Genomic DNA, 115,343 nt, shown 5'->3' with positions numbered 1-115,343 from the left:
GATGAAAAGATATACATTGGAAAACCTATCGCAAATACCAAAATACAAATAGTAAATTCGGATTTTGAAATAGTACCAATAGGAGTTATTGGAGAAATTTATATTAGTGGATTAGGAGTTTCTGAAGGGTATCTTAAGAAGCCAGAAATAACTTCTGAGAAATTTGTTTATCTGTCAGAGGTATTGCATTATAAAACCGGAGATCTTGGTCGATGGACATCAAAGGGTACTATCGAGTATATAGGAAGAACAGATGATCAGGTAAAGATTAGAGGATATCGAATAGAGCCGACCGAAATAGAATCCAGTATAGAAACCTTACCCGGAATAGAACAAGCTGTTGTGACTATTCATGGCGAAAATCAAAAACTATACGCTTATCTAAAAGGTGATCAAAAAACAGAAATGACAGAGTTAAAGTGTCATTTGTCAGAAAAATTACCTGATTATATGATTCCTGTAAGTTATACATGGTTAGACATTTTTCCTTTAAATCCTAATGGAAAAATAGATAAAGATGCACTACCAAATCCCGATTTTACACCAACAGATTTTTACGTTGCTCCCAAAAACAAGAAGCAGGAAAGGCTTCAAAGGATATGGGCAGACATATTAGGGATAGATCAAAATCAAATAAGTATAAGATCAGATTTCTTTAGTTTAGGAGGTCATTCCTTAAATGCCATAAAATTAAAATATGAGATAAAGAAAAGCTTCAAAATAGAACTTCCTCTTTTTGAAATTTTCTTAACCCCCACTATAGAGACACTTTCAGACAAGATTCAGGAAAGAAGGGGCGATAAAGAAGAAAAGACCTCTTTAATTTCTTTAAATAATGTGGATGCAGAAGAAAAACTCTTTGTAATTCACGATGGTAGTGGAGAAATTGATGGATATCTCGAACTTACCAGAAAAATTAACAATTATAGGTGTTACGGAATCAAGTTTAATACTAATGATACTCAGGATGTTCCTGATATTACCGAACTGGCATCGAGATATATAAAAGAAATAAAGTCTGTACAGTCTACTGGACCATATACCTTGTTGGGTTGGAGTTTAGGAGGAGTAATTGCAACCGAAATGGCAGCATTACTTGAAAAATCTGATGAAAAAATTGAAAACTTAATCATCATAGATTCTTCCTTTCAATTTAAAAAAACACCAAAGAAAGATCATACATGGCTACAGTTTTCTAAATCAGAGTTCTTTAAAACAGCAACAGAGGAAGAAGTGAAAGGGATTATTCCTTTAGAGATTAGTCAACTTATTCCAGGTTTTTCGAATAAGAATAGGCAGCAAATATTAGAAGCAGTTAATACAGTTCTTGTATTGAGAGAAGTTTCAGAAACCTATTGTAAAAGTACTGATATTAAAGCCAAGACTCTTTATATCAACCCAACTCAATCTAGTGTATTAAATGATAAAGAACAGATGAAAAGACTGTTTTCTGACCTTGTTTTGAAAGAAGTTACAGGAGATCATTTTTCTGTGATGCAACTTCCAATTGTCAATGATCTATCTACTATTATTAATAATCAATTAGAATCAAAACTGGTTAAACATTAATCAGGATATGATAAAAAGGATGAAGATGTACCTCTAAGCTATTCTTAGAATAGATATCTTATACGTTCTTTTTTGGCTATCCATACCATAAAGTCAAAATTCACTTTTAATAAATCTCAATCGAAGAATTTTTTAATACTATGACAAAAAAGATTAAGCTTTTTTGCTTGCCTTATGCAGGAGGCTCGGCAAGTATATATACCAAATGGAAACCGAGATTAGCAAAAAATATAGAACTATGCCCAGTTGAACTAGCGGGAAGAGGAAGAAGAATCTCTGATAGTTTTTATACAAACCTGAATGAAGCGGTAGAAAACATTTATGATCTCATAAAAGATGATATTTTAGAATACGATTATGCTTTTTATGGGCACAGCATGGGAGCATTATTAACCTATGAATTTCTCCAAAAAGTAGCTTTATTAGGATTAAAACCTCCTATACATGCTTTTTTCTCAGGGAGAAATGCTCCTCATACTGCTCGAACAAGAAGAAAATATTCTTCGATGAGCCCTTCAGAATTTGAAGAAGAAATCTTAGCATTAGGAGGAACACCACCTGAGTTTTTTGCTTATCCAGAGCTTAGAGAACTATTTATCCCTTTATTAAGGAGTGATTTTAGTATTGCAGAAACTATTGTCGATAGACCAAATATTACTCCTTTAAAATCTAATATATCCGTTTTGATAGGAAAAAATGAAGATATTTCTCCTGATCAAGTGAATGGGTGGAAATTACACACCGATAAAAAATGCTCAATCTATTATATCAAAGGAGGGCATTTCTTCTTACAAGATCAGAAGGATACTATTGTTGACATTATTAATACTACTTTATCATAACAGGTATTAAAAACAAGGTGAATTTTTCAGGTTTTCTTTTTTTAGAAATAAAGAATATATTATAATGAATGATACTATAAAAATAATTGGCATTGCTGGAGGAATGGGACCAAAAGCAGGTGCAATGCTATTTGACTATATCCTGGAGCATACCAATGCACAAATCGATCAAGAGCATTTACCAGTTGTTCATATATCATTTCCTGAAAAAATTAATGATAGAACGGCATTTCTTGAAGGAAAAGTACAAGAGAACCCTGCTTATGAAATCATTGAAGTTTTAAAAAAACTAACATTAGCCGGGGCGCAGGTGATTGGTATTCCTTGTAATACCTCACACACACCTCAGATATTTAATATTATTAGTCAAGAGTTTGGGTATTTTAATAATAATGTCAAATTGTTAAATATGCCTTTAGAAGTAAGCAGGTACTTACAATTAAACTACAAAAGACAAACTAAAATTGGAGTATTAACTACCAATGGAACATACCGCTCTGGGGTTTATGAATCTTATCTAAGTAATTCTGGACTCACACCAATTATACCCAACTACGAATTTCAAAATGAGAGTGTGCATAAACTAATATATGATCCCGAATTTGGTTTAAAGGCAAATACCAAAAACTTGACCAGTAAAGCAATAACACTTTTTGATGCCATACTAACGTATTTTAAAGAAAGAGATGTAAGCGTTATTCTTCTTGGGTGTACAGAGTTGTCGATGTTAAAAGATCATATGATCTGGGACACTAATATAGTATTGGTAGACTCAACAGAAGTATTGGCCAAAGCACTTATAAGAGAAGCTACAAGCCCGAAAAAAGTGGCACATAAAGAAGAAGAAGTATCTCTTTGATTAGAGTATAGCAGTATACAGAATAAGAAAATAACATAAAACTAAGTATAAAATGAGTCTTACAATAGTTAAAAAAAGAAAACATATTATCTCATTGAGAGATTTATCAGAACAAGAAACACTTGATATTATTAATAGAGGTATTGAATATGCAAATGGAGCGGTAGAACTAGGGCAGCAGCTAGCAGGTAAAATAATTGGGATTTATTTTACAAAAACATCTACAAGAACAAGGACTTCATTTTCTACTGCGGCCCTTAGATTGGGAGCACAGATTATTGCCTATGGACCTAACGATTTACAAATAAATACAGGCGAAAGTATGAGTGATACCATGCAAGTACTGTCCAGGATGCTTGATGGTTTGGTAGTAAGAACGGCAGGAAGTCCCGAAGTGCTTAGAGCTTTTGCAAATCAAAAAAGAATGTCTGTAGTAAATGCAATGACGCAAGATGAACACCCTACGCAAGCATTGGCAGACCTTACTACGATGAAACAACACTTTGGAGAATTATCAGGGCTCAATATTGTCTATATGGGAGAAGGAAATAATACTGCAACAGCATTAGCATTAGCTTTGGCTAAGTTTTCGAATATAAGAATAAGCTTTTTTACGCCTCCAAATTACCATATAGATCCACAGATTTTACAATACGCAAAAAATGAAGGTGAAGGAAACAATACGATCATCAATGAATTTCATGACCTAAAGTTTTTACCTTCTGATGCTGATGTTATGTATACAACACGATGGCAGACTACCGGAACCGCCAAGACCGATGCCAATTGGAGAGAAATATTTCAACCCTTTGCTGTAACAGATCAATTAATGTCAAAATATCCTAATGCTATTTTTATGCATGATTTACCGGCACATAGAGGAGATGAAGTTGAAGCTTCGGTAATCGATGGTAATAAAAGTATTGTTTTTGAACAGGCAGAGAATAAAGCCCATAGTGCCAAAGCCGTCCTCGAATGGTGTATGAGGTAGACAGTAAAACTCAGATTTTAATAAGGACTCCAATGTTACGTACCATCATTGGAGTTTTTTTTGTGTATTATCAAAATAAGATTATTGATTACCTCATAATTTTTTAGGGACTCGTGCAACGGTTATGTTATGGTTGTAGTACAACGTTTTATATTTTTCTTTTCAATTTCTCAAAACAATATTCACTGTCCAATATTTCAGATAAATCATTAACGAACTTCTTTGCCTTAGTTTTGTCCAAAATAGGGATAAAGCAATTTATAAATCCAAAATCTCTTGTTTTAAAAAACAATTCTAAATACAATTCAGTCTCTTTTGGTTTAAAGACTTGTTCAGAATCTAAATCAACAAATTTGTTGTTAATTTCTATGAATAACCTGTCTAGTAAACCATGTTTAGTCAAAATCCCAATAATAGTTGCATTCTTATAGTTATTGGATTTGATGTCAATACACGGGTTTAATTCAGGATTTTCGACTGGTGACTCCATAGTTGTACCAATATAAAAATCAGAATTTGGTAAAAACACTAATAGGTGTAAAGATCTAGATGAGTTTTCTAATTCAGTTCGAATATCTACATAGTTCAATTTTTTTTGAGAAAAAGACAGATTAATTGTTAGAGTTAGTAGTAAGCAAATTAAAATTCTCATTTCGTTTATAGGTTGCATAACGTTTGGCTAAATCTGGGTTTAATACAGCTTAGGTGTTGTTATAGCCTTTAATTCTTACCTGTTTTTATTTCTAATTCTTTTTTACGAGATTCAGATAGCTTGTTTTTTATAGGACTAAAATCTATATAATCTTTTGATTCAATCCAACGAATTTTTTCAATCAAGATCTCTTTTTCCAATCCATACAGTTTATGTAAAATATTGCATCGTAAAAAATTTATAATTTCTGTCTCCGTTGATGATCTTTTTTCAACGATTTCATTATTCAAATAAACTCTGCCTGGAATTTTAGATATTTCCTCATAATACTCAGTAATTACGAATTGTTGGAGGTCGATTATTAGTTCTTTATTTTCATTATTCTTAAAATATAGAGTTATAGAGCCGCCATCCATCAATGCACCTAATTCTTCAAAATCATATTCATTGAGATTATATTTCATATAGGCTATAACGTTTTGGCTAAGCTACGTTTTAATCCATTTTTACATAGTGTTATGAACTTTTTATATTTCATTCATTATCAAACATTTTATTCAATTTCCATTCAGCTACTTTCTGAATCCTTAGAACTCTATTTCCTAATTCAGGGTTATATGAACACCTTCCCTTATTAAAACCAATCCAGTCTGGAAAGTAAACTTTAGCTAGTTTGAACATTAGTTTGTTAAAGTATTTTGGTCCGTAATTTCCTGTTTCATTTTTGTTTCCAACGATCAAAAAAGTCCTATAATGAATTACATATACAAAGGCGCGAGTCAAATTAAGTGACGGAGTTGGTAGACCTTCATCCTCCCAGAAAACTGCCCAAGACATACCTTCAATCTCCATTTTAGGATTTGAAACTATAGTTTCCTTTGGTAATGAATTCTTATTATAAATCATTGCTGTCCAAAATCGAAAGAAAAGGTATATGTGGATTATATATTCGATATGCCTTATTGTTTATAGTAATAGGGTACGCGCACTAGTACGCATATATCCACTATGTTTTTTACAAATGTAGAGGATTTCGTATTGATTTTACTTTGCATTGGTTTTGAGTATGATATATAGCAAGTAGCTGGCTTTATATTATTCAAAAGGTTTTCTTTATAAGTTTATTGGCAAGTTTTAATTCATAAACTGCGATGGCTACTATAACGATGATTTCAATGGTAATATATATCCATCCCGAAATTTTTATGTACTGACTATCATTTAGTGCAAATCCAATTGATATAAGACAATACATCAAATTCAATATGGCAATTCCTCTCAGCCAAAACCCTATATGTTTGTTTACTTGAAAATAACAAAAAAGATCATATACCATATACAGTAATGGAAGTATAGAAAGTGTATGTAAAGTTGTTTTGGGTATGCCAAAAAAACGCTCTAGGTTTACCAAAACTATCCCAAGCGAGAAGGCTGTAAATAGTGCTCCAAGACCATCAAAGATGAAAATTTTTTTTGGGTTATTTTCTATTATAGTAGTTAATTTTCCTAACATGATTTATACAAAATTTTACCTTTTTTGAAACTTCTTTAGTTCTATGATTGGGGAGAATTCTTCAATTATTTTGTCAGATAATTTATTCATGAGTTACTTTTACTCGTCTTAGCTATGTGATTCGTTTTTTCTACTTTGTTAAAGTAAAAAAGCAAATCGGTTGATGGAGCTTTAGTTAATTCCAATTGATGCCCCATAGTTATGATCTGCCCTCTATGATAGGTGCTGTGGTTCATACAATGTTGAATTAATTGAGCTTGTGTAAAAGTTCCCGAAAGGAATTTAAATCCAACACTTCGAAAATCATTCAATTCTTTCATCTCAAGTTGAGAAGAATAATCAGAAAATTCTTGTGATTGTTCAATTAATATTTTAATCGTTTTGATAGCAGTACTATCATAGTTTTTACTAAAAGGAATTTGTTTCAATATCGATAGATATAAAATTTGAGCTTCCAAAATATGATTAATTGTCAATCGTATAGTTGGAAAGCTAGAGTTGCAAGATTCATCTAGTTTGTTCTCTTCATTACTCAGTAACCAATCTACAATTCTTTGATTAGCCCAGAGATTATATTTTGTCAATATTCCAATATCTGTTATCATTCCTAAACTACTTATAACAGTATAACGTAAAATGTGTTTTAAAACATATTACATATTGTTGTTTTGTCATTATGATTCAATCTTAAACCCTTCCGAATCCGAAATAATTCGACTGAGGCTGTTATTTTTCCAGTCTAAATTCTTATTAGCAAATACTATTGCATTCGCAACCAATTTTGGAGTAATAGCTTCTATTTCATCTTTTTCTTCAATTCCATTTTGTATATAACGAACATGAGAATTATCAACTCCCCGTGAGAAACTAAATCTAAAATTGGGTTTGTCTACTAATCCAATAGTACAAAAAACTAATCCATAATCTTCATCATACTTGATACTCCAGTAGTATTGAATATTATTTACGGTTATTTTTCTAATATTTTTATTCTTTGGTAAGGTCATTTGTTATTCTAATGAAAGCTAAGGTATAATATTGTGCATGGTAGCGGTTTTTACTCACCAATCTTTTGTTTTTTACCCAGACTATATATTACTTATATCTGGCGTTAGCAATTGTTTTACCATTCTCTCCATTCTTCTGTCAAATCAATTTCAGAATCAATGTTTAGACCGGTTTTTCTAACGATTTTATTTATAAAATTACAAAGTTCTTCTCTTTCTAATGTATCTATAACGTTCAGTCTATGATTAACTCTATTGATATTTTTAGTGATTTTTTTTACTGAGTTATAGATGGTCGTGGCATTTCTTTTTTTTGTTAAAGTAATAATTTGGGCTATATAATCGATTAACAGTTTTTCAATTATTTCAATTGATTCATCAGTAAAAATACCATCGCCTTCAGATTTTCGTCTTTTCCATTCAATTGTAGGGAGTTTATTTTTGAAGCCTGTTATGTAATTAATGTTTTCTGCTTTGATATTCTTATTTTGTTTCCTTAATTTTTTCTTGAGCTTATCTTTTTCAATTTCATATTTATCCAATTTCATAACTCTTAACCAGATTAATTCATATTTATCATTTAAAGCGGTTAGAATTCTGAAGTCTTCATATTGATACCACCAGGCATATCCGTATGTAGATTTACTTCTATCATAAGGTTTCTTTTTAAGTTTTTCAAAAATCAAATCTTTGTAGTCACCCAATTCAAGAGAAAAAGGCAAGTCGATTGGTGATTTTTCTTTGTTTTTTGAAAAATTATTGTCAACGGTAATTTGACTTACAATTAATTCGTCACTAGAATTATCAGAAACATCAATAGGAGTTCCATAATTTTGTGAATACATTTTATTGCCTATAAAAGTCAATGATATTATATCTCCTTCTTTCCAGGTATCTGCTTCATAAATATATCCGTCTGTATTTTTTTGAATTCTAATTTCTTCATTTAATTTATATTCCTCAATGAATGATTTTATTCTGTTACTTTCTATAGAATAACCTAATAGTTCTATGAATGAAATTTCTTGCATAATTTTTAGTACTGGCAACGTTTTATTATACATGTTTTATCAAGGCAAAATATTCCCTGGTTTTTTTGGTATTTCTACCAGCATTATGCCTAACCAAAAATACAATAACTATTTGATTAATAATTGATAGACTATGGTACATATGTCAAAAATCAGACGCTAAAGAATGCTATACAAGATAGAGGTTGCTGAACAGTCACGATAAGCACTACCCATTTAGAACACCAAGATAGGGGAGTCAGGATGACTCGAGCAGATAAAATGGTCCTTAGAATTGATCCCGAGGTGGTTCGAGTTGATACAATCAAGGTTCTAGCCACCTGTTTAGGTAGTTCGAGCTGATACAATCACGCTTCGAGTTGATCCCGAGGTAATTCGAACCACCTGCATAGGTAGTTCGAGTTGATAAAATGGTTCTTCGAGTTGATAAATTATCAAAATGAAGCGTGAACCTATCAAAAATATTCGATAAAGTATCAGCTCGAAGCGTGATTGTATCAAAAATATTCGTCGAATTATCAACTCGAAACGATAAACTATCAGCGCGAAACGGCAATCTATCAGCTCGAACCACCTCGGGATCAAAAAGAACCCTGACCATAATAGGATACCCCTTATAGGGAAGGGGTAGTACCTATACTTTTCGGGCTAATCAATACCATTAGGTCAAAGGGTATAACACATATAACTGGTTGATTTTCTTTTGCTGTAAATTCAAAGAATAAATAGCGTTACGAAGTGATTTATGCTGTTTTTTCTGCAAAGCCCAAAATGTAGCCATTACTATCTTTGATATAAAACTCGCGCATTCCGTACCAGGCAGTTTTCAGTTCGGTAGGTTTTATGTCTTTGTCTTGGAGTTGCTTATAAAAATTATCAATTCCATCAATTTCCATATAAAAAGAAACGCTTGCTCCTATCGAAGGGTGTTTTGAAAGAGTTACGTCCTGTTTAAAACTATCGGTCCTTTGAAACATTAGCTCTACATCGTCTTTACGTACTAATGCGTATACATATTGTTTTTCGCTATTCAACGTTTGTTCTATTTCGTTTTGTGCTTCCGAAACTGCCATTATAAGCGAAAAGCCTAAAATTGTTTGATAAAATTCTACAGTTTCTTTAATATCTGTTACCTCAAGATTTGGTGTTAACTTGTTTACTTTCATCGTGTTTATGATTACTATTGATAAACACAAAGTTACTCTTGTCGAAGTGTCGATAATTGTAAAAATCGGTCGTTTTTATTTTGGAATAATCCTTTTGGGGTGGTGCCAGTATATTTCTTAACTTCTTTTATGAAATGAGATTGATCGTAATACTCGTTTTCTGGAAATAGCTGTCCATTAGCAATTTGATTAAATGTAGCATTACATTTAAGTATGTTACAAAAGGTCTTGAGTGAAAACCCAAATTGATTATTAAAATACCTATTGATTTGCCTGCTATTCCAACATACTTTTTCAGAAAGTTCTCTAACAGAGATTTCTCCTTTTAGTTTATACAGGGTTTGAAAAAGAACAAACTTTCTCTGGTCAATTTCTTTACCGTTTTTTAGATCGTAAACTATTTTCCTGGATATAGAAGATATAAACCTTTCAAAATTGTGACACTGTAAATGTTCGATATTTAAAAATGATCTCGGGAGTTGGGTTTCAGTATTTTTCAATTCTTTAATGGATCTCTTAAAAATATATTCGGCAGCAAGTAGTTTACATCGTATTCCTATCAATTTGGTGTTTTTTGGGATCGAGATCTTAATTTGCCTTGTCCATACTCCGGTTAAAGAAATTTTGCGTATTTGTTCATCAGAGATTTCAAAAATCAAGTCAAAAAATCCATCGGGTAGAATTTCGTAAGCATAATCCTGTTCGGTATTTGCATACTTCCAAAAGCTCTTTATAAAGTTTGAAATATATCCTTTGGTATGTTGTTCCTGGTAGTTCATTTATTTTTTCTACAACAAAACATAAAGTGTTAAGGAAGGATGTGTTAGTGTATAGTTACTTTAAGAGCATATTTTGATTCAACAAGTATTCCTCTTTCATATCTATTAAGTAAAGGTTTTAATAATAGTTTTGCATTAATACCTAGCTTTATAATTTCTTTCCATTTCTCATCTTCCAAAATGGCTTTATTGTCATAGTCATTTCCATTTGGAGGAGTATATTTAACAAGAGATTTATGCCATGTTCCAATTGCATCATATTCCTTTTGTGTAATCAATGAAGATTTGATGTGTTTTTCATATCCTTTGATTAAGTCTAAATCATCAAAATAGGAAGACATAAATTCTTTAAATGAGTAATAAGGATTAGTGTTGTTTGGATGAAGCCAAGTTCTCTTTTGATATTCTAAATTAGTCAAGTCAATTAATGAGTAAATCCATGACCTTCTCCAGTTTTCATTAGTAGATTCGATTTCCCTAATTACTATTTTTTTTGGCACTCTATTTCTTAGTATAAAACCAGAAGAAATCTTACCGTCAATAATTTTACTATTATATCTTGATTTAATATAAGGTCTTGCTCCATCAGTTGGATGGAATACTTCAGTTAAATATCCACGTTCTTCTCGGGTCAATTCTCTAACCGAACCATCTTCATTAATACATACATATTTAAAGCCCTCTTCTTTTCCTCTAAGAGGAACAAAATGGTATAAGTATATTGTGATAAATAGAAAGGCGATTATACCAAGAATCCAAGCTAATATTATCATTTTCTAATTTTTTTCCAGTTTTGCTCGATCCCAATCCGAGGTTCTGGTAGCAGCTTCATAGGTTGTTTGTAAAAAAGCAAGTAACGTTTTTTCTGGATTGTCTGATTGTACTACATCTTCATATTTTAAGAAAAATTCCCCCATTTCGGGGCTGTAAAATGCTTCTTTGGGTAAGACTTTTTGGTTTCCAAAATCAGCATCACCGGGGTATACGTACGAATAAAAAACGGGAGTAGGAGAGTCTTTGGATCCGGGCCAGAAACCTGCACTACTTACTTCATGAGAATACGCTTCCTGCATCACATCTAATGGCATATTAGGCATACCTCCTTGATGAAGGGGAGCAGGGTTTCCCGAAAAACGAGTAACTGCCAAATCAAAGGCACCCCAGAAAAGATGAACGGGACTTGCTTTTCCGATAAATCGACTTCTAAACTCGTGAAAGACCAGGTTGGTTTTTAGCATGGCTCTCCAAAGAGCATTTGCCGCATTTGGGTCATAGGAGTGGTTGACTGTGTTTTTGGAAAAGGGAATGGCAGGATCCATTTCGTTTGGGCTTCCATGAATTTTGACAGTAATACCTATACTATTGAGCTTTTGGAATAGTTTGTCATAAAAATCAGCTACCGTCATGGGTTGAAGATCAATGCTTAATTCATCTTCGCCTGTACATCGAATGAATACCTTATGTTGTTCAAAATCAAAATCTATTTGAAAAACACGTCCTTGATAAGGAATCCCGTTAGTAGAATATCCATGTGGACTAATGTATAGTGCCGTATGCCATGAGTGATTTTGCCATGGCATGGTTCTCAATCGTATTTTACCAACTATCTGAATCCACTGATGAAGCGTTTCGATGGTATCTTGCATTTGGGTAAAATTCAACTCTGGCCAGTCTTGTTTGTTTTTCATCTCCGAGGTGTTTTTAGATGCTTTATATGCAACTATATAAAAATAGTGATATTCTTTATCTTTAGAATAGGTAAGACAAAAAGATTAAGTAGAAAATCTTTGTGTTGGTTTTTTAATGAGCGTATTAACAACTACTTATCAATTTACAAATATGTGATTTGTAAATAAAGTATGTGGGGCACTGACTAAGTTTATATCAAATTTTAAAGATGGCTCCACCCTCGAACTTGCATTATGAATTCTAAAAGATATTTGCCAGCCTTCGTTTAGAGAAACCAAGAGTGTTGTTGTCGAGTTTTCTTGATAAACAATTTCGATTAATCGTGTTGGTAGTTTCAGTTTAGGGATCTTTGCTTTTGGTTTTACTTTTTCAAATGGTAAGTTTAAAGTTCCATGTAAATTATAAGCCTGAATTTCTACTTTCTTGTTACCCTTGATGACCTTATAAAAATCTTGGTTTCCGATTAGGTACTGCACCAGATTTTCGGCTACAGTATTAGGATGTTCTCTACTTAAACGAAGTAGTTCTTTTCTAAATGCATCTAAAATCGGTAAGTACACGACCTGGTGCATATTTTTGATCGAAGTCCATTTGGTTGATTTGTCTTTTGATTTCAAATCAGAAAGCATATCAAATATTGGATTGATTTCATTGAAGTAGTTATCTGAACAAGAAATACCTAACCATTTTTCTCCAAAGTTAATTTTATTGGATAATCTTGAATGTTTTACGGCTCGATGATTATTCTTTGCAGAAATTCCAATCTGCCATTTTTGTGAGGATCGCATCATTAAAACATCTCGCACATCTCCGGTTTGCCCGGCTTGATCACTGGCTAATTCTAATAACAAAACATCGTCCTTATGAATGCTATTTGTTAGTCTTGGCTCAATATCAATAAGAAAATTGAAAGAAGCATTTGCGGTTATCCTAAACGTATCTTGTTCTGATTCGTTAAAGCTATCAAAACATTCTTTTGCGGTTTTATAAGGCTCGTTTTTTGAAATTGAAACGTCTGTAATTGTTTTCAAACATTCATAAAACTCAATAAGCAAAGCATATTCAAAAGCCTTACCATTAATTGTTTGACTAGCCATAAATTATGAAAGTGTATTTACTAACGACAACTTTTTATTGGTGACTTGTTTTGATTTCTTTTCTGCATTCTCGATTTGAGTTTTGATACTTACTGCAATATGTTTTGCAAGATTAACAGGAACGGCATTTCCGATCATTTTGTAACCAGCCGAAACATGATTATAATGAAAGATAAAATCATTTGGGAAAGTTTGAATTCTAGCACATTCCCGAACACTTAACCTACGATACAAATCTTCTTTTCCGGGAACAAAAATACGTATGTTTTGTTCAACGAGTTTCATTTTTGGTGCTTGGGGATGAAGAGGGGCATGTCTCCCACCGGCCTGGATTGTAAACGATTGCTCATCCCAGCCTCTTACTCTATTTCTAGACATAAACATAGAAGAATACCCTCCAATCATATATTCGTGATTGGGTATTTTACAATTCTCTTTATTTGCTTTGTTTCCTTCTTTTGCAGGAACAACAGTATTCTGTAGATCGATTATCTTTTGTCCAAGAGTTACTTTTTCTTTTAACGGTTTCGGAAATTTGAAATTAAAATCAAGGTCTTTGCGAATACCAACAAAGAAAACTCTTTTTCTATCTTGCGGGACATCAAAATCCGAAGCGTTTAACAACTTGAATGATAGTTTGTACCCAGCATTTTTAAACATTTTTTTTATGTTTTTCAGCGCTTCACTATGTCTTTCTAACAACATTCCACTAACGTTTTCGGCAAGAAAGAATTTTGGTTGTTTTGCTTCTAATATTCTGATAAAGTCAAAAAACAGTTGACCTCGCTTGTCATTTATGCCACGCAATGAACCTGCTTCACTCCAGCTTTGACAAGGTGGCCCTCCAATAATTCCATCACATTCGGGGACTTCATCAGATTTGATATCAACAATACTTCGTTTATCTAGTATAGTATTTTTATGATTTTTTTCATAAGTTTCCCAAATATCCTTATCATATTCATTAGCCCAAACAACATTAAAACCTGCTTTTTGAAACCCTAAATCCAACCCGCCGGCTCCTGCAAAAAATGATACTATATTCATATATTTTTATTGTGTTTGAAGTGATTTATTGAGTGCTCTGCGGTATTCTGCTTTTTCTTCGGCAACTTGTAAAAGTTGCTTTGTGCAATTGGTTTCGTATATATGTTTTCCAATTTGGTCAGTCACATACTCATTCCGCAATTCGGTAAGGTTGAGCTTAAATATTTTGGCAAGTTTTGGCAAGCGCTTTTCATCAAAATCCCGTTTTCCATTCTCGATTTTACTCAAATTTGCAGAATCCAAGTTCAGTTTGGCCGCAAGCTGAGTTAACGTCAATTCATTTTCGTTTCTTAAAAGTCGGATGTATTCTCCAAATGTGGTTTTCATAAGACTTGTCATTTTTTGACAAATTTATGTATTTTAATCATAATAGTCAATTCGATCTTTGGGTAATTTTATCTGATTTGTTTTATGGAGTTTTGTGATAAAATATTGGTAAGAACTGAAAATGTTAAGAAACGAGACTACTGGTTATAAAGGGATGTTTTTTGTATTTAATTGGTTGTTATTTAACTTGGATAGTTTCGCTTCTACTTTTTATTAGATCTACATTTTTTTCAAACAATTCCAAAATATATTTGTTTTCGATAACAATATGCATTCCTACTTCACAATGAATTCCTTTATAGCTTAACTCAGGCATTTTTTTAAATTCAGGAATGTTTACTTTGTCGAGGTATGTAAATTGTGTTGGCGTAAAATTGTATGTGCAATAGATTAATTTGTTATCAATAATGATAAATTTTGAATGTAGGTTTTCGTTAACGAAATATTCAGAATTCTTGGTGAGAGCGAATTGGGCATAAAACTGTTGAAAATTACTAGTGTTTGCTGGTCTTCTAAATTTTATATTCTCAAACCTTTTTTCTTCATTGGCTGTTGGAGAAAATGTTTGTGATAAGCAAGTTACTGACAATCCATTATTTGCCATATCAATAATAGCCCCCAAAATACCTCGGCGCTTTTCATTTTTTTTTATTGTAGAATGGTGCGTAGCGTTAAACTGATAGTCAAATGCCGCTAAATGTTGTCCACAAATAATTATTCTTTCTTTTGCTGATACTATTTGTTTAGATAATGAATCACCCAAAATGTTAGCGGAATTATGATAAAAAGGTGCAATAATGAATGAAGAATGTGTGCTTTTATAATCAATAAAATCAAAAGTATTGCAAGAAGTATTATAGGACTTATCATAATCTTTGATATTGATAGAATTACTGATTAAGTCATTATAAAAAGATTTAAACTGATCCTCATAATTAGTCTCATCCTGAATGCAAATCATGGATTCATACTTTACTAAATCTCTGACGGCTAAATTTGAAGAACTGAGGAGTAGTATATACCCAGTTTTTTTCTTGATATAAGCAGATTTTACATGTAACGAATAGGGTAGAGCTCCTCTCGAAAACTTATTTATGTATTTACTTCTTACATATAAATGAGGAAAAAAGTATAGATTAAAATTTGGATACTCTACCGATTTATACATTTCTCCAAAGATTTCTTTGGCCAGAGAATATTTTGTGACCTTTTCTTTTTGTTGTTTTCCTGTAGCAAGGTCTTTTAACAATTGAGGTTTAGAAGAGTCATAACCTTCTAAAGGAATAGTTACAATATTTACCAGAACTCCTTCTTCGGATAGTTTTTTTAGATAATCATGCAGGTGTTTATTGTTATACAAATACCATGATATGTTGATTTCTTCGATCTCATTTTTTTGTTTCTCAATAGTCTCAATAAATTCTTTAAGTAATGAGGGAGAACCACCTTGTTCATAAAAATCAAATTTGTTTACGTAATTATCAGGACCGTCAAAAAAAGCTTCAAAAGCCATGTTGGAGTGATTTTTTTAGGTTGGAATGTTGATAGTTCGGTACCTCACAACAATTTGTGATGATACTTAGCGTATTTAAAAATAAGCTATTTTCAGTTTAATACAGAGTTGATTAATCATATTTTGTCTTTATATATTTTGATTCGTAATCAAAAAGAAGTGTTTTGTATAGAAGATTATGCATATTGTCTTACACTATTGTACTTTTTTTACTTTTAAATAATTACTAACCAACATGTATATCGCCTGAGGTAGCATAAAAAGAGTTATCCCTGAATTAGGAACCATATAGCAACCAAGTAATACTATTATAAAATAACTGATGGTAAAATAATGAGGCAAAACTTGCTTTTGTTTTTCTATAAAGTGCACTAATAAACCTAATGGAATAATGAAAAACCCAAAGTATAAAAACCAAAATGTTGCAAAGCTTTCAAAGTTGGTATTTTGTATCGATGCAGGAAGTTCTTTCATTCCTTCACTAATTTTATAGAAGTAAGATTCTGAAAAATGTAATATTTGTTTTTGGAAACCTCCCGATGATACCGCAAACTGAGTATGCATAATACCGATTATAATAAGTAGGATACCATTTGTAATTTTTTTGACAACTCTCATACTGGATTTGTTTTAGTAAGTATTGACAAAATTACTTGTAATTACAATGCCATTTTTTGATCTAAATCAAATTAACCTTTGTAGCTCTAATTCGGCTTAAAGTTTCTTGAGTGATCCCCAAAAATGAAGCAATATCACCTAAAGGTACAATGAGTTCAATTTTTGGATATTGCTTTATAAGGCTTTGGTAACGTTGCGTAACTGTTCTAAATTGAAGAGAAACAACCCTATGTCTAAATTGAACAATTACTTTGGATAATATAAGTCTAAACAAATGCTCAAAATCATGATGCTGTTGGCATAAGTATTCTACATCATCTTTTTTGGTTTCTAAAAGTATACAATCTTCCATAGTTTCGATATAATGAAGACTGGGTTCATCTGTAAAATAACTGCTGCTAGAGGTAATAAAATCGTTTTGGAATGAAAACCAATCGATAATCCGTTTTTCGTCGTTAAGGTAATACGCTTTTAATGAACCTTCTAAAATGTAATATAATTTATGTTGATGTTGCCCTATTTTAGCCAATCGCGTACCTCTTTTATATTTAGAAATGGTAAATTTAGTGCTCCAATCCGTAAGAGTATTGTCTTCTAATTCGCAATAATTTATTGCTATTTGGTCTTTGATTTTATTTAAGCTATTCAATCAATTATTAATTTTTTAAAGCATTACAGCGAGTTTTTACATGGTATAGATCGATAGAGGATAAAGTTAGTAAATAGAAAACGAATCAAAAGAAAACCTATAGACTTTTCGAATGCATTAAGAACTAATAATTGGTTACGTTGATCTTTAGTATTTTGTTTTTACGCTCTTTTTCTACGATAATGACTTTGGACTAGTTGATTAATGTATACCTCAGAAGAGATTAGTTCAAAATCAAGTTTATCATTTAACACATTAAATAGAGGAACTCCCTCTCCAAGGATAATAGGAATGGTTGTAATTATTAAGTCATCAATTACATCTTCTTTTAGAAAACTTTGTACTGTTGTTCCACCATCTATATACAAATTATAATATCCTTTCTCATTTATTTTATTAATTATTTCTTTTATGCTTCCTTTTACCAAATAAGCTTTGTCTTTATAATCTTTCAGAATTTGTTTTAAAGAGTTACTTAAAACGAATACAGGGATTTTATAAGGCCAATCAATATCGAACCCACAAACAGTCTCAAAAGTTTTTCGTCCCATAATTATAGCATCAATTTTTGTAATAAACTTATTGAATCCTAAATCCGATTTATCTGGGTTCGGTATATCATTGAGCCAATCAATTTTTCCATTTTTATCAGCTATAAATCCATCTAAGCTCGTGGCGATAAAGACACTATTTCTTTTTTTCATGTTTCTATTTTTCAATGACAGTTTAACTACATACCAATGTTTAATGTGTAACGTGTTTTTACTATAGTTTTGTATTCAGTTATCTCTTTTCTTTACTTCAATTCCTAGTGCAGTCAGAATGGAGGTGTCAAATTCTTTGATTTTGGTATTGTATTTTTTCCTTAGATATGCTAGCAATTTTTTTCTAATCTGTTCTTTTTCATTATCAAATTCATTTTCGGTTACTGTTAAGAGATCTTGTATCGATTTGATGTTCTCTATTTCTCCTCCTTGGTATTCTTGTTCAAAATGTTCTTCGATACCCAAAATAACTTCCAAAAGGAGGTATGTCTCGTTTAGATCCTCCATCAATTTATTCATATGAGCAGAAGCATAATCAAAATTACTCTTGCATTTGTCGCATTTTGCCTCATAATTTAATAGCAAAACGATTTTATATTTACCTTTATAATCACAGGATTTGCACGTGATAGGTATTGGATTTTTAAATTTCATTTGCAAGGAAATAATGCTGAATATATAACTTGGAGTAAAGCAAAATAATTACTTATAGCAATATACAAAATAGAAAAGGAAACGGTTCGAGTGTATACTAGAACCGTCTTTGCTATGCTTTGTTATGAGTGTAGTTTTTACATTTCTTTGAGTAAAACAATATTATTGTAAAGTTACTGTCTTGAATGTAGACCTATAGTATTGCCTTCTGTATCGGATAAGATAGAAATAAAACCAAATTCTCCGATAGACATTTTTGATTTTATTATTTTTCCACCTGCTTTTTCAACTCTGGTTTCTTCGGTTACACAATCTTCAGACGAAAAGTAAACTATTGTGTTATTTTCATTGGCAATATAATCGTCTTTTTCTACTAAAGCTCCGGTTGCATTTACTCCTTCGTTTTCAAAAGGAAAGGTAGATTGTTTTCCCCATTCTATAGGTAAATCAACTAGCTTTACATTAAAAACTGTTTCGTAAAATTTTTTTGCACGCTCTAGGTTTGCCACATGGATATCAAACCAACAAACAGGATTTTCATTTTTCATTTTTACTATGTTTTTAAGTTTGATTGCAAAATTGAGAATTGCTTATATCTTAAAATTGTAAAAATGGGACAGACTTATTTTTTAGTATCAAATATCAATGACATTTTTAAATGATCACCATAAAACTCTTTGGGTGTAAGTCCAGTAAATTCTTTGAAATCCTTTATGAAATGTGCCTGATCGAAATATTCATTTTCATGGGCTAGATCAGTCAATTTGGAAACATCCTTAGTTAATAAAGTCTTCAGCGTTGTTTGTAGTCTTACGATTTTTGAAAGCTGTTTAGGGCTTAGACCAATAGTAGAAGAGAATTTACGTGCTAGGAACCTGCGATTTAACTCAGTTTGTTTAGAAAGTTCATTAATAGAAAGCTGTCCATTTGCAGTTGTAATTGTTTCAATAGTAGATTGGACAATTTTATCTATGAGCTTATCGTCTGTCAGTCGGTTAATTAAGAAGGATTGAATAAGATCAATTCGCTCCATATTGGTATTAGCATTTATAATTTTTTGTTCGATTTCTAATCCACTTTCTCCAAACAATTTTTCTAAAGTTACAGCGGTATTTTCCATTTCTTTTATTGGGATAGTAGTAAATGGTAAAAACCCATTAGGATGGAAGCGAACAAAAAAAATACCTGTTTCTCCTGTTGGTTCTACTACGTAAGGTTTTGTCAATTGACCAATTAAAAAAGATCTTGGCAATAAAATACTACTATCACTTTTTGGGTAATGTCTATACAAATCGCCATAGTGAAAAATCAGTTTCATAGTTCCATCAGGAACAATAGTATTTTTTTGCGGTGTTTCGTCTTTAGAGCCTTCCAATGTCCAATAACACTTTACAAAATCTTCTAGGTCACTATTTGGCGCAAATATTTTTTGATTCACTAGATATAATTTATATGGTGGCACATGGCAAGCAATATAGATAGCTTCTCTCAAGCATTTAATCCCATATGATATTGTATTATTCTAATTGACCTTTTTCTTTAAAGAATTTGAATATCTTTTTGTCTACTTCGGATATAATATCTAAATCGTTATAATTTAGCCATTTTATTTTTTCAATTTCACTTGCAGGTCTTAAAATTCCATCATATTCGGCTTTGTAGCAAGTCATTTTTACTAAAACTCCTTCTTTTGCTCCATCCGATTGTGCCTTGAAGGTTCCAATATATTCAATAGTATTTTTTACAATGTGTACGTCTAATTCTTCTAATATTTCTCGTATTAGAGCTTGCTCATCAGTTTCACCAAATTCTCTTTTGCCACCAGGTATATAGTATTTGGTTTTTCCTTTGGATTTTGTGCTTAGAATTTGCCCGTTTTTTGTTTCAATAAAGGCTATTTTATCAACTTCTTTCATTTTTTGAGGGGTTATGTCAAATGTACTACAATTATATAAAGATGTAGTAGAAGAGGTTCGTATTGCCAAACTATTAGCTTTAATCCATATTGGATACTAACTTTTTTGAGTTATGCTCTTTGTAAATTGCAAAGACCTTTTGAAGTACAATCTATTATTGTGGAGTTATAATTAGATTCATGTTGTTGATAAGACTTTTTCCATTTTATAATCTTTTACTGAATGTCCATTCGGGAATGAATTCATCATTGATTCAATTATTTTAAATCCGTTTTTTAGGTAAATGTCTATTGTATTTTGATTTTGTTGATTAACAATAAGCTCTATTTTTTCAATTCCCTGATTCATTGCAAGGTTGTTAACATATTCCAATGCTGTTTTTCCGATTTTCAGTCCTCGAAATGATTTTAGAATATAAAGTTTACTTAAAATTAGTTTGTTATCTAGTTTTTGAACTCCCAAATAGCCAACATTTTTATCATCGAATTTTAAAAGGAAGTAGCTAAAATTTTCATTATTAATTTGGTTTCTTATTGCATTTTCTGATTGAAACTTTTTTAAAAAATAACGAGTATGTTCTGCAGGAATAATAGGATCATACACCTCGTGTAAAATTTCTTCGGCTAGTTCTTCGATGATTTTAAATTCAGTTTTTTTTTCGGCTTTTTTAACTTCAATCATCGTTTTTCAAGATTACGGTTACTATGTTTTATAGAGTTTGTTATGTTGTTGTAATAATTGTTTTTATTATGCAATGCTAAAAATAATTATTCTTTTAACACTTGTAATACTACTTTCTACTAAAAAAAATCAGTATTATATTCAAATTTCAAGGTTTGTATACGATATGTTTCATAGTTTATTCTATGTTACAAATACTTAATCTAGCAAATACAAACCGAATAGAATTTCTGAAGAAAAAATCTGTTTATAGAGTTGTATGAGCAATTAATTTTATACAACGTTTGAGTGGTCTAGACTTCTTCTAACCTAGTTATATCTCTTACTTGACTTCCCCATTTACACAATTTATCTAAAACAGGTACTAGTTGTTTGCCAGCGTCTGATAAATAGTATTCTACGTGCGGAGGAACCGTTTTAAAATCTTTTCGAATGATTAAACCATCAGTTTCCATATCCCGAAGTCTTTGAGTCAACATTTTTTCAGAGATTCCAGGAATACTTTTTTTTAATTGACCATAACGAATTACTCCTCTATTAAGGTTCCAAAGAATATTTACTTTCCATCTTCCTGTAATAAGTTCAACGGCATAAGAAAGCCCACATGACATTTCTAGAATTTTTTGATTCTCAAAGTTTGTTGATGTTTTTTTTCTCATAGCACGAACTTATTTGTATGTACATAACTTTTGTTAATGTGTGTAAACTTAAAATATATTTGTGAAATAAACACATAAAAAAAACAAAATGATGAATTTAGAAAAAATGAGAATAGTGACTGCTATATTAGTCTTGTGTATTGGATTCTCTACATTGGCTTTTGATAACAACAATTCTAAAGCTATAACAAACAAGGATAACGATATAGAAGACAAAGTTAGAGAAGCTAATATACTTTTTAAAGCAGGAAAAGTAATTGAAATTGCTTATGCTACTGTTGAAGGAGGTAAGAATGCCCAATTGAATAAAGAATACTTTTCAAAAATATTACCTATAGCGGCAAAATATGAAGGGAAAATGCTTGGAAGTTTACAAGTAACAGCCGTAGTTGATGGAGAGGTAGTTCCTCAAATGATCGCTATTTTTGAATGGCCAAACATTGAAGCAAGAGATAAGTTACTAGCTGATAAAAAGGCTCAAAAACTATTTCCAACAAGAGATGCAATTTTAACATCTATTAAATTGGCATATTTCACAGTAGATGAAGATGTATCGGTTACTTTTAGAGAAGATAAAACATATGAGTTTTTTAATGCTTGGTTAACACCAGAGGCAGAGAAATTATTACCAAAATATTTTCAAAAGTCAGAAAATGTAAAAAAGAAATATGGTCCACCATCTTTTGTAGCAAGCCTTAAGCCTTTAAAGGGGTTACCAGGGGCAGATTATCTTTTACAACCACATATGGCGGGTATAGTAGAGTGGAATAATACAAATGCTTATTATGGATTGATTGCAGATCCAGAATTTAAAAAAGTAGCTCCGTTATTAATGAAATCCTTATCCAGAATTGATGGAATACATGCCAAATTTAATTTTCCTCAATAAAAGCGCGAAAGAGGATTGATTATGCTATATATCAATCCTTTTTTTTAAATAAAAATAAGTAAAAATGAAGAATTATATAACAATTACATTACTAGTAATAGTAGCAGTACTATTAACTGCTTTTTATACAACTGAAGAAGAAATAACTACTGAAATTCCATCGGTAACAATTAAAACATTGGAGGGAAAATCAATTAACTCAAAGGCACTTGTTAATAGAGGAGAACCAACATTGCTTGTGTTTTGGGCAACTTGTTGTGCTCCATGTAGAAAAGAATTATCGACAATTTCTAAAGTTTATGCACAATGGAAAAATGAAACTGGAATTAATGTTGTGGGTGTTTCAGTAGATTTACCTAAATATGCCGGTGGTGTAGCTTCTTTTGTTGCTACTAATAATTGGGATTTTGATATTTATTTGGATGTCGAAAGAAACTTAATGCATAAAATGAAGGCTATGAGCACACCTCATTCTTTTCTAATCAATAAAGAAGGTAAAATAGTTTGGGATAAGCAAGGTTTTATATCTGGTGATGAAAAGAATATTATCAAAAAGATAAAAGAATTAATGTAGTTTGTTTCAAAATGAAGAGAGTATACTATTCGGATTACTTGCAAGGTCTTTTGTAAAGCGCGTTTGTTTTTTTTAAAGGGCATTTACATAGGGTAAATTGTTGTAATACGCTCTACCTTTTAGATCTATAGAAGGATAAGTAAATTTGATTCCGATTCTCATACTCAATTCATTTGTGTTGTTCATTTTGTAGTATTTAAGAGATTTATAGTTTTTTCTAGACTATGTTACATCGAATCAACTTCTTTATGCTGTCTGATTAGTTGAGGTAGACTTATAATAAATTCGTACAAGGCTCTAATGCCACCAATCATTAAAGTTCTTATTGCGGTAGGTAACGATGGTTTTACAACGGGATAATAATCTTGAGTTTCAATATGGTTTGTGTCAATTTTTAATAGTACTTTTTTTAAGGCGTCTATATTTGTCCAATTTGCTCTAAACTTTATAATACTATCTGTGCCGATAACATATGTCATGTTGGGCATTGCCCCATACAATTGATGAGCGGTTCCCTCCAAATCATCTACCAAAATTGTTCTTTTTTCATTGTGTAGTTTAAGTGAAGATTTAGCATTTGATATTTTTTCATCTAAAGAGGTTATCCTATTAATTTTTCCTCCTGGGTGTGCTTCTCTAACATATAAAAGTAAAAAATGGATGTTGGGGTATTGCTCTTGTAGTGAAATCATATGCGTTTTTGAATTTGCATACATAGGGCATGTAATACTTCCTGTATCCAAAACTATAGGCTTGTCTAAATAATTGGATAAAGAAACGATTCTTCCATCCAAAGTTCTTGCCTCAAAGTCTATGTACTTTTCACCAGCTTTTGGACCTTTAAAATTTGTAAAATCATAATCGGTGGCTTTAAAATGTCTGTAATTGTAATCTGTAGAACTTTTTTTTGATTTCATAATCTTGCAGTGTTTGAATTGATAGCAAAATTAGATTTGTGATTCCTTACTTCTTTTAACAAATGATAAAAAAGACTATTTTATCGCCCGTATTCTACTCAAAGAAACCTGTGTAATCCCTATATATTTAGATAAATCTCCTAGATTAATTCGTTGTGCTAGGCTAGGATGATTTCTCAAAAAATTCTCATATCTTTTTTTTGCATCTTCTTCCAACATTTCTTTAATTCTTGCCATCATATTGAGGTTGGCAATGGTCAAAAATTTTCTGTAAAATGTTTCTAAAGAGTGATGTTTTAAACAGAGGTTTTCGAATTTGGAGAATGGTATTACATATAGTTCAGTATCTTCTATTGCAATGATTTCATATCTGGAATGTTTATCCAGATTACAGCTTTCGATGTCTGTAAACAAAATGTTTTCTTCAAAAAAGCGCATTATGAATTCGTTTCCATTAGAGTTGAATTGCATTTTTACAATTCCTTTTTTAATAAAAAATAATTCCCTACAATAGGTGTTTGAAGAAATAAGAAAATCTCCTTTTGAAACCGTTTTAAGTTTTGTTATTTCAGACAATTCTTCTTTTGCTTTTCTGTCAAGAGTGCTTAATTGAGTGATAAAGGTTATTAACTGTTTCATTTTTAGATATGATGCAGAATTACTATAGTGAGTAAGGTTTGTACCTCGGGGTTATGCAATGTATAAATTATTTTGTACCGATTTTATTAACCAGGTACACTTATGTTTTTAGCGATTTGATCTTTTGATTTTGCGATTCTATAAGAACATCTCATTTTTTACTTTTTTTCCACCAACCATTCCGTTTACGAATGTAAATGATTTGTCCTGTATGATAGGCATTGTGTGCTGTCATATTTACAATTTCTGTACTCCATTCGGTTAACTGTTTATCTGTAGCATTTTCGGTTAATCGTTCCCATTCGGTTTGAATACTGGCCAATTTATTTACAAGACTTTTCCATTCATCATTGGTGTATTTTTTAAAGGTCGTTTCGTTGTTTACCTCAAAGCCGGACATGTCTTCTCCTTTAAAAGCCCTTAAGTTCATTTCGTTCCAAAAAGTCAAATGTGATACCAATTCTCCGATTGAGTGGTTTTCTGTATCATCTTTCCAATTTGATTGTTCAGCCGAGAGTCCTTTTATTGCATTTTTTGTTGGAACAAACCAATTTTGATCTGTATGCGTGTTTTTCAATTGTTCAACTAGCAATGATTTTAATTCGATATTATTCTTTTTTTCAGAACAGCTCACTAGGAAAACAACCAGTCCGATTATTGCTAAATTCCATTTCATTTTTCGATTTGTTTATTAGTTCTATACAACGCTAAATATATGTATTATAGCAGGTTTTAAGTGTTGTTTTTCAATTTATAATAAATATAGCAGAAAAGGCTAAACGCTAGTTTTAGCTCTTAACTGCTATATTTTTTATAGTTATCGCGTACCGTGTTTTTTGTAACTATTCCAGATTTCTGCGTATGATTTCTTTTCCAATCTCCCCAAAATATTCGTATATGATTTTTTGCCATAAAACCATTCCATTCTCTGAATTTGCAAATAATACTAATCCGTTTTTCGAGTTTTTAAAGATGATGGCAATTGTTTTTGTGCCATAATCTCCACCTGTGTGCATAAATGCAGTTTCATTATTTGGTAGGTTAGTTAGCATTTGCATTCCTAAACTCCAATCAATTCCCTTTTTTTCATGGGCTTGAACTTTTAAAAACTCAGTATAATGTTTTTCTGATAAACCAGCTCCATTTAACACATATACCAAAAATTTGGAGTAATCTTCTGCTGTCGTCATTAAGTTAGCAGCCGCATTTGCATCTGTGTACTTTTTGTAGCTTATCGGAATACCTTTTTCATTGTGCTCAACTGCATATGAACTTTCGTCTATTTTGTCTGTCCAATAAAAACTTGTATTATTCATTTCAAGTGGATTAAAAAGTTTTTCTTGTGCGATTACCTCTAAAGGGCATTTCATTTTTTTTTCAATTGCTTTTCTCAAATACTCAAAACCTTCTCCAGAATATTGCCATTTTGTTCCTGGTTCAAATTGAAAAGATAACTTATTGTTGTCTGTTAAATATCGCCAATTAGGAAAACCGGATTGATGAGATAAAATATGTCTTGTAGTTAGTTTATTTAAGTATTTACTATGCTTTATATCTTCATCTACGAAATATTTTGAAACAGGCTCATCCAAACTCCAATTACCTTCGTCAATGAGTTTTAGTGCAACAAACGCTACAATTGGTTTTGTTAATGATGCCACTTTATAGATACTATTATTTGAAATAGGTTCATTTGACTTTTTGTTACCAAATGTTCTAATTTGTTGAAGATTACCATTTTTAATCAATCCTATTGCTATGGATGGGATTTTATGCTTTTTGAGTAATTTCTCTATTTCTGTATCATTGTCAAATAGTTTGTAAATGTAATTTGCATTAAATTTTGCTCCATAATCTTTTGCAGGAGGTCTATGGTCATAACTCAAGATTCGTTTTGCTTTCCATTTTTTATTTTCTAAAAACCAAGTGGTTATGAATTTGGCTTGTTCGGTAGCATAAAGTTTTTTGTTTGGTTCTTTGATATAAAAAACATGACTACCTGTTTGTATTGCACCATATATTTCTCCATTATTTTTTAAAGGAAATACTTTTAATGTTTCTGTTACTAATTTTCTAATGGGTTTGAAATTGGGGTTAGAACAAATACTATTGGTAAACGATATATAGAACTGTTCTAAATTTTGAGTGCCATTTTGGTCATGAAAAAACTCTAAATCCTTATGAAGTACTTTTTTTAAAGCAGCATAATTACATTTGTTAAATCCTTCATCGAAAACAAGACTGTCTGCTTTTTTGAGCTCGATAAATAAGTTTGAACTATTTGCGACTTGAGCAATACTGTTTTTTACGGTTAGAATTAATACGATTGCAAGAATTAATTTGTACGATTTCATTTTAAATTTTGATTGATATTTGAAATTGTAAATCTCTTAACAACAATTAAAATAATAACAAAAATTCACAGGACAATTATATGACAATTACCTGACAGGCTTTATATGAGGTTGAAATTCAGTTTTATATATAATTTTTTGTTTTTGTCCAATTCAATAGTATTTCTGATAATTATGTAAATATTTATGACAACCGCAGCAATTAATAGAAGTAAGATTAGTTGTCTGGTAATTCCAAACCATCTACTTATAAAAGGGCTTAAAAGGATACATACCACTGCAATAATTGTGTAGAGTATCTGAATTGAAACAATTTGTTTTGTTACTTCATTTACTTGATTTTTATGTTTCATAATCAACCAAGGAAGCAGTATGTTGATTGGTGGGAGAATTACACCAAAAATAGAAGAAAGATTAATATGTTTAGTAAGTTGATAATTTATGGTTTCTATTTCTGATGCAGATTTATTTTCTTTTAAATCATCTTCTGTAACTCTCAAAGCCATTGCTAAAACTTTTAAAGTATGTCCTTTGGGTTCTATACCTTTTTCAATTCGCTGAATCGTTCTGGTAGAAATACCAGCTTTTTCTGCCAATTCCTCTTGAGTGAGGTTTTGTTTTTCTCGATATTTTAGAAGTTTACTCAATTCTCTAATGTTTCTTTCGTATGGTACACAACGTCTCTTGTATGGTGCGTTTGCTTCCCGAAGGGAGCAAATGAACTATACAAATTGTTATCTGTTTTTTTTAATTTTTAATAATAGTTTTTAGAGTATCAATATAACCTTTGAAATACTCAGTATCAATTGAGTTGTCAATTGGACTTATTTTATTTAGTTCCTTATCAATTTCGTTAGATTTTTCAGGAGCAGTTTTTTTAAGGTTTTGTAAATTTCTATAAGTATAATTATTTCTCCAATTTAAAAAATTATTCCAGTCCTCCATATGTTCGTCAACATGATTAGTATCATTGATTTCGTCCAAATATTTTAGAGCAACCATTACAGAGTCTTGATCGAAATAAAGCTCAGGTTTTTTTAAATAATACTTGAGGTATTTTTTTAGATAATTTGGAGATTTACTAGTGTTAAAGCTTACTATAGTTTTGGCGTATTCAGCTCCTGCGTAACAAACTTCACTTTTCAACAAATGTGTTCCAATTATATCTTCCAATTGATACGCTTGTTTTATGGATGCAAAATAACTCCCGGTTGATCTTGTACGCCAATTAAAATCTCCCAAGTTTTTGAGAATTACTTCTTCGGTCAATTCTGATTTTACTCTAATCATCGTTTCAATCCAATTATCAGATTGATTGTTAAGTTCAAAATAGAATGGAATAACCCACTTGTTTATGAACTCCTGATCTAGTTTCTCCTCATTTTTATATGATTCTAATTCAGTAAACGGACTTTTATGCCTTACAGTAGCTCCAGCAGAGTGTAATTCAATTTGTTTTTTAGTTTTTTCGTCCATTTTGATCTTATGTATCACAACGTCTCTTGTATGTTGCGTTTGCTTGCCGAAGGCGGCATATGCAATATACAAACTGTTAGCATTAGTTCTTTATTCTTTTTGTCAGTAATTCAATTTCCAATTCGGAGTTTATTCCCTTTTTAAAATGCTCTTTTATCCAAAATTCGGCAGACTTAAGGTCACCTTTTTGTTTATATAAAAAAGCTAAAATATATTCAGATGATATAATTCTTTGCCCAATTTCAAATGTGGGAAATTCAACATCTTTTTTAAGTCCAGAAATATTTTCCTCAATTGTAGTTTTTTCACTAAACCATTTTTCCAGTTTAGAAATATTATTCGATAGTACTTGATTTAAACTGTTTCTGAATTTTTGTTCATTTACTGTACTTATTTTATCAGGATTGATTGGTTTGTTTTTTTCAAAACTTTCCTGCCAACCTTCTAATCGTTTGAAATAAATCACTTTTGTCGATTTATCTGTCCGATGATTTATTAGCTTTTTTCCTGATATTGAAGGGATAAAGTCAAAACAATTACCAAAAGAAAATGAGCCTCCGAAAGATTTAAACACATTGTATTCAATTACGTGTTTAATTCCATTTTCATTAAAATTGCTATACCATAAATATTTTCCATTCCAATTATTTAGTCCAATCTCAGCAAATTTAGGTGTGACTATTTCTTGAAAAATCTCAATTCTTTTTTCCAGTAGTACTTCATCTAAGTTTTGAATATCATCATAGATTTCATTCACAGCTTTTCGTCTATCAATTATATCTCGAATTTTACTGAAAATATTCATTATTTTTTCACTTTTATAAGATCGTCCGCTTTAAACTTCATTTTTTTACCATACTTATTTTCGTAGTCGATATCAAAACTGATCCGATTCCATGGCTTTATCAATTTCGTTTTTACAGTTATTCCTCCGTTTTTCTTTGTCATTGAATAAGCATTAATCTCCGTTCCAATACTATTGGTAGTTTTATCAAATTCAAAAATTGAATCATTATTGAAATTATAACCTATTGCGATAAATTCGAACTCATATTCCGAATTCAACTTTTGGGTATTATTAGGATTTGGTATTATCCTGTATTTTATACTGTCAAAAACGTATTTGTTTTCAATTTTTGAAAGTATGTTTTTCAGAGAATCGTTTTCCGCTTTTAATTCCTCAACTTTATAGAGAAGATTTTGCGTCCGATTTACTTCTTGGCAGCCGGAAATTGTTAAAGTTAGAATGAGGAATAAAATGTTTTTAATCATCTTTTATAATGAAACACAACGGTCAGTATAAGAAACGTAGGGCAGGTGATAAGCACTTTCGTTTCGATTTATTACTTAGCTAAATATAAATATTTTGCTTTTATATTTCTGTCAAATGCCAAATTTTATATTTAGCGGACTTCATTAGTATTCACAGACCTTTCGGTTTAGCACAAACGCCCTATGTTTTTTTTACCTTGTTATGTGCTGGCATTATTCCGTTCGTGTTCAATCAACCATTTTTTTCGTTCAATTCCTCCACCATATCCAGTCATTTTTCCGTCTTTTCCAATTACTCTATGACAAGGTACAATTATAGAAATTCTATTATAACCATTTGCAGATGCAACTGCTCTAATTGCTTTTGGATTGTTGATTTTTTCTGCTTGTTTTTGATAGGTTGTCGTTGTTCCATATTCTATTTGTTGTAAACAGTTCCAAACTGCATTTTGAAAATCAGTTCCTGGTGTTTCAAGTTTAACATCAAATTTTTTTCTTGTACCTTCAAAGTATCCTTTAATCTCTTTCTTGATTTGTTTGATATGTTCGTTTTCGCCCGAAATAATATTAGCATTCAATAATTTTTGCAAATCTTTAAATTCTGTTTCGAGCATTCTTCTGTCAACAAATTCCAATAAGCAGATTCCATTATCTGTTGCACAAACAAACATTGGACCTAAAGGTGTTGTAAGTCGGTTTATAAGGATTATGTTTTTATCTTTAATTTGTTTTGGTGATTTACCTACAAGTTTTTTAAAAGTGTACCCAAAACCACTTAACGATTCGTAACTCGTGTCAAAAGCAGTATGTGTAGCATTCTTTCCCTTTTTCAATTCTTGAAAAGCATTGTTTATTCTATACATTCTTTGATATGCTTGAAAAGTCATACCATAATTATTTTTGAACCATCTACGCACAACCTCTGGACTAATTCCTTTCTGTCTTAATTGGAAGTCAGTTATTTTGTCTTTAGGGTTTTCTTTTACCAATATAATTGCTTTCTCAACTTGTTCAGGTGTTTGATTTGCATTTTCCGTTGGCTTACAAATTTTACAAGGTCTATATCCATTATCCAAAGCCTCCTTAAATGAAGTATAAAACTCTACATTTTTCAGTTTTGGTTTTCTTGCTCGGCAAGTCGCAATACAAAAAACGGAAGTGGTTTTTACACCTACAAAGAAAATACCAACAAAGCTCTGTTTTCTATCTAACAGAGCTTGATAATAAGTTTCGATTTTGTTATTGTCTGTAATCAGCATTTTAAAATATTGACTTAAATGAACTTTGATTTAAAACAGTTTGTAAACTTTCTTCAAATTTATGATACATTTTATCGAAAAGAAAATTCCCCATACTTATTCGTTTTACACCTAATTTTGTTAATGTCTCAAAATTTGGAAGGTTAGGCATACACATTACATTAATTGGTAAATTTGTTGAATCGACTATTGTTTTAATGTCATTTTCTTTCTCAATACAAGGAACGAAAATTCCATTTGCTCCAGCATTTTGGTATAGTTGAATTCTTTTTTTTGTTTTTTCAATTACATTTTCTTGAAGCAAGATAAATGTATCTGTTCTCACGTTTATAAAAACATCAACATTTTCCTTTTCTAATTCCCTCTTTATTTCTTTAAGTGTCTTTGCGAAGTCATTAACGTTTAATAAAATCCTTTTTTCGTTAACAATACTGTCTTCGATATTAATTCCAACAACTCCTAATTTTGCTAATCTTTTAATGTGATTAACGATTTCTTTTGGTTTACGACTATATCCCGATTCCAAATCAACTGATAAAGGTAGATTTGTGTTTAGAGCAATCCGCTTTACGAAATATTCTAATTCAGAAAATTCCATTTCTTCGCCATCGTTATATCCCAAAATCGATGCGATTGCCGAACTCGAAGTTCCAATTGCTTGAAAGTTTAATTTTTCGGCTGTTTTTGTACTTGGTACATCCCAAACATTTCCGATTAATAATGGTTTATTATGATTGTGTAAATTTTTAAATTCCATCTTTTTATGATTTTATGCAAAGTAACGATGATGAAATTTAGTCAGCAACCGAAAATTGGACGAGTATTTTTTTCCGCTTGCACATAACGTTAAGTATAAGAAATCGTAGGGCAGGTGATAAGCACTATCGTTTCGGTTTATTACTTAGCTAAATATAAATATTTTGCTTTTATCTTTTTTATTATAAATGCCAAATTTTATATTTAGCGGACTTTGTAAACAGGCTCAACCTTTCGGTTAAGGAATAAATGCCCTATGTTTTTTATACACTGTTGTATGCTGGCTTTTCTATTGCTCAACTTTTAAATTCGGATTACCATATAAATGCATTGCACACCAAGCAGCAGGAGTAGGATATTTATCATAAACCTTTTTATTTGCTTTAAAAAGTGCAATATCAATTGAATCTCCGTTATTAAATGAACTTAAAAATTCTGGTAGCCAAATTTCCGGAACATTTATATGTAAACCCCAAAATGGAGCTATTATAGCTTTATATCCTTTTTCAATATATGTTTTTACCAAAGATGTAATGTTATTTTTAAATAGCTCTGATTTGTAAGAACCAGAATGGCAGATTAAGAAAATTAAAACTTCTCCTTTGCCAATGACTTTGTTAAGATTTACGAGTGGTCTTTCAGATGGATAAATAATTTGTTTTTCGGCAATATCTTTTGCTCCGTGAGAACAAATAATATTTATATCAGAAGTTATAGAGGAATCCTTTTCCAATTTTGTATTAATATCAAAACTATTTGCGGTTAAAGTATCTTCTATTTTTGCATATAATTGGTTTAATGTAAAATCACCTTCTTCTTTTGGTATCCAGATAGATTTCGAATAATTTTTATTGATTGAAGTTGATTTGTTAACTGATAAATACCATTCTGTAGATAGAATATTTGTAATAGGTTTACTTAAGTGCAGGAAATCTCCATTTTGATTGAGAAATAAATTATGTGGAAAATCTGCTAATTCCATATCTTTTATAAGATAAATTGAATCTGTTTCATCATCAATATTTAGCCTGCTAAATGAAATTTCATTATTTATTGTTTTTGCTTTTGCAAAATGTTCCTCTTCGTAAACATTACGAACTCCACCCTTATCTTTAATAGTATCATCGAATGAAAAACTCGAAAAATATTCTCCGTTGGTAAGGCTTTTAAATTTTGACCAATCCCATTCGGTTAACTCAAAATATTGAAAGGCCTTATTTCTGAAAGCTAATTGAAACACTTTTCCCTCGGTTATTGCAAGCCAAATTGTCGATTGAAATTCATTTTTAGATATCTCACTTTCAATTTTATCTCTTTCGCTATATATCTTGTTAAACTTTTCTAATTCAGTTGTAGGAACCTTAAAAGGAGCAAATTCGAATGATTCTTTAGATTTAAAAATCAAGCTGAAATCTGATTTAATCATCATAGCCAATAAAATTGCTTCTGAATCTTTTTTTGCGAAACTATCTTCAATTATTCTATTCGCAATTTTAAGTGACATATCATTATCATAAACGATATCTGATTTGTTCCTTGTCTCATTTAATTTAATTAATGATTTTTTTAATTGCTCTTTTAAAGATGAGGAATTACCATCGATAATATTTTTATAGTTACTAATAGACTCTTTTGGTACAATTTGCTCAAAAATATTTAAATAATAACCTAGACCAGTAAGACTGAAATTTGCATTTGGAAAAATCCTTCTAACATTATATAATGTAATTAACCAAGGTAAAGATTCTTGAACTCCACCCGAGAATATATTCTCTCGTTCTTTGTTTAGATAATCTAATAATAAATCAGGTAACTTTTCTTTCTTCATTGGTATAAGACTTGTGAAGTAAGAATGGTCTATTGAACGCCTGTGATAATCAGAAAATTCTAATGTTTTAGGTATGCTTTTATAAATTTTTACAGTGTAAGGGTATAAGCCAGTATTTCTAAAATATTTTATTGATTGCCATATTAATTCCTGTAAATATTTATCCGAAACTCCCTGCTTATTTTTTATTGCAAGGTGCATACTTATGTTAGCATAAAGTAGAGATGCTTGAGCACTACCTTGTGTTGAATAACACCTGAAAGCATTAAAAAAACCAAATTGTGGATAACCATCATTAAAACTTGAAATAATAATTTCTTCAGAAACATCTCTAGCTGCTTGATAAAATTCAGAAGAGTTAAGCCTATCAATAAATATTCCGATTATAAAGTAAAAGAGTTCGGGATTGTTTAATCTAATGAGTAAATGCCTTAAAATAGGCAACTGTAACATTATATTATCGCTTTGTTCCTCTTTCCAGTCTATTTCTTTGGCACTTTCTTGTATTAGACTTATTTGTAAAGAGACTATTTCTTTTATTTCTAACTCTGTCAAGTCGTTAGGAGGAAATTCAAAATCAGAAATTCTTAATTGATTATTTATTTTAAGGCTTTTTTCTAATAACTTTAAAAATTTACTGTTTGATTCATCTGCAATTTCAGCTTTAGCGACAGACTGGTCTAATTTGTAAAAATTATTTTGGCTAATCAATTTTTCAAATAAATCGAAAAAGATAAATAAAGAATAGGAAATTGACTTTCTATCATTATCTTCTAAAGTGGATAGAATTAATGGGGAAAATTTTCGATAAGTTTCGAAATCGGTTGCTAATATTTCAAGTATTTCAAAATAATGTATTGTAATTTCTTTTTCAAACACATTATTGTCGTTTAGATTTTCAGATGTTAATTTTGAATGAAAATCTTCAAATACTTGTTTGTTCATTTTTTTGTTGGAGTTTTTTATGAAACACAACGTTTATTATATAGCAAGTAGGGCAGTAGAAAGCACTAAACTTTCAGGCTGGCACTTACTTTTGTTAAATGTATGAAATTTAATTTAGCACAATTTGCCCTATTTGCTATATACCGTGTTGTGCATAGTGATTTTCACGTTCTGCTTAGTTTTCCGATGTTTGTCATTTAGCTCAGAATTGAGCGTTGGCAAGACATACTCTTTTGCAATTTTTGACGTAGCCTTGGCTGTGGCGAATTGCAAATGTGTATGACTAATATTCGATGAAAAATAAATTTAACTTTTTACAACTTGAAGACTATTTTTTCTGCTATTTGTTCATCTATCTAACCAACGTTTAAAAGATGCTGCCTTGTCTTTTCCGACAATAATATCTTCTTCGAGTAAAAGTTTTATTTCAAGTTTTAGTTTCCCATTAAAATAGGAATGGACTCTTTTAATAGCTTCAATATTCACTATGAATTGCCGATTTATTTTGAAAAAATTATCAGGCTGTAAATGATCTTTTAAATTTTCGAGTGAAAAATTAACTGGGTATTCTCTTTTTTCGAAAGTAACAGCAAAAGTAATGCCTTGCATACTGTAAAAGAGTGCAATGTCTTCAACAGGCAAATGAAAAAACGATTCATTGGAGTGTATCAGAAAGCGTTTACGGTATTCAATCTTTTTACCTTTAATTAAAGAAGCAAGTTCGGAAAAATCCATATTGGAATTCTGTTTCTGAATAAACTGTTTGTTGTAGTTATGATATTTTTCAAAGGCAGTTTTTAACTCATCTTTTTCTACTGGTTTTAACAGGTAGTCAATGCTATTTACTTTAAAGGCTTGTATGGCATATTCATCATAAGCAGTTGTAAAAATAATGGCACTTTCAACTTTTGCCTGCTTAAAAATTTCAAAGCTAAGGCCATCAGATAATTGAATGTCCAACAAAACAATATCGGGATGTGGGTTGTTTTGGAACCACTCCACAGCAGATTTTATACTATTCAAACACCCAATAACTTTCGTATCAAAATTGATTTCCTGCAAGGTTTCTTTTAGCAAGCGTTGTGCTGGCAATTCGTCTTCTATTATTGCTATTTTTATCATTTTATTCTTCGATTAAAGGAATGGTTACCACAAATTCCCCCTCTTGTTTACCATAAGTAAAACCATCTTTTTTAATAAGTTCAAATCGCTTGCTTAAATTAGCTAAACCAGTGTGTGTTGAATTGACCGTATCAATAATTTGTAAGTTATTACTAACGATTAAAGTGTTATCACTATCGCTTTCAATTGAAATTTTCAGCACATTTTCAGCATTCGCTATATTGTGTTTTAGAGCGTTCTCAATCAAAATTTGTAAGGTTAAAGGTGGGATTTGCATATGTAGTATTTCATCAGAAATATTTACTACATATTCTAAAGCATTTCCAATTCTGACCTTATGCAAAAAAATAAAGGAATCAATAAATTCAAGTTCTTTTTTCAAGGAAATTAAATCGTGATTTTTACTTTGCAAAACATATCGATATACTTTCGATAGTTTGCGTGTAAAATCTTCTGCATTTGTTGGATTGTGTTTTATTTCTGAAATCAAAACATTTAAGCTATTAAACAAGAAGTGTGGATTTACCTGATTTTGTAAAACACGATAATCTGCCTTGAGTTTTTCTTGTTTATAGTATTCTGCATCTAGTAGAGAATCTTTCCATTGCTTAAAAAAGTTTATTGCTATAGAAATACTAATAAAACCAATAGAAAAAACAACGGAACATGTAAATATAATAACTGGTGCTTTGGGATAAATCAAGGACTGACCGTTGATAAAATACTGGATCGTAAATGGTATCGCAATGCAAATAAATGTCCATAGAATGATAATTCCTATTTGAATGAAAAGCCTTTTTTGTGGATTGTAATACCAAGGTCTTTTTCTGTTCAAATATCTATCAAAAAATAAGCTGCCTTCCACAATTAAATTCAAAACCAGTAAGTAAAAAAACAAAAATAATTCCTTTGGAATTGGCAATTGAAATTCTGTGTTTTCAGGCATACCCAAGCTAACTAATCGCATTACAGCAATAGCAAAAAACGATACCAAAACAATTCTAATGAAAGTATTTCTACTATTTTTTGACATTTAAAATTTTAATAATTACCAACCAACAATTTAAAATATTTTTTTAGTTTAAACTAACATAAAAACTCAATGGTTATTATATCAGGAGTACAACCTTTTAGGAGCATTATTGGGATGGTCAAATAGTATATCCCAGAGTTTGTTTCAGGTATTTTTATATCCTTCAATAATATTTCACCCTAAAAGGTCATAAATGATGAAGTATTCGTCACCAAGCTGGTTCTCAAAAAAAAATCATCTGAAAACGAATTTGGGTAAAAATTTTATACCCTTTTTCGAAAAGGCTTTCTTCAATACTTGTCTAAGGAGTGCAGGAACTAACATCGATTTCGCTGTATAAATTTGGGTTGTGGTTTGGGTCTTCGACTGTGTTAGCCATCATTGAAATTTTAACAATTTCATCACTTGTAGAAAAACAAAGTTGGTGAAAGTTATCATTGTCATTTATATCTGCTATTGAAATAGGTACATGCGGTATTAGAACTCCAGAACTGTCAGAATAGCCAATATAGTACTGAAATAAGTCAGATTCGGTATCACCACTTATATACGGTGTAATCCCACCATTCCAAGCAACTTGAATCGTTTGTGTTCCTGAATTACATTCATTCAGATTGCCCTCAATTCTTTGGGCAAAGAATAAACTTGGTCCATCAGCAAGCGGAATAACATTCGTGGTAGTGATTCCGTTTAGGTTTATGATTTCTGAACAAGCGGACTCTCCGGATAAAGTATCTGTTGTAAATAAATCCCCTACAACTCTAACTTCAACAGGTGGATTGGTAACAGCGGTACCAAATTCACCTAATAGAAGTACAGTTCGATTTTCTCCGTTTTCATTAGCTGGTGCTAAAAGAGCACACATCGGGATGTGTTTATTTCCAAGGCTATCTACAACTTCAAAATCAGATTCTGACAAGGTGGCTGCATCTAATGGGAATTTAAAATTAACAGGCATACCATCTAACAAGCTTCCTAGTTGATTACATAATAAACTTGATAGTGCATTATCAAGTCCAAAAAAAGCTGACACAAGAACATCTTGATTAACCTGTTCTTGAGGGGTATCTTGGTTAATCTGTTCTTGAGGTTCTTCATTTTTGCTACATGAAAACAAGAGGATTACTGAAAATAATTTAAATATATTTCTCATATTTTTGTTTTTTTAATTGCTTATAAAACTAGTGTCACAAGATGTGAATACTAAACCAGCAATCATTGCCAGTATTAATTTCTTAAGATTGCTTTTTACCTTTTTCATCATTTTTTTAATTTCTATTTCTACGCTTCTCTTTTATCTTCTTTTGTATTTCTCTTTGGGTTTCTTTATAAATCTTGAATTGTTCAGCTGAAAGCAATGCTTTCATTTCTTTGTTTTTAGAACCTATTATCGATTTTAATTCATTGTACTTGGCAAATTTACTCTTACCACTAGTTTTTAAAGTTTTCATTTGAAGTCCATACTTTTTTGTAATTTCTTCAAATTTCGGTTTCTGCTCTTCGGATAAGTCTAACTTTACAAGGTATTCAAGCTTCTTTCGCCTTTCTTTTTGAGTTGCTTCATAAACAATGTATTGATCAGCAGATAGCAACGCTTTCATTTCTTTGTTTTTAGCACTTATTATCGATTTTAATTCATTGTACTTGGCAGATTTACTCTCATTACTGTTTCTTAACGTTTTTACCTGAAGTGCATATTTTTTTGTGATTGCTTTAAATTCTGGTTTCTGCTCTTCTGATAAGTCTAATTTTTCAAAGGACTTTTGGAGATGTACCTTTAATTTCTCTTTCTGTTCTTCTGTAAGTTGTCTTTCTTGTGCGTAACTTGCTACATTAAATAAAGTTAGTAACAGGATTGTTATTATGTTTCTTGATGTTTTCATTTTTGTTATTTTTTAATAAATTATCTTATATTCTTTACAAAGATGAAGCGATACAACTTCCTTTTCAGGAATAAGTTGTTGAAGTCGAATTTTTGGTAATGGGGTCGAAAAGAAGTGATGAAAATAATTTGATCAGTGGTGCGGTGGGAAAAGGTAAGCTCTTTTTATTTTTTGAGGCACGAAAAAAATGAAATGTGCTTGACTGTGCGTTGGCTTTTTTTAGTTCAAATGTAGATGGTTTGCTCGGTTTTCAGCATTATGCACAACGTTGCGTGTATGAATCGTTATATGGCGAAGCCATTATGATTTATACACCTTGTTGTGTGTTCGTTTTTTTGTCCATTTAATATTCAAACCTCTCCTTTCCAGTTCATCGAAAAACTCGTCAAAAGTCGGAAAGTTAAGATTCTCATCAAATGCATCATATTCCATTCCATTGCAATATACTGTTTTAGATTTCAATGATTTTGAATCTGTTAAATACTCAATTCTAACCCATTTATATCCAGAAAGTAAATTTATACTAGTGTCATCTCGAAATATTATTCTTTTTATTCTATCCAATCTAATCTTTTCTTCTCTTTTGAAGAATATGAATCGATTTATAATTAACATTTCCTCATCATTAAGAATAAAATCATTATTCATAATTGCGTAATAACTGTATACACCAACTAAAAGAATAACTGATGTAATTACAATAAAAATACTTGATAAATCTATGTTAATCAATTTTGTTTCAATTCCAAATGTCAATCCTAACCCTAAAATTGCGATCAAGATTAGAATTATTTTTAATTCTAATATGTGACTTTTGAATTCCATAATTATAAATAGATTTTTACTTCTAAATTTTGTTCGATAGACTTTTTGAAGAAAGATTTTAACTCATAGATGTCATCATTTATATCTTTCAATTTGTAGTCCTCCGTCGTCCAAAATTTTAATATTTTTTCTGAATTCACATTTGGAACAAACTCTTCTCTGTTAAGTATTCTGCGTACTCTTTCGATTTCTTTTTTTAGTTCAGATATTTTGTCAGATTGAAAGGTTTGTAATTCGTCTATCCATTTATCCGAATGGAGATCCAAATTCAATAGTATTGGAAATTCATTTTTGATATTTTTTGGTAAATGTCTAGAGCAATGAATAAGAAAGTTAGGAGCCATTTCAGACACAATTTCTTTCTTTTTGTTTAAAGCTTCCATCCATCTTCCCATAATTTTGGTTAATGATCGCTAACGTCTAGTATAAGAAACGTAGGGCAGTTGATAAGCGATACGTTTCGGATTGGTACTTAGCCAAATATAATATTTTGCTTTTATCTTTTTTGTCTTAAACGCCAAATTTTATATTTGGCGACTTTGCAAACAATCACAGACCTTTCAGTTCTCACTAAATGCCCTATGTTTTTTATACCTTGTTGGGCGTAGTTATTTTTCTTCTTTTTTGTCAGTCAGAGTAATAGTGAGTTTATTCTTTTGTTGCTTAATCTCAATTTCTTTTCCGATTTCAAATCCGAGTTCTTTCAGCCACTTTCCCTGAAGCCGAATTTCAGGAACAGCAATATATTTCCATTCCCGAGGTTGGTGTTTCTGATAGATTTTTAGCTTTCTAAATCGACTCATTAAAGACTTGTTCGTTATTCCGAACACAATATATAAATAATTTATCGAAATTCGGTATAGTGAACACGAAAGAAGAGAAATATTTTCAAAAATTAGGGGCTAAAATCAAGCAATTAAGAGAAGAAAAAGAGATTGACCAAAAGTCATTTGCTTTTGATTGTGAGATTGGAAGGACTCAATTATATATGATTGAAAAAGGTAGAACAAATCCTCGTTTACTTACTTTGATTAAAATTGCTGAAGGTTTGGAAATTTCTATTTCTGAACTTCTACGAAATTAATGCACTGATTTTACCAATCCATATTTGCTGCATCATCAAATTCATTCATTAGCTCATCTGCAAACTCTTTCATATTATCCATATTCTCACAAGCCACAGCATAAGTTCCATTTGCTGAAAGAGTTAAAATTGTTGGTAATTGATATTCTTGAGTGTATTCCATTGCTGGAGCAGTAGTTCCTGACCAAAGGAATTTAATAAATTCTTCAATTAGTTCAATTACTTCCTTCTCTTTAAATGTAAGAAATCCGTGTAGTGAAAATTTATTTTTTTTCTTCTTATGATTCATTAATACTGGTACAGTTCCTGTTTTTGAATGAAATCTAAAAGCATTTCCATCTTTTCCAAATGCTCCGTGAGCTACAAAATTTCTCAATTGGTTACGTATAGTAATTAGTTCATTGTAAAAACTATCTGCTTCTTTGGACGAACTCAAAGGTATGGCTGCTTTGAATTTAGTTTTCCATTCGGCTCCAATTAATTCGGAAACCTTTTCTCCATCACTCAAACCTTGTCCGATAATGGCTAAATGAATAAACAAATGTTCTGTCCAACTATAGAATGCTTCTATGCAAGAAATCGCTAACCAATTCGCTCTTTGTTTAAATTCAAAATCCAAGGATGTGACTGTAGTAAACTCACCAAATTCAGACTTTTCAACCTTCTTTTCTGTTTTACCTTTATTATCTAAGAATTTTTGATATTCAACTTTATATGAATTAAGTAAAAAGTCAAATCTTTCAAATAATTGTCGATTATTGTTTACTACATTAAATTCAGAATTTTGTACAGCCTGTTCAGCTATATAATCATAGTAAGGTCTTATACTTTTTACTGCACCTGAAATTTTCTTAGCGATTTCTTTAGCAATTTCTTGGTCCTCTTCATCTTGTATAAATACTCCGACTCCAAATTTCCTGTGTTCGATAAGGAATGCTTTTCCTTTGTAATCAATTGGGAACGACCAAGCTATTTTTTCAAAACGACCAAGGTTTTTAAAATTAAGCAAATCTGAAAAAAGAAAGAAAATCAAGTAGTATTCTGGCAATAATCTACTTGCATCACTTCTCTTAGCGCTGAATAAGAAATTATTAACAGCATTTGTACCTTTATCGGCAGGTTTAATCGGGCTTAAAATTTGTAAAGCCTTCTGTTTATATTTTTCAATATCTATCAATGATTTGCCTTTTTCTAATTATGCCCAACGTGTTTGTATATGGTTTGTTGCGTGGTTAAGCAACTAAGTTAACAAATAAAAACCGAATAGAAAATCCGCGAGGATTTTCGTAAGTAGGCTAGAACTAGCAATAAATTATATACGGTGTTAGCAACTGGCTTTTAAAAGTCATTATGAAGTTGGTTTTCAGTTAGAATTACTAATTTTCCTGAAATTATTGAATTTTTTAAATTCGGTTCTCCAAACTTTTTCTCTAGTATTTTAATTATCTCTGGTCTTTGATTTTCATTTTTAATTGTAATATATCTTATGTCTGTTATGTTCTCAATTTGTAGCAAATAATCTGGTAAATGAGGTTTTTTTATTCGCTTATTTTTATAATCACTGAATTCATCATCATCTTCTTTTATGATTTCTAATTCTTCTACCTTTTTTAAGTTAGGAATAAATCTCCATTCTCTTTCTTGGTAAGTGATTATCTCATTTCCTTTATGTTTTGTTTTCCAGTTCTTTAGAAATTGAACCGTTTTTTGAGATATTGAATACAAATTCAATATTTGTTCTTCAGTTAATGGATATTCTTTATTAGTAATTTTTTTATGCTTATTATAAGAATCAAATAGACTTTTTTTAATAAACTGTTCCATTGTTAAGTTGAAAGTTGTGTCATATAAATCTTTAATAGGAGAATTTTCGTGAATATAAATTACAGGTGATAATTGATGTTTAATAGCCCATTCCATACTCATTCCGATACCATATTTTCCATAATGCATATAATTATCCACATCTTTTAATGGAATATTACAAAAACTTACCATTGGAATATAATACGTGGAATTGTTAATCGTCTCTTCACAATATGAAGGAGCAAATCCATTTTTTAATATTTTTTTCAACCAATCAAATTGCCCAGTATAATGGAATATGTGATTTATCTTCTTTTGTTTAAATTCTTCTGACATAGACTGATTTCCAAAAATACGATAACCAATCGATTGATCACTTAGCTGCTATGATCACATATATAGTGTTAGCGTTTCGTACATTTTTTATTTAGCCAAGTAGATTTGTTAATCTATCTTTATTTTCAAACGTAGCTTGTAATTTGTCTTTTAACTTTTGTAATTCTTCGTCAGAACTAAACTTTTTTCCATATTCTTGACAGATCTCACTGATTTTGTCAGATAAAACCCTGATTTTAGGATTTTCCAGTTCAGATTCCTCTAATTCCTTCATTATAGAATCAAGAAGTTTGAAAGAGATTTCGAACACCCGTTCATTGGTTATTAGAAGACTCTGAATTGTATCACTATTATTCTCGACTTGCAGTCTCTTTTGTTTAAATTTTTCTCCAATAATTTTAGCGTTATTTATATATAGTTTACCAAACGCAGTACGGCAAGATTCTTCTTGATCCAACGTTTCTCCCTCACTTAAAAATTTAGAAAACCTGTTTTTAATTCCATTGTCAAAATGAGTTAGAGTATTAATAAATGTATCACAGGATATATCATGAAGAAATTTGTTTCGAAAATTCATAAGTAGCTCAATATTTTGATGCTCCTCTTTTGACAGTACATTTATATCATAAAGTAAATCTATTTTGCTTTTGAAACTAATTCCTGCTTTTTTTCCAAAGAGTTTCGTTCTTGATTTATCATCAATTCTTAAATAAACAAGAAGTAATGAATTAATAGATTCTTCGGTTTTTAAGGAAATCTCTAGGATCTCAGTTCTTAGTTTCATAAATATATCTTAATCTTTTTTGAGTATGAACGCTAACGGTTTTGTATAAGAATAGTTGCGTGTTTGCGTGCGAGGAATTTCCGAAGGAAATTCAGATGTAGCAAATACGCAACTACCTTTATTTAAGTACAAAATAGCAATTATTTTTATACGTTGTTAGCTACAGTTGTTTTCTATCAGTTTAAATGCTACAATTCCTATTCCGACAATAAAATTTATAATAGTCAGAAAGAATAACCAATAAGATATTCTCAATAAAACTCTATAACCTTTCCCTTTTGATTTTAACGAGCTGTCATCTTGAGAAGAATTCATAACATTTTCTGGATTAAGTCCAAATCTAAATGCCAATTGAGTGCTAAATTCTTTCATTTGTTCTTCAATGTTATTAGAAGAAGCTAATGACTCGTAGTAATTTTTATATAGAATTCTGTATTCTGCTAATTTTTCGCCCGAGAAATTAGAAGTATCTATTCTCTGTGTTTTAATTCCAAAATCCTCTTCTAAAAAAATAATAATATTATCAAGTGAATCCACTTCTGTTATTGTTTTCGGAATAGGAATTTTAGATGCATTGGTGTATCCAGTTGAGAATGAAACAAAATCAAAAACAATACTGTTCAGTCGCATTTGAGTGAAAAATGAAAATATTCTGAAAAGTAGACCTAAAACAACTGTAATAAGAGCAATAATAGTTAATTCAAATTCCAATTCAAGAAATATTGGGTTTTCAGATTTCCTTGTCAAAATCAGCATAAAAATTCCAATTGAAAAACCGACAATCCAAATTATTATTTTATCAGCTTTTTCAAAATTCTCAATATCACGTTGAACTTGGTCATTAACAAGTTTGCTTGTAGTAGAATAAAGTTGTTTAAGTAGTTGGTTTTCCATTCAATTGTAGCTAACGTTTAATATATGTGTCGTAGCAGGGCAAAATGTTACCTTGCTTTTCGATTTTTCTTGCGCATTGGTTGCTAGCTTTTACTTTCTGCAAGTATTGCGCCTTACCAAAATACAATAACCACTCGATTAATCACGTAACTGCTATGATCACATATATAGTGTTAGCGTATCGTTTCATTTTCGAAAATCTTTTTCAGTCATCTCCGAATTATATCTTTTCCCATCCTTATCAAAACACCAAACATTTGAGACTTCCCTTAGTTCGGGTAAACTCTCTTTATTCAGTTTTACTTTTTGTTTAACAATTCGTCTAAATTTTCTATTTGCGTTTTGCTTGTTTTCTTTTTCAGATTTAGCCGTTGTATTTCCGTGAATTTTAGTTTTCTGTTTCGATCTACTCATTGTTTCATCAAGTTAATTCACCATTTTTTTAATTATACAAGTTGAGTTAAACATCGTATTTAATTTTCAGTTCTCTAAATCGTTATTCCAGTTCTGCATTTTCTTAGTAAATGGTATTTGATCAGATTTACTAATCATTTCAAGCATCAGTTTCTTAAAACCTTCATTCCATTCAATTCCTTCCTGTTTACTTAATAACTCAACTTGATAAGGCCAACCCATTGCTCGTTCTTCAATTTTATATTCGATTACGATAAATTCACTTAGCAATTTCGTCCAATGTGGCTCATTCCTTTTACCGAAATCAGCGCCATGCATAAAAGAAACAATGTTGTCTCTAGTCACATCACCCACGTACATAGACATCCGGTAGAGAAAGTGGATCATCTTTTCGGTTTCAAATCTTTTCATCTTTTATATGATCGCTAACAATTAAATATAGTTACTGTGGTAACTATATTTCTATTATGTGATAGCTAAATTAGTAAATCTTTTATGTTATTAAACTTTTTTATGGCAACATGAGTGTAAATTTCTGTTGTTTTACTAGAGTTATGCCCTAATAGAACTTGTATATAGCGCAAATCTACTCCTTCTTCCAAAAGGTGTGTTGCAAAACTATGCCTTAGCATATGTGGATGCACTGATTGATTAATCTTAGCTCTTTTAGCAGCCTGGTGTACTACTTTTAAAACACTTGTAGTGCTATACTTTCTTTCCGCTTCATTACTTTCGAATAGGTACAACTTTGGTTTGTATACTTTATAGTACTCCCTAAGTGTATCAAGAACAGCTTGGTTTAGAACCGTGTATCGATCTTTATTTCCTTTAGCATACCTTACTTTGATAAGCATGCCAGTACTATCAATATCCGTGAGTTTCAAATTAAGGAGTTCACTTCTACGTAACCCAGAAGAATACAACAGGCTAATAATACACTTATGTTTTATGTTTTTGGTAAGATCAATCATTCTTAGAATATCTTGTTTAGCCAGTATACTAGGAAGTTTTTGCTCCTGTCTGGGTCTTTCGATACTATAAAGCCTATTGGGCATCCCCATGACTACCTCATAGTAGAATTTAATACTATTGATAGCCTGATTGATATAACTATTAGACCGCTTTTGTTGGATCAGTAGCTGAAGATATCTCCGTATTTCTTGTTCCGACAATTCATGGATTTGGCGATCAGGATAGTGATTAATAAATTTTTCGAATTGAGATATATAGGTTTTACAAGTGTTTAGGGCATACCTCTTAAGCTCTAACTTTGTCAAATATTCTTCGGGGACATATCTATAAGAAACGGTTTTAGGTCTGTTGCGATACCAGTTAATATCAATAGGGTCATTATTACGAATTACCTTTTCTTTAAAAAAAGAATTCCCATTAATCCAGGCTATGCCTCTAAATTTTTCAAAAACCTGACCGAGGTTCTCTTTGGTGTTGGTAATGTATACCATCCCAAATTCGTTACTCCATCTAGGATTGGGGAGCTCTTTGATCAAGGCATGGATCACCTTATCAGGATAGAATTGTAACCCAATCATCTTCTGATTCTCAATCAATAAATGTTTTAAAGTAATATGTTTAGAAATAGATTCCACTGTTTAAAGATGAGAAAGACCAAATAGATAAAAAAATATAGCCGTATATTTAAACGTTTAATAAACGTATAGTAATACACTTATGGCTAAAGCATGTCTTTATTGCAATAAAGATTTAGAAGGAAGAGTAGACAAAAAATTCTGTACCTCATATTGTAAATCTTCATATCATTATCAAAAGAATAAGGAAAGTGAGGATAGTCTGTTTCAAAAAATAGATAGACACCTAAAAACCAATCGAAGACTTTTAAAAGAATATAATAAAGCAGGACTAGCAACGGTTAGAAAAGAAAAGCTAATAAACAATGGCTTTAATCCTACATATTTTACGCATTATTGGAAAAATAAAGAAGATAAAGTCTATTTGTTTTGTTATGAATATGGATTTCTGGACATAAAGGACAAGTACGTTTTGGTTACCTGGCAAAAATATATGGATAGATAGACTTTGAACTTTTTGGCATGTAGACTTTAACCCAAAAAAGAAATATAGGGTGTTAAAGCATGCCCAAAAAGGAGAGTCACTAAAATTAACAATTTCTGTTAAAAAATAACATCTAAATCTCCAAAATAGATAAAACCCCACATATAGAAGTACCCCTTGATGTAGTTTTTGTGTTAATATTTTAAGATTTTCTCATAACCCGGGTTGAGCATAACTCATACTAGTACGTACAACCACATTTACTTTTTCTACAACTAAAATCTATCCCTAATGTGATAAGATGTGATCCTGCCAAGGTACTGGCATTATATATTTCATTAAGGTTAACCTGATAGCCATAGGCGATATAAAAATTACGCTTTTTTGTTCCTATCATAGGAGAGAGGGATAAAGGTTTAAAATCCTGATCGATCAACGTTCTAAGGCTAAGTCCTGCCCAATAGTAATCTCCTCTGTGCATCTTTCTTACTTTTAGATTAAAATCTGAAGTGCTTCTTCCGTCGCCTATAAAATTCTGATACAATATAGAAGGCTCAATTTCGAGATCTCTATTTGCTCCATTAAACGTATAACCTGAGTATACATAATAGTTACGAATAGAAGTGGGTTCTGTGGCACTAAAATCATCAATCTTTTTATTCAATAAATTTATCGCATTTACATTTAGAAAAAACCTGCCTAACCTATATAATACTCCAATATCAAAATTAGAATCTGTTACTCTTATGTTCTCTAATCCCGGATTAATAGGGTTGTCTGGATTTCCATTGGTAAAGCCATTTGAAGAAATGGTAAACTGAGTGTACTTATAACTAAGTCCAAAGGAAAGATACTGTTCATCACCGCTTAGGGTTAAATGATGAGCAAAGGATAATTGAATTCCTTTTTGAGAAGTTTCTCCGTTTTTATCATTAAAAAGTGTTCCTCCGACTCCAGAGCGATCTGTTATTCTACCGTCTACAGATAGAGATTGCGTACTGGGAGACTCTGGGATATTTACCCACTGTTCAAATCCAGAAGCACGAACCTGCCAGCAATTTCCTATTCCGGCATAAGCACTAGAGATCAAATAAGGGTTATCGGCTATATACTGATTCTGGATAGGAGCAAAAAACTCCTGACCATAACTTTTGTTGCTGATCATTACACAAAGGGCTATAGTCACAAGCACAATATATCTTCTGTTATTTCTCTTTTCTGTCATTTCTATCATTTCTATCTATGTAAAGTAAAGTGCCCAGTGAATTTTTTGTTTTCTGCATCATTGAGAACAATGAAATACCAGTAATCTCCTGATGGTAATTCTTTCCCATTATGTAAACCTTTCCAACCATCATCTCTATGGTCTCCTTTGTATTCGGCTAATAATCTACCATATCGATCAAAGATTTTTACTTCAATATTTTGGAAATAGAAAGGATCATCTTCGTTTTCTGATATCTGATCAGGATACCATGAGGCTCCACCGTCGGCATCATAATAGTTAGGTATGATCAGGTTGATATAAGTAAGTAATCTTGTATATGATACCTCACAACCGGTACTGTCGACTACTCTAATCTTGTAATTTCCGGTGTGGCGAATCACAAATTTGTTAGACTCTAATTCTGTCTCAATACCATCACCATCTATAAAAGTGATGAAGTAGATGTAATCTGGAACGGCATCTTCATGTATTCCCGGGAATACGATTTCATATTCATTTATGTCAAAAGTATTTCCACTTGCTCTGGCAACAGGAGGTGTAAGCGGTGTGTATTCTTCTACAGTAATATCACCTACTGTTGTTTCACAACCACTACTACTTAGGATAGTACCTCTGTATTCTCCCGGAGGTACAATAAATGATCCGTCTAGGTTATCATTAGGAGTAGGAGTAGTGGTTCCGTTAATTCCGGTTAGACTATAAATTACATTTGTCGTTGCCGAATCATCACTTAATGTAAAATCAACATGATATACAGGATCTTTTAGTACCTGATTTGTTTCTAAATCTACTACTGGGCAGTCCATAGAGGTGCTAAGTGTAGCATTGATAACAATACCAGGCTGAACATCCAGATTGATAGCAGCCTGACAATCTGAACTATTGTTATAATCTCTAATAAATAGCGTTGTCGTTCCACCAGGAAGATTCTGGATCACCAGATTAGTCGCATCAGAAACTAACTGGAAACTAGAATCTACACCAGTAATACTCCAGTAATATACAGGGGCTAGGGGATCAGGTCCAACTACTCCTCCTGATATAGATACGGTAGCAGTTCCGTTGGCATCACCTACACAAAGTTCTGGTGTTGTAGATAGTACTACTGGTACTATTTCTGTTGGAGCCTCAATAATGATATCTTCTATAAGGAAAGGACATCCTTTATGATCTGCTAATTCTACTCTATAGGTATCTGCGGATAATCCTTCAAAAGTATGTGTCCCCAGAGTTCCGTCACTATCATCTTCGATAAATAAAAATAATGCATTACCACTACTATCATATAATGAATAGTTATACATAGGATTACCTCCTGTAGCCGTTATGGTAATGGTTCCATCTTCGTTACCAAAACAACCTATATTGGTATGGCTTTCTGTAGCAGAAAACTCTGTAGATTGCGTTACTTCAAAATCTACGGTCTCAGGACCACAATCTTCACTGGTTACACTATAGGTATAATTCCCCGCCAATAAATCTCCAAAGAAACTTGTGCTTTGAGCAGGGTGGTTTATTGCGTTACCTAAGTAATCAATCCCTGTTAATGAATATATATAATTACCTAATCCACCAGTAACTGTTGCATTAACAGAAGCCGTGTTTTCTCCAAAGCAAATAATCTCTATGTTGCTTACATCCAAAGTTACTCCTAGGTTTTCAATTGGATTTACTGATATGGTATTAGAAACTTTTGAAATACATCCATTACTGTCCTTTACATAAAAGGCATAATCACCAGCTACCAGATTGGTAAATAAGTATGGATTTGTAGTAGAAGGAGTATATGTGGTTCCGTCAGCACTATATTCATACGGTGGTGTTCCTCCTGCTGCTAATACTTCTACATCAGAAGTCTGATTAGCGCAGCTAGGTGTTCTCACGGTTTCTATAGTTAAGGTTACCTCTGGTAGGGTATCAATAGTAACAGCCTGAGATACTTCACAATTAAGGTTGTCTGAAACGGTCACGGTATAATTTCCTTCTGGTAAATTAGTGAACGAATGCGAAGCTGTAGTACTAGTTACTGGGGTTCCTTGCGATCCATCAGGGTATGTAAGAGTAAAGAAATACGTACCTGCTCCTTGTCCTCCTCCTGCAGTAACTGTTATGATCCCATCGGTACTATCTGCACAATCCAAAGTACTGTCGGGAGCAGAGGTAATAGTAATAGGAAGTGGAGAAGTAAGCGTTACGGTATCTGTAGTCTCACAACCATTCTCATCCTGGGTACGTACCTGATAGGTAGTTCCGGCAGGAGAATGACTTAGGTTTTCAAAAATAGTAGTATTGCTGAACGTGTCATAAGGCATCATTGGTGTTCCAGAGGCATCCTCCAGGCGATATAGTTTTTCTCCAGTACCTCCGGTTGCAGAAGCTTCTATTGCCCCATTGTCATTGCCATTACAATATCCGGCAACGATAATGTTAACAGATAGATCTAAAACAGGAGATGGAGCTATGGTATATATGTTAGAATCTGTAGTACATCCCGATATCGGATCTGTAACAGTAATCTGGATATTACCAGAGTCCTGACCGGCAATTACCAATGGGTTTTGCACGGTGGTGTCTCCTGTACCATTTGTAGTCACCGTTGTAGTTAGATTAGTAACGTTATAGTTATAAGCACCTGTATGACCTGTAACAGATATCGTTATAGAGCCATCAGCAGGAGTTGTATTAAAACAACTTTTACCACTACCACTGTCTATTGAAACGGCAATAGTATCATAGGCTCCTATCTCATAACTAGCAGTGTTAATCGAACATCCTGTTCCTTGATCATAAATACTAAACATATAGTTATTTGGACCAGCCAAAGAGAACGTACCACTTGTAGTGGTAGCTCCACCAGAAGCTATATTATTTTGTGCCGGAACTGCATTATTTACTTCTGTGATATCAAAAGGACCTGTTCCACCATCGATAGCGACAGTAACACTTTCTAGATTAGTGTTACAATCAATTGCTGTAACCTGATTCACGACTGGATTTGTCATAACCGGTAACGCGGGTATCGTTGTTATTGGTGTGATAGCATAACTACAACCATTATCGTCTGTTACCGAGATGGTATAATTACCAGGGGTGTTTGCATCAATTGTAAAGCTATTTCCGGTGACTGCTAAGTTTGTACCACTAAGGGCTCCTGTATAGCTTACATTATACGGAGGTGTCCCACCAACGATATCTACAGTAATGGTAGGTAATATCTGATTGTTTGTAGCATTACAGCTATAGTCATTTGCTGTGGCAGTTGCCGTAAGAGTAGCAGGTTCTGTAATAGCAATTGGCTCTAATGTATCCTGACAACCAAAGGATGAGGTCACAATAACTCTATAATTGTTTGCCGCAAGATTTTCAAAAAGTGGATTGTCAATTTGATCACTTCCTACCTGAGTGTTTGCAGCAATATCCCATAACTGATAAGTAAATGGATTATCAAGATCTGTGTTTGCTTGTAGATCCACCAAAATAAATCCATCTGTTCCACTATTACAAGAAACATTACCGCTATCAGAAAGTGCTAATACAGGATCTGTATATACTCGAGCTACTGTTGTAGAACTAGTACATCCTGTAGCATTAACACCTGTGTCTGTAACAGATACGCTATAATTTCCTGCTGAAATACTAGCAAATATATTATTTCCATTTTGAGTGGTATTTATAGTATTACCATCAATATCAGTTCCAGTAAGTGTAAACGTAAAATTAGCAGGATTTGAAGAGAAGTCAGACCCTCCTGTTACCGTAACAGTAATATCCTCTCCGGTAGTACATGTGGGTTCACTATCAAAATCTGCAGTTACCACTAAATCTTCATTGATGTTTATCGTTTGGGTATCTGTACATCCTCTTGGGTCACGTACAGTTACGGTATAGTTTCCTGGGTTGGTAACAGTAAAATCATGACTTGCACCATCATCTACAAAACTAACCCCATCTATACTATATGATAGCTGATCTGTTCCCGTAGCATTTACGGTAAAAGTATATCCTGTGCCAAAATTACAATTGGTATATGCCGCGATAGGGCTCAAAACTGGATCAGCAATAGCAGTTAAGACTACAGGTACGGTAGTGCTACCTGCACAACCATTAGCATCTTGAACACGGATTGTATAAGATCCCGCAGCAAGAGTGTTAAATATTCCACTCGTATTTGAAGCTACATCGGTTGTGCCATCATTAGCAATAAAAGTAAATGGAGCGGTTCCTCCCGTAGCTGTCATTACTAATTCTGGTGGCTTTGAACAGAAACCAATTTCCTGACTATCTTTTCTAAGTTCCAGAATTTCAGGTTCGGTAATTGTAAATTGTATGGCAGCATTACAAGGTGCTGCTACACTACCGTCTGTTTCTCGTACTCTAAACAAGTATTTACCAGGAGATAATGTGCTTACAGTTCCTGTTGCAGCACTTCCTGTTAATCCAGTTTGTGCGTTTCCGTTACTAAATGTATAAGAACCCGCAATATTGTTATTGAGATCAATTACGCTATATAACTCATAGGTTAGTTCATTACCAGTATACCCTGTAATTTCATAAGCAATACTGGCATCTGCCAACCCATTACAACTCACAGGAGTCTCTGTGGCAGTTATGGCAATAGATGATGGGCTTGGTTGCGGAGTTATTGTTCTAATATCGGTACAACCAGAATCCGTATCTATAATTTGATACGTAAAAGGAGTATCAAATGCCAAATTGGTAAATTGGTGATTTCTTTCTTGCGGTGTTCCAGATGATACTGGTCCGGCGTTTAAAGCTCCATATGTACCATTAGGGTATTCTCTAATGTTAAACGGTCCTACACCATCAAATACCTCTATGTCTACAGTTACTCCACCAGTACAAGTGGTAGTAGGAGCAGATTCTGTAACCGTAAATATAGGTGCCGTAATAATCTTAAAATCAAATGTAAATGCACACCCATTAGTATCCGATATTTTAAGGATGTAATCTCCAAATACTAGATCGCTAAATAAAGCATTATCTGTAGTAGTCCCCAATATCGGATTTCCAGGAATGGCAACAACCGAGTTATCTGGTCGTAGTAATGTGTAGTCGTATGTACCTGTACCTCCTGTTACCCCTGTTACTTCTATAGATCCATTAGTTGTTCCGGTTGCTTTATCACAAGTAATATTAACTACATTTGATCCACCCAAGGTAATAGGATCCGGATCTGATAAAATATAGTTTTGTGAAGGAGCAATAAAGCACCCTTTGGCATCACGAACGGTATAAGGGTAGGTACCCGCTGTTAATCCACCATATGTGGTTTGACTGCTATATCCCAGATTATTAAAATTGATTTGATAGGGAGGAACTCCTACCGTAGTATCAATTGTAATAGTAACACTTCCATTGGTTGCTCCTATACAAGTAGGAGATATTCCTGTAGCATTGGCAACAGGTGTTGTAGCCGGAGTTATAATAATACTGTTTGTAATTGCTTCACAACCATTGGCATCAATAGCTTTGAACTGATATGTACCTGCAGTTCCTGTTGTATAGGTAGCACTTGCAATAGAAGAATAGGTCGTTCCTCCATCTGAGCTAACTTCAAAAGCTATAGCAGCTGCTCCACCAGTAGTGGCAATCGCAATCACCCCATTAGGACTAGCAGAACAATCTAGATCTTTTGTAAGACTGGCACTAGCCGTTATCTGTGGAGCAATGGTTTGGCTAACTGTTGCTTCACAACCGTTAGCATCAGTAATGACTATATTGTAGGTATCTGGCGTAAGTCCACTTAGAGATATTGTAGTACCTACAACATTTGTGTTTGTACCAGCATTCACAGAATAAGTAAAAGGAGCTGTACCTCCGGTTATGGTAATGTCTATTTGTGCTTGATTGGTCGTATCATAACAAAGATCAGATCCTGTGTCTATGCTAGCAGAAATAGCAGCAGGAGTTGTTATTACAGCAGTACTGTTTACTTTACAACCTTTTTTATCTGCAACAACAATAGTATAGGTGTCTGCAGTACTAACAGTAAAAACATTACCCGATTGCGGTCCGGCAACCGAAGTGTTAGCACTATTTAATAATTCATAGGTAATACCACCATTACCCCCTGAGGCGGTAACATTAATAATAGCATCCTGAATACAAGTAAGCGGAGTGATATCTATAGTATCAATAGAGACAGCATTAGGCTCGTTGATAATAACGGTATCTGTAGCTTCACAATTTGTAGTGGTATCTGTTACTACGATGGTGTAGGTACCTGCACCCAGACCATTTATAGTTAATGATGTATCGGTTAGTGGACCACCTGTTTGAGAACCTGTTATAGTACCTCCTGTAACCTCATAGTTATAAGTAGTAGAAGTAAGGTCAACGTCGGATATATTGATTGTAAAATAACCATCCTCATCAGATTTACATGTTGGCTGTGCCGTAACCATAGTAAGGATAACTATTTGATCTGCATCATCAATACTAATACTTTCTTTATAAACACAATTATCTTCTGTTGTTCTGGATTCGATAACATAAGTTTCTCCTGTGGATAAACCAGCAAATACATTCGATGCTTGCCATGGTCTTTCTTTTCCTGCAGGAGCAGTAATTTGATATTGTACTGCACCAGGACCATTTTGGATAGTTGGTGTGATTGTTAAATCGGTGGTAAGTGCAGGACATTGGGGTTGAGATTGACTAAACTCCATATCGATTACCTTTTTTAATGGAGCAACAGTAAGCTGCCCCAAATTTACCGGACAAAGATTGGTATCAGTATCTCTAACAAATACAGTATATACTCCATCTGTTAACCCTGTAAAAACACCTGTGGTATTCGTAAAATCTGTACCATCAATACTATATTGATATGTGCCATTTCCTGATTGTACGTTAGTAACGCTAATGGTAGCTGTAGTTCCACATCTGTATGCTCTAGTAATTGCGATATCTGCAGTTATTGCAGTAGCATCTGTTACAGAAGTGCTTTTTGAAATCTGACAGCTAAAACGATCAAATATAATAACCGAATGACTGCCGGGGGCTACATTAGCAAAGGTGTGATTGGGAGTATTGGTAGGTCCAACAAATAAGTTGTTATCTAATACATAAATAAAGGGACCTTCTCCTGATGTTACTTCTACGTATGCAGAGCCGTTTTCTCCAGGACATAAGGGATCAATCCCAGAAAAAGTAGCTTGTAATTGCTCATATGCACTTACAGTAACTGATCCTGCAGGAATAACACATCCAGTGCTGGTATCTCTTACATAAATTGGGTAGATACCATCTGTAGTAAACCTGAATTCATCTGTTGTGCCTGGTTGATTGGTTAGTAATGGAGTCATCGTACTACTTGTACTATACTCAAAAGGTCCTGTGCCTCCGGTTACATTAATTTGTGCAATTGCAATGAATTCATCCGGATCATAAGGTTGTGTAGGGTCATTCAAATTAGGATCTGGTTGGTAATTAGTATTACAACTTAGATCTCTTTTAAGCGATGATATTGCCTTGAATTCTGATGGAGAATCAACGACAACAGTTTGACTATCTATACAGTCTCCATTAAATGAAAGTACTTCTATATCATAGGTGTCTGGATTAAGTCCATTAAAAATATGATTTGTAGTTAATGTAGGCCCTTCAGATGTACTAAATGTATTGGTCGTACTACTAATACGATAAATGTAATTTGGACCTCCATCGGTAACCTGAATCAAAACTTCGCCTGTATCATCAGGACAACTTGGAGGAGTAGGAGTAACCTTAACAACAGATTCTGAAATCTCCATAAATTTGGTTGCCTGAAATACACATGCTGTTGATAATCCATTGTTTTGACGTACATTAACAGTATAGGTTCCTTCTTCTGTTAATCCCGAAAACTCTGGAGAAGACTGATATCCAATAGTAGTATTGGTTACTGGAGTGATTAATTGATACTCATATTGATTTGAAGAATTCTGAACTCGAAGAGTACCAGGAGTGTCACATATGATATCCAGTACGCTTACCAGATTAGGTTCGAAATTGTTTTTATAAACATTAAAATAAAAGTTGATCTCACAATTACCTTTAAACAGTACTCGTATTCTATATTCTCCCGCTTGGGTAACGGTATAATCTCTGGCAGCATTAACCTGTGTCCATCCAGAGTCACAAGCACTATCAAATGTAGGGCAATTGATATCTCTTGTAACCGATGGGCATGCCGTCTCATCTAATCGTTCCCATATGATACTTTGAGCATCTACAAAACCAGAATCTAAATATTGTCCGGCAGTAGCACCACATAAAAAAATCTCTGGCAAAACATCTCCCGTAATAGCACATGTGCGCACATTACCATTAACTCCAGGATCATTTGCAATAGAAACGATTGGGTTTACAACAGTATTAAATGCAGTAACCGTCCAAGTTTCGATTAAATCTGGACAACTAGAGTTTCCTTTTTTCTCTACTCTGTATTGACCTCCAGAGTTAACAGTTAGCACCTGCGAATTACCAACAACATTGCCTGTACTGAGATCTGTCCACGTATAATTAGGAAAACCTGCACCGGCAGTAAGGTCTATAGCATTGGTACATAAAAAAGCGTCAAAATTACCATCGCAATTTGATAAGTCAATAATAACTGTTGAAGCGCCTTCATTATCAAACAAGCACATGTCTTGCCCCAGAACACTAGGTTCATCTACTGTATTAATACCAGAGGTCGCCCCGGTATAGCTAGTTAATGCAGTATTTACTATTTCGTTAGAACAAGCATCGCGTAAATCTAAACAACTAGACTCTACATCTACCTTAAACTGTACCTCTATTGCACTATCAAATCGTTCTACATACGCATTGTCAATTGTAATACTAACTTCTCGATTTGTTGCATTGTAAGAAGTATTAATTCCTGGATCGGCAATTATTCCTCCAGGATGAAAATCTACATTTGTTGGTAGAACATCTTTTATACTGGCATTAATTATATCTTCGGCTCCCTGATTTTCTATTGTAAGGTGATAGTAGATTTCGTCTCCGGGATTTACAGATCCACCAGTAATATCTACACCATTATTGTCTAAAACTCTTTTGGTTACTTTTAATATAGGATAATTGATAACGACAGGATCTGTATAAGGAGCACCATTAACCAAACCAACACCGTTTACTGTTGCTGGGTCTATACCATATACTCCGGTATCATTACCATCGGCATCGGGATCGTTATATGCTTCATCGGCATCACTACACCCATCTTCATCACTGTCTAAATTTAAAAAATCAAAAGAACCATTGTTTCCTGTGTCGATAGGAGTTATTCCATCTCCTGCAGAAGAAGGAATACCGTAATATGCGTTTATCGTATTATTATCATTGTCATCTGCTCTACCATCGTCATTATCATCAACTCCTCCAGCTTCTACAACATCATAGATACCATCATTATCACTATCCAAATCACGGTCGTTTGTTATACCATCATTGTCAAAATCATCACATGGCGGACCATTAATTACAAATACCCTAATATCATCAATTAAATTACCTACAGATCCCCCTGGTGATACTGTTTGTAAAATAAACATAGTGTTGGTTTGACCAGCAGGAACAGTATAGGTACCCACATATCTTCTCCACGCACTTCTACCCGTTGCCATTACCCTTTGTACAGGAGCAGTTGCTAAGTTTCTTCCGATTCTTACAGAAGCTCTTTCTAACCTGGCTCTTCCTTTATGACTTACCGACCAAAGTATTTGATCTCCCGGATTTACATTTATATATTGATATATAGCTGAAGCAGAAGTGGAGTTAAGTTCTACTATAATATTACCCTGGGGAGCGGTTATTCCCAAAAAGTTTCTTCCCCAAAACTCTAGTCGCCTATTGGCAAGGGAACTAAACCAGCCTTCTACCCGGTTATCAGGTATAAGCCCCCATCTCCTGGGACCCATTAAGTTACCGGCTTCAAAACTACCGTTTGTTATTACTTGGGGGTATCCACATTCTACAGCATCCAGAATACCGTCATTATCGTCATCCAGATCATATAAATCACATATGGTATCGTTATCATTGTCTGCGGTACCAGTATTATTTTCTGTAACACATACGTTAGGGGTTTGCGAGTATACATTACCAGAAATACATAGTAAAAATATCGCAAAGGCAATTTTTGTAGAACATAGGAATTTTCTATAAGTATAGCTATTTATTAAAATCATTTTGGGGGTGTTGAGGTTAGTTCAGGAAATACTCTATCGTGTAAACCAAGATTTACAATTTCAAGATTAAGGTCTAAGAAATTCTATTAGATTAAGTCCATAGAGAACTTAACCTATTTACAATAGTTTATTAAAACGTATAACATTCGATTATTTGAATATCATAAGCTTCACTAAATACGTAGAATTGAACCGTTTTTGATTTTAATATTTGTAGTAGTAGGGTAATTTTTTATCATAGTATCGGATTTTAGGGGTAATAATATGGGTGTTCTAATATAAGAAAAATATTTTAGAAGTTAAAAACATTAACGTTTTTTGTCTTATAAAATGGTTTTTCATCTGGTTTTTTGCGCAAAAATAACACTATTTATTAAGAATTGACCTACTTAGATTATTAAGTTTTTTAAGGATTTAAATGTTTTTTTATTAATAGATTATTAAACAAAAGAACAACTTATTTATTAGTGATACTTTTGGATAGAATTAGATGGTTGTCTTTACTACTGATTCTTATCTGAAATTTTCCTTTAGGAATTTTTACCGCTACACTATTGTTAGTAATTCGTTTAATCCTATTTAGAAAAGGGATACTATTGGTCTTGTATTTTTCATATTCATGATGATAATACAAAGAGATTAGTACTTCGTTGTTGTTATATTCTTTTAATCCAGAATCGTTAACAACGAAATGTGATAAAGAACTATCATCATAGACTTCGGTTAGGTCTTCTCTATAGTTATTGACCAAAAAATAATCAACACTATTGTTTATTCTTTTTATGTTGTCAAACGATTTGGCGCTATATAGAGTCACTTTGTGAGGAGATTCGGCTACTAATTCGACTTGATCAATTGTTAAGGGGTCAATATTTGTCAATTCGGTAAAATATTCTGCCATTCTTTTCTTTTTCTTATCTTTCTCTAAGATATGATCAATCCCAGCGTATATAAAAATATTCTCATCAGGGTATTGATCGATTATCTTTTTTAGATTTTCGGCTTGAGTTTTTTCTCTGTTTTTTGTGCTAAAATCATCATACCTCAAAATTACAAATCCATGCTTAATAGCTTCTCTTATAAAAATACCAAAAAAGGGTTCTCTGGTATAATATCCTGTGTTTCTGGTAGGGAAATACCTTTGGTTTACTAACGAATCTTTCCCCTTATTAATAGCTTCTATTGCCAAATACTTAAACCCATTTGAGCGTAATGGTTTTAATAGTTTTGTTGCAAAAATTCGATGTTTTGGGTACCAATGATTTTCATTTAGCATTACAACTTTTTTATTTGCTGTAATAGACTTTATTTTATCAAGGATTTGATGCTCTTGTGTATGATGCTTGTTGGTAGCATCAACACTATCAAGGATTTTTTTTAAGTATTTTGTTCTAGGATGTTCAAAATCTTTTACCATTTCCTTATACCTATGATATTTGGGGTCATGTGATAAAATGGTTAAAAGTAATTGAAGTTTTGTCCATTCATCGTTTTTGTTTTGTATAGGGGCATTGTCAAACTTTTCAATAACGTGTAAAAAATTATCCTCTTCTTTGTAAGTATTGAATATTTTAAAATAGTCCAACTCTTCTTGTGCAGAAGTATCGAATTTAAACGAATCCATAATATTCTTGGCATCATTAATCATTGATTGATTAGATTTGAATTTTTCAGTTGATTTTAAACAAAGATGTAAGCTTTTACGGTCTTTTCGTTTTGAAAAAATAACGATTTGATTTAAAGTGTCGTTTGTTTTTAAATAGGTAGTGTCTATGCCATTATTTTCTTTTGCTCTTTCAAATGAAAGAAACACTTCATAGGTAGGGGATGTTGTCGATACTCCATATAATAAGAGGTTGTTTTTAGATATATTCTTAGGGATATCCGGTTTTTTGTTTTTTACGTCAAAAAACTGAATATCCCCAAAAAAGACACCGCTTATGTTAAGGGAATCATTGTAGAAAACGCTTCCGTTAAAATAATTATGAGCTGCGTAATTATGAACACTTTTGCAAGAAGTAAGCCCTGTAAAGATTATACTGACAACTAGTAATGAGTACTTAATTTTGACTCCATTCATTAGTTTTTGGATTATAAGCACATTCAGTTTGATATTCGAATGTGGTTTTATTTTTTTTGGTCGGAATCCTATTATCCGGGCATACATATCTAAATTCGCAAGTACTGCATTGTTCGATATCATCTTTTGATATTTCCCAAAACTGTCTTAATGATTTATTTTCCTTAATAACCTTTACCAAGCTACCAGTATAAATATTTCCCAAAACCTCGGGATCATCAAAGTATTTAACAATATCACCATTATCCTGAATGAATATTTTTTGATTGTAAAATAAATTATGATTCAGACTTTCCAGGTAGGCTTCCAGGTTTATTGTTAAATTATTTGGCGATAAAATACCACTATTCAGTATTGACTTAAAATCCTTGTTTGTAAATGTTACATGCTCTAAGCCATCAGCTTGTTTGTCGCAATTATAAAAAACACTTCTGCGTATTCTGGCATCTTGAAGAATAATGTCTTTAGTATCTTCAAAATCAATTTCTTCATATAAAGAAAGGATATTTATACACTTTATTTTTGATTGATTTAAGTGCTCTAAAATCGATTCTAATTTATTTTTGCCAATAGATTTTGTAGAAACTAAAACGAGATTGTTGGCTCCGGTCTCATCAATGGTATTTAGAAAATCTAATTTATTCTCATTAAGGGTATCTACAGTTAGATACATAAATTCGAGTAAATTGGGTTTGGTGATATCTGTATTCAGTACAGGAAAATTTTCTGGATTTGAAGGGTAAAAAATAATTTCATTTTCGTACAAATACGATAATTGTTTTTTTAGCAATTCTATCTGAAATTTATTTTCTTCAAAAATAGTCCCTATTGTTTTATCGGTATTGTCATTAATTATTTCTATGAGAGGATTAGGTGCAAAAAAAATCTGCGATCTCTGCAAGTCGTATATAGCTGCTCTAACCGCTCCTTTGACCGGTCTGCAACATTCATAAAATCGTATATAATTATCCGGATTCATTATCAAATTAAAATAGAGGGTTTATAATTGTACATGCACCGCATTTTTTGAGTTTGGTAATAGGTAGATGGTGCATAGCTTACTTTGTTATTACCGATTAATGTATCTTTTAGTTCTACATAGAATATAGATAATGGGTATATGTCTACCTCTTCTAAATTATTTTTTTCAATAAACTCCATTATAATTGTTTTAAACTGTTAGCTACTTCTTTATGGATTGCATAATTACAAGGGTAGGATGTCATCCCGAATTGTCCAGCGGGATTAACTTCTAAAAACACATACTCACCATTAACGGATTTTATGAAATCAACAGAGCCTGTGTTTAAACTAATATCATCCATAAAATTGATTACCTTTTCTTCAATATCTTGCGGTAGTTTATAAGGAACAAATCGTATAGGTTTTTCTGGATCAAAAACTCTAAAATCGATTTCAGTTCTTTTATCATTTTGTGAGAAAATAGCCATAGAGTATAGCTTTTTGCCTATGACAAAAGTTCTGATTTCGTACTCTTTCTCTATTTTTTCCTGAATATATGAAGGTGAAAATTTTTGACTTACCTTATCGACATCATCAATCCCAATAGTCATAAAGGGATAATTTTTTTCGTTAAGCATTACTTGTTTTCCTTCTCCTATTGTTTTTGTGATTAAACCATTTGAATTAGAATCAAGTTGTTTTAATACATTTTTATCTGTAGTAACTACAGATTTGGGTATTTGTAGCCCATGATCTTTTGCTTTTTTGAGCACCATTGGTTTACTGGGAAGTACTCCCTTTCTGTAAAGCCATTTTTTGTCTGATAGAAGTTCAAATATAAGTTTTCTGGTTGCACTAAACTCTGAGTACAAGTATTTGTAAAAGTCACTATTTCTAGTGAACTTTTTCTCATAACTCGTTAGAAATCCAAATTTTCTAAACCAAACTTTTTTGATATCCCTAAAGAATATTTTTGTAGCGTGGTTTTTTATATAAGATTGATCTAGATTTTCAGGGTTGTAGTAAAACTCAACTATTCCCATCATTAAATCTTCATCATTTAGTCTAAAGAATGGTTCGTTATAAAAATTGAGCCACTCTATTACTTTTTCTGTATCTAAATCTGTTGATGTACTTAATATTAAAATCATATATTATTGAAAATAGAAAATCCTAAAAAATACGAAGAACCAGGTTCGTCATATTTTTCAGGATTAAATTTAATTATGCATGAGTAAATGCGTTGTCATCACCTTCCCACTCAGAATCATCTCCATCATCCTTAGAACAACCACAACTAGTTAGAGTAATTGTATTTTGAGAAGAAGTACCTGCCATTCTTCCACCAAAAACAGTGTCAATCTCTACTTTTGCGAATTCAAAATCTTTTAAAGTTTTCATTTGTTATAATTATTAAAAATTTGCCTACTCTATTAGCTTTTCGGCTTCCGCTTTGCTATTGACTGTCATTATCGTTAGTGCCTTGCTCTACAATAATTTGCTCTCCATTTGGTCCTATAATGATACCTATTGTTCTGTCTCCTTGCTTTCCTCCATGTATGGTGTTAATCTTAATCTTTTCGAATTCGAAATCTTTTAGATTTTTCATGTTTTTAAATGTATTAGTGGTTTACCTACTTGATAAATTCTGTAAGTATTGTTTTAATGATATATGTTAAATTCAGTTCTTTGATCTATGCTAACCGATAAGCCATTTATGATATGCTTCTCTCAAGGATAAAGTATATCAATTTCTGTTTTTTTTTGAATGTATCTGCTTTCGAAAATATTTCTACTGAGTAACCAAAAGCCATATCTGGTTTAGGTCTACTGCAATAAAGATCAAATGTGGTATGAGGAATTATTAGTAGGACACAAACATAGATCAAAACCAATGTGTAAAACAAATGGGTGCAGTCCGTTTTCAGGAAAAAAGACCCTGAATTCATGGAATTAAGAGACATATATAAAACACATGAGAGCCTAAATTACTAAACAATAAATTCAAACCATAAATGATATAATTATTCAACTATTATGTCGCCAAAATTGAAATTATTTAATGCTAGTACCAAACGATTGATATCGCCGTTTCGAAATGAAGAGTCGTAATTTTAAAATAGGAGGTAGTAAACAGAAACGTCTTTTTTTTAGGATTAGAATTTTAAACTATTGATAAACAGGTAGTTTTGAGAAATAAGCCAGAGGACTGTTATGACTGTTTTGTGTCTATAAGTATTGTTTGTCCTCTATATGTTTTAGGTTTCAGAAGAGCGTTTGTTTTGTTTGAGTAGAGAGTGATCAGCAAGAATACTGGTTGTAGTATGTGATGCAATATATTGTTTAGTGATCAATACTATATCAAAAGAGTAGGACCTCGTTGTACATATAGATTTTGACCATTATATATCTTTATGTTAAATTTGGAAAATTGAGGTGCCCGATGATGGTAATCATTTTTGTTATATACCCAATATAGATAAGCCTAAGACAGAGTATAATTTACAGACCGGAAAATAAACACATTATGAGTTTACGCAATTTTGCTATATATCTATTATTGTTTTGTAGTCTAATTACTAATAATAATGAGATCTATGGTCAAGCAGAAATTGACTCATTAATGTCTAAAGACTATATCTACTTAAAAAAAGGATTTAGAGCGAATGTAAAAGATTCATTAATAGCAAGCTATTATGTTAGCGCTTACATCAAAAAAGCAAAAGAGGAAAAAGATACTATACAGTTAATTAATGGTTACTATAGAAAATTGATGCTCGATCAAAAGTATTTTACACGTTTTGATTTGTATGATACCATCTTGCATTTGAGTAAAAATCTGAGAAACCAAAATTTTCCTACACTTGCATATTATGATAAAGGGAACTACTATTATAAACGCCGTAATTTTAAAGAGGCTTTAAAACAATACCTTTTAGCTATTAATCATAATAATGGTAAAAATGCAGCAACTCTGGAGTTTTTAATAAACCATAATATTGGATTGCTAAAAACAAGAATTGATAATGATCATGATGCCCTGGGAGTATTTAAAAAATCTTGGGCATATGTTAATAATGATAACTATAGAAATGCTAGTCCTGCAAAGTATCTAAATGTCCTTTTTTCTATTTCTAATTCATATCGAAAAAATAAAATACTGGATACTGCTTCATTTTTTAATGATTTAGGAATTAAGGAGTCAAAGCTGTTAGAGGATGAGAAAATGTATTATCATTTTGTCTTAAATAAGGGTATCATATATTTAGAAAACGGAGAGTTAAATAAAGCAAGAGATAGCATACTAAAGGGGTTGAGATTTATAACTAAAATGGATGATACCCCAAATAAAGCAGTTGCTTATTTTTATCTGGGGAAAGTACAAATGGCATTGGGTGATGCAGAAAAAGCAATTCAATCTTTTAAAGAAGTGGATAGTGTATATCTGGAGAGTGGAGATATTTTACCCGAAACAAGCGAAACGTATACCTATTTGATCAACTATCATAAAGAAAAGGATGATTTTAAAAATCAGCTAGTGTATTTGAATCGTTTGATAGCTGTTGATAGTATATTAGATAGTAATTTTAGATTTCTTAAAAATGAGATTAGTAGTAAGTATGATTTGCCACAAATAGAAAATGAGAGACAGAAAATTATTGATAAAATAAATAGTAGGAAAAACAACTTTCAATTGTTTCTTTATGTTACTCTAGGGATATTAATTCTGGTGCTTATCTATGGGGTGAATCAAAGGTATAAGCTTCTTTTATATAAGAAACAGTTTTCTCAATTGATGAAAAATAAGGAACACGAATTGAGTACTAGCCATATAACAGAAACCACTCAAAAAAATAAAAAAGAGGGAGTAAAAGCTTCTTTGACAATTGATGCCCAAATTGTCAATAGAGTAAGGCAAGAACTGGAAATTTTTGAGCAAAATCAATCATTTCTTGATAAGGAAATGAGCTTATCTAAGATGGCATCACAACTCAACACCAATACCAATTATTTAGCAAAAATAATTAAGTTTTATAGAGGTAGTAATTATACTGGTTACATAAAAGAATTGCGAGTTATTTATGCTTTTGAAAAGTTGAAAGAAAATAGATTGTTTAGAAATTACACGATCAAAGCTATTGCCGAAGAAAGCGGTTTTAAATCATCAGAATCATTTTCTAAAGCCTTTTTTCTTAAATATGAAATCTACCCTTCGTTTTTTGTAAAGCAGCTTAAGAAAAATGAGCAGAATTAGATGAAAAGTTTGAAATTAAGAGCTCTTCATTTCAGAATGAAGACTATAAAATGAAGCTTAGAGACCATTTATTTTGTTTTATGTGTACATTGTATTCTAATTAAAATCAAAAGCACATGAAAAAAACTAACAAACAAAACTCACTTACTTTAGAAAGATTTACCGTAGCTAAACTAAATAATACACAAAAAATCAATGGAGGAAATAATAATGGGGGACTCACAAATACAGATACAGAGGTGTTAAAATCCAGTCTTGATTGTTTGTTTGACCATCATCTGGTTTGAGTTGTAATTGAATTCTGGAACCTTTAGGTTCTAAAGAAAACACATCTGTATATGTAACTAGTTATGCTATTACAAAACAAAAAACCACTTGACAATGATGTGTTAAGTGGTTTTTTTGTGGAGTCGGGAGAGAAGCGAATTATTCAATGTTTATATTGTCTACAAGTTATATCAGTTTTTTTAAAAGTGAGATATTCAATTAATTACCTATATTTAAAATTTTGGTATGAGAAAGTTTTGGGTAACAAATCTCTTGATAGGGACGGTATTTTTTATACTGTTCTTTGTTATGATTTTTACAATTGTGATAAAAGTAGAGAATTTAGATGTTGATTATATATATATTCAATGCGTCTGTGCTTTACTATCAATTGCAGTATTACAGTTTGTGTTTTGTCTGGTAACCTCAATTGTGAAATTCAAAAAACAATCCTATATGACCATTTTTATATTAATATATTTATTAAGTATCATTTTTATAGAGTTAAGCATTGGCGCTGCTCTAATGGGTGGCTTTTTAGGTGATATGTAATTTTTTTAATACTAATCATTTGAAGTACATTAAATCCATAAAAAGAATAGTATTTGTGTCAATAGTTTTGATGCTTATTGGTTTTGTCTTTCGTGGTCCTGTTTATAGAAAAATCGTAGCATATAAGTCTCTGGCAGAAAGACCGAATTACAGTATTAAAAACACTAATCTTATAAATTATATTGAGGCAAATGTCCCCAAAAAGGATACGTTACAAATTGAAGAAATAATTAGAGTAAGCCTTAAGATAACATCCAGGAAATTAAGATTTACAGCCTCTAATAATTATAGTGATCCTAATAAATTGATTAGATCAAAAACAGCAAATTGCATAGGTTATGCTTCCTTTTTTTCTTCTGTGTGTAATTATCTTTTTAAAAAATATGATCAAAATAATTGGGTTGCAAAACCTAAGGTGGGATTAATTTATTTGTTTGGAGAAAATGTTCATTTGCATTTTGATAGTCCGTTTTTAAAAGATCATGATTTTGTAACTATCGAAAATACATTTACCAAGCAAAGTTTTGCAGTTGATCCATCTGTAAATGACTATCTATTTATCGATTTTATTGAAACTTTCTAGAACGAGTTACCTTAAACAGATATAACTGATAAAACCAAAGGGTAAAAAACCTCTTTTTTTTGGAAAGGTTCAGTAATGGCTGTGTAGAATCTAAATAAAAAAAACTGCAAAAATCTAATTGATAGATAATTGCAGTTTTTTTAATGTGGAGTCGGAGGGATTCGAACCCTCGTCCAAACAAGTAATACAATAGCTTTCTACACGCTTAGTTTTTGTTTAATTTTCGACGATATGAAAGACCAAAAACCGCCAACGTATCGCTTATTCTCAATTAGATTTCGAAATTATATCAAGACTCTATAATCTCTAGGTTTACTTTTACGATACCCCATTATCAATCGCCGCAAACCAAGGCTATTGAGAGGTATCCTGCTTGTCTACCTTGTAGACCGAGGCACTATCCTACTAGAATTCAGATTATGCAGCTAGGGCGTAGTTATTCTCGCCGTTTAAAAAAGTGAAATATGATATTTACGAGCTATATCCCAGCGCTCGACGTGCTTACCACTCTATTAGCCTCGCTGTCAAAACCAGTCGACCCCAAGTAGCAATTTCCGAAATTTGACTATTATTTTTCAATTAAAAACAGTATCTGTTTTCAATTTGATCAAAAATACTTTCGGGCAGCAAAGATAATCATAATTATCATATCTTTACCCTCGTTTTTTAATACAAAATTTATACCAATTCATATGACTAAGTTCGGTGTCATCACAGAGCGAAAAAACCCGCCAGATCGTCGTGTCGTTTTTTCGCCCAATGGCTTAAAATCAGTAACATCCAAATTTCCTCATGCTTCTTTTGTTGTAGAAAAATCTAATGTTAGAGTGTTTAATGATGCTGAATATGAAAAAGAAGGTTTTATAGTTTCTGATGATTTATCAGATAGGGATGTTCTTCTTGGAGTAAAAGAAGTTCCTATTTCTGACCTAATAGCTGGTAAAAAGTATTTTTTCTTTTCGCACACTATAAAAAAGCAACCCTATAACAGAGATTTACTTAAAGCCATTCTTGAAAAAAATATAGAACTATATGATCATGAGGTAATTGTTGGTAAAAATGGTTTTAGACTAATTGGTTTTGGGAAATATGCAGGAATTGTTGGCGCATATAATGGATTTAGAGCTTGGGGGATCAAGTTTGATACTTTTGAATTACCTAAAGCAGAAACGCTTAATGATCAAAAGTCATTAGAAGAAGCTTTGTCAAAAATAGAATTGCCCAATATAAAAATTGTACTCACCGGAAATGGTAAAGTAGGAGGGGGAGCCAAAGAAATATTAGATGCCATGAAGATCAGGGAGGTTGCTGTAGATGAATATTTGTCTGCTACCTTTGATGAACCTGTATACGTACAGATTGATGTGTTGGATTATAATAAACGCAAGGACGGTAGAGTAATAGATAAGAACGATTTTTATGCCAATCCGCAAGAGTATGAAGGAGATTTTATGCGATTTGCTAAAGTAAGTGATATGTATATTGCTGGTCATTTCTTTGGAGATGGAGCTCCTTTTATTTTTACTAGAGATGATGCAAAATCTCAGGATTTTAAAATTAAATTGGTGGCAGATGTTTCCTGTGATATCGATGGTCCTGTGGCAAGTACAATTCGATCTTCGACTATTGCAGATCCAGTATATGGATATGATCCACAAACTGAAACAGAAGTAGATTTTAAGAATCCCAACGCAATAGGAGTAATGGCAGTGGATAACTTGCCTTGCGAATTACCTAAAGACGCAAGTGAAGGATTTGGAGAAATGTTTTTGGAATATGTAATTCCTGCATTTTTTGATAATGATAAGGATGGTATTCTTGAAAGAGCAAGAATGACGAGCCAAGGTAAATTGACAGATAGGTATAGCTATTTGCAGGATTATGTAGACGGAAAAGAATAATTTTTAATAAATCGATCAATACAATATGACAACTCAGGAACTAGTAACACAAATAACTAAAAAACAATCGTTTTTATGTATTGGTTTGGATGTGGATTTAGATAAGATTCCGAAACATTTAGTAGACCTGGAAGATCCAATTTTTGAGTTTAATAAAGCAATTATCGATGCGACACATCATTTGGCTGTAGGGTATAAACCCAATACTGCATTTTATGAGGCATATGGGATTAAAGGGTGGAAGTCTCTTGAGAAAACCATCAAATACCTAAATAATAATTATCCAGAAGTTTTTACCATAGCAGATGCCAAACGTGGAGATATAGGTAATACAAGTACTATGTATGCCAAAGCATTTTTTGAAGATTTAGAATTTGACTCGGTTACTATTGCTCCTTATATGGGTAAGGATTCTGTAGAGCCATTTTTAGCATTCAAAAATAAGCATACAATACTTCTTGCACTAACTTCTAATCAGGGTGCTTTTGATTTTCAGACCAAAGAAATAGATAGGAAAGAACTGTACAAACATGTATTAGAGACTTCTAAAACATATCAGAATTCTGAAAATTTAATGTATGTAGTAGGAGCCACCAAAGCAGAGTATTTATCTGATATAAGAACAATAGTACCAGATAGCTTCTTATTGGTTCCTGGGGTGGGAGCTCAGGGTGGTAATTTACAAGATGTATGTAGATATGGACTAAATGACCAAGTGGGACTACTGATTAATTCTTCAAGAGGAATTATATATGCTTCAGATGGAGTTGATTTTGCAAAGGCTGCTGCTAATAAAGCTTTAGAATTACAAAATCAAATGGCTAAAATATTGATAGAAAGAAAATAAAAAAAGGAACAAGAATAGTATACTATTCTTGTTCCTCCAAAAGGATAGAATTAACGTCTATTGGCGTTAAAAACTTGTCTTGCATATCCATAAAGTCCGTATGCAATAAAAATAATAAAAAATGCTATTATGCCATAAATGGCAAAGTCTAGTAATGTTGAATTCATAGCCCCAAGATTTAATTAAAAATTTCTCTAATATAAGAAATTATCACCTAAATTCCTAGCTTTAATATCTTAATTTTTAAGTGTTTACAAAGATTTAGGATAGTTTTTAGAACCATAACTATTTTGCCTATGATGTATACCGACCAGATGCATAGAAAAATATCACTTTCATTGCCAGTAAGACGTGTTATTTCTTTGGTGCCTTCGCAGACCGAACTGTTGGTTTCATTAGGTTTGTCCAACTGTATTGTAGGGGTAACTAAGTTTTGCGTACATCCGGAAAATATAAGAAGCCAAAAAGTTATTGTTGGGGGGACAAAGAAAGTTAATTATGAAAAGATCAAAAAAATAAACCCCGATATTATTCTTTGTAACAAAGAAGAGAATACCAAAGAGATAGTAGAGCAGTTGCAAAACGATTATCCTGTTCATGTTTCTGATGTTTCTACGATATCCGAGGCATTAGAAATGATTAGACAATATGGAGAGATTTTTGACAAAAGAGATGAAGCAGGCGCTCTTATATCTAAAATCCTATTTGAAAAAAAGTCATTCGATGATTTTGTTCGTAATATGCCTCAAAAAAGAGTAGCATATTTTATTTGGAAAGACCCCTGGATGGTGGCAGGAAAGGGCACATTTGTCGATTATATGCTAAAAGAAAATGGTTTTATAAATGTTTTTGGTGATAAAAAACGTTACCCTGAGATTTCTAAAGAAGAACTAAAAACGATTAGAGGTTTGGATATTGTTATGCTCTCATCAGAACCATATCCTTTTTCGGAAAAACATATTGATGAAGCAAAAAGAGAGATTACTAATACAAATGTTATTCTGGTTGATGGAGAATATTTTTCCTGGTATGGTTCTCGTTTGGTGGGTGCTTTTAGATATTTTAGAACATTACATTCCTGATGTTTATTTGTAGGCAACACCTTCTATCAGGTTGATTGCCCTTCTATTCTTTTTATCTGAATCAATATTTCATTAGCTTCCTTATGAAGTTGATCACTTTTGCTTTTATCTTTAAGTGCTAATTTATACGCACTCTTCATTAATTTACAGTAATTATACTGTAATTTCTCTAATTCAGTCTTATGCTTTAACCAGCCAAACATTTTTATTCTCTTATCATTTATAATGCAAAGTTAAGGGATAATATCAGGTGGGTTTCTTAAGGATGAGTTAAGCTTATTGTAATAGGATATTAAAAAAATGACAGGTATTGTGCTGTAAACTAGATCTAAAGCATGGTCGTTTGTGAACTAAAAAAGGGTAGCATTTTATGCTACCCTTTTTTAGTGTAATCTATGTTATGATAAGTTTAGTACCCATCATTTTGCTTAAGATTAGGGTTTACATTAATTTCTCTCTGAGGAATTGGAAGTACTAATCTGTTATCATCAAAAGGTATTGATCCTATTGATATTTCTAATCTTTTAAAATCATGTAGTTTATGCCCTTCAAATGATAATTCTCGTAACCTTTCTAAAATAAGATCATTTGGCGTTACCTCTGTTAGCGTACCAGCATTAGATCGTTGACGAATTGCATTGAGGTCATCCAAAGGAGCTGAGCCTATTGAAGTTCCTAGCCTATAATTACTTTCTGCTCTAATCAATACTATTTCTGATAGTCTTAAAAATGGAATATTAGCAATACCCGATATCCATTTATAGGTAGCAATACCAGATCCCGTTTCTCGATCTATGTAAAAGAAATTGCCTCTTGCATCATTAAAATCATCAAAAATTTGAAAAAATGGATTTTCGATTGATATATCTGGATTTCCTGGTCTTCCGCCAAACCTACTTGTAGCCCAAAAGGTTGTCATACTATTATTGCCATCAGAATTGGTTACTTGCCAGGCAAAAATATCTTCTGTAGAGTTATCTTCATTATTGTAGACATCATCGATAGTTTGTGCTAATGAAAACATTCCTGATTGTATGACTTCATTAGAAAGATCTCTGGCTTCTTCATAATTACCTATTTGTAGTTGTATTCTTGCCAGCAAAGCTTTGGCAGCTGTAGAAGATGCAAACACACCATTTGTCTGAGGTAATAGAATAATAGCATCTTCTAGGTCAGTGATGATAAAATCATAAACCTCCTGGATTGTATTTCTAGATGGAAATGAAATGTCTTCAAATTGAGTAAAAGAGGTTTTAACGATAGGAATACCTAGTTCTTCTCTATTTACGCCATCATTATTGTGTTTGGCAAAGAAGCGAACTAAATCAAAGTAGATGACAGCTCTTAAAAACTTGGCTTCTCCCTCTACAGTGTTTCTTTGATAAAGATTATCAAAAATATCTAGATTATCAAGTACAATGTTGGCTTGGTTACTGATTTTATATCCATTCAACCAAAAATCCTCAACAAATACATTAGTAGTACTTATTGTCTTATTGTAAAATTCATCGGGATCAGTAAATGTTCCATTCCATTTAAGTTCTTGGTCATTAGCTAATAATTCAGAGATAATATTTATCTGCCCTCCATAATTTGAAGCTTGGCTTGCTTGAGCATATGTTCCTATAAGGATATTAGATATCTTCTCAGGAGTATCAAGAGCACCTTCACTGGTAAGGGATTGATAGGGGTCTGTATCTAGTTTGTTTTCACAACTGACCATAATAAGAGAAAGGAATAGTATGATCGAAATATATGTTTGTGTTTTCATGTTTTTTACTTTGATATTATGAAATGAATTCATTAAAAAATGCAAATCAGGTTTTAGAATTCAATATTTACACCTAAGGTATACGACTTCATTGGTGGGGCAGAATAAAAAGAGACTCCGGTTCTAAGACCTGAGTTTCCATTAAAATCTGCTGTAGATTCAGGGTCATATCCTTCATAATCCGTAAAGGTTAAAAGATTAAATCCACTAAAGTAAAATCTTACTTTTTCTAGATAAAACCTTTTAGAATATCCTGGGTTTATGGTGTATCCAAGAGTGATGTTTCTCAATCTTATAAAATCAGCTTCTTCTAAATAACGAGTAGAATCTTGCTGCCCATTTACTTGATTAAGTCTAGCTTGCGGAACATCGGTGATATCTCCAGGGTTCTGCCATCTATCTAGTTGATCTACGGTTTGGTTTTCAAAAAACTTAGCATTACCAGAAAAGAATTTTCCTGCCTGATTAAATATTGAAGCTCCAAACTCACCTTGGAACGTAAACTGAAAATCAAAGTTTTTGGCTGTTATGGTATTAGTAAGACCAACTTGATAATCTGGAAAAGGGTTTCCTGCCACAATTTTATTAGCATTGGCAGTATTATTCGTCACAGTCTTGTCTAATGATTTGTCTTCATTTACCGTATTGGTATAGAATAAGGCATCTCCATTGGTTGGATCTACACCTGCATATTCATATAGATAAAACGAAGAGATAGGAGCTCCTTTTCTTATGATATTAATATCATCAATAATATCTCCACTAGGTAAATCAGTAACTTCGTTTTTATTTTTAGAAAAAAGTACAGATGTATTCCATCTGAAAGATGGTTTTGAGAAAAATCGAGCATTTAAACTTACTTCATATCCTGTATTTACTATTTCTCCAACATTTCTAATTACCGAAGTAAATCCAGAGGTACCTGGTAGTGGTTGATTAAAAAGAAGGTCATCAGTAGTCTTGTTGTAGTAATCAAAGTTACCCGTGATGAAGTGATTAAATAAAGAAAAGTCAGCACCAATATCATACTGAGTAGTTCTTTCCCAGTGCAATTCTCTATCTCCTAATTGCACAGGTGATACCCCAAGTCTTTGGTTGTAGGTTGTTACTCCATAAAGATCTTTACTAGCAAAATCTCCAATTTCGGCATTACCAGTAATACCCCAGCTTCCTCTAAGTTTTAGTCTAGAAAGTAAAAAGCTACTATTTATAAAATTCTCATTTGTTACGATCCAGGCAGCAGATGCAGCAGGGAACCAACCAAACTGAGCGTCTTCACCAAATCTAGAAGATCCATCACGACGAATACTTAGATTTATCAAATACTTATCGGCTATATTAAATCGAGATCGAGCAAAATAGGATAAGAAGTTATACTTAGTTTTGTTAGAACCTCCATTTGTTACTAGAATAGCATTATCTATGGTTTGTAAATCATCAGAAGGAAACCCTTGTCCTGTTGTAAATTGACTTTTACGGTTTGTCTCTTCAAAACTTCCCCCAACCGTAGTCGAAAAGTCTACTACATTGCCAAAATTTTTCTTGTAGGTTAAATAATTAGTTAAAATGTACCTTTCTGATATAGCAGTACTTGCGATACCAAGCCCTCCAACAGAACCAAACTCTGTTAAGCTACCAGAAAATTGCTCCGCATTTTGGTTATTAGCATCATAACCTATTTCGGACTTCCATCTTAGTGCGTCATTTAGGTAAAAATCACCATAGATATTGGCTGTTGTTCTCCAAATATCAGTAACGTATCTTCCTGTTTGTTCCTGTCCTAAAAAGTTCTGAAATAAGGTGGAGTTACCATCGACATTTGCAGTACCATCCTCTAATAAAGCTGGAGTTAATGGTGATTGACTTATGGCTTGGAGAGGAGAGTTAAAAGCATTGTCGTTTGATAATCGATCTATAGTTACTTTTGATAAATTTATGTTTACGCCTACTTTTGATTTTTCGGTAACATTAGTATCTATTTTTCCTCTAAGCGTATATCTGTCTAATTCATTACCTAATATGATTCCTCCTGTTTTATTGTAGGAGGTAGAAAGGTAATATTGAGTGTTATCACTACCACCCGATGCCGATAGGTTGATGTTTTGAGATATACCATCTACAAGGGCAAGATCTTGCCAGTCGGTATTTATATTGCCATTTCTCCAGTCTCTTCCAAGTGATAGTTGATCAAATCTAGATTCGATTTCGTTTAATGGGATACCACTATTTAGAGCAGCTTCGGTATATAACTCTACATATTGATTTGCATCAAGAAACTTTCTACGGTTGGTTGCAAAATTCCACCCGGTAGAGGTGTTGAGCATTACCTTTGGTTTTCCTTTGTTACCTTTTTTGGTGGTAATAATGATAACTCCATTAGTTCCCCTTGCTCCATATATTGCAGCAGATGAAGCATCTTTAAGGAAATCTATAGATTCTATATCGTTGGGATTTAATCCAATAATAGGATTTATAGGAGAGTTGTTAATAGATTCATCATCATTAATTAAGGGTACTCCGTCTAGAACGTATAGCGGTTCTTGAGAAGCACCTATTGTCGATACACCTCTGATTCTAACCTTAATTCCGGATTCTACTCTACCAGAGATCTGGGTTACTTGTATTCCTGTAACTTTACTAGTGATCAACGATTGAACACTAGGTGTATTAATATCTTCTATATCATTAGCTCTTATGTTGGCAATACTGGAAGTGACTTCTTTTTTAGAAGCAGATCCATATCCTATAATAACTACTTGATCCAGACTCTCCATATCATCCTTGAGAGTGATATTTATGGTATCTGATTCTCCGACTAGAATTTCTGTGGCAGTAAAACCGATATACGAAAAGGTTAGTATATCACCAGAGTTAGCTTGGATTGAGTATTTTCCATCAAAATCTGTTTGTACACCATTACTTGTGTTTTTTACAAGAATGTTTGTTCCGGGAAGAGGTACCCCTCCTGGGTCTAGAACCTGCCCGGTTATCGTTCTTTCTTGCGCTGTCATAAATCCTGCGCACATAAAAATAGCTACAGCTATACTAAGTTTAATAAAATTGTTCATTAAAGGGACTTTTGATTTGGGGCGCAAAACTATAGTATTCTAGTACTAGAAAATATTCTTACACCTCTTTATAGCCCTTTTTGTAACTGTTTGTTTTGAGGATGGTTAAAATGTTACAGGCAAACTGTTGCAGTATTTATAAACAAAAGTATTTTTAAATGAGACTTTGATAAGAAAATAAGGAAAGAGTATGTTTAATCGGTAAAAATTAATCAAATCGATGAAATGCTTATTTTTACCGATTAAAAGCATTATTTGTTATGGTTTTGCCTTAATCTTGTAAAGCAAAAACCCTTCTTAATAAGTCTGTTGTTCTAGAGTTTAGTTTGGTTCTAATATCTTTTTCTTCTACTGCAATCATAGTATATACGCCTTTAAGAGCTTCACCCGTTACATAATCTGTAAGATCAGGGTTTACGTTCTTGGTAAGCGGAATTGCGTTGTACTTTGTAATAATGCTAGACCATATTTTATCTGCACCTACCTTAGAAAAAGATTTACTAATTACCGGATTAAATTTTTGATATAATTGACTATTTGTTTTACCTCTAAGGTATCTGGTAGCGGCATCATCATTACCCAAAAGTATTTGTTTGGCGTCATTAAAAGTAATTTGTTTAACAGCATTTACAAAAATAGGAGTTGCTTCTTTTACAGCATCTTCTGCAGCACGGTTAAGTACTTTTAACCCTTCATCAGCCAGTTTTCCTAGACCAATATCTCTTAAGGTTTTGTCCACCTTTTGCAATTCTTGTGGTAAAAGGATTTTAACCAGTTCGTTTCTATAAAAACCATCTTTTTGGGTGAGTTTTGTTACCTCTTTATCTATACCATTATCTAAGGCTTCTCTAAGTCCATTAGCGATATCTATGTTACTTATGCCAAAACCACCGGTGGTCGTTTGAGGAAGGTTATTAACTACTTGTTGAAGCTCTGCGCAGCCAGATAATAAAAATACGGAAAGAATAACAAAAATTTGTTTCATGATTTCTTATTAGATTTGAGATTATAATTTAGAACAAATATGAAATAAGCCACTATTAATAAAGTCTAGATTAACAAATGGGTATTGGCAAATTTCATCTGATCTTTTAAAAACAATAAATATTAAACAGATGAAAACAAATGTAATTTTTTTAATACTATCTATTTTAATTATTTCCTGTAAAAATGAAAAAGTATCGATAAAAAGCGAATCTATTCTTCAAAATGAGTTTGATCAATATATTACAGTATTAGGAATTGCACAGGATGGTGGTTTTCCTCATATCAATAATACAGATGAGTATACAAAAGTTGAAGAAGGTAAGTTTAAAAAAGAAATGGTAACATCATTGGGTTTAATAGATAAAGAAAATAATAAAAAATTCATATTCGAGGCTACGCCAGATATGCCAGATCAATTGGCGTTTCTAGATCATAAGCATTTACAGAATAATATCATTATTGATGGTGTATTTTTAACCCATGCGCATATTGGGCATTATACGGGTTTAATGTACTTTGGAAGAGAGGCAATGGGGGCAAAAGAAATACCAGTGTATGCAATGCCCAGAATGCAATCTTTTTTGGAAAAAAATGGACCATGGTCTCAATTGGTTTCTTTGCGCAATATTGATATTAGGACTATGCAGGTAGATTCTGTAATGACAATAACTAGCGCTTTACATGTTGAACCATTTTTGGTTCCTCATCGAGATGAGTATTCAGAAACCGTAGGATATAGAATTACCGGGAGGAATAAAAAGGCATTGTTTATTCCTGATATCAATAAATGGTCTCTATGGGAAAAAAACATTGTTGATGAGGTTAAAAAGGTAGATTATGCTTTTATTGATGCTACTTTTTTTAAAGAAGGAGAAATACCTAGACCAATGGCAGAAGTCCCTCATCCTTTTATAGAAGAAACCATCGATTTGTTTAAAAACGAATCTGAGTTGGTGAAGTCTAAAGTAATTTTTATACATTTCAATCATTCTAATCCAGTACTTCAGAAGCATTACAAAGGAAGAACTGATCTAGAACAAGAAGGATATCGGTTTGCTACTACGGGAGATGTATTTTCATTATGAAAATATCACAGTTTTATTGCTATACACTAATACTTTTCTTTCAATATGGTGTTTGATAGCACGTGATAGTACTATTTTTTCAAGATCACGCCCTTTTAGTATAAAATCCTGTACATTATGAATATGAGAAACCCTCACAACTTCTTGCTCGATGATAGGACCTTCATCGAGATCTGAAGTAACATAATGACTCGTTGCTCCAATAATCTTAACACCTCTCTCATATGCAGAGTGATAAGGTTTTGCTCCCGGAAAGGCAGGTAAAAAGGAGTGATGAATATTTATAATTTTGTGTTGAAATTGATTTACAAAATTGGGAGAAAGAATCTGCATATACCTTGCCAAAACAATAAAGTCAACTTTTAGCCTTTTTAGTAATGCTATTTGCTCAGCTTCGGCTTGTTGTTTTGTGGTTTTGGTAACAGGAATATACTCGAATGGGATATTAAAGGCATCGGCTATAGGTCTAAGATCTTCATGATTACTTATGATAATAGGGATTTTTACTTTTAACTCCCCAGAGGCGTGTCTTCCCAAAATATCATACAGACAATGATCATACTTAGAAACAAAAAGAGCCATTTTTGGCTTCTTTTCGGCATTATACATTTCCCAATGCATATTGTGATTTTGTGCTATGTATTCGTTGAACGATTCTTTAAACAAAGCGAGCTTTTCTTCATCCTGATCAAATTCACACTCCAACCTCATAAAAAACTCTTTTAGTTCATGATCAACATGTTGTTCGATGTATGTGGTGTTCCCCTTTTTTGCTAATATGAAATTGGTAACGGTTGCAATAATTCCTTTTTTGTCGGGGCAATTAATTAGTAATGTTGTTTTTTTCATTTTAGCATGTGTTTATGAACATAACAAACATACTATTAATGTAAATTATTTGAAAAATAATTTACATTAATATAAGGTAAACACTCTTGTTTTAGCTGATTAGGAATCTAATGTGCCGATCAATGCATAATTTTTAAAAATACCTGCATAATTAGTGCTAAATTTGAACTATAAATAAAGAAAACATCCGAAGTGTTGAAAAAATTAGATAATTCTAAAAAAATAATCGTTTTTGATGCATATTTCGTAAATTAGCAGCGTTAAAATCACTTTTTATTGTCAATGGAACAAATTGCACCCTATACACCCAAGAATAAAGTAAGAATAGTTACAGCAGCTTCACTATTTGATGGTCATGATGCGGCAATCAATATAATGAGACGTATTATACAGTCTACAGGAGTAGAAGTTATACATCTGGGGCACGACCGAAGTGTCGAAGAGGTTGTGAATTGTGCTATACAAGAAGATGCCAATGCGATTGCAATGACCTCTTATCAAGGAGGACATAATGAATATTTTAAGTATATGTATGATTTGCTTAAAGAAAAAGGAGCAACGCATATTAAAATATTTGGAGGAGGAGGAGGAGTGATCCTTCCGGAAGAGATACAGGATTTAATGGATTATGGGATTACTAGAATCTATTCTCCTGATGATGGACGCGAACTAGGTTTACAAGGAATGATAAATGATTTGGTAGAAAGATCAGATTTTCCTGTAGGAGACACCTTAAATGGAGAAGCAAATAAACTGGCAAAAAAAGAAATTGGAGCTATAGCAAGAGTTATTTCTGCAGCAGAGAATTTTCCGGAAGTAGCGAAAAATGCGTTGGACCAAATTCATGAAAAAAATAAAACTTCAAAAACTCCTGTACTGGGAATAACAGGAACAGGAGGTGCCGGAAAATCATCTTTGGTAGACGAATTGGTTCGTCGATTTTTAATTGATTTTCCTCAAAAAACAATAGGACTTATCTCTGTAGATCCTTCTAAACGTAAAACCGGAGGTGCTTTATTAGGAGATAGAATCAGAATGAATTCTATTAACTCCCCTCGAGTATATATGCGCTCTCTGGCAACGCGTCAGTCTAATTTGGCATTGTCAAAATATGTTGCAGAAGCGATTGAAGTACTTAAGGCGGCAGAATTTGATTTAATCATACTCGAAACCTCAGGAATTGGTCAATCTGATACCGAAATTCTCGAACATAGTGATACCTCTCTATATGTGATGACCCCAGAATTTGGAGCAGCAACACAGTTAGAAAAAATTGATATGTTAGACTTTGCAGATCTGGTAGCAATCAATAAGTTTGATAAACGAGGATCACTGGATGCATTACGCGACGTAAAAAAACAATATATGCGTAATCATCAATTGTGGGATACTCCTCAAGACCAATTGCCTGTATATGGTACTATCGCATCCCAGTTTAATGACCCGGGGATGAATACGCTCTACAAGGCAATCATGGATAAAATTGTAGAAAAAACAGGAGCTACTCTAAAATCTGATTTTCATATTTCTAAAGAAATGTCTGAAAAGATATTTGTAATACCACCAAGTAGAACCAGATACTTGTCAGAAATTTCAGAAAACAATAGAGCATATGACAAAACAGCTACCACTCAGGCAGAAGTAGCTCAAAAACTATATGGGATCTATAAAACAATTTGTAGTGTAGCAGATACAAATCTGGACTTGTCAAAGAGTGGTATTGATGATGAAAGTTTTAAAAATGCACAATCAGGAGAAAATACAGCTTTCTTAAAACTACTTTTGGCAGAATTTGATAGAGTAAAACTTAACCTAGATCCTTATAACTGGGAAGTCATTACTAGCTGGCAAGAAAAAGTTCAGAAATATAAAGATCCTATTTACTCGTTTAAAGTACGAGATAAAGAAATAAAAATAGAAACACATACAAAATCCTTATCACACTCTGATATACCAAAGGTTGCTTTACCAAAATATCAGGCATGGGGAGATATCTTGAGATGGTGTTTACAAGAAAATGTTCCGGGAGAGTTTCCGTATGCATCGGGGCTGTATCCATTTAAACGTACCGGAGAAGATCCAACACGTATGTTTGCAGGAGAAGGTGGTCCTGAGCGTACTAACCGTCGTTTTCATTATGTAAGTTTAGGCATGCCAGCTAAGCGACTTTCTACCGCTTTTGACTCGGTAACACTGTATGGAAATGACCCTGATCATCGACCAGATATTTATGGTAAAATTGGTAATGCAGGGGTGTCTATTTGTTGTCTTGATGATGCAAAAAAATTATATTCAGGATTTGATTTAACACATGCAATGACTTCGGTAAGTATGACCATTAATGGTCCGGCTCCGATGTTGTTAGGGTTCTTTATGAATGCGGCAATAGATCAAAACTGTGAGAAATATATCAAAGAAAATAACCTTGAAGCCGAGGTCGAAGCCAAAATCAAAAAAATATACGAAGATAAAGGAGTAGAACGACCAAAATATCAAGGTGATCTTCCCGAAGGTAATGATGGATTAGGATTAATGCTTCTTGGTGTAACTGGGGATCAGGTATTGCCAGAAGAGGTGTATGCAGATATTAAAGTTAAAACCTTAAGTACAGTTCGTGGTACGGTGCAAGCAGATATCTTAAAAGAAGATCAGGCACAAAATACCTGTATTTTTTCTACCGAATTTGCACTTCGATTAATGGGAGATGTACAAGAATATTTTATTGATAAGCAGGTGCGTAACTTCTATTCGGTATCTATTTCTGGGTATCATATTGCAGAGGCAGGAGCAAATCCAATTACTCAATTGGCACTAACCTTGGCAAATGGCTTTACTTATGTAGAGTATTACCTAAGCCGAGGAATGGATATCAATAAATTTGGACCAAATCTTTCTTTCTTTTTCTCTAATGGTATCGATCCAGAATATGCTGTTATAGGTCGTGTAGCTCGTAAAATATGGGCAAAAGCACTGAAACATAAATATGGAGCTAATCCTAGAGCTCAGATGTTAAAGTATCATATACAAACTTCTGGTCGATCATTACACGCCCAAGAGATTGATTTTAATGATATCCGTACAACATTACAAGCATTGTATGCTATTTATGACAACTGTAATTCGTTGCATACTAATGCATATGATGAGGCTATTACTACACCAACAGAAGAATCTGTGCGTAGAGCCATGGCGATACAATTAATAATTAATAAAGAATTGGGTCTTGCTAAAAACGAGAACCCGATACAAGGATCTTTTATCATAGAAGAATTGACTGATCTGGTTGAAGATGCTGTACTAACAGAGTTTGATAGAATAACAGAGCGTGGTGGAGTATTGGGAGCTATGGAGACCATGTACCAACGTAGCAAAATACAAGAAGAGAGTTTGTATTATGAGACACTAAAGCATACAGGAGAGTTTCCTATTATTGGTGTAAACACTTTCTTAAGCTCTAAAGGCTCGCCAACAGTAACACCAGGAGAAGTGATTCGTGCTACCGAAGAAGAAAAGCAATATCAAATTACGATGCTGAATGCGCTTCATAAAGGAAATGCTGATGATACTGAAGAGTTATTAAAAGATTTGCAAAAGAAAGCAATCAATAATCAAAATATATTTGAAGCCTTGATGGAAGTTTGTAAGAAATGCTCCTTAGGTCAAATTACAGCTTCGTTATTTGAAGTGGGGGGGCAGTATAGACGAAATATGTAGAAGATACTTCTAGAAAGGTAAAATATAGTGTTTAATTACGTATCCTTAGATATATTAAGGATTCATTAGATAGAAAAGACTCGCTGGTTATCTTAATCTGCGAGTTTTTTTAATTAGTAATTGTAATATAAATAGATACTATATATTAGCATTAATGCCCTTCGACTTCTTTGTTGAAAGTAAAGTCAATCCGATATTGTGATAAATTGTATAATAGATTTTCCAGATGATTTTTTGAAGCTAGATATGGGATCTCCTTAGCTTTGCGATAATACTCGATAGCTGCAAATAATCCTTCTTTTTCATAAATTTCTGTAGCTAAGTGCTCTTTGATAGAAAGCAGGTAATACCCTTTTGGGAATCGCTCATTAAAAACAGTAAAATAATCCTCGTACCCTTTGTGCTTTACGGTGTCTTTTACAATATTAAAATGAAGAATCCTGTAATTGGTATGCCAGTTTCTTGTATTGAAATCATCAATAATAGTTTTAGCATCTTCTTTGGTTTTTGTTACTCCAAATACAAGTACATTATTTCTGGTAAACCCTTCCCATTTGTACACTTCCTTATAATTAAGAATCACAAACGATTTCATAACCTTGGGAGAACTTGGGGGCTCTTGTGCTGTTAAATTAATGACATAAAAAACAGCTATTAATATGTATAGTTTTTTCATAATAGCCAATATAAAGAGGTTGATTTGCAGGCTTTTATTCGTTGTAAGCCAACTGAATATATAAATTTACATGAAATTTATTGTTTTTGCATAATTTAGTTTGAAAATCATGGTTTTTATCGGTAAAAGGTTTGTCTTATAAAGTTTTACCTCATATATAGACTTCTTGTTTAGAATGTTATTTCTGTCTTTTTATTATGATCTTTTTGATTTGCCCTTTTTTGTTCCAAGAAGTTGGAGCCAAGTGTTTTGTTATCTACTGCCTTGTGTTCTACAGTGAGGATTTTATTTTTTTTGAATTTCTTGGGTAACTTTTTAAAAGATATTCTCTCCTCCTAATAAATAAGCAATTGCTTGGGGTTGATCCCCCCTTTGATTACTATTCACAACAAATTAGTATCGCGGAAACCGAAAAGCGTATGAGTAGGTAAAAATTAAAACTATTCTTAAAATGAAAAATAAAATAACAGGAATTATGGTAGCTCTAGTATTTCTATTACTACTTTCTTGTTCAAAAGAGGAAGAAAAAATAGAAGGAGCTGAAATTCAAACAACTACGGTTGTAGAAAAGATTTCAGAATTAGATTTGGGTTATCAGAATTTGGAAGAAGGAAAAAAACACAATGAACTTTTGGATATTATATTGACAAATTGGTCAATTGATCAAAATGATGAAGCTAGTATCGTTAAGGAAATAAAAAGAATACTTAAAGAGCATACCGAAGAGTTTGCCATAGCAAATAATTTTGAATATGAAGAATTTATTAAGAATGTTGACTTTGATATAGAAAGCATGCGAGTTGTGGATAATATGTCTATAGACCATTTAAAAAAAATAGGATATAGTGCCAGATTAGCCCAAAAAACAGTACAATTTTATAATGAGTTTATTTCTTTAAACGGTACCGAAAATGTAGCTGAATTGCAAGAAGCTTTTCTAAGTCATTATCAAGAGAATGTTTCTGATTTATCAAAAGATGATCAGATATACTTTGGTATGATGATCGATATAGCTGTTCATTCAACTTATTTCTGGTATCCTAAAGAACGTGGGGGGATGAATAAACTGGCAGAATTTAGTGGAGATACTTCTCAAATTTATGCAAAAGCTAATATCTGGCCAGGTTGGGGAAGAGTTTTTTTAGCAGATTGTATAGGAGCCGTTACTGGGGGAGTTAGTTCTGTGATTAGTAGTGGAGGTGCTACTGCTATTCCTAACCCTGGTTTAGGAGGATTGCCAACAGCTAGTGCTGTAGCCATAATAACGGGTGCAGGTGCATCTGCAGGAAAAGCTATATAATTAATATTAAATAAATCAAAATAATGAAATTATGAAAAACACACTATATAGTATTGTGATTTTGGCAGTAATGATTAGTTTTTTTGCATGTTCAGAAGATCGGGATGATGTTATAGCAGACGGGAACAAAACCAAATCTGTAGAGAAACTAATGAAATCAGATTCATTTAATGAAAAAGGGATATTGCATAATGATAAGCTAAGGTTTTTGTTAGAGCATTTGCCAGCAAATACGAATGCAGAGAATATTAGGCAACATACCGAACAGGTGATTAAAGAGTATGAGTATCTGGAAGGTGGATATGGAGATATGTATATTTTTAGTGATTATCGTAATCCTTCTAATATGTTACAAGAATTGGCGGATAGAAATCTTATCAGTATTGTACTATATGACTTAGTACAAAAAGATTTTAAAGATTTGAGTAATTTCGATAATTATGGAACCATAGATAATTTTATTGCATCCCGTTTGGAATCTATGCCAGAGCTTAATATCACAGATAAAAATTGTTATATGGACTATTTATCAGTTTTGAAACATTCATTTATGTTTTGGAACCCAAAAGGAGAAAATGGAGCTTCTTATTTTACAGGGAGTCGACAGAAATATATAGATATATTTATGATAATAGACTCTCTTATAAATATAGCAAAAGCAGATTCAGTTACGAATTTGATACCCATAGGAGGAGTAGAAATCCCATATACACAATTTGATTATCACCAATCATCTTTTTTTCATTTTGAAAATAACTTTTAAATGGAGAAAATGAACTTGTATAGATAAGCTTTTGAAAATAGAAAAAGTCGTATTCATTTTGATACGACTTTTTCTTATATTATTGTCCTGTTCTGATAAAAGTAGATATTCCACTTTATCAAGTTTATTATTCTGTTTAAGTTATAGATCGATAACAAAACTAAAACACCTCAAAATGAAATCCTTACAGAAATCTGTAGTCTAGCCTTTTTTTCAGTGGATCACTAGTAGAAAATGTTATTATGTAACCCACACACATTTTTATCGTCCATCGGATAGTGGGAAGTTATCCTCGCACTATGGTGTGCCGCCCGCGCAGTATAGGCACTTTTCCTTGGAGTCAGTGATGTTGCCATCGCAATTCTGTATGGCGTCCGCACACTGCTAGTATCGATCAGCGGTAAAGTAAAGAGCTTCAGCGCATCAAGGTCTATGTTCCCCGCACTATTGGTCTCGACCATCGGCATAGAGGTGATGTCTCGCGCAAGGGTAAAACAAACCCGCGCAGTAGGGGGAGTCTCCAGCGGTGCGCTGAAGCCCCAACCCTGTGCGCGGGTCAGTAATAGCAATAGATTATCGACGTTTATACCTGCTAATATATCCTTTGTATCGCTCTGGGTCTTTTCTAAAAGCGTATTTACCTGTATCCCTTACTTCATCTATAGCTTCCTTTAGATGGGTATAGGCTCTATCCCGTATGTTTTTGGCTTTAGAATTGTCTAATGTAGCACCATTGGCTTTTGCCAGCAATTCAGCAAGAGCATCAGATTTTTGTGCTGCCAGATCAAAGTTTTTTGGATCATATTTGATTTTTTCGAGCTCTGCGATATTTGCCTTTCCCAATACACTGATATCCATCAGATCTTGAATCATATCTGCATCGCCTTCTCCATCAGCAATAGCTCTTACACGTGCCAATAAATCGGCACGTTTGCGAAAAGCAAAACGCAAATCTGCCATCAGGTCATTTCTAAATTCATATGCTTTGGGAGCCTCTGTTTTCCAAGCTTTAGCAGCTTCTTCCTGATTATACCGCTCTTTCATCCATAGGGCTTGAGCATATCGACATGCGCCTGTACGGGTAGGTAGATCTTTACCTAATTGCTCCCAATCTAGCCCTTTGCTAGTTAATAATTCTTTGTCTTCTTCTGCCCATATAAACAGGTTTTCGGCTTCTTGCATAAATACATCAATAGGAATTGTCGGTTTTTTAACCTCTTCCTGAAGTAAGCCTTCGAGTAATGCTAGTTTAGCATCATAATTTTCTTTAGACATTTTTGTGTGTGTTTTTGATACCATATGCTCTTTTTTCTTCTGTATATTCTCTCTAAATACTTTGAGGAGAACACAGAGAATTAAAATAACATGGTATTAGTTAATAAATTAGATGAAGTACAATGTTATGATATGCCAGTTTCATTTTTTGAAATTGAGATTCTGAGCAGCGTTAATTTTATGTAAAAAACAGATAAAAAAAATATAAAATTAAAGGAGTAGGATGATAAAAATCAAGTGTATACAAAATAAGCTTCAATATATCAGAATTGATATTAAGCACTCACTAACCCCTTTTGAATATTCAAAATTTCAATATCTTTAGGCATAAAACTTTAATGTGTATAATACTATAGAATATACAGTAACAGCCATTGTTTGCCTTATTTCGGCAGTAGTGATTCAGCGAATATTTACCAAAGAAAGGCGTAGAGGAGCAGATGCCAGAGCAATCCATGGGATCAAATGGTTTGGACTGGCAATATTTGTATGGGGACTGGGAGCGTTGATAAACCTGATTATGGTGGTAGGATTACAATGGTCCTCTACCAATAAGGTACTTATCTATTTTGGAGTACTCGTCTCACTGGCAAATTCATTATTTATCATATTATCATTACCTTCTATAGAGCATCAACAAAAGCCAGGGATTGTAGTACGATTGGTACAGCGATTTAGTGTTAAAGAGTTTGTAGCTGTCTTTTGTGGTGTATTAGGGATGATTGCCTTTGTTTTTATAGCATCGTCTTATGGTAATCCTATGATAAGTAATAATTTCATTTGGCTTATTGATATTCCTATTTCAATTCTGGTGGCAATTTCTTTGCTTTATGAACTTAATAAAGCTTTTGTGAGTCGACAAATGCGATTTATGTATCTGCCAACATTTATGCTGTTTGTGTTAATCGTTATTGCGGTTTCTCATAGAATCATACCTCAGGATAGAGTTTTGCAGTTTATGGATCAGGAATTTTGGAGTGTACTAGGGAGTATAACAGCTATTTCGTTTAAGTTTCTTTTTATTCTTTTGTTTTCTATTCTCTTATATAGCTGGAAATTTCTTTCAGAAAAGGAGCAACAGCAAAGTTTGGCTCAAAAGCTTGAAATTAAAAAAGCAAAACTTAAGAAAGAAAATGAGCAACTACGATTGGCAAACGAAAGTCATCTGGATACCATCAAAACCTTAAAAAACAATCTTGAAACCTTGAGAGCAACCTCCAAAATAGAACTTTCTGATCGACAAAAAGAAGTTTTGGGATATTTGGCATATTATGGGAGTCATAAATCATACACAGAGATTGCGCAGGAAATGCATATCAGCACAGACGGATTTCAGACGCATATCCATCAAATCAAAAAGATGCTTAATATCAGCGGGGCTGGGGGTAAAGAACAATTGATAGCTTTTGCAAAAGCCAATAGTTTTCTTAAATATACTTCTCTTAATGATACTACGTAACCCCATGGTTAACCATTTGGATTACAAATTTTGAATACTACTTAACCTTTTGTAATACTGGTTTTTGGGGCAATTTGCCTTAAAAATTATATCATGACAGCACCAGTACTTATCTCAGAAGAAAAAATTGATCAAAATCTCAATCAGGCTTTTGGCGAAGCCACATCTTGGTTTGTAGATGCCATGCTTGCCGAAATACCAATTACTGAGTCTGTGGGTATCCCATGGGTAGTGGTGGTATTGATATTAGGAGCTACCTATTTTACAATTTATTTTAGGTTTATCAATATTAGAAGCTTTTTTACTGCCATACAAGTGGTTCGTGGTAAATATGATACACTAGAAAATCAGGAACAAAAAGAATCTGAAGAATCATCCTCTAGAGTAATTTCAAAAGCAAAAGATGAAGCGGATGTAAATGGTGAGGTAAGTCACTTTCAGGCATTAACTACAGCAGTTTCTGCTACAGTGGGTCTTGGTAATATTGCAGGAGTAGCTATTGCTCTATCCATTGGTGGAGCAGGAGCGACATTATGGATGGTAATTATAGGAATACTGGGGATGTCTTCAAAATTTGTAGAATGCACCCTTGGAGTTAAGTATAGAGAAGTAGATGGTACGGGGAAAGTTTTTGGTGGACCTATGTATTACTTATCAAAAGGATTGGGAGAAAAAGGATATACTCAAATTGGAAAAGTACTCTCTGTGCTCTTTGCTATTATGTGTATCGGTGGTTCTTTTGGAGGTGGAAACATGTTTCAGGTAAACCAGGCATTCAAATTGTTTAACCATGTGATTGTTTCAGAAAATGCTATGATTCATGGGCAAGGCTGGATATTTGGGCTTATCATGGCAATACTGGTAGGAGTTGTTATCATTGGAGGGATTAAAAAGATAGCAAGTGTAACCGATAAGGTGGTGCCTTTTATGGTACTTACCTATATTGTATCTGTACTCGTAGTATTGGTGCTGTATAGTTCGGCTATTCCTGCCGCTTGTCAAGCTATTTGGAATGGAGCTTTTCACCCTGAGGGTGTATTAGGAGGTTTTGTGGGAGTATTGGTACAAGGGTTTAGAAGAGGCGCCTTTAGTAATGAAGCTGGAGTAGGTAGTGCTTCTATAGCCCATAGTGCTGTAAAAACTCGTTTTCCTGCCAGTGAAGGTTTGGTAGCGTTACTAGAACCCTTTATTGATACTGTAGTAGTGTGTACAATGACCGCGTTGGTTTTAATTATTACTGGGCAGATAAGTACTGGAGTCGAAATCAATAATGAGCAAGGTGTACTTCTTACTGCTGCAGCATTAGAAAGCGGTGTATCGTGGTTTCCCTACCTCCTTACGATTGCCGTGCTACTCTTTGCTTTTTCTTCTATGATTTCATGGTCGTATTATGGATATCAGGCATGGAGTTACCTTTTTGGAAGAGGTAAACGAACAGAGTATGTGTATAAATTTATTTTTTGTTGCTTTACCGTAATAGGAGCTGCGGCTACTTTAGATGCTGTAACAGATTTTAGTGATGCCATGATCTTTGCCATGATGGTACCCAATATGGTTGGTCTATTTTTGTTAAGTTCTAAAGTAAAAGAAGAGCTAAAACGATATCAAAAAAATATAGCGGCTATGATTAAATAGAAGGTTGAGAAGTATGGATAAATCAAGTCTTTTGATTTTTTTTATCTTTAGAGAAACACAACTCATCATGAAAACATTATGGATAGCGCTATGTATAACTACACTTTCATTTGCGCAACAAAAAAATATCAAAGCACTTGTAGGAGGTACATTAATTGATGGATTCGGAGCTGTGCCAATACAAAATAGTGTAATCATTATAGAGGGCGATAGGATTAAAGAGGTCGGTACGCTTGAAACACTAAAAGTTCCAGAAAATGCTCAGGTAATTTCCACAGAAGGAATGTCTGTTCTTCCTGGACTTTGGGATATGCATGTACATACGATGATTAATGGTCATGCTGATTATGAGTATTGGGATAGGGTCTATCCGCCACTGTTAGAAAATGTAATTATGCCATCATCTGCAGAACAATTACTGATGGCGGGAGTTACTAGTGCACGGGATTTGGGCGCCCCTCTAAAAGAAAGTATTGCCGTGCGAGATCGTATTAATAAAGGAGAGATACCCGGAGCAACATTGTATGTTTCGGGACCTTTTATTCAAAAAAAACCATATCCCGGTACAGAAGCATTTCGTTGGGGAATAAATGGAGTAGAGGATGCCAAAAAGAAAATCAAAAAACTCGCCGATGCCGGAGTAGATTGCGTCAAACTTATTGATCAGGATCAGATGACTACCGGAGAATTACAAGCTGTTGTAGATACTGCTCATAAATACAATCTCAAGGTCGTAGCACACGGACATCGACCGCAAGAAATCAGAGCAGGACTATTAGCAGGGGTAGATTGCTTTGAGCATACAGGATTATCTTCGGCTCCAAAATATCCTGATGATGTTATGAAGGCAATCAAGGAGCGAACAGCGCAAATGAACCTGGGACCAATGTATTGGTGCCCTACCGTAGAAGGGTTATATAATTATGAATATGTTAGAGATCACGGCGAACATTTGGATAATGATTCCTGGCATAGAGGATTGCATGATACCATTGTAGCCGATATAAAGAATAGTTTTGCCCATAAAGATCAATTGCCTTATTTTCAACTAACACCCATGCGTAAACCTACATTAGAAACCAAAATCAAACAACTAATAGATGCAGGAGTAGTGTTGATGATAGGAACGGATAGCGGTATTCCTATGAAATTTCATAGTCAATCTACCTGGAATGAACTAGATGTTTGGGTAAATGAATTTGGAATTGATCCGATGTATGCTATTAGAGCAGCAACCTATTGGCCTTCTTTATGGATGGGAGTTGCCGACAAAGTAGGAACAGTTACCAAAGGTAAATATGCAGATATCATTGCGGTAAAAGGAGATGTATTACGCCATATAAGTATTTTGCAAGATGTAGATATCGTGATAAAACATGGAAAGCAGTATAAATGAGACTACAACTATTTGTATTTCTATGGTGGGGTGTGCTTTTAGGCAACGCACAGCAGGTTTTTGAAAAAGGGAAAGTAATTGATTCTATTTCTGTTTTTGAAAACTCTAGTGAGACCTTTGCATTATACCTTCCTACTTCCTTTGACGCCTCTAAACCCTCTTCAATTGTTTTTATTTTTGAACCAGCTGCCAGAGGTAAAGTGGGGATAACACCTTTTATTGAAGCTTCAGAAGCATACAGTCATATATTAATATGTTCTAATAATAATAGAAATGGACCCTATGCTGGTAACTTTGATATAGCCAACAGGTTATTTGAGTTTGTGTTCTCTAACTTTAAAGTACATGAAAATCAAGTGTTTTTGGCTGGATTCTCAGGAGGTGCGCGTTTAGCTTCGACAATAGCAGTGATGACCAATCAAATTGCAGGAGTAATAGGTTGTGGTGCTGGATTTTCTGAAAACCAATCTCAAATGCCTTCTATTCAACAATTTTCTTACGTGGGCATTTGTGGTAACCGAGATATGAATTATACAGAAATGCTAACGGTAAAAAAATATTTACAGCAACTTAATTTTAATCATACCTTGATTACATATGACGGTAATCATAGTTGGCCTCCTTCAAAAGAAATCCTAAAAGCATTTGACTGGTTAGCGATACAATCCCATAAAAAAAAATAAAAACCAAAACCGAAGAGCAAATTTTTGATAGCTATAGAAAGAATTATGAAATAGCATTAAAAGCCGAAAAAGAGAATAACATACTATTAGCTATAGAAAATTATGAACGAGTTTTACTAACGTATCCGTCTTTCTATAACATGGATAGTGTTTATGTGAAGTATGAGAAGCTTCAGAAAAGTAAAGGGTATAAAAACTCTATAAAGTCTGTAGAAAAAGCACTGGACAAAGAAGTTAAACTCACTACCAAGTTTAACAATCGTTTTATGAAAGAACATAAGAATCCCGAAAAAATGGATATCCTATGGTGGGAAAAAGAATTGGGCAAACTAAAAATAATAGAAGCTTTGTCAGATATAGAAATGGATAAAATGCTAGAACGATTGCGGTACAAAATTTTTGCTCAGGCAATAGCAATGAAAAACTCTAACCTTTATCAGTCTGCAACTATACAAAAGGAATACTTAGACGAGATAATCAGGCTTGTCTATCCAAATTTGGTAAAAAACAAAGGGAGGTCAGAGTAGCTATTTTATAGAAAAGCAAATCCAAGTCATAGGCTCATCATCCAGGAGCGTTGTAGGTGCTTAAATTTGCGTAGCTCTTTACGCAATAGGATTAAGAATTCTTTGCCATTACTTTCTGATTGCTCTAGTCGCTCACAATTCTTATAAAGCTTATTGGTGATGTGTATAAGAGAGGTTGCCTGTTTAATACGATCATCCTGAAAAACTTGATTTTCGGCATTTATTATTTTAGGAGCCAACGCATCTGATTGTCTAATAATATCTCCCGTAAAATAGATATGAGGATTTTCTCCTCCATTATTTTGTAATGGAGCTAAATCATCACCAAGATACTTCGAAATACTTCGCGATAACGTAAATATTTCAATAGCTTTCTTATATAATCTTTTATTTCGAGGCTGTAATCTCATAGCAATTTCTTATTTCAAAAATAAAGCTATTTTTATGAACTTTTCTTTCTATTTTAAAGTTAATTGGTTAATTTACGTTATTTATTAATTATAAATGTTATTTTTTGTTTAAAATCAACACGAATAGAAGTAAAAGGATTTGGATGTACAAAATTTGCTTAATGAGAATTTCAATCTCAATGAAATAACTACAAGGCAAATTTTGTTTTATGATTTAAAAGGATAGATAAGTACCAGATGAAAATAGATGTTACCAATTGGGGGATTTTAGAATCCCTACAGCAAAATGCAAGATTATCAAACGCAGAAATAGGAAGAAAAGTTGGGCTAAGCTCACCTGCCGTTGCCGAGCGAATTAAAAAAATGGAAGATTATGGTGTTTTAAAAGGATACATGGCCGATGTATCATATACAAAAACAGGATACCAGTTAAAAGCTATGATCACATTAAGAGCATTCATGGGGAGGTTAAAACCATTTTTGATAAGAGTATCTGATTTTAAGGAAGTTGTGAACTGTTATAGAATTACTGGAAATGAAAATATAATCATGGAGGTAGTGCTTAGGGATCAAATACACTTGCAAGAGTTTATAGATAGACTTATTACGTATGGAGAAGTCAAAACACATATTATACTTTCTAATCTAATAGAGAATAACCCAATTACAGATCATAGTGAATTGGGGGAATTAGAAATATAATTTTGGCATAGGATTTGATTATATTTATAGTATGAATTCATCTTTATCTTGTGTGAGGACATTAGTCAAGGGAAACTAAAGAGAGTACGAGGGAAAGATTAAAAACGTCTGAATTTGTTCAGACGTTTTTTGTACCCCAATATTTAGTGATCGTAGATCTATTTTATACATTTGTAATAATATAATGCATCTTTTTATAAGATTTTTAGTCTTACTTATATATAATCTTTTAAAAAATGTAAATCATGAAAAATAAAGAATGTACCTGTGCATGTTCTAGCTGTATTGAAGGGCAGTGTTCTAATTGTGTTTCAATGAACTGCGAATGTTCTGGATGTAATTGTTAATTATACTACTAGTTGATCGTAAAATAAGAGATAAAGCACTATTCTGTTTTTGTTCTTGTTTTACGATTAAATTAGAAAAAAAACTCTGCTTTATTGCCCTATGAAAACTTTGCAAATCTGGGAAACATATCAAGATGAGATTAGGCGTTTTATAAAGAGCAAAGTCAGGGATAATCAAATTACTGATGATTTGATACAAGAGACCTTTGTAAAAGCTCATAACAATATAGGAAGGCTTAAAAATGATTCTAAAATCAAACCATGGTTATTCACGATTGCAAGAAATACAGTATACGATTTTTACAAAGAAAATAGATATACCGTAGATTTTGAAGATGTAGATGAAAAAGTAAGTGAGGAATCAGATTCTAACCATGTGCATACAGAAAAAGATTGCCTGCCTGGGCTGATCAATGCCTTACCTCAAAAATATAGAATTCCATTACTTTTATCGGATATCAAAGGTCTTAAGCAAGATCAAATCGCTAAACAATTAGGGGTGCCTTTGCCCACTATAAAATCTCAAATACAACGTGCTAGGAAAATGCTGATAAAAGGTTATATGAATTGTTGCGATTACAAGCTTAATGATAAAGGACAGTTAGTGGGAGAAGCAAAGGACAAGGAAGGGTGTAAAATTTGTCGCTAAAAAGATATTAAAATACTGCCAAAATCTATTAAGTCGTATTTTTTTTGTGTTATTTAGTTATAAAATCATTAAACCGTGTTGTTGTATCCTCTAAAAAAGCACTTTTTTATAATTATCGTATGCCTGACTCACTTTGGGTATACTCAAAATACATTGGCAATTAAGAAAGGAAAGATTGTCGACTCGTTGATAGAACCTTCTACAGGTAATTATTATAGTATTTATTTACCTAAGACTTTTAGCACTAATAAAACCTATCCAATACTATTAGGATTTCGTTCTTCAGAAGAAAGTAATAGTATTATGAAACTAACCAAAGAAGCTGCAGAACAAAACGAATACATTCTAGCTGTTAGTACCTTTAGTGAACACCAAGAAATCAAAGAAAAAGTAGCGTATATAAGTAAGTTTCTGGAGCATATTTTATCTCTTTTCCCGATACAGAAAGAAAGGGTTTATCTGGTAGGAGTAGAAAGTAATGCAAAATTGATGAGTATATTACCTGCATTGCATTCTGATACCATAGCAGGAGTATTGGCAATAGAGGATACATATTATTATAATTCTGCAATAAAGATTAAAAAGAATTTCTCATACCAAGGTATTGTAAATACTGACAATTATAGATATAGAGATTTTTTGGATAATAAACGTTACTTAAAAAGCAAAGCTATACCCGCAGACGTGCTTGTATATGAAGAAGACTCAGAGGAGGTAAAAAAAGAACTTGCCAAAAAAGTACTTTCTACCTTTACTTTACAAGCAATGCATAAAGGGAAAGTCTTAAAAGATTCTCTCTGGATTCAGAATTTGTTTGAGCATGAAATGGAACAAGTAGAAGAGTATATAGCTAGAAACAAGCTTTTGGATGCTTATAAAGAAATAAAACGTATACGTATTAAGTATGGTATGTTTTTTAGTACTAGTTACCTGAAGGAAAAACAGAAGGAAATTAAAAAAGAAAAGAATTACAGGCTAGAGAAGCGACTTCAAACAAAATATCAAAATAAAGAAATTTTCCTTCGTGAAATGTATTCTTTTTCTATGGATGAAGATGTAGAAGTCTTGGATTATGAAAATTTGGGCTGGTGGAAATATCAGGTATCGCTACTGGATACATTAATTTCTGGAAAAGAGAAATTTGCCCGTAAGATGGGGCATAGGGTAAAAGGATATTTAAAATATCTTGCTAGCGAGTATAAGAAGAGTACATTAGATGAAAAAGGAGGTTTTGAAGAACAATTATACCTAAATATACTTTGTACAGTGGTAGATGCCAAAGATTTTGATTCCTACCTAAAGATTATTTCATTGTGTGCACAAGATCAGGATTCTGAAACAGCTTTGTTTTATCTGAAAGAACTACTAAAAAACGAATTTAAAGACTTGGATGCTCTCTATACAATTGAAGGTACCTTGGCACTAAAACTCTCTAAAGACTATAATAAATTGGTTAAACAATACCTCGGAAAATCTAAATATTTAGTTTCAGATTAAACTGAAATCATAAAATTTTGTGTATTTCATCGATTTTATATGTTTTTAATCGTTATTTTTTTTGGTATTACAATTTTTTTACATTACATTTACTACATCTTAAAAATACATTGATGTATATCCTTAAATTAACATTTTAACTTGTATGACGATATAGATTTAAAATATTAATTTGGAATACATCAGGACCGAATTAGGTGTGAGGACATTAGTCTATAGACCCCAAATCTTGAAACTAAAGAGAGTACGTAATTTGCCCTAAAAAACAAAAAAAGGCGTTCTTAGCATAGAATGCCTTTTTTTGTTGGATGTAATACAGTTTTTAGACTATTCTCTTTTTCCTAGGCTATCAACAATCACTAATTATAACTTTAGCTATTTTTAATTTTTCCTATACAAGTAAATGAAAAGTGGTAAGTTTTATTTTCTTCTAATTTTAAATAATACTGTATATGCAATCTGTTATTGAAATTAATAGTATGGATTATAGACCCTAATTTTGGAAAACTTTTTGCTAAGATTATTTCTTTGATATCAATAGGTATGACTTTAGTTCTACACTTTCTAAAGGCTATAACAAACTAATCAAAAAAAACAACTCCAAATCTATAGTATTTAGTTTCAAATTAATTTGAAATCACAAAATTTTGTGTATTTCATCGAATATTTATGTTTTTTATCGTAATTATTTTTGGTAATACAATTTTTTTACCTTACATTTACTACATCTTAAAAATACTTTGATGTATGTCCATAAACTAACATTTTAACTTGTATGACGATATGGATTTAAAATATTAGTTTGGAATACATCAGGGTCGAATTAGGTGTGAGGACATTAGTCTATAGACCCCAAATCTTGAAACTAAAGAGAGTACGTAATTTGCCCTAAAAACTGAAGGCGTTCTTAACAAGGAATGCCTTCACTGTTTGTTTTCTATAATCAAATGTGGTACGTTTTGTAGCTCCCAGTCAATTACTAATCCTCCGGCAAGTGATTTTGCAATTTCCTTACCATATAAATATTCACATAGGTATAAAGCCGCTTCAAAACTTTTAGCTCCCCCAGCAGAGGTTATGTACTTTTTATCATGTATAAATAATACTTCTTTTCTAATATCTAAATCAGGAAACATTGCACGCATTTTGTCGATATCACTGGGAAAAGTTGTAGATACAATACCATTGAGCACTCCTGCTTTGGCAAGGACAAATGCCCCATCGCAGTGAGAAGTCATGAATGTAGCTGTTTTATCTACTTGTTGTACAAAATTAATCATAGCTTGATCATCAAGGTCAGTATCCAAATGATGTTCTGCACTAGGTACTACCAGGATATCTATCTTTGGGATCGAATCTTTTACATAGTTGTAGTCTGGAGTAATTTTAACTCCTTCAAAAGTCGTTATCGGAAGATCGGTGTTAGCAACGCTAAAAACATTCATTTGTTTTATGCTATCACGATACTGTGTGTGTTGAAATATATCATACGGGGCCGTAAACTCTGTATTATATGTACCATCCATTATCAAAAATGCAACATTATATCTGTTAGGTTCTAATTTTGGGAAGTCTTTTTTCTGTTTTATAGTGCTTACCTCTATAGTGTCAAGCTGTTTTTCTTGCTGTACTTGAGTGCAGCTAACTAGTACTATAGAACAAAAAAATAAAAAAATACCTTTCATAAATCTTAATTTAAAAAATGACACTTAGCTTGTGGTTTTTTCTCGGTTTAGTTTCCGTTTTACAATGTATAATATACATATTCCTAGAGAGGATATCAACGCCATGAAAATCCAGGCATTATCATAACCAAATTTATTTATAAACTGCATCCCAGAATTATGCCCAAAAATATGTGCGGCAGAGAAAGACATACTATACAATCCCATATATGCACCTTGTCGACCTCTTTTTGACCTGTCTAGAGCAAAGGCATTTCCGAAAGGAAAGGATATCATTTCTCCCAAAGTTGCTATAACCATACCGATTACCAGAATTCCTGCCCAAGGGGTTGCCAATAATAAAATAAAACTGATTCCGGTGAGAACAAATCCTCCAATAACATTGCCGATTTTAGAAAAACTTGTTTTTTCTAGATAAGCAATAAGAGGCATTTCAAAGAGAAATATTAACCCTCCATTTAAAGCGAGTAACAATCCTATTTTTTCCTCTGATAGTTGATGCACTTCTTTGTAATATAATGGAACGGTCGAAAAATATTGAACAAATATAAAACCAAACAATGCTAAGGCGACTAAAAAAAGGATATATGTCCTGTCATTATATGCTTTTACAGGGTTTTTAATAATAACTTCTTTATCGAGTACTTTTGCTTTTTTGGGATGAAGTGTTTGGGTCATTACCAATCCGGCAATAATACAAGTGATTCCATCTACCCAAAATAATCCAAAATAACCAATAGATGCTATGATTAATCCACCAAGTGCGGGTCCTGCAGAGAATCCTAAGTTAATGGCTAATCGAATAAAAGTTAGTGATCGAGTTTTATTTTCAGGTTTACTATAGGCACTAAGGGCAACAAAAAAAGCAGGTCGAGCAGTGTCTGCAATAGCAATTAAAACAAAAAAACCAATGCAAATACTCCAAAAACTTGTGAAGTATTGAATAACTATAAATGATAGTCCTGTTAATATAAGAGAGCCTAAGATAACTTTATAATACCCAATTTGATCACTTAATTTACCACCTAGCCATGCTCCTAGAAAAGAACCCAACCCATAACTAGTCATTACCCAACCGACTTGCTGTAAAGAAAAATCTAAGTTATCTGTTAGATACAGGGATAAAAAGGGGATAACCATTGCACCCGCTCTATTGATAAGTGTGATCAAGGCTAACCACCAGATCTCCTTGGATAATCCTGAAAAAGACTTAAAATAATTAATAAAAATTTTTAGCAATGTGTCCTCAATTTGTGTTTTACCTCCAAAATAATACGGTAAAAGTAGGTTATTGTCAAAGATCTAAATATAATTTTATGAAAATTAATTGTAAACCTATGGTATATTTTAGGATGCAGAAGTCCATTTGTTAATTATTCTTAGCAGCTCTTCTCTAGAGTAAGGTTTTAATAAAACATCATTCATCCCGCAGGATAATGCTTGTCTTTTTATTTCGTCTTTGTCGGCAACTGCTGTATGGGCTATTATGGGTATGTCACTATATTCTCTAATCTCTTTAGTGAGGATAAAACCATCTTTTTTTGGCATGTTAATATCCATTAAAATAAGGTCAGGAGATGCTTTATTTATAACATTGTGAGCGTCATTAGCATTTATACAAATAATACTTTCCATATCAAGGTTGCCTAGAAGTTTGGAAGAAACCATTAGGTTTATCTTATTGTCATCAACAACTAATATCTTCTTTTTATGGTCTGGAGGTCTAATCAGTAATTCATCTTTTATTACATTTTTTTCAGCTTTTCTAAATGTAATACGAAAACCAAACTCTGTACCTTTACCAACAGTACTTTTAAAATATACCTTAGAGTCAAAACAATCAATTAGTTTTTTAACAATATAGAGTCCTATTTCTGTTCCTTTATTAAAAGGATTTGAATATTTGTTTTTTGTAAATAGTTCATTTATAGAGTGTACTTTGTCGGGAGGGATTCCAATACCATTATCGATAACTGTGAAAGCAAGCTTAACCTGAGAAATGGTTTCTTCTTCTTTTTTAATTTTTAAATATACATCTCCATTCTCCGAAAACTTGATAGCATTATTTAATAGATTGGTTAGTATTTGAAACAATTTAAATTGATCACCAATTAGTAAGAGTTCTGCGTTATCATTTTTATAATCAAGATGTAAGTTTACATTATTTTGAGAAGCATGACTCTTTGCAGGATTTAATACTTGATTTATAAAATTATCAAAGGCAAAAAGATGATTGTCTAACTGAATTTTTTCGTTATCAATATTGGTAAGAGCAATTACATTATCGACCAAGGATTGAAGGCAATCTCCAGAAAATTTTAATGCTTCTATTTGTTCTGGTTTTAGATTTCCTTTTTCAACAAAAATACTCGTTAAGCTTTTTACTCCATAAATAGGTGTTTTGAGCTCGTGAGCCATTATTGAAAAAAAACGGGATTTTATCTTAGATGCCTCTTTTAATTCTTCGTTTTTTAGCGATAAGATTTTATTGGTTTGTTTTATGTATCTTTTTCTTCTTTTATAATATATTGCTAAGAGAAAAAATAAACTACCTATAATTCCAAGCAGCCAGGAGATCGTTTTTTGTTTTTTGGATAACTGGGTGTTTTTTTCAATTTCTGCATTGTTTAAAAGATTCTCTTTTTCCATTAAAAAGAGTTGGTTGTTTAACTTCGGAATATATTTAAAACTATTGATAAGATTCTCAATATATAATTGTTGATATTCAATTCTTTTTTCTCGGTAGTAACTGATCATATCCATATCTTCTACAACAACATAATACTTTTCGTAATATTGATACAGTCGTTGCATTTTCTCATAGTCAGTTTTTTCTCTTTCATAAAAGTTTCTGGCATCTTCCAGATAGAAAAATGAGTTTTTTAAATCTCCAATTTCTAAAAAAGATTTACCGAGTTCTAAGGATACTATTTTTGCCCCTTCTTCTTTATAGTAGTTAAAACCAGTGTTTAATGTATTTAATGGAGTTAATTTGTCAAGTACTTCAAAAAACTGCTTCCCATAAGAGATTGCTTTTCGAGGAGTTTTTTTATCATAACTATAAAATATGGCTATTTCATGTAAAACCATTAATTCTAAATATGATCCTTTTTCTTGATTGTTATAAATAAGCTTTAAACTTTCGTTTAAAATCTGCTCCATTTCATCATATTTCTTTAAGCTTCTAAGAGAAATGCTTGTTGCAATATTTACCCTAATCAGTCTTTTGAAATCATCTGTAGCGATGCATATTTTTTTGACTTTATCAAAATAGTGGATACCCATATCAAAATTATACATCTTTATTTGTAATTCGGCATATAAGAGGTATATATTGATTTTTAGCTCCTGGTTTGTTATATGTTCGCTGTAAATAAGTAATTGTTGTGCATCTCTATGAGATAGTATAATATCATTTTTAATTTGTAAGTTATATCTCGTTTTTTGCAATAAAACTTGAATAGAGTCTTCTATGACATTATTTGTTAAAAAAAGTTCTTGCGAACTCACTCTATATATAGAGAGAAGTACTAATAATTTTATAACTACATTTCTCATATAATTTTAATGAGATTTAATAATGAATTTCTACATTCTCTGATCAATTACTTTTTAGGTTATTAAAAAATAAAAGGTGTTTTGTAGTGTTTATATGCTTAGTAATCCGAAATTTAGGGAGGTTGAATTACTAATTTGTAACTCCTTTATGAGGTTGAGATGTGCTATATCCAACTCATCTGCTGTTATAAGTTAATTAATTATTCTTTAATTTTCTATTTAACGTATTTAAACTTTTTGTTTAAAAATTTAATTATCTTTAAACCAGATGTTTATGGTTTTTTGAATTCTTTGTGTGAAGTAATGATTTCGTAATAAAGAAGAGGTGTTTGCAATTATGTCGGTTTTTTTGTTGAATTGGAAAACGTATTTGTTTTGCTCCTAATAAGAACTTGAAGTTAAGAAAGAGGGCTGTTGCTAGTGAAAGTTAACGGTTTTATAAAAATAAAAGTGTTTAGATGAGTTCTAATTGTAAATTGTATTTTTGCAAAAAAATAAATGTCGGTGTTTAGATTGTCAATCTTATTAATATTTTTTATTGGAAATGTAGTTGCTCAGGATTCTACGGCAATAAAAAGAATATTGTCTTTTCAGGAAGAGTTAAATAGAGATTTTTCTTCTGAAGGTACTTCGCCTTTGACAGTAAAAGATTTAGAGCAGTTCAAAGCTCTTGAGTTTTTTAAAATAGATACTTCCTTTTGTATTCTGGCAAAATTTGTTCGTACACAGTATGAGACTCCTTTTATTATGAAAACTACAACCGGTAGAGAACCGTTGTATGTTAAGTATGGAGAGGCACATTTTAAGTTTGATGACCAAACCTACGTTCTGAATATTTATCAGAATCAAGGATTAAAAACTCAACCAGAATATGAAGATTACCTATTTCTTCCTTTTACAGATTTGACCAACGGAGATACTAGCTATGCTGGAGGACGTTTTATTGATTTAAAGATACCTGAAAATGAATCGATATTAATTGACTTTAATACTGCTTATAACCCTTACTGTGCATACAATGATCGTTATTCTTGCCCAATACCACCAGAAGAAAATAATTTGGACATCGAAGTTCCTGTAGGAGTTAAAAAGTTTAAAAAAAAACTTGAAAATAAATAAAAGTAAGCGCCCTAAAGGAATAGAGCGCTTTTTGGGTATACCGTTAAAACTTATATACAGCCCCTAGAACAAAAGAAGAGAGGCTCTTTGTTGCTTCTCTATCATTGTTAATAAAGAAATCTTCTGAGGTAGCATCTAATCTTAATTCTGGTTTTAAGGTTAGGGGACCAATATTGTAGTTACCAGTTAATGTAGTGGCAATAACATTTCCATCACCATCAGAATCCAAACCAATAACATCTGTTAATCCGTTGTTGTATACAGAGAAATATTCACCTCTTAGTCCAATAGAAAACTTTTCTGATGTTTTGTATTGTGGATATAATGCAACCCCATAAAATCCTGATGTATCTCCATTTTCCTGTGGTTCTGTTGTTACATATGTAGTATTTACTCCAAGATTAAAATCTTCGGTAAGGTTCCATCCGGTTGTAAGATCTACCTGAAAGGTAGGTCCCACTTCTCCGGGTTTACCTTCATTTCCATATCTGAAATTAAGATATGCATTGCCTCTATCTACTTCATATCCTAATTGTGCACCAACAATATAGGTGTCAAATGGATTATTTTCGGTATAATCGCTTGGGTTCATCACAGATACCATTGCAGACCATTTTTCGTTAATAGAAAAGTCGGCTTTTAGTCCTGTATGAGATAAAGGACCATATGTGAACATATAAGATGTAGAGTAATTAAAATTTTCTGTAGGAGTAATCATCTCATACCCAATATAAGTGTTGAAGTTTCCGAATGTTAGTTTCACATTTTTAGTTACATTCCAATAAACGTATAACTGATTAATGATTTGGGCAGATTCATCTGAGTTAAATACAGCATCCCGCCCTCTTGGTCCAAAAACAAGATCAGCTACAAACCCAACATTTTCATCATCATAGCTCAAAATTGTATTAGCCATTCCTAAAGCAAATCCACTTTCATCTACAAAAAAAGTTCTTGGAGCTATAGTATTATCATTTGGCGCCCCAAAATTATGTCTAAAATACCCATCTATTGATCCGGATAGGCTTACTTTGGAGAGAAGTTTTTCTAATGTGTTTTTTGGTTTTTCATCTTGGCTAACAGCAGTAAAACTTAAAAAAAATAAAGTAATAAGTGTTACTTTACTTAAAAAGTTTGTGATGGTCTTTGCTTTCATAATTGGTTTTAATTATTGTACTGATTTTTAATTGAAAGTGTAAAACTATGTAAAAGAATTTTAATCAGAAAGAAGAGGTTGTTTATAATGCTTGAATCAATTTTTTATTTTAAAAGATTAAGAAACAACCTCTTTTTATTGAACAGTAATAGACTTAGAAGTTATATGTCACTCCTAATACAAAAGAAGAAAGACTTTTTGTAGCTTCTCTATCAGTATTAATAAAGAAATCTTCAGAAGTAGTGTCTAATCGTACTTCAGGTTTTAGGGTTAGGTTACCAATGTTGTAGTTTCCGGTTAATGTAGCTGCTATAACATTTCCATCCCCTTCAGTGTTCAAACCTATAACATCTGTTAATCCGTTGTTGTATACAGAGAAATATTCGCCTCTCAAACCAATAGAAAACCTTTCTGATGTTTTGTATTGCGGATATAGTGCCAATCCATAAAAACCAGAAGTATCTCCGTCTTCTTGTGGAGCTGTTGATAAATAGGTAGTGTTTGCTCCCAGATAAAAATTTCTGGTAAGATTCCACCCGGTAGTAAGGTCTACTTGAAAAGTAGGATCTACATCTTCTGGTTTACCTTCGTTACCATATCTAAAATTAAGATATGTACTACCGCTATTTGATGTATAGCCTAATTGTGCGCCAATAATATAAGTGTCAAAAGGATTGTATTCTGTATAATCAGTAGGGTTCATAACGGCAAGCATTGCAGACCATTTTTCATTAATTGAAAAATCAGCTTTTACACCTGTATGTGAAAATGGTCCATAAGAGAACATATAAGAGGTGGAGTAGTTAAAGTTGGCAGTCGGAGAAATAACTTCATAGCCCAAGAAAGTATTAAAATTACCGAAGGTAATCTTGATACTTTCGCTCATATTCCAATATGCATATAGTTGGTTTACAACTTGGGCAGAACCATCAGAATTAAATACGGCATCTTCTCCTCTTTGTCCAAAAACAAGATCTGCAACAAATCCAACTTTTTTATCCTCATAATCTAAAATAATATTCGCCATTCCTAATGCAAAACCACTTTGGTTGGCAAATGATGTTAATGGAGCTTGAGTGTTATCATTTGGTGCTCCCAAATTTGATCTGTAGTATCCATCTATTGACCCTGATAAATTGATTTTAGATATTAACTTACTAACTGTTGATTCTGACTCATTTTCTTGGGCAATAACGCCATAGCTAGAGATAATTAAAGCAGTAAGAAATACTTTCTTTAAAATTAATGTTACGTTTTTTGTTTTCATAATAAACATAATTTACTGTGGTGTTTAGTTTTTAATTGTGTAGTAAAATTATGCAAAAACAATATTAACCCTATTTAAAATAGGGGTTATGTTGTTATTTTTATAAAATTTATATTTTATACCCTATAAAAATTAGGGTTTCTTTTTTAATTTGGTAAAATTTAATAATCTGAAAGTGCATTTTTTTGATTTAGAGTAGAAGAATGTAAATCTTTGTCAAAACTCTTTAGGTAAAGATGTAAGATGAGATAAGAAAAATAGAGAAGAGAAGTAGGTTGGGAAATTAGCTTAATGCTTGATTTCCTTTTTCCTCGGTTCTGATTCGGTAGACTTCCTGAATATCTGATACAAATATTTTTCCATCTCCAACCTCTCCAGTTTTTGAAGTTTCTATAATTGTGCGAATGGTTTTTTCTTCAAATTCATCAGAAACCACTATAGATAGATATCTTCGTTGGATATCAGAGGTGCTATACGTAATTCCTCTATATACATGACCTTGTTTCTCGTTACCTACTCCTGTAACGTCCCAGTAGGTAAAGAAATTTACTTCAATTTCATGCAAAGCATTTTTTACTGCATTGAATCTTGATTTACGAATAATAGCTTCAATTTTTTTCATTACCCTTTCTTATTAATAGTAGAGGAGAGGTTTTAAGGGGGTTATTTGGCGATAAACATTCCTAAAAATACAAAAAGGAATCCAATCACAAACGATCCTATAGCATAGATTGCAAAGTTGATAAAATCGCCTGATTTAAGCAGTACATGATTTTCGTATGCAAAAGTAGAAAAGGTAGTAAATCCTCCACAAAAACCTGTTGCCAAAAATGCGACAGTATTTTGGGATATTACATTGTTTTTGAGCGCAAGCCCTAAGATAATACCAATTAATAGACTACCTAAAACATTTGCTGTAAAAGTACCATATGGGATACCACTAGAGGAACTATTAAGATATTTACTAATAAGATATCGTGCAATACTACCGGTACCTCCTCCAATAAATATCAAAAAAAATTGCTTCATTATTCCGAGGGTTTGAAAAACTGCATTTTATCAGGTGATAAAATGCAGTTTGTTATGCTATACTTATTGTATTGGAATATAAATTTCTGTAACCCATTCTGCCGGATTAGGTTGTAATCCGGGATCTACACGGTATACTTCAAAAGGAGCAGATTCGGCATTGGGTTCTAGGTTGTTTTCTTCAAGGTATTTGTAGGCGGTCTCCCATGCTTCTTTTAGATTCATATAATCTCCTTTGAGTGTGGTTTTAACGACTTTTTGTCTAGGTAAAAAATCACATAAAACCGAACTTTCTTTAGGAGTAATTACTTTATCTCTTGTTGGTATCGCAGTAGAGTATATTGCTGTTCCTTGTTCTTCATTATATTCATTATACAATGTGAATGGCATCCCTGTTTGTGGCAGGTTGTTTTGTTTCATATACGTATCAACCGCAGGAAGCATCTGTGCCATTTTTTCGGGAATAATAGATATCGAAGATGCAGTAGCACTATACATATAAAAACCACCACCATGTTCTGTAACACCATCTACATTGACGGTATATACCTTCATTTTTTCATTTATAAACGCATCAAGCTTTTCTAGCCCCCGTGCATACATAGGTTTTATCATTTGAGAGACAGTACTATCCTGAGTTGCCCAAAATGCTTTTTCCATAAAAGATTGCTCACCTTTCATCCCCCATGTAACCTTAGTTTTTTTACCTTCTATTTTTTCAAATTTCCAGTATACATCACTCATGCTTTCGCCCATGGGAGTAACAAAAGTAATGCCTTGATCTATACTTGTAAAAGGAGAAACTTTTTTGGTTTCCATTTTGCCGTCTCCTTCTGTTTCGCTTTTCCAGGAATATGAAGCTCCCTCTCCGCTTGTTTTTTCAGGATACTCCATAATAAGGTCATCAGATTCATCCATCCAAGGACCCCATTTTTCCCAAGTTTTGTATTCATTTATAGTATTAAATAGTAACTCATCAGGAGCATCAATAATTCTGCTTTCTTCGACTTGAAACTCACCGTCTATAGTAGCAACGTAAACAGCACCCCCAATTAGTACTAATAATAATAGAAAAAATAAATATTTTACTATTTTCATGTTAGTTAGTTTAGAATGTTTGGTCAGCTAATATAATCAATTTTAACATCCTTTATTTTGTTACATTTGTCAAAACAATAAAAACATAACAAATGAAATTCAATAGGATATTATTTTTTATAGCCATTACAAGTTTGGTAATAGCATGTAAAAAAGATCCAAGTGTAAAGGATCAAATTAACCAACAGGAAGAAAAACAAGAAACAGCATCAGAAGAAAAATTTGATTATGTTGTAGAACAGTTTGCTGATATTAAGGTGTTAAGATACCAGATTCCGGGGTGGGATAATCTTACTTTAAAAGAACAGAAATTAGTGTTCTATCTTACTCAGGCGGGATTAAGTGGAAGAGATATTATGTGGGATCAGAATTATCGTCATAACCTTACTGTACGAAAAGCATTAGAGAAAATATATACATCGTATAAAGGAGACAAGAATGCAGAAGACTGGAAGAGTTTTGAAACCTATTTAAAACGAGTTTGGTTTTCTAACGGTATTCATCATCATTATAGTAATGATAAAATCAAACCAGAGTTTAGTAAAGACTATTTTAGTTCTTTACTTGCCGCCACTGGTGTTGAAGTAACTAAAGAAGTATACGAAGTAATTTTTAATGATAAAGATGCTAAAAAAGTAAACCAGGCAAAAGGAGTGGATAATGTAGCACTATCTGCGGTTAACTTTTACGGTCCTAATGTTACTAATGATGATGTTACCTCATTTTATGGTAAAATAAAATCTCCAAATCCGGATAAACCATTATCATTTGGTTTAAACTCCCAGTTAGTAAAAGAGAATGGCGAGTTAAAAGAAAGAGTCTATAAGTCTGGAGGACTATATGGTGCTGCTATAGACAAAATTATCAAGTGGTTAGAAAAAGCTAAAGGAGTAGCAGAAAATAAGGCACAAGGTGATGCTCTAGGGTTGTTAATAGAATATTATAAAACTGGAGATTTACAGACCTGGGATGATTATAATGTTGCTTGGACAGCTGCTACAGAAGGAAATATTGATTATATCAATAGTTTTATCGAAGTGTATAACGACCCATTAGGATATAGAGGATCTTATGAGACTGTTGTACAAATCAAAGATTTTGATATGTCTAAAAAAATGTCGGTATTATCAGAAAATGCACAATGGTTTGAAGATAATTCTCCATTAATGGATGAGCATAAAAAAGACAGTGTAGTAGGAGTGTCTTATAAAGTAGTAGCGGTTGCAGGAGAGGCAGGAGATGCTTCACCAAGTACACCTATTGGGGTGAACCTCCCTAATGCAAACTGGATTAGGGCAGCTGTAGGTTCTAAGTCAGTGTCTTTGGGAAATATTATTGGAGCATATAACAATGCAGGAGGTTCTGGTCGTTTAAAAGAGTTTGTTAATGATGACGAGGAATTTGAATTAGAAGAAAAATATGGACAATTGGCCGATAAATTACATACAGCTTTACATGAAGTAGTAGGACATGCATCTGGGCAACTAAATCCAGGAGTTGGAGAAACTAAAGAAACATTAAAGAACTATGCTTCTACTATGGAGGAAGGTCGTGCTGATTTGGTAGGGTTATATTATTTGATGGATCCAAAATTACAAGAACTTGGATTGGTAGAAGATTGGGAAAAAACTGGTAAGGCAGCTTATGATGGATATATCAGAAATGGACTAATGACTCAATTGATTCGTTTGAATCTTGGCGACGATGTAGAAGAAGCGCATATGAGAAACCGCCAGTGGGTAAGTGGTTGGGCTTTTGAGCAAGGAAAGAAAGATAATGTGATCGAAAAAGTAACCAGAGAAGGGAAAACCTACTTTAATATTAATGATTATGCCAAGTTACGCGAGATTTTTGGGCGCTTATTACGCGAAACACAACGTATCAAGTCTGAAGGAGATTTTAAAGCAGCAGAAGCTTTGGTAGAAGGATATGGTGTAAAAGTGGATCAGGCAATACATGCAGAAGTATTAGAACGTAATAAGCAATTTACATCTGCTCCTTACAGTGGTTTTGTAAATCCTGTGTTAGTACCAGAAAGAGATGAGAGTGGAGAGATCACAAAAATCAATGTTACTCAACCAGAAGACTTTGCTACGCAAATGTTAATGTATAGTAAGAATTATAACTTCTTACCAGAAGTGAATTAAGAACAATAGTATTTTATTTAAAAAACCTGCTGTACTTTTTAGTACAACAGGTTTTTTTATTTGAATATTCAAAAATCATATTTTTTCTCAATAGCATAGCGTAGTAATTCACCTTTGCCATGAAGCCCAAGTTTTCGAATTATATTTTTGCGATGAGTTTCTACGGTAGAGACCGAGTTAAAACGGATGGCCGCAATCTCTGATGAGGTCTTTCCTTGTCCGATAAGTTTTAAGATTTCTCGTTCACTTTTGGATAATAATTGCTTCTTTGACGGTTGTTTTGCGTCTTTAGAAAAGACTGAAGGATCGATAGCGGCATCAAAATAGGTTTCTCCTAGGGCAACTTGTTTGATAGCTGTTAAAACTTCTTCCAGAGGAGAGTTTTTTAATAAATAACCAGAAGCACCAGCATCGATCATCTGTCGAATAGCATCCTCCTGGTCAAACATAGAAAAAGCGATGATTTTGGTATGGGGAAGTTCTTTTTTTATAATTTTGGTAGCTACAATCCCATCGATTTTGGGCATTCTAATATCTGTTAATACGACTTTGGGTTGTTTTCTTCTTACGATATTGAGTAATTCTTCTCCGTCATTAGCCATACCTACAATACTAATATCTTCTTCGTATTTAAGAAGTAGTTCTACACCGTCGATTAAGGATTGGTGATCTTCTGCAATAGCTACTGTTATCATATAGGTATATTTATAATAATATTAGTTCCTTTATCAATGGTAGAATCAATTTCAAATGTTCCTTCCAGATGCTCGATACGCTTTTCTATAGTCGCTAATCCCATACCATCTTTTTGAGGTAATATTTTGGCATCAAATCCTTTGCCGTTGTCTTCTACAATGATATTAAGTAGAGAATCGTGATTGGTTAGGGAGATATGTATTTCTGTTGCATTAGCATGTTTTATGGCGTTAGTTATCAATTCCTGTATCATTCTAAAAATAGAAATTTCTAAGGCGTTATCCAGTCGTTCTTCTAGCCCATAATCCTGTACTTCGATCTGTAAATGTTTTCCATTAGATACTTTCTTAGCCAGATTTTTGATTGCAGGGAGTAATCCTTGATTTGCCATAACACCGCTATTTTTTTCATGGGCTATGGTTCTTACTTTTTGGTAGGCTTCTTCTAATAGGTTGTCTGTTTTAGAATATAACTCGTCTATATTTTTGATTTTAGGGTTGTCTTTATTACTTCTTAGATGTTGAAAGTGGAGTTTTACGGTAGCCAAGGTGCTCCCTAAATTATCGTGTAGATCATTAGCCAATCGTTGTCGTTCTTTTTCTTGCCCGGATATCATGGCATCGATTGCTGTGAGTTCCTGTTCTTTGAGTAGCTTCTCTGTTTTTTGAATTTCGATCTCCCGATTTTGCTCAGCGATACGTTGTTTTCTTTTGGTGTTTTTATATAAGAGGATACCAAGTATTGAACCTATAATAATAAGAGAAAGTGAACCTATTAATAGATTTCTGTTTCGTATTCTACTGGCTTCTGTTTTTAGGTTCGTGTTTAGGAGTTGGACTATTTTTTTTTCTTTTTCTAAAGTTCGTAATTCTGAAATCTTAAAAAGGCTGGCACTTTGTTTAAGATTGAATTCATGTTCAAAATATTTAGATTTATAAAAATAACTACTGTCATATACCTTTAAACTTTCAAAAGCTTCCCATTTTTTTTTCCAGTAGTATTTTTTTAGAAGACTAAAAATATAACCACTATTATTAATAAAGTTGATATTATCCAATTGACTCAAAGCTTCATTTGCTCGGTTTGTTTTGGTATAGTATCCGGCTAAATTTATAGATGCTGCAAGAAATCTTTCTTGGTCTAAAAAATGCTTAGAGTTTTTGAAAACTAGTTTAGCTTCATTCAAATATGTAATAGCACTATCTTTTTTTTTAAGATAGTAAAAATAATAGGTTGCATTAGAGATGTATAGTTTGCCCAAGAGAGGCTTAAATCTTAGATCTGTAATAGTTTCTTTTGCATTCTGGATAATTTTGGGGTCTAATAGTTCGATATTTTTGTTGTATCGTTGCTTTAATCTGAAGTAGTAGTAGTGGTAATGAGCTTTTTCATATCTATCAGTCAGGTTGTTTTTGTAAATATTAAGAAGAGAAATATGGGATTTTTCGTCATTTCCTGCAGATTGATTATTATAAATTTCAAGAATAGCTCTCAAAGATTCACTTATTAAAAATGGCTCTTCAATTTTAATAGCTTTTTCAAGTGCTAAATTTAATTTTTTAAAAGCATTTATTTCATCACCATCATTATAATAAAGATGTAAACCATTCTTTAAATTATCGATTATAAAGAAATACGTATCGTTTTTGAGTGGTACTATGTTTTTTAGTTGTTCTTCACAGCCGTATTTTCTGACCTGTATATACGCCGTTAGAACTCCTTTTAAACTCTCATTGAGAGGTGAGTTTTTTGTTATTTTGGTTGCAGTTTCAAAATTATTAAATTTAAGTTCGTTCAAAACCTGATGTACACTCCCAATATTAGAAAAAGCTAAAATCGGGAGTGTTATTATTAGAACAATAAATAAGTAAAAATGTTTTATCATTTTATGATTTCAGATATTTTGGCATCACAAGTTGGGCTTCCAATTGTTCCATAACCTTCTTTTGGGTCATATTTACTTCTTATGGCAACTGAAGTTCCATCTTTCAGGTATTTTTTATAGTGGATATGCTGTATGTTTTCTCCTTCCCTAAACTGATAGAGTGGATGAAGAAATTTCGAATTTTTCAGGTCATGGGGGTTAAAAATATTGGATGGAGGATCTCTATAAATGACTTCTGTTTCTATAGTGTTTTTTTCATATAAACCAGAAGTAAATACTAAATTGACAACAGGTATTCCTTCAAATTCTTTAGCTTGGTCGGGGTCGGGATTTTTTTCAAAAATACTTATAGGGATATTAAGTCTATAATCGAACATGTCATCACTCAATTTGTGAGCTGCGAAATCATCTTTTTTTGAATGATCAAGACCAAACGTAATGGGACCTCTATAATTTTGAAGATAAAATTGACACTTGGCAGAATGCTCTCCACCAGAATGTTCTTTTATGGTGCTAATGAACCTAATATATACCATATAGAAGGTGCCAATGTATTCTGTGGCTATAACAGGTTGCCAATCATTTAGTTTTTCGAGTTTTAGATTGAATCTTAAATTTTCGTGCATAATAAAAAGTTGTTAGTGAGAGTTGTTTAGTAGAAAAGTCCCTTGTCTAGGTACTTCTTTTACAATTTTAGAGAAGTCTTCTATATCGTACCAGTTTTCTGTAATACCGTATTTTTTTGGGTATAAAAAAGGAAATACTTTGGTTTTATCATCTTCGGTGGTGATAAGAGCTTCAATTAAAGCAGAGTGGATAAATATTAATTTCTCTGTAGTAATAGTTCTTCCTTTATTGGCAGATAATTCAGAAATTGTTTTGTCTATGATGCGCATATTTCTTCTAGGATAACTATATGTTGGAATACAGTTAGAATCGAATTTTGAAATTGATTGAACATAACCAAAGGACAAAGTGTTATCACTATATACCGTTGGAATATAATTGCTTTTAGGGCTTTTCTTGTCCAAGTTAGCCAATTCCTTAGGAGTGTCTAGCTCTATAATCGGAATTTTATAATTACTCAAATATTCCTTTTGATTTGTTTTTTCCAACTCATAGTTTAGCGCATCTTCAAAATCATATTTTTCTAAGCGTACTTGGGTAGGAATTGTAAACTTAATGCTCCATAACCTTACAAGTGTCAAACCACTATATCTAAATTCATTTTCATTAAATTTGAGAAACGATTGGTTGCCAAAATCTGGATCAAAAATAAGTAGATAGTTTTGGTTATCACATTGACCATACCCTACAGCGATAACCAAGTGTCCAGTTTTGTGATTATCAGAGGATTTAAGTCCTAACAACAAAGGAGCTTTGTTGTTTTTTAAGTGATCTACGTAAAATTGAAAAGAATAAATAGAGGTTGAGTTATCATCACAGGTTAAACCATAGTTTTTAAAAAAGGGAGAGATACATTTTTCTTTGATAAGAATTTTTGAGTCTTCGGGGATATCACCTGTATGAAATGTGTTAAAACAAACAGATTCTTTGTAGTCTTTAATGACTCGTGATTCCTTAACTTCTTGCTCTCCATTTTTTAGAGTATAATATAACATTCTAATACAAGCAACCCAACATAAGTTAGATGCATCAGGTTGTTTGAAGAGTTTTAGGTTTTTTAAAGCGTAAAATTCTTTCGACATGATTAAAGTTATTTAGTTACTCCAAAACTCTCAAAAAAGAGAATGTCAGTCCATACCCGATACAGGGTATTTACATCTTATGGCGATAAAAACCAAAAAGAAATATAGACTAGATACCACAAGTGGTACTAATCAAAAAAGCAATTAATTTGACTGAAAACCTAGGGGTGTTTACGGTTTATTCCGGCTGTAGATACGTCTTTAACGCAAACAACAACAAAATAAAGATAATAAAACCTACGAGAATAAAAATACTGCCTTTGTAATATTTGCGATGTAGTTTAATGTCTTTGCGGTAGCTAAAGATCATTAAAAAGATAAAAGCTACCACAAAAAATCCTGCAAATATTAACTGACCTTGACTAAACATATTTTGCTATTTTTACGGCAAAGATAATCTATAAAAATATACTGATGAAAGATAAAATTGCTGCAGTACAAGAATTTCATACCTCGTTTAAATTGGGGTATAAAAATGAACCTATAGCAGATTTGGGAGAGGCTAAGAATACACTTCGATTCAACCTGATGAAAGAAGAAAATGAAGAATACCTAGAGGCAGCCCAAAGCAATGATTTGGTAGAAGTAGCAGATGCGTTAGGAGATATGCTATATATTTTATGCGGTACTATTATCGAGCATGGTATGCAACACAAAATAGAAGAGGTGTTTAATGAAATCCAACGCAGTAATATGAGTAAACTGGGTGAAGATGGACAACCTATTTATCGAGAAGATGGTAAAGTGCTCAAAGGACCTAATTATTTTAAGCCAAACATTAAGGAAATATTGGATAAATAGTTCAGGTACAAAAAGAATACTATTACATAAAATAAAGCTCTTGAAAAATGTTTTTCAAGAGCTTTATTTTATGTAATATAAATATCAGATTTTTGGGATCCGATACCCGACTTCTAATTTCTGACTATACCTTATATCTCCATCCAAAAGTGTCTTCAGTTTTATTGTACTGTATATCCATCAAAGCTTTTTTGAAATGAGCAGCATAAGAATTTTCTTGTTTTTCTAATTCATAATGCTCTCCTTTATATCCAAAAGCTTTTACGGGACTAACTACAGCAGCCGTTCCAGCTCCAAAAATTTCTTTAAGACTTCCATTTTTGGCGGCTTCTACAATTTCACTCACTTTTACCGGTCTTACATCTACTTTATATCCTTCTTTTTCGGCAATTGCGATCAAACTTTTACGTGTCACTCCATCCAAAATACGATCACTAACAGGTGCAGTAAGTAATGTGTCATTAACTCTAAAGAATACGTTCATCGTTCCTGCTTCTTCCATATACTCATGAGCATTAGAGTCTGTCCAGATTACTTGTTGGTATCCTTGTTCTTTAGCAAGGTTAGTAGGGTAAAATTGTCCGGCATAGTTTCCTGCAGCTTTTGCATACCCAAAACCACCACTGGCAGAACGGCTAAATTTCTCGGCAACCAATACGCTTACATCTCCACTATAATAAGATTGTGCAGGTGAGCATATGATCATAAACTTATATTCATCAGCTTCAGATGCAGATACACTAGCTTGAGTAGCAATAACAAAAGGTCTTATGTATAAAGAATTTCCAAAACCTGGTTTGATCCAGTCATTTTCTAATTTTAATAAAGCATTTAGCCCTTCAAAAAAGTAATCTTCAGGAAATTCTGGTATTGCCAAACGTTCTGCAGATTTATTGATACGGTTAAAGTTTTCATCAGGTCTGAACAAAAAAGTATCTCCGTTATCATCTTTATACGCTTTCATTCCTTCAAAAACAGCTTGTCCATAATGAAAAACACGAGCAGAAGGATCCATAGTCAAAGGACCATAAGGAACAATTTTAGGAGTCTGCCATTTTCCATTTGCATAATCGCAGACAAACATATGATCTGTAAAAATGTTCCCAAAATTAAGATTTTCAAAATCTACTTGTCCAATTTTAGATTCACTTACGGTATTAATTTCTAATGCTTGCGGAACTGTGTTTTTCATCCTGTTTTGTGTTTAAAAGATAAGAATAGCAGGCTATCCTTAGTTTGTTGTCTATACTCTTTGTCTGAAAATCAAGGCAATACTAATGCCTTATCGAGATTCATTACAAAAATACCTTTTTCTTATAAAATAAGAATTTTAAAAATGTTTAATTTTACAAAACATCAGAATAATCAGGAATTATGAATAAAAACATACTTTTCTTTGTGGGATTACTAATGGTAATAGGTTGTAACCCATTGAATAAAGAAAAAAAAACGCTTTCTGTTTCGAATATTTCAAAGGAAAATTATGAGAGTTTTGGAAATAAAGTCTCTTCTGACCAG

General features: G+C 32.5%; 107 protein-coding genes and 1 other RNA gene (2 of these 108 running past the window's edge). 30 read left to right on the top strand and 78 right to left on the bottom strand.

The genetic code is table 11. From position 1 onward, the window contains the following. The 4 genes from C1X07_RS15235 to C1X07_RS15220 all read left to right on the top strand — a co-directional run. Positions 1-1,569, top strand: partial view of a non-ribosomal peptide synthetase gene (locus C1X07_RS15235; protein WP_103070892.1) — the 3' portion only. Its footprint begins 14,997 nt before the window's first position; 1,569 of the gene's 16,566 nt are visible here — the last part of the coding sequence; its start codon lies beyond the left edge, outside the window; the stop codon is at positions 1,567-1,569. Positions 1,570-1,709: 140 nt separating this feature from the next. Then, positions 1,710-2,411 (top strand): thioesterase II family protein, encoded by a 702-nt coding sequence (locus C1X07_RS15230; RefSeq protein WP_103070891.1) that lies wholly within the window; start codon positions 1,710-1,712, stop codon positions 2,409-2,411. 64 nt (positions 2,412-2,475) lie between these two features. Next, positions 2,476-3,270: an aspartate/glutamate racemase family protein gene (locus tag C1X07_RS15225; protein WP_103070890.1), complete on the top strand. Its 795-nt coding sequence runs from the start codon at positions 2,476-2,478 to the stop codon at positions 3,268-3,270. 52 nt (positions 3,271-3,322) lie between these two features. Beyond that, positions 3,323-4,261: an ornithine carbamoyltransferase gene (locus C1X07_RS15220; protein ID WP_103070889.1), complete on the top strand. Its 939-nt coding sequence runs from the start codon at positions 3,323-3,325 to the stop codon at positions 4,259-4,261. A 148-nt stretch (positions 4,262-4,409) separates the two neighbouring features. Here C1X07_RS15220 and C1X07_RS15215 read toward each other — a convergent pair whose 3' ends face one another. From C1X07_RS15215 to C1X07_RS15100, 24 genes are all read right to left on the bottom strand, one after another. Beyond that, positions 4,410-4,913, bottom strand: coding sequence for a hypothetical protein (locus tag C1X07_RS15215; protein WP_128755291.1), 504 nt, complete (start codon positions 4,911-4,913; stop codon positions 4,410-4,412). Positions 4,914-4,981: 68 nt separating this feature from the next. Further along, entirely contained in the window at positions 4,982-5,377 is a 396-nt protein-coding gene (locus C1X07_RS15210) for a hypothetical protein (RefSeq protein WP_103070887.1), read from the bottom strand. A gap of 70 nt (positions 5,378-5,447) precedes the next feature. Continuing rightward, on the bottom strand, positions 5,448-5,765 hold the full coding sequence (locus tag C1X07_RS15205) for a hypothetical protein (protein WP_128755290.1): 318 nt from the start codon (positions 5,763-5,765) through the stop codon (positions 5,448-5,450). A gap of 247 nt (positions 5,766-6,012) precedes the next feature. Further along, positions 6,013-6,426: a hypothetical protein gene (locus tag C1X07_RS15200; RefSeq protein WP_103070885.1), complete on the bottom strand. Its 414-nt coding sequence runs from the start codon at positions 6,424-6,426 to the stop codon at positions 6,013-6,015. Positions 6,427-6,512: 86 nt separating this feature from the next. Then, complete coding sequence (locus tag C1X07_RS15195; protein ID WP_103070884.1) at positions 6,513-7,031, bottom strand: DinB family protein; 519 nt, start codon at positions 7,029-7,031, stop codon at positions 6,513-6,515. A 69-nt stretch (positions 7,032-7,100) separates the two neighbouring features. Then, a complete protein-coding gene (locus C1X07_RS15190) occupies positions 7,101-7,433 on the bottom strand; it encodes a hypothetical protein (protein ID WP_103070883.1) in 333 nt (110 codons plus the stop codon). 116 nt (positions 7,434-7,549) lie between these two features. Further along, positions 7,550-8,464 carry a hypothetical protein gene (locus C1X07_RS15185; RefSeq protein ID WP_206604246.1) on the bottom strand — a complete coding sequence of 305 codons (915 nt, stop codon included), beginning with the start codon at positions 8,462-8,464 and terminating at the stop codon, positions 7,550-7,552. A 743-nt stretch (positions 8,465-9,207) separates the two neighbouring features. Continuing rightward, positions 9,208-9,630, bottom strand: coding sequence for a VOC family protein (locus tag C1X07_RS15180; protein WP_103070881.1), 423 nt, complete (start codon positions 9,628-9,630; stop codon positions 9,208-9,210). Between the two features lie 32 nt (positions 9,631-9,662). Continuing rightward, positions 9,663-10,409, bottom strand: a complete 747-nt coding sequence (locus tag C1X07_RS15175; protein WP_103070880.1) for a helix-turn-helix domain-containing protein — start codon at positions 10,407-10,409, stop codon at positions 9,663-9,665. 44 nt (positions 10,410-10,453) lie between these two features. After that, positions 10,454-11,182 (bottom strand): hypothetical protein, encoded by a 729-nt coding sequence (locus tag C1X07_RS15170; protein ID WP_103070879.1) that lies wholly within the window; start codon positions 11,180-11,182, stop codon positions 10,454-10,456. Positions 11,183-11,185: 3 nt separating this feature from the next. Further along, a complete protein-coding gene (locus C1X07_RS15165) occupies positions 11,186-12,097 on the bottom strand; it encodes a DUF5996 family protein (RefSeq protein WP_103070878.1) in 912 nt (303 codons plus the stop codon). A gap of 138 nt (positions 12,098-12,235) precedes the next feature. Continuing rightward, the gene (locus tag C1X07_RS15160) at positions 12,236-13,195 is read right to left on the bottom strand and encodes a HaeIII family restriction endonuclease (protein WP_103070877.1); all 960 of its coding nucleotides are present in this window, start codon (positions 13,193-13,195) and stop codon (positions 12,236-12,238) included. A gap of 3 nt (positions 13,196-13,198) precedes the next feature. Next, the gene (locus C1X07_RS15155; protein WP_103070876.1) at positions 13,199-14,242 is read right to left on the bottom strand and encodes a DNA cytosine methyltransferase; all 1,044 of its coding nucleotides are present in this window, start codon (positions 14,240-14,242) and stop codon (positions 13,199-13,201) included. A gap of 6 nt (positions 14,243-14,248) precedes the next feature. Continuing rightward, entirely contained in the window at positions 14,249-14,581 is a 333-nt protein-coding gene (locus C1X07_RS15150; RefSeq protein ID WP_103070875.1) for a helix-turn-helix domain-containing protein, read from the bottom strand. A gap of 166 nt (positions 14,582-14,747) precedes the next feature. Next, positions 14,748-16,082, bottom strand: a complete 1,335-nt coding sequence (locus tag C1X07_RS15145) for a hypothetical protein (RefSeq protein WP_103070874.1) — start codon at positions 16,080-16,082, stop codon at positions 14,748-14,750. Between the two features lie 195 nt (positions 16,083-16,277). Continuing rightward, positions 16,278-16,700, bottom strand: coding sequence for a DUF6463 family protein (locus tag C1X07_RS15140; protein ID WP_103070873.1), 423 nt, complete (start codon positions 16,698-16,700; stop codon positions 16,278-16,280). Positions 16,701-16,761: 61 nt separating this feature from the next. Next, a complete protein-coding gene (locus C1X07_RS15135) occupies positions 16,762-17,349 on the bottom strand; it encodes a Crp/Fnr family transcriptional regulator (protein WP_103070872.1) in 588 nt (195 codons plus the stop codon). Positions 17,350-17,510: 161 nt separating this feature from the next. Further along, a complete protein-coding gene (locus C1X07_RS15130; RefSeq protein ID WP_103070871.1) occupies positions 17,511-18,053 on the bottom strand; it encodes a dihydrofolate reductase family protein in 543 nt (180 codons plus the stop codon). Between the two features lie 75 nt (positions 18,054-18,128). Further along, entirely contained in the window at positions 18,129-18,548 is a 420-nt protein-coding gene (locus C1X07_RS15125) for a hypothetical protein (RefSeq protein WP_103070870.1), read from the bottom strand. 173 nt (positions 18,549-18,721) lie between these two features. Next, the gene (locus C1X07_RS15120; RefSeq protein ID WP_103070869.1) at positions 18,722-19,096 is read right to left on the bottom strand and encodes a VOC family protein; all 375 of its coding nucleotides are present in this window, start codon (positions 19,094-19,096) and stop codon (positions 18,722-18,724) included. A 74-nt stretch (positions 19,097-19,170) separates the two neighbouring features. Further along, complete coding sequence (locus tag C1X07_RS15115) at positions 19,171-20,040, bottom strand: DUF6597 domain-containing transcriptional factor (protein WP_206604245.1); 870 nt, start codon at positions 20,038-20,040, stop codon at positions 19,171-19,173. Between the two features lie 25 nt (positions 20,041-20,065). Next, positions 20,066-20,464 (bottom strand): NUDIX hydrolase, encoded by a 399-nt coding sequence (locus tag C1X07_RS15110; protein WP_103070867.1) that lies wholly within the window; start codon positions 20,462-20,464, stop codon positions 20,066-20,068. Positions 20,465-20,641: 177 nt separating this feature from the next. Next, the gene (locus tag C1X07_RS15105) at positions 20,642-21,145 is read right to left on the bottom strand and encodes a GNAT family N-acetyltransferase (protein ID WP_103070866.1); all 504 of its coding nucleotides are present in this window, start codon (positions 21,143-21,145) and stop codon (positions 20,642-20,644) included. A 293-nt stretch (positions 21,146-21,438) separates the two neighbouring features. Beyond that, on the bottom strand, positions 21,439-21,804 hold the full coding sequence (locus tag C1X07_RS15100) for a winged helix-turn-helix transcriptional regulator (protein WP_206604244.1): 366 nt from the start codon (positions 21,802-21,804) through the stop codon (positions 21,439-21,441). 88 nt (positions 21,805-21,892) lie between these two features. Between C1X07_RS15100 and C1X07_RS15095 the strand changes: the two genes are divergently transcribed. Beyond that, positions 21,893-22,693: a hypothetical protein gene (locus C1X07_RS15095; protein WP_128755289.1), complete on the top strand. Its 801-nt coding sequence runs from the start codon at positions 21,893-21,895 to the stop codon at positions 22,691-22,693. Positions 22,694-22,757: 64 nt separating this feature from the next. Then, a complete protein-coding gene (locus tag C1X07_RS15090; protein WP_103070864.1) occupies positions 22,758-23,267 on the top strand; it encodes a TlpA family protein disulfide reductase in 510 nt (169 codons plus the stop codon). A gap of 227 nt (positions 23,268-23,494) precedes the next feature. Here the strand turns inward: C1X07_RS15090 and C1X07_RS15085 are convergent, their stop codons facing one another. The 18 genes from C1X07_RS15085 to C1X07_RS15000 form a co-directional block, all read right to left on the bottom strand. After that, positions 23,495-24,184 carry a TlpA family protein disulfide reductase gene (locus tag C1X07_RS15085; protein ID WP_103070863.1) on the bottom strand — a complete coding sequence of 230 codons (690 nt, stop codon included), beginning with the start codon at positions 24,182-24,184 and terminating at the stop codon, positions 23,495-23,497. Between the two features lie 75 nt (positions 24,185-24,259). After that, positions 24,260-24,823, bottom strand: coding sequence for a Crp/Fnr family transcriptional regulator (locus C1X07_RS15080; RefSeq protein ID WP_103070862.1), 564 nt, complete (start codon positions 24,821-24,823; stop codon positions 24,260-24,262). Positions 24,824-24,974: 151 nt separating this feature from the next. Continuing rightward, positions 24,975-25,499, bottom strand: coding sequence for a DinB family protein (locus C1X07_RS15075; RefSeq protein ID WP_103070861.1), 525 nt, complete (start codon positions 25,497-25,499; stop codon positions 24,975-24,977). A 166-nt stretch (positions 25,500-25,665) separates the two neighbouring features. Then, a complete protein-coding gene (locus tag C1X07_RS15070) occupies positions 25,666-27,177 on the bottom strand; it encodes a serine hydrolase (protein ID WP_103070860.1) in 1,512 nt (503 codons plus the stop codon). Positions 27,178-27,278: 101 nt separating this feature from the next. Beyond that, positions 27,279-27,824: a helix-turn-helix domain-containing protein gene (locus C1X07_RS15065; protein ID WP_103070859.1), complete on the bottom strand. Its 546-nt coding sequence runs from the start codon at positions 27,822-27,824 to the stop codon at positions 27,279-27,281. 100 nt (positions 27,825-27,924) lie between these two features. Continuing rightward, positions 27,925-28,653 (bottom strand): DUF6000 family protein, encoded by a 729-nt coding sequence (locus C1X07_RS15060; RefSeq protein WP_103070858.1) that lies wholly within the window; start codon positions 28,651-28,653, stop codon positions 27,925-27,927. An 82-nt stretch (positions 28,654-28,735) separates the two neighbouring features. Continuing rightward, positions 28,736-29,458 carry a hypothetical protein gene (locus tag C1X07_RS15055; protein WP_103070857.1) on the bottom strand — a complete coding sequence of 241 codons (723 nt, stop codon included), beginning with the start codon at positions 29,456-29,458 and terminating at the stop codon, positions 28,736-28,738. Continuing rightward, on the bottom strand, positions 29,458-29,925 hold the full coding sequence (locus tag C1X07_RS15050; RefSeq protein WP_103070856.1) for a hypothetical protein: 468 nt from the start codon (positions 29,923-29,925) through the stop codon (positions 29,458-29,460). Before C1X07_RS15050 ends, C1X07_RS15055 begins: the two co-directional genes overlap by 1 nt. Before the next feature lie 200 nt (positions 29,926-30,125). After that, positions 30,126-31,184: a bifunctional transcriptional activator/DNA repair enzyme AdaA gene (locus tag C1X07_RS15045; RefSeq protein ID WP_103070855.1), complete on the bottom strand. Its 1,059-nt coding sequence runs from the start codon at positions 31,182-31,184 to the stop codon at positions 30,126-30,128. Position 31,185: 1 nt separating this feature from the next. Further along, entirely contained in the window at positions 31,186-31,941 is a 756-nt protein-coding gene (locus C1X07_RS15040) for an isocitrate lyase/PEP mutase family protein (RefSeq protein ID WP_103070854.1), read from the bottom strand. A gap of 288 nt (positions 31,942-32,229) precedes the next feature. Beyond that, complete coding sequence (locus tag C1X07_RS15035; RefSeq protein ID WP_103070853.1) at positions 32,230-34,713, bottom strand: hypothetical protein; 2,484 nt, start codon at positions 34,711-34,713, stop codon at positions 32,230-32,232. Positions 34,714-35,061: 348 nt separating this feature from the next. Continuing rightward, on the bottom strand, positions 35,062-35,835 hold the full coding sequence (locus tag C1X07_RS15030; protein WP_103070852.1) for a LytR/AlgR family response regulator transcription factor: 774 nt from the start codon (positions 35,833-35,835) through the stop codon (positions 35,062-35,064). A gap of 1 nt (position 35,836) precedes the next feature. Beyond that, on the bottom strand, positions 35,837-36,868 hold the full coding sequence (locus tag C1X07_RS15025; RefSeq protein WP_103070851.1) for a sensor histidine kinase: 1,032 nt from the start codon (positions 36,866-36,868) through the stop codon (positions 35,837-35,839). Between the two features lie 301 nt (positions 36,869-37,169). Then, on the bottom strand, positions 37,170-38,021 hold the full coding sequence (locus C1X07_RS15020; RefSeq protein WP_103070850.1) for a hypothetical protein: 852 nt from the start codon (positions 38,019-38,021) through the stop codon (positions 37,170-37,172). A 115-nt stretch (positions 38,022-38,136) separates the two neighbouring features. After that, the gene (locus C1X07_RS15015; RefSeq protein WP_103070849.1) at positions 38,137-38,751 is read right to left on the bottom strand and encodes a hypothetical protein; all 615 of its coding nucleotides are present in this window, start codon (positions 38,749-38,751) and stop codon (positions 38,137-38,139) included. Between the two features lie 300 nt (positions 38,752-39,051). After that, complete coding sequence (locus tag C1X07_RS15010) at positions 39,052-39,576, bottom strand: hypothetical protein (RefSeq protein ID WP_103070848.1); 525 nt, start codon at positions 39,574-39,576, stop codon at positions 39,052-39,054. Positions 39,577-39,578: 2 nt separating this feature from the next. After that, entirely contained in the window at positions 39,579-39,971 is a 393-nt protein-coding gene (locus C1X07_RS15005; protein WP_103070847.1) for a hypothetical protein, read from the bottom strand. A 213-nt stretch (positions 39,972-40,184) separates the two neighbouring features. Then, positions 40,185-40,379: a SymE family type I addiction module toxin gene (locus C1X07_RS15000; RefSeq protein WP_103070846.1), complete on the bottom strand. Its 195-nt coding sequence runs from the start codon at positions 40,377-40,379 to the stop codon at positions 40,185-40,187. 59 nt (positions 40,380-40,438) lie between these two features. Here C1X07_RS15000 and C1X07_RS14995 point away from each other — a divergent pair, with 59 nt between their 5' ends. Next, entirely contained in the window at positions 40,439-40,660 is a 222-nt protein-coding gene (locus C1X07_RS14995) for a helix-turn-helix domain-containing protein (RefSeq protein ID WP_103070845.1), read from the top strand. 10 nt (positions 40,661-40,670) lie between these two features. Here C1X07_RS14995 and C1X07_RS14990 read toward each other — a convergent pair whose 3' ends face one another. The 7 genes from C1X07_RS14990 to C1X07_RS14960 all read right to left on the bottom strand — a co-directional run bounded on the left by C1X07_RS14990 (position 40,671) and on the right by C1X07_RS14960 (position 46,444). After that, entirely contained in the window at positions 40,671-41,837 is a 1,167-nt protein-coding gene (locus tag C1X07_RS14990) for a hypothetical protein (protein ID WP_103070844.1), read from the bottom strand. A gap of 161 nt (positions 41,838-41,998) precedes the next feature. Next, positions 41,999-42,802: an abortive infection system antitoxin AbiGi family protein gene (locus C1X07_RS14985; RefSeq protein ID WP_103070843.1), complete on the bottom strand. Its 804-nt coding sequence runs from the start codon at positions 42,800-42,802 to the stop codon at positions 41,999-42,001. Between the two features lie 91 nt (positions 42,803-42,893). Beyond that, a complete protein-coding gene (locus C1X07_RS14980; protein ID WP_103070842.1) occupies positions 42,894-43,586 on the bottom strand; it encodes a hypothetical protein in 693 nt (230 codons plus the stop codon). A 156-nt stretch (positions 43,587-43,742) separates the two neighbouring features. Next, the gene (locus C1X07_RS14975; RefSeq protein WP_103070841.1) at positions 43,743-44,480 is read right to left on the bottom strand and encodes a hypothetical protein; all 738 of its coding nucleotides are present in this window, start codon (positions 44,478-44,480) and stop codon (positions 43,743-43,745) included. Between the two features lie 186 nt (positions 44,481-44,666). Further along, the gene (locus tag C1X07_RS14970; protein WP_103070840.1) at positions 44,667-44,894 is read right to left on the bottom strand and encodes a hypothetical protein; all 228 of its coding nucleotides are present in this window, start codon (positions 44,892-44,894) and stop codon (positions 44,667-44,669) included. Between the two features lie 66 nt (positions 44,895-44,960). Beyond that, positions 44,961-45,305, bottom strand: a complete 345-nt coding sequence (locus C1X07_RS14965; protein ID WP_103070839.1) for a hypothetical protein — start codon at positions 45,303-45,305, stop codon at positions 44,961-44,963. Between the two features lie 65 nt (positions 45,306-45,370). Next, positions 45,371-46,444, bottom strand: a complete 1,074-nt coding sequence (locus C1X07_RS14960) for a tyrosine-type recombinase/integrase (RefSeq protein ID WP_103070838.1) — start codon at positions 46,442-46,444, stop codon at positions 45,371-45,373. A gap of 139 nt (positions 46,445-46,583) precedes the next feature. On the opposite strand from C1X07_RS14960, the gene C1X07_RS14955 reads away from it, so the two are divergent. Then, on the top strand, positions 46,584-46,946 hold the full coding sequence (locus C1X07_RS14955; RefSeq protein ID WP_103070837.1) for a hypothetical protein: 363 nt from the start codon (positions 46,584-46,586) through the stop codon (positions 46,944-46,946). Between the two features lie 220 nt (positions 46,947-47,166). Here C1X07_RS14955 and C1X07_RS14950 read toward each other — a convergent pair whose 3' ends face one another. The 7 genes from C1X07_RS14950 to C1X07_RS25050 all read right to left on the bottom strand — a co-directional run bounded on the left by C1X07_RS14950 (position 47,167) and on the right by C1X07_RS25050 (position 63,004). Then, positions 47,167-48,150, bottom strand: coding sequence for a PorP/SprF family type IX secretion system membrane protein (locus tag C1X07_RS14950; protein ID WP_103070904.1), 984 nt, complete (start codon positions 48,148-48,150; stop codon positions 47,167-47,169). 11 nt (positions 48,151-48,161) lie between these two features. Next, positions 48,162-58,352, bottom strand: a complete 10,191-nt coding sequence (locus C1X07_RS14945; RefSeq protein WP_103070836.1) for a T9SS type B sorting domain-containing protein — start codon at positions 58,350-58,352, stop codon at positions 48,162-48,164. A 457-nt stretch (positions 58,353-58,809) separates the two neighbouring features. After that, on the bottom strand, positions 58,810-60,432 hold the full coding sequence (locus C1X07_RS14940; protein WP_103070835.1) for a hypothetical protein: 1,623 nt from the start codon (positions 60,430-60,432) through the stop codon (positions 58,810-58,812). Beyond that, complete coding sequence (locus C1X07_RS14935; RefSeq protein ID WP_103070834.1) at positions 60,413-61,411, bottom strand: hypothetical protein; 999 nt, start codon at positions 61,409-61,411, stop codon at positions 60,413-60,415. The genes C1X07_RS14940 and C1X07_RS14935 overlap by 20 nt, the downstream gene beginning before the upstream one ends. A gap of 181 nt (positions 61,412-61,592) precedes the next feature. Further along, a complete protein-coding gene (gene gwsG, locus C1X07_RS14925) occupies positions 61,593-62,546 on the bottom strand; it encodes a grasp-with-spasm system ATP-grasp peptide maturase (protein WP_103070832.1) in 954 nt (317 codons plus the stop codon). A 73-nt stretch (positions 62,547-62,619) separates the two neighbouring features. Further along, positions 62,620-62,796, bottom strand: a complete 177-nt coding sequence (locus C1X07_RS25055; RefSeq protein ID WP_164914173.1) for a hypothetical protein — start codon at positions 62,794-62,796, stop codon at positions 62,620-62,622. Between the two features lie 55 nt (positions 62,797-62,851). Next, positions 62,852-63,004, bottom strand: coding sequence for a hypothetical protein (locus tag C1X07_RS25050; protein WP_164914172.1), 153 nt, complete (start codon positions 63,002-63,004; stop codon positions 62,852-62,854). Between the two features lie 918 nt (positions 63,005-63,922). On the opposite strand from C1X07_RS25050, the gene C1X07_RS14920 reads away from it, so the two are divergent. The 3 genes from C1X07_RS14920 (at position 63,923) to C1X07_RS14910 (ending at position 67,052) form a co-directional block, all read left to right on the top strand. Further along, the gene (locus C1X07_RS14920) at positions 63,923-65,650 is read left to right on the top strand and encodes a helix-turn-helix domain-containing protein (RefSeq protein WP_103070831.1); all 1,728 of its coding nucleotides are present in this window, start codon (positions 63,923-63,925) and stop codon (positions 65,648-65,650) included. 116 nt (positions 65,651-65,766) lie between these two features. Next, positions 65,767-65,937, top strand: a complete 171-nt coding sequence (locus tag C1X07_RS25045) for a hypothetical protein (protein WP_164914171.1) — start codon at positions 65,767-65,769, stop codon at positions 65,935-65,937. Between the two features lie 551 nt (positions 65,938-66,488). Next, positions 66,489-67,052, top strand: coding sequence for a hypothetical protein (locus C1X07_RS14910; RefSeq protein WP_128755288.1), 564 nt, complete (start codon positions 66,489-66,491; stop codon positions 67,050-67,052). Between the two features lie 143 nt (positions 67,053-67,195). On the opposite strand, the gene ssrA is transcribed toward C1X07_RS14910, so the two are convergent. After that, positions 67,196-67,594, bottom strand: a transfer-messenger RNA (tmRNA) gene (gene ssrA / locus C1X07_RS14905). Between the two features lie 150 nt (positions 67,595-67,744). On the opposite strand from ssrA, the gene C1X07_RS14900 reads away from it, so the two are divergent. The 3 genes from C1X07_RS14900 to C1X07_RS14890 all read left to right on the top strand — a co-directional run bounded on the left by C1X07_RS14900 (position 67,745) and on the right by C1X07_RS14890 (position 70,882). Continuing rightward, positions 67,745-68,953 (top strand): NAD(P)-dependent oxidoreductase, encoded by a 1,209-nt coding sequence (locus C1X07_RS14900; protein ID WP_103070828.1) that lies wholly within the window; start codon positions 67,745-67,747, stop codon positions 68,951-68,953. A 25-nt stretch (positions 68,954-68,978) separates the two neighbouring features. After that, positions 68,979-69,800, top strand: coding sequence for an orotidine-5'-phosphate decarboxylase (gene pyrF / locus C1X07_RS14895; protein ID WP_103070827.1), 822 nt, complete (start codon positions 68,979-68,981; stop codon positions 69,798-69,800). 296 nt (positions 69,801-70,096) lie between these two features. Then, positions 70,097-70,882 carry an ABC transporter substrate-binding protein gene (locus C1X07_RS14890; RefSeq protein WP_103070826.1) on the top strand — a complete coding sequence of 262 codons (786 nt, stop codon included), beginning with the start codon at positions 70,097-70,099 and terminating at the stop codon, positions 70,880-70,882. Between the two features lie 26 nt (positions 70,883-70,908). Here C1X07_RS14890 and C1X07_RS14885 read toward each other — a convergent pair whose 3' ends face one another. The 4 genes from C1X07_RS14885 to C1X07_RS14870 form a co-directional block, all read right to left on the bottom strand. Further along, a complete protein-coding gene (locus C1X07_RS14885; RefSeq protein ID WP_103070825.1) occupies positions 70,909-71,085 on the bottom strand; it encodes a Lacal_2735 family protein in 177 nt (58 codons plus the stop codon). A 206-nt stretch (positions 71,086-71,291) separates the two neighbouring features. Next, entirely contained in the window at positions 71,292-72,653 is a 1,362-nt protein-coding gene (locus tag C1X07_RS14880) for a RagB/SusD family nutrient uptake outer membrane protein (protein ID WP_164914170.1), read from the bottom strand. A gap of 53 nt (positions 72,654-72,706) precedes the next feature. Next, a complete protein-coding gene (locus C1X07_RS14875; protein WP_103070823.1) occupies positions 72,707-75,721 on the bottom strand; it encodes a SusC/RagA family TonB-linked outer membrane protein in 3,015 nt (1,004 codons plus the stop codon). 271 nt (positions 75,722-75,992) lie between these two features. After that, the gene (locus C1X07_RS14870) at positions 75,993-76,706 is read right to left on the bottom strand and encodes a DUF4197 domain-containing protein (protein WP_103070822.1); all 714 of its coding nucleotides are present in this window, start codon (positions 76,704-76,706) and stop codon (positions 75,993-75,995) included. A gap of 130 nt (positions 76,707-76,836) precedes the next feature. Between C1X07_RS14870 and C1X07_RS14865 the strand changes: the two genes are divergently transcribed. Then, on the top strand, positions 76,837-77,793 hold the full coding sequence (locus C1X07_RS14865; RefSeq protein ID WP_103070821.1) for an MBL fold metallo-hydrolase: 957 nt from the start codon (positions 76,837-76,839) through the stop codon (positions 77,791-77,793). On the opposite strand, the gene purU is transcribed toward C1X07_RS14865, so the two are convergent. After that, a complete protein-coding gene (gene purU, locus C1X07_RS14860; protein ID WP_103070820.1) occupies positions 77,788-78,642 on the bottom strand; it encodes a formyltetrahydrofolate deformylase in 855 nt (284 codons plus the stop codon). The two genes, C1X07_RS14865 and purU, sit on opposite strands and share 6 nt — an antisense overlap. 282 nt (positions 78,643-78,924) lie before the next feature. Between purU and C1X07_RS14855 the strand changes: the two genes are divergently transcribed. Beyond that, positions 78,925-82,356 (top strand): methylmalonyl-CoA mutase family protein, encoded by a 3,432-nt coding sequence (locus C1X07_RS14855; protein ID WP_103070819.1) that lies wholly within the window; start codon positions 78,925-78,927, stop codon positions 82,354-82,356. A 151-nt stretch (positions 82,357-82,507) separates the two neighbouring features. On the opposite strand, the gene C1X07_RS14850 is transcribed toward C1X07_RS14855, so the two are convergent. Continuing rightward, entirely contained in the window at positions 82,508-83,032 is a 525-nt protein-coding gene (locus C1X07_RS14850; RefSeq protein ID WP_103070818.1) for a hypothetical protein, read from the bottom strand. Between the two features lie 451 nt (positions 83,033-83,483). Here C1X07_RS14850 and C1X07_RS14845 point away from each other — a divergent pair, with 451 nt between their 5' ends. Together C1X07_RS14845 and C1X07_RS14840 are read left to right on the top strand one after the other, a co-directional pair. After that, the gene (locus C1X07_RS14845) at positions 83,484-84,332 is read left to right on the top strand and encodes a hypothetical protein (protein ID WP_103070817.1); all 849 of its coding nucleotides are present in this window, start codon (positions 83,484-83,486) and stop codon (positions 84,330-84,332) included. A 31-nt stretch (positions 84,333-84,363) separates the two neighbouring features. Next, positions 84,364-85,095, top strand: a complete 732-nt coding sequence (locus tag C1X07_RS14840) for a hypothetical protein (RefSeq protein WP_103070816.1) — start codon at positions 84,364-84,366, stop codon at positions 85,093-85,095. 573 nt (positions 85,096-85,668) lie between these two features. On the opposite strand, the gene C1X07_RS14835 is transcribed toward C1X07_RS14840, so the two are convergent. After that, the gene (locus tag C1X07_RS14835; RefSeq protein ID WP_128755287.1) at positions 85,669-86,370 is read right to left on the bottom strand and encodes a hypothetical protein; all 702 of its coding nucleotides are present in this window, start codon (positions 86,368-86,370) and stop codon (positions 85,669-85,671) included. Between the two features lie 340 nt (positions 86,371-86,710). Between C1X07_RS14835 and C1X07_RS14830 the strand changes: the two genes are divergently transcribed. The 5 genes from C1X07_RS14830 to C1X07_RS14810 all read left to right on the top strand — a co-directional run bounded on the left by C1X07_RS14830 (position 86,711) and on the right by C1X07_RS14810 (position 92,070). Next, positions 86,711-87,829: a helix-turn-helix transcriptional regulator gene (locus tag C1X07_RS14830; protein ID WP_103070814.1), complete on the top strand. Its 1,119-nt coding sequence runs from the start codon at positions 86,711-86,713 to the stop codon at positions 87,827-87,829. Positions 87,830-87,922: 93 nt separating this feature from the next. Next, positions 87,923-89,464 carry an alanine/glycine:cation symporter family protein gene (locus C1X07_RS14825; protein WP_103070813.1) on the top strand — a complete coding sequence of 514 codons (1,542 nt, stop codon included), beginning with the start codon at positions 87,923-87,925 and terminating at the stop codon, positions 89,462-89,464. Between the two features lie 67 nt (positions 89,465-89,531). Then, complete coding sequence (locus C1X07_RS14820) at positions 89,532-90,860, top strand: amidohydrolase family protein (RefSeq protein ID WP_103070812.1); 1,329 nt, start codon at positions 89,532-89,534, stop codon at positions 90,858-90,860. Beyond that, the gene (locus C1X07_RS14815) at positions 90,857-91,543 is read left to right on the top strand and encodes a hypothetical protein (protein ID WP_103070811.1); all 687 of its coding nucleotides are present in this window, start codon (positions 90,857-90,859) and stop codon (positions 91,541-91,543) included. The genes C1X07_RS14820 and C1X07_RS14815 overlap by 4 nt, the downstream gene beginning before the upstream one ends. Before the next feature lie 140 nt (positions 91,544-91,683). Beyond that, on the top strand, positions 91,684-92,070 hold the full coding sequence (locus tag C1X07_RS14810; protein WP_103070810.1) for a hypothetical protein: 387 nt from the start codon (positions 91,684-91,686) through the stop codon (positions 92,068-92,070). Between the two features lie 26 nt (positions 92,071-92,096). On the opposite strand, the gene C1X07_RS14805 is transcribed toward C1X07_RS14810, so the two are convergent. Beyond that, entirely contained in the window at positions 92,097-92,480 is a 384-nt protein-coding gene (locus tag C1X07_RS14805; protein WP_103070809.1) for a hypothetical protein, read from the bottom strand. A 237-nt stretch (positions 92,481-92,717) separates the two neighbouring features. Here C1X07_RS14805 and C1X07_RS14800 point away from each other — a divergent pair, with 237 nt between their 5' ends. The 3 genes from C1X07_RS14800 (at position 92,718) to C1X07_RS14790 (ending at position 95,675) form a co-directional block, all read left to right on the top strand. Beyond that, positions 92,718-93,182 carry an Lrp/AsnC family transcriptional regulator gene (locus C1X07_RS14800; RefSeq protein WP_103070808.1) on the top strand — a complete coding sequence of 155 codons (465 nt, stop codon included), beginning with the start codon at positions 92,718-92,720 and terminating at the stop codon, positions 93,180-93,182. A 447-nt stretch (positions 93,183-93,629) separates the two neighbouring features. Beyond that, positions 93,630-94,178, top strand: a complete 549-nt coding sequence (locus C1X07_RS14795) for a sigma-70 family RNA polymerase sigma factor (protein ID WP_103070807.1) — start codon at positions 93,630-93,632, stop codon at positions 94,176-94,178. A gap of 153 nt (positions 94,179-94,331) precedes the next feature. Then, positions 94,332-95,675 carry a hypothetical protein gene (locus tag C1X07_RS14790; RefSeq protein ID WP_128755286.1) on the top strand — a complete coding sequence of 448 codons (1,344 nt, stop codon included), beginning with the start codon at positions 94,332-94,334 and terminating at the stop codon, positions 95,673-95,675. A gap of 923 nt (positions 95,676-96,598) precedes the next feature. Here C1X07_RS14790 and C1X07_RS14785 read toward each other — a convergent pair. The 3 genes from C1X07_RS14785 to C1X07_RS14775 form a co-directional block, all read right to left on the bottom strand. Continuing rightward, positions 96,599-97,360 (bottom strand): DJ-1/PfpI family protein, encoded by a 762-nt coding sequence (locus C1X07_RS14785; protein ID WP_103070805.1) that lies wholly within the window; start codon positions 97,358-97,360, stop codon positions 96,599-96,601. A 24-nt stretch (positions 97,361-97,384) separates the two neighbouring features. Beyond that, positions 97,385-98,599: an MFS transporter gene (locus tag C1X07_RS14780; RefSeq protein WP_103070804.1), complete on the bottom strand. Its 1,215-nt coding sequence runs from the start codon at positions 98,597-98,599 to the stop codon at positions 97,385-97,387. Positions 98,600-98,707: 108 nt separating this feature from the next. Beyond that, positions 98,708-100,918 (bottom strand): hybrid sensor histidine kinase/response regulator, encoded by a 2,211-nt coding sequence (locus tag C1X07_RS14775; protein ID WP_103070803.1) that lies wholly within the window; start codon positions 100,916-100,918, stop codon positions 98,708-98,710. A gap of 504 nt (positions 100,919-101,422) precedes the next feature. On the opposite strand from C1X07_RS14775, the gene C1X07_RS14770 reads away from it, so the two are divergent. Then, entirely contained in the window at positions 101,423-102,037 is a 615-nt protein-coding gene (locus tag C1X07_RS14770; protein WP_241507267.1) for a DUF1684 domain-containing protein, read from the top strand. 43 nt (positions 102,038-102,080) lie between these two features. On the opposite strand, the gene C1X07_RS14765 is transcribed toward C1X07_RS14770, so the two are convergent. The 5 genes from C1X07_RS14765 to C1X07_RS14745 all read right to left on the bottom strand — a co-directional run bounded on the left by C1X07_RS14765 (position 102,081) and on the right by C1X07_RS14745 (position 106,587). Continuing rightward, complete coding sequence (locus tag C1X07_RS14765) at positions 102,081-103,193, bottom strand: porin (protein ID WP_103070801.1); 1,113 nt, start codon at positions 103,191-103,193, stop codon at positions 102,081-102,083. Positions 103,194-103,347: 154 nt separating this feature from the next. After that, complete coding sequence (locus tag C1X07_RS14760) at positions 103,348-104,460, bottom strand: porin (RefSeq protein ID WP_103070903.1); 1,113 nt, start codon at positions 104,458-104,460, stop codon at positions 103,348-103,350. Positions 104,461-104,743: 283 nt separating this feature from the next. Beyond that, entirely contained in the window at positions 104,744-105,082 is a 339-nt protein-coding gene (locus C1X07_RS14755; protein ID WP_103070800.1) for a P-II family nitrogen regulator, read from the bottom strand. Between the two features lie 41 nt (positions 105,083-105,123). Next, complete coding sequence (gene crcB / locus C1X07_RS14750; RefSeq protein ID WP_103070799.1) at positions 105,124-105,489, bottom strand: fluoride efflux transporter CrcB; 366 nt, start codon at positions 105,487-105,489, stop codon at positions 105,124-105,126. A gap of 63 nt (positions 105,490-105,552) precedes the next feature. Next, entirely contained in the window at positions 105,553-106,587 is a 1,035-nt protein-coding gene (locus tag C1X07_RS14745) for an SRPBCC family protein (protein ID WP_103070798.1), read from the bottom strand. Between the two features lie 92 nt (positions 106,588-106,679). On the opposite strand from C1X07_RS14745, the gene C1X07_RS14740 reads away from it, so the two are divergent. Then, positions 106,680-108,734: a dipeptidyl-peptidase 3 family protein gene (locus C1X07_RS14740; RefSeq protein ID WP_103070797.1), complete on the top strand. Its 2,055-nt coding sequence runs from the start codon at positions 106,680-106,682 to the stop codon at positions 108,732-108,734. 68 nt (positions 108,735-108,802) lie between these two features. On the opposite strand, the gene C1X07_RS14735 is transcribed toward C1X07_RS14740, so the two are convergent. From C1X07_RS14735 to C1X07_RS14720, 4 genes are read right to left on the bottom strand one after another with little or no spacing between them, the layout of a single operon-like run. Continuing rightward, positions 108,803-109,429: a response regulator transcription factor gene (locus C1X07_RS14735; RefSeq protein WP_103070796.1), complete on the bottom strand. Its 627-nt coding sequence runs from the start codon at positions 109,427-109,429 to the stop codon at positions 108,803-108,805. Next, entirely contained in the window at positions 109,426-111,315 is a 1,890-nt protein-coding gene (locus tag C1X07_RS14730) for a sensor histidine kinase (RefSeq protein WP_103070795.1), read from the bottom strand. The genes C1X07_RS14735 and C1X07_RS14730 overlap by 4 nt, the downstream gene beginning before the upstream one ends. After that, positions 111,312-111,941, bottom strand: coding sequence for a hypothetical protein (locus C1X07_RS14725; RefSeq protein WP_103070794.1), 630 nt, complete (start codon positions 111,939-111,941; stop codon positions 111,312-111,314). The genes C1X07_RS14730 and C1X07_RS14725 overlap by 4 nt, the downstream gene beginning before the upstream one ends. A 12-nt stretch (positions 111,942-111,953) precedes the next feature. Further along, positions 111,954-113,024: a C39 family peptidase gene (locus C1X07_RS14720; protein WP_103070793.1), complete on the bottom strand. Its 1,071-nt coding sequence runs from the start codon at positions 113,022-113,024 to the stop codon at positions 111,954-111,956. 414 nt (positions 113,025-113,438) lie between these two features. On the opposite strand from C1X07_RS14720, the gene C1X07_RS14710 reads away from it, so the two are divergent. Then, positions 113,439-113,825 carry a pyrophosphohydrolase domain-containing protein gene (locus C1X07_RS14710; protein ID WP_103070791.1) on the top strand — a complete coding sequence of 129 codons (387 nt, stop codon included), beginning with the start codon at positions 113,439-113,441 and terminating at the stop codon, positions 113,823-113,825. Between the two features lie 124 nt (positions 113,826-113,949). Here the strand turns inward: C1X07_RS14710 and C1X07_RS14705 are convergent, their stop codons facing one another. Beyond that, the gene (locus C1X07_RS14705; RefSeq protein ID WP_103070790.1) at positions 113,950-115,017 is read right to left on the bottom strand and encodes a branched-chain amino acid aminotransferase; all 1,068 of its coding nucleotides are present in this window, start codon (positions 115,015-115,017) and stop codon (positions 113,950-113,952) included. A gap of 182 nt (positions 115,018-115,199) precedes the next feature. Between C1X07_RS14705 and C1X07_RS14700 the strand changes: the two genes are divergently transcribed. Continuing rightward, positions 115,200-115,343 carry the 5' portion of a DUF4920 domain-containing protein gene (locus C1X07_RS14700; RefSeq protein ID WP_103070789.1) on the top strand. Its footprint extends 363 nt past the window's final position, so only the first 144 of its 507 coding nucleotides appear in the window; it begins with the start codon at positions 115,200-115,202; its stop codon lies off the right edge, out of view.

Origin of the sequence: Aquimarina sediminis, from assembly GCF_002895435.1 — a bacterium.
GTDB classification, from domain to species: domain Bacteria; phylum Bacteroidota; class Bacteroidia; order Flavobacteriales; family Flavobacteriaceae; genus Aquimarina; species Aquimarina sediminis.
Note: the sequence above shows the minus strand (reverse complement) of the source record. Positions and strands in the feature narration are given on the sequence as shown.

Excerpts from the sequence above, each read along its gene's own strand:
- C1X07_RS15205 (WP_128755290.1), bottom strand. The coding sequence starts at position 5,765 with ATGGAGATTGAAGGTATGTCTTGGGCAGTTTTCTGGGAGGATGAAGGT.
- C1X07_RS14880 (WP_164914170.1), bottom strand. The coding sequence starts at position 72,653 with ATGAAAACACAAACATATATTTCGATCATACTATTCCTTTCTCTTATT.
- C1X07_RS14775 (WP_103070803.1), bottom strand. The coding sequence starts at position 100,918 with ATGAGAAATGTAGTTATAAAATTATTAGTACTTCTCTCTATATATAGA.
- C1X07_RS15210 (WP_103070887.1), bottom strand. The coding sequence starts at position 5,377 with ATGAAATATAATCTCAATGAATATGATTTTGAAGAATTAGGTGCATTG.
- C1X07_RS15125 (WP_103070870.1), bottom strand. The coding sequence starts at position 18,548 with ATGAAATTTAAAAATCCAATACCTATCACGTGCAAATCCTGTGATTAT.
- C1X07_RS14730 (WP_103070795.1), bottom strand. The coding sequence starts at position 111,315 with ATGATAAAACATTTTTACTTATTTATTGTTCTAATAATAACACTCCCG.
- C1X07_RS15150 (WP_103070875.1), bottom strand. The coding sequence starts at position 14,581 with ATGACAAGTCTTATGAAAACCACATTTGGAGAATACATCCGACTTTTA.
- C1X07_RS15010 (WP_103070848.1), bottom strand. The coding sequence starts at position 39,576 with ATGGAATTCAAAAGTCACATATTAGAATTAAAAATAATTCTAATCTTG.
- C1X07_RS14870 (WP_103070822.1), bottom strand. The coding sequence starts at position 76,706 with ATGAAACAAATTTTTGTTATTCTTTCCGTATTTTTATTATCTGGCTGC.
- crcB (WP_103070799.1), bottom strand. The coding sequence starts at position 105,489 with ATGAAGCAATTTTTTTTGATATTTATTGGAGGAGGTACCGGTAGTATT.
- C1X07_RS14755 (WP_103070800.1), bottom strand. The coding sequence starts at position 105,082 with ATGAAAAAAATTGAAGCTATTATTCGTAAATCAAGATTCAATGCAGTA.
- C1X07_RS14725 (WP_103070794.1), bottom strand. The coding sequence starts at position 111,941 with ATGCACGAAAATTTAAGATTCAATCTAAAACTCGAAAAACTAAATGAT.
- C1X07_RS15015 (WP_103070849.1), bottom strand. The coding sequence starts at position 38,751 with ATGAAAACATCAAGAAACATAATAACAATCCTGTTACTAACTTTATTT.
- C1X07_RS14760 (WP_103070903.1), bottom strand. The coding sequence starts at position 104,460 with ATGAAAACAAAAAACGTAACATTAATTTTAAAGAAAGTATTTCTTACT.
- C1X07_RS14890 (WP_103070826.1), top strand. The coding sequence starts at position 70,097 with ATGATGTATACCGACCAGATGCATAGAAAAATATCACTTTCATTGCCA.
- C1X07_RS15040 (WP_103070854.1), bottom strand. The coding sequence starts at position 31,941 with ATGGAATTTAAAAATTTACACAATCATAATAAACCATTATTAATCGGA.
- C1X07_RS15230 (WP_103070891.1), top strand. The coding sequence starts at position 1,710 with ATGACAAAAAAGATTAAGCTTTTTTGCTTGCCTTATGCAGGAGGCTCG.
- C1X07_RS15120 (WP_103070869.1), bottom strand. The coding sequence starts at position 19,096 with ATGAAAAATGAAAATCCTGTTTGTTGGTTTGATATCCATGTGGCAAAC.
- C1X07_RS15190 (WP_103070883.1), bottom strand. The coding sequence starts at position 7,433 with ATGACCTTACCAAAGAATAAAAATATTAGAAAAATAACCGTAAATAAT.
- C1X07_RS15145 (WP_103070874.1), bottom strand. The coding sequence starts at position 16,082 with ATGGCTTTTGAAGCTTTTTTTGACGGTCCTGATAATTACGTAAACAAA.
- C1X07_RS14970 (WP_103070840.1), bottom strand. The coding sequence starts at position 44,894 with ATGAGTAGATCGAAACAGAAAACTAAAATTCACGGAAATACAACGGCT.
- C1X07_RS14815 (WP_103070811.1), top strand. The coding sequence starts at position 90,857 with ATGAGACTACAACTATTTGTATTTCTATGGTGGGGTGTGCTTTTAGGC.
- C1X07_RS14795 (WP_103070807.1), top strand. The coding sequence starts at position 93,630 with ATGAAAACTTTGCAAATCTGGGAAACATATCAAGATGAGATTAGGCGT.
- C1X07_RS14960 (WP_103070838.1), bottom strand. The coding sequence starts at position 46,444 with ATGATTGGGTTACAATTCTATCCTGATAAGGTGATCCATGCCTTGATC.
- C1X07_RS14840 (WP_103070816.1), top strand. The coding sequence starts at position 84,364 with ATGAAAAACACACTATATAGTATTGTGATTTTGGCAGTAATGATTAGT.
- C1X07_RS15030 (WP_103070852.1), bottom strand. The coding sequence starts at position 35,835 with ATGATAAAAATAGCAATAATAGAAGACGAATTGCCAGCACAACGCTTG.
- C1X07_RS15215 (WP_128755291.1), bottom strand. The coding sequence starts at position 4,913 with ATGAGAATTTTAATTTGCTTACTACTAACTCTAACAATTAATCTGTCT.
- C1X07_RS14945 (WP_103070836.1), bottom strand. The coding sequence starts at position 58,352 with ATGATTTTAATAAATAGCTATACTTATAGAAAATTCCTATGTTCTACA.
- C1X07_RS14820 (WP_103070812.1), top strand. The coding sequence starts at position 89,532 with ATGAAAACATTATGGATAGCGCTATGTATAACTACACTTTCATTTGCG.
- C1X07_RS15025 (WP_103070851.1), bottom strand. The coding sequence starts at position 36,868 with ATGTCAAAAAATAGTAGAAATACTTTCATTAGAATTGTTTTGGTATCG.
- C1X07_RS14805 (WP_103070809.1), bottom strand. The coding sequence starts at position 92,480 with ATGAGATTACAGCCTCGAAATAAAAGATTATATAAGAAAGCTATTGAA.
- C1X07_RS14985 (WP_103070843.1), bottom strand. The coding sequence starts at position 42,802 with ATGTCAGAAGAATTTAAACAAAAGAAGATAAATCACATATTCCATTAT.
- C1X07_RS14800 (WP_103070808.1), top strand. The coding sequence starts at position 92,718 with ATGAAAATAGATGTTACCAATTGGGGGATTTTAGAATCCCTACAGCAA.
- C1X07_RS14865 (WP_103070821.1), top strand. The coding sequence starts at position 76,837 with ATGAAAACAAATGTAATTTTTTTAATACTATCTATTTTAATTATTTCC.
- C1X07_RS14855 (WP_103070819.1), top strand. The coding sequence starts at position 78,925 with ATGGAACAAATTGCACCCTATACACCCAAGAATAAAGTAAGAATAGTT.
- C1X07_RS25050 (WP_164914172.1), bottom strand. The coding sequence starts at position 63,004 with ATGAAAAATCTAAAAGATTTCGAATTCGAAAAGATTAAGATTAACACC.
- C1X07_RS14710 (WP_103070791.1), top strand. The coding sequence starts at position 113,439 with ATGAAAGATAAAATTGCTGCAGTACAAGAATTTCATACCTCGTTTAAA.
- C1X07_RS15170 (WP_103070879.1), bottom strand. The coding sequence starts at position 11,182 with ATGATAATATTAGCTTGGATTCTTGGTATAATCGCCTTTCTATTTATC.
- C1X07_RS14810 (WP_103070810.1), top strand. The coding sequence starts at position 91,684 with ATGGATAGTGTTTATGTGAAGTATGAGAAGCTTCAGAAAAGTAAAGGG.
- C1X07_RS14940 (WP_103070835.1), bottom strand. The coding sequence starts at position 60,432 with ATGAATGGAGTCAAAATTAAGTACTCATTACTAGTTGTCAGTATAATC.
- C1X07_RS14955 (WP_103070837.1), top strand. The coding sequence starts at position 46,584 with ATGGCTAAAGCATGTCTTTATTGCAATAAAGATTTAGAAGGAAGAGTA.
- C1X07_RS15140 (WP_103070873.1), bottom strand. The coding sequence starts at position 16,700 with ATGAGAGTTGTCAAAAAAATTACAAATGGTATCCTACTTATTATAATC.
- C1X07_RS14935 (WP_103070834.1), bottom strand. The coding sequence starts at position 61,411 with ATGAATCCGGATAATTATATACGATTTTATGAATGTTGCAGACCGGTC.
- pyrF (WP_103070827.1), top strand. The coding sequence starts at position 68,979 with ATGACAACTCAGGAACTAGTAACACAAATAACTAAAAAACAATCGTTT.
- C1X07_RS15175 (WP_103070880.1), bottom strand. The coding sequence starts at position 10,409 with ATGAACTACCAGGAACAACATACCAAAGGATATATTTCAAACTTTATA.
- C1X07_RS15070 (WP_103070860.1), bottom strand. The coding sequence starts at position 27,177 with ATGAAATCGTACAAATTAATTCTTGCAATCGTATTAATTCTAACCGTA.
- purU (WP_103070820.1), bottom strand. The coding sequence starts at position 78,642 with ATGAAAAAAACAACATTACTAATTAATTGCCCCGACAAAAAAGGAATT.
- C1X07_RS14980 (WP_103070842.1), bottom strand. The coding sequence starts at position 43,586 with ATGAAACTAAGAACTGAGATCCTAGAGATTTCCTTAAAAACCGAAGAA.
- C1X07_RS14920 (WP_103070831.1), top strand. The coding sequence starts at position 63,923 with ATGAGTTTACGCAATTTTGCTATATATCTATTATTGTTTTGTAGTCTA.
- C1X07_RS15200 (WP_103070885.1), bottom strand. The coding sequence starts at position 6,426 with ATGTTAGGAAAATTAACTACTATAATAGAAAATAACCCAAAAAAAATT.
- C1X07_RS15100 (WP_206604244.1), bottom strand. The coding sequence starts at position 21,804 with ATGAGAAAAAAAACATCAACAAACTTTGAGAATCAAAAAATTCTAGAA.
- C1X07_RS15045 (WP_103070855.1), bottom strand. The coding sequence starts at position 31,184 with ATGCTGATTACAGACAATAACAAAATCGAAACTTATTATCAAGCTCTG.
- C1X07_RS15005 (WP_103070847.1), bottom strand. The coding sequence starts at position 39,971 with ATGGGAAGATGGATGGAAGCTTTAAACAAAAAGAAAGAAATTGTGTCT.
- C1X07_RS15220 (WP_103070889.1), top strand. The coding sequence starts at position 3,323 with ATGAGTCTTACAATAGTTAAAAAAAGAAAACATATTATCTCATTGAGA.
- C1X07_RS15180 (WP_103070881.1), bottom strand. The coding sequence starts at position 9,630 with ATGAAAGTAAACAAGTTAACACCAAATCTTGAGGTAACAGATATTAAA.
- C1X07_RS14735 (WP_103070796.1), bottom strand. The coding sequence starts at position 109,429 with ATGATAACAGTAGCTATTGCAGAAGATCACCAATCCTTAATCGACGGT.
- C1X07_RS15225 (WP_103070890.1), top strand. The coding sequence starts at position 2,476 with ATGAATGATACTATAAAAATAATTGGCATTGCTGGAGGAATGGGACCA.
- C1X07_RS15160 (WP_103070877.1), bottom strand. The coding sequence starts at position 13,195 with ATGGCTAGTCAAACAATTAATGGTAAGGCTTTTGAATATGCTTTGCTT.
- gwsG (WP_103070832.1), bottom strand. The coding sequence starts at position 62,546 with ATGATTTTAATATTAAGTACATCAACAGATTTAGATACAGAAAAAGTA.
- C1X07_RS14845 (WP_103070817.1), top strand. The coding sequence starts at position 83,484 with ATGAAAAATAAAATAACAGGAATTATGGTAGCTCTAGTATTTCTATTA.
- C1X07_RS14850 (WP_103070818.1), bottom strand. The coding sequence starts at position 83,032 with ATGAAAAAACTATACATATTAATAGCTGTTTTTTATGTCATTAATTTA.
- C1X07_RS15080 (WP_103070862.1), bottom strand. The coding sequence starts at position 24,823 with ATGAAACAGTTAATAACCTTTATCACTCAATTAAGCACTCTTGACAGA.
- C1X07_RS14885 (WP_103070825.1), bottom strand. The coding sequence starts at position 71,085 with ATGTTTGGCTGGTTAAAGCATAAGACTGAATTAGAGAAATTACAGTAT.
- C1X07_RS14835 (WP_128755287.1), bottom strand. The coding sequence starts at position 86,370 with ATGTCTAAAGAAAATTATGATGCTAAACTAGCATTACTCGAAGGCTTA.
- C1X07_RS15090 (WP_103070864.1), top strand. The coding sequence starts at position 22,758 with ATGAAGAATTATATAACAATTACATTACTAGTAATAGTAGCAGTACTA.
- C1X07_RS15055 (WP_103070857.1), bottom strand. The coding sequence starts at position 29,458 with ATGAATATTTTCAGTAAAATTCGAGATATAATTGATAGACGAAAAGCT.
- C1X07_RS15165 (WP_103070878.1), bottom strand. The coding sequence starts at position 12,097 with ATGAAAAACAAACAAGACTGGCCAGAGTTGAATTTTACCCAAATGCAA.
- C1X07_RS25045 (WP_164914171.1), top strand. The coding sequence starts at position 65,767 with ATGAAAAAAACTAACAAACAAAACTCACTTACTTTAGAAAGATTTACC.
- C1X07_RS14720 (WP_103070793.1), bottom strand. The coding sequence starts at position 113,024 with ATGTCGAAAGAATTTTACGCTTTAAAAAACCTAAAACTCTTCAAACAA.
- C1X07_RS14785 (WP_103070805.1), bottom strand. The coding sequence starts at position 97,360 with ATGAAAGGTATTTTTTTATTTTTTTGTTCTATAGTACTAGTTAGCTGC.
- C1X07_RS15155 (WP_103070876.1), bottom strand. The coding sequence starts at position 14,242 with ATGAATATAGTATCATTTTTTGCAGGAGCCGGCGGGTTGGATTTAGGG.
- C1X07_RS15105 (WP_103070866.1), bottom strand. The coding sequence starts at position 21,145 with ATGATTGAAGTTAAAAAAGCCGAAAAAAAAACTGAATTTAAAATCATC.
- C1X07_RS14825 (WP_103070813.1), top strand. The coding sequence starts at position 87,923 with ATGACAGCACCAGTACTTATCTCAGAAGAAAAAATTGATCAAAATCTC.
- C1X07_RS14740 (WP_103070797.1), top strand. The coding sequence starts at position 106,680 with ATGAAATTCAATAGGATATTATTTTTTATAGCCATTACAAGTTTGGTA.
- C1X07_RS14950 (WP_103070904.1), bottom strand. The coding sequence starts at position 48,150 with ATGACAGAAAAGAGAAATAACAGAAGATATATTGTGCTTGTGACTATA.
- C1X07_RS15020 (WP_103070850.1), bottom strand. The coding sequence starts at position 38,021 with ATGAGAAATATATTTAAATTATTTTCAGTAATCCTCTTGTTTTCATGT.
- C1X07_RS15095 (WP_128755289.1), top strand. The coding sequence starts at position 21,893 with ATGATGAATTTAGAAAAAATGAGAATAGTGACTGCTATATTAGTCTTG.
- C1X07_RS25055 (WP_164914173.1), bottom strand. The coding sequence starts at position 62,796 with ATGAAAACTTTAAAAGATTTTGAATTCGCAAAAGTAGAGATTGACACT.
- C1X07_RS15050 (WP_103070856.1), bottom strand. The coding sequence starts at position 29,925 with ATGATTAAAAACATTTTATTCCTCATTCTAACTTTAACAATTTCCGGC.
- C1X07_RS14745 (WP_103070798.1), bottom strand. The coding sequence starts at position 106,587 with ATGAAAATAGTAAAATATTTATTTTTTCTATTATTATTAGTACTAATT.
- C1X07_RS15130 (WP_103070871.1), bottom strand. The coding sequence starts at position 18,053 with ATGAAAAAAAGAAATAGTGTCTTTATCGCCACGAGCTTAGATGGATTT.
- C1X07_RS15000 (WP_103070846.1), bottom strand. The coding sequence starts at position 40,379 with ATGAGTCGATTTAGAAAGCTAAAAATCTATCAGAAACACCAACCTCGG.
- C1X07_RS15185 (WP_206604246.1), bottom strand. The coding sequence starts at position 8,464 with ATGCAAGAAATTTCATTCATAGAACTATTAGGTTATTCTATAGAAAGT.
- C1X07_RS15060 (WP_103070858.1), bottom strand. The coding sequence starts at position 28,653 with ATGGACGAAAAAACTAAAAAACAAATTGAATTACACTCTGCTGGAGCT.
- C1X07_RS15085 (WP_103070863.1), bottom strand. The coding sequence starts at position 24,184 with ATGAAATCAAAAAAAAGTTCTACAGATTACAATTACAGACATTTTAAA.
- C1X07_RS15035 (WP_103070853.1), bottom strand. The coding sequence starts at position 34,713 with ATGAACAAACAAGTATTTGAAGATTTTCATTCAAAATTAACATCTGAA.
- C1X07_RS14705 (WP_103070790.1), bottom strand. The coding sequence starts at position 115,017 with ATGAAAAACACAGTTCCGCAAGCATTAGAAATTAATACCGTAAGTGAA.
- C1X07_RS15075 (WP_103070861.1), bottom strand. The coding sequence starts at position 25,499 with ATGAAATGGAATTTAGCAATAATCGGACTGGTTGTTTTCCTAGTGAGC.
- C1X07_RS14975 (WP_103070841.1), bottom strand. The coding sequence starts at position 44,480 with ATGGAAAACCAACTACTTAAACAACTTTATTCTACTACAAGCAAACTT.
- C1X07_RS15110 (WP_103070867.1), bottom strand. The coding sequence starts at position 20,464 with ATGAAAGAAGTTGATAAAATAGCCTTTATTGAAACAAAAAACGGGCAA.
- C1X07_RS15195 (WP_103070884.1), bottom strand. The coding sequence starts at position 7,031 with ATGATAACAGATATTGGAATATTGACAAAATATAATCTCTGGGCTAAT.
- C1X07_RS14875 (WP_103070823.1), bottom strand. The coding sequence starts at position 75,721 with ATGAACAATTTTATTAAACTTAGTATAGCTGTAGCTATTTTTATGTGC.
- C1X07_RS14965 (WP_103070839.1), bottom strand. The coding sequence starts at position 45,305 with ATGAAAAGATTTGAAACCGAAAAGATGATCCACTTTCTCTACCGGATG.
- C1X07_RS14765 (WP_103070801.1), bottom strand. The coding sequence starts at position 103,193 with ATGAAAGCAAAGACCATCACAAACTTTTTAAGTAAAGTAACACTTATT.
- C1X07_RS14900 (WP_103070828.1), top strand. The coding sequence starts at position 67,745 with ATGACTAAGTTCGGTGTCATCACAGAGCGAAAAAACCCGCCAGATCGT.